Annotated in this window: 97 protein-coding genes, 1 tRNA gene, 1 other RNA gene, 10 pseudogenes and 1 other annotated feature (2 of these 110 cut by a window edge); of the genes and pseudogenes, 48 read left to right on the top strand and 61 right to left on the bottom strand. The window is 56.2% G+C overall.

Going from position 1 to position 115,343, the window contains the following annotated elements:
• The 8 genes from tig to fadM all read left to right on the top strand — a co-directional run.
• On the top strand, window positions 1-385 hold the end of the coding sequence (tig, locus tag K7R23_RS24070; RefSeq protein WP_012904845.1) for a trigger factor. It extends 914 nt beyond the left edge of the window; only the last 385 of its 1,299 coding nucleotides appear in the window; the start codon falls outside the window, past its left edge; the stop codon is at window positions 383-385.
• Window positions 386-629: 244 nt separating this feature from the next.
• Window positions 630-1,253, top strand: coding sequence for an ATP-dependent Clp endopeptidase proteolytic subunit ClpP (clpP, locus tag K7R23_RS24065; RefSeq protein WP_000122251.1), 624 nt, complete (start codon window positions 630-632; stop codon window positions 1,251-1,253).
• A 181-nt stretch (window positions 1,254-1,434) separates the two neighbouring features.
• Complete coding sequence (clpX, locus tag K7R23_RS24060) at window positions 1,435-2,709, top strand: ATP-dependent protease ATP-binding subunit ClpX (RefSeq protein ID WP_012904846.1); 1,275 nt, start codon at window positions 1,435-1,437, stop codon at window positions 2,707-2,709.
• A gap of 183 nt (window positions 2,710-2,892) precedes the next feature.
• Entirely contained in the window at window positions 2,893-5,247 is a 2,355-nt protein-coding gene (gene lon, locus K7R23_RS24055) for an endopeptidase La (RefSeq protein ID WP_024132520.1), read from the top strand.
• Between the two features lie 193 nt (window positions 5,248-5,440).
• Window positions 5,441-5,728, top strand: a complete 288-nt coding sequence (gene hupB / locus K7R23_RS24050) for a nucleoid-associated protein HU-beta (protein WP_012904848.1) — start codon at window positions 5,441-5,443, stop codon at window positions 5,726-5,728.
• Window positions 5,729-5,915: 187 nt separating this feature from the next.
• Window positions 5,916-7,790 carry a peptidylprolyl isomerase gene (gene ppiD, locus K7R23_RS24045; RefSeq protein ID WP_012904849.1) on the top strand — a complete coding sequence of 625 codons (1,875 nt, stop codon included), beginning with the start codon at window positions 5,916-5,918 and terminating at the stop codon, window positions 7,788-7,790.
• A gap of 150 nt (window positions 7,791-7,940) precedes the next feature.
• Window positions 7,941-8,315: a helix-hairpin-helix domain-containing protein gene (locus K7R23_RS24040; RefSeq protein ID WP_012904850.1), complete on the top strand. Its 375-nt coding sequence runs from the start codon at window positions 7,941-7,943 to the stop codon at window positions 8,313-8,315.
• 104 nt (window positions 8,316-8,419) lie between these two features.
• On the top strand, window positions 8,420-8,821 hold the full coding sequence (fadM, locus tag K7R23_RS24035) for a long-chain acyl-CoA thioesterase FadM (RefSeq protein ID WP_012904851.1): 402 nt from the start codon (window positions 8,420-8,422) through the stop codon (window positions 8,819-8,821).
• A 96-nt stretch (window positions 8,822-8,917) separates the two neighbouring features.
• Here fadM and queC read toward each other — a convergent pair whose 3' ends face one another.
• Together queC and K7R23_RS24025 are read right to left on the bottom strand one after the other, a co-directional pair.
• Window positions 8,918-9,613 carry a 7-cyano-7-deazaguanine synthase QueC gene (queC, locus tag K7R23_RS24030; RefSeq protein ID WP_012904852.1) on the bottom strand — a complete coding sequence of 232 codons (696 nt, stop codon included), beginning with the start codon at window positions 9,611-9,613 and terminating at the stop codon, window positions 8,918-8,920.
• Between the two features lie 64 nt (window positions 9,614-9,677).
• Window positions 9,678-11,378: an SgrR family transcriptional regulator gene (locus K7R23_RS24025; protein ID WP_012904853.1), complete on the bottom strand. Its 1,701-nt coding sequence runs from the start codon at window positions 11,376-11,378 to the stop codon at window positions 9,678-9,680.
• Window positions 11,379-11,478: 100 nt separating this feature from the next.
• Between K7R23_RS24025 and cof the strand changes: the two genes are divergently transcribed.
• Window positions 11,479-12,297: an HMP-PP phosphatase gene (cof, locus tag K7R23_RS24020; RefSeq protein ID WP_012904854.1), complete on the top strand. Its 819-nt coding sequence runs from the start codon at window positions 11,479-11,481 to the stop codon at window positions 12,295-12,297.
• A 46-nt stretch (window positions 12,298-12,343) separates the two neighbouring features.
• Here the strand turns inward: cof and K7R23_RS24015 are convergent, their stop codons facing one another.
• Entirely contained in the window at window positions 12,344-13,396 is a 1,053-nt protein-coding gene (locus tag K7R23_RS24015) for a PLP-dependent cysteine synthase family protein (protein WP_012904855.1), read from the bottom strand.
• Window positions 13,397-13,508: 112 nt separating this feature from the next.
• Between K7R23_RS24015 and decR the strand changes: the two genes are divergently transcribed.
• From decR to amtB, 5 genes are all read left to right on the top strand, one after another.
• On the top strand, window positions 13,509-13,967 hold the full coding sequence (decR, locus tag K7R23_RS24010; RefSeq protein ID WP_012904856.1) for a DNA-binding transcriptional regulator DecR: 459 nt from the start codon (window positions 13,509-13,511) through the stop codon (window positions 13,965-13,967).
• Window positions 13,968-14,007: 40 nt separating this feature from the next.
• A complete protein-coding gene (locus tag K7R23_RS24005) occupies window positions 14,008-15,780 on the top strand; it encodes a SmdA family multidrug ABC transporter permease/ATP-binding protein (protein WP_012904857.1) in 1,773 nt (590 codons plus the stop codon).
• Window positions 15,773-17,551 carry a SmdB family multidrug efflux ABC transporter permease/ATP-binding protein gene (locus tag K7R23_RS24000; protein WP_012904858.1) on the top strand — a complete coding sequence of 593 codons (1,779 nt, stop codon included), beginning with the start codon at window positions 15,773-15,775 and terminating at the stop codon, window positions 17,549-17,551. Before K7R23_RS24005 ends, K7R23_RS24000 begins: the two co-directional genes overlap by 8 nt.
• Before the next feature lie 219 nt (window positions 17,552-17,770).
• Window positions 17,771-18,109, top strand: coding sequence for a P-II family nitrogen regulator (glnK, locus tag K7R23_RS23995; RefSeq protein ID WP_012904859.1), 339 nt, complete (start codon window positions 17,771-17,773; stop codon window positions 18,107-18,109).
• A gap of 31 nt (window positions 18,110-18,140) precedes the next feature.
• Window positions 18,141-19,427 (top strand): ammonium transporter AmtB, encoded by a 1,287-nt coding sequence (gene amtB / locus K7R23_RS23990; protein ID WP_012904860.1) that lies wholly within the window; start codon window positions 18,141-18,143, stop codon window positions 19,425-19,427.
• Window positions 19,428-19,557: 130 nt separating this feature from the next.
• On the opposite strand, the gene K7R23_RS23985 is transcribed toward amtB, so the two are convergent.
• Both K7R23_RS23985 and tesB read right to left on the bottom strand, forming a co-directional pair.
• Window positions 19,558-20,427 (bottom strand): hypothetical protein, encoded by an 870-nt coding sequence (locus tag K7R23_RS23985; RefSeq protein WP_012904861.1) that lies wholly within the window; start codon window positions 20,425-20,427, stop codon window positions 19,558-19,560.
• Window positions 20,428-20,995: 568 nt separating this feature from the next.
• Window positions 20,996-21,856: an acyl-CoA thioesterase II gene (gene tesB, locus K7R23_RS23980; RefSeq protein WP_012904862.1), complete on the bottom strand. Its 861-nt coding sequence runs from the start codon at window positions 21,854-21,856 to the stop codon at window positions 20,996-20,998.
• A gap of 214 nt (window positions 21,857-22,070) precedes the next feature.
• Between tesB and K7R23_RS23975 the strand changes: the two genes are divergently transcribed.
• Window positions 22,071-22,640 (top strand): YbaY family lipoprotein, encoded by a 570-nt coding sequence (locus K7R23_RS23975; RefSeq protein ID WP_012904863.1) that lies wholly within the window; start codon window positions 22,071-22,073, stop codon window positions 22,638-22,640.
• Between the two features lie 31 nt (window positions 22,641-22,671).
• On the opposite strand, the pseudogene K7R23_RS23970 reads toward K7R23_RS23975, so the two are convergent.
• A pseudogene (locus tag K7R23_RS23970) lies at window positions 22,672-23,061 on the bottom strand (MGMT family protein).
• Window positions 23,062-23,145: 84 nt separating this feature from the next.
• Between K7R23_RS23970 and ffs the strand changes: the two are divergent.
• An RNA gene (gene ffs, locus K7R23_RS23965) (signal recognition particle sRNA small type) lies at window positions 23,146-23,242 on the top strand.
• Window positions 23,243-23,335: 93 nt separating this feature from the next.
• Here ffs and K7R23_RS23960 read toward each other — a convergent pair.
• Window positions 23,336-24,886 (bottom strand): EAL domain-containing protein, encoded by a 1,551-nt coding sequence (locus K7R23_RS23960; RefSeq protein ID WP_012904865.1) that lies wholly within the window; start codon window positions 24,884-24,886, stop codon window positions 23,336-23,338.
• Window positions 24,887-25,053: 167 nt separating this feature from the next.
• Here K7R23_RS23960 and ykgO point away from each other — a divergent pair, with 167 nt between their 5' ends.
• Window positions 25,054-25,194, top strand: coding sequence for a type B 50S ribosomal protein L36 (ykgO, locus tag K7R23_RS23955; RefSeq protein ID WP_024132524.1), 141 nt, complete (start codon window positions 25,054-25,056; stop codon window positions 25,192-25,194).
• A 40-nt stretch (window positions 25,195-25,234) separates the two neighbouring features.
• On the opposite strand, the gene K7R23_RS23950 is transcribed toward ykgO, so the two are convergent.
• The 6 genes from K7R23_RS23950 to acrA form a co-directional block, all read right to left on the bottom strand.
• Window positions 25,235-25,705, bottom strand: a complete 471-nt coding sequence (locus K7R23_RS23950; protein ID WP_012904866.1) for a YlaC family protein — start codon at window positions 25,703-25,705, stop codon at window positions 25,235-25,237.
• Window positions 25,706-25,805: 100 nt separating this feature from the next.
• Window positions 25,806-26,369, bottom strand: a complete 564-nt coding sequence (gene maa, locus K7R23_RS23945) for a maltose O-acetyltransferase (RefSeq protein WP_012904867.1) — start codon at window positions 26,367-26,369, stop codon at window positions 25,806-25,808.
• Between the two features lie 177 nt (window positions 26,370-26,546).
• Complete coding sequence (locus K7R23_RS23940) at window positions 26,547-26,765, bottom strand: HHA domain-containing protein (protein ID WP_002892050.1); 219 nt, start codon at window positions 26,763-26,765, stop codon at window positions 26,547-26,549.
• Window positions 26,766-26,792: 27 nt separating this feature from the next.
• Window positions 26,793-27,167, bottom strand: a complete 375-nt coding sequence (tomB, locus tag K7R23_RS23935; RefSeq protein WP_012904868.1) for an Hha toxicity modulator TomB — start codon at window positions 27,165-27,167, stop codon at window positions 26,793-26,795.
• Window positions 27,168-27,660: 493 nt separating this feature from the next.
• Window positions 27,661-30,810, bottom strand: a complete 3,150-nt coding sequence (gene acrB, locus K7R23_RS23930; RefSeq protein ID WP_012904869.1) for a multidrug efflux RND transporter permease subunit AcrB — start codon at window positions 30,808-30,810, stop codon at window positions 27,661-27,663.
• 22 nt (window positions 30,811-30,832) lie between these two features.
• Window positions 30,833-32,026, bottom strand: coding sequence for a multidrug efflux RND transporter periplasmic adaptor subunit AcrA (gene acrA / locus K7R23_RS23925; RefSeq protein ID WP_012904870.1), 1,194 nt, complete (start codon window positions 32,024-32,026; stop codon window positions 30,833-30,835).
• Between the two features lie 141 nt (window positions 32,027-32,167).
• Between acrA and acrR the strand changes: the two genes are divergently transcribed.
• The gene (gene acrR, locus K7R23_RS23920; protein ID WP_012904871.1) at window positions 32,168-32,839 is read left to right on the top strand and encodes a multidrug efflux transporter transcriptional repressor AcrR; all 672 of its coding nucleotides are present in this window, start codon (window positions 32,168-32,170) and stop codon (window positions 32,837-32,839) included.
• A gap of 102 nt (window positions 32,840-32,941) precedes the next feature.
• Window positions 32,942-36,304 (top strand): mechanosensitive channel MscK, encoded by a 3,363-nt coding sequence (mscK, locus tag K7R23_RS23915; protein ID WP_012904872.1) that lies wholly within the window; start codon window positions 32,942-32,944, stop codon window positions 36,302-36,304.
• A 37-nt stretch (window positions 36,305-36,341) separates the two neighbouring features.
• On the opposite strand, the pseudogene K7R23_RS23910 reads toward mscK, so the two are convergent.
• Window positions 36,342-36,851 (bottom strand): annotated as a pseudogene (locus tag K7R23_RS23910) (Rpn family recombination-promoting nuclease/putative transposase); the annotation flags it as partial.
• 32 nt (window positions 36,852-36,883) lie between these two features.
• Between K7R23_RS23910 and K7R23_RS23905 the strand changes: the two are divergent.
• Entirely contained in the window at window positions 36,884-37,852 is a 969-nt protein-coding gene (locus K7R23_RS23905; protein WP_012904651.1) for an IS5 family transposase, read from the top strand.
• 44 nt (window positions 37,853-37,896) lie between these two features.
• On the opposite strand, the pseudogene K7R23_RS23900 reads toward K7R23_RS23905, so the two are convergent.
• From K7R23_RS23900 to priC, 3 genes and pseudogenes are all read right to left on the bottom strand, one after another.
• Window positions 37,897-38,319: pseudogene (locus K7R23_RS23900) on the bottom strand (Rpn family recombination-promoting nuclease/putative transposase); the annotation flags it as partial.
• Between the two features lie 68 nt (window positions 38,320-38,387).
• Window positions 38,388-38,555 (bottom strand): pleiotropic regulatory protein RsmS, encoded by a 168-nt coding sequence (gene rsmS, locus K7R23_RS23895; protein ID WP_012904873.1) that lies wholly within the window; start codon window positions 38,553-38,555, stop codon window positions 38,388-38,390.
• A 14-nt stretch (window positions 38,556-38,569) separates the two neighbouring features.
• Window positions 38,570-39,097, bottom strand: a complete 528-nt coding sequence (gene priC, locus K7R23_RS23890; RefSeq protein WP_012904874.1) for a primosomal replication protein N'' — start codon at window positions 39,095-39,097, stop codon at window positions 38,570-38,572.
• Window positions 39,098-39,166: 69 nt separating this feature from the next.
• On the opposite strand from priC, the gene K7R23_RS23885 reads away from it, so the two are divergent.
• The 8 genes from K7R23_RS23885 to hemH all read left to right on the top strand — a co-directional run bounded on the left by K7R23_RS23885 (window position 39,167) and on the right by hemH (window position 47,498).
• Entirely contained in the window at window positions 39,167-39,544 is a 378-nt protein-coding gene (locus K7R23_RS23885) for a DUF454 family protein (protein WP_024132527.1), read from the top strand.
• Between the two features lie 204 nt (window positions 39,545-39,748).
• Complete coding sequence (gene apt / locus K7R23_RS23880) at window positions 39,749-40,300, top strand: adenine phosphoribosyltransferase (RefSeq protein ID WP_012904876.1); 552 nt, start codon at window positions 39,749-39,751, stop codon at window positions 40,298-40,300.
• Window positions 40,301-40,388: 88 nt separating this feature from the next.
• Window positions 40,389-42,320, top strand: a complete 1,932-nt coding sequence (dnaX, locus tag K7R23_RS23875) for a DNA polymerase III subunit gamma/tau (protein WP_012904877.1) — start codon at window positions 40,389-40,391, stop codon at window positions 42,318-42,320.
• Window positions 41,653-41,717, top strand: a sequence feature (DnaX frameshifting element). (Overlaps the previous gene by 65 nt.)
• 53 nt (window positions 42,321-42,373) lie before the next feature.
• The gene (locus K7R23_RS23870) at window positions 42,374-42,703 is read left to right on the top strand and encodes a YbaB/EbfC family nucleoid-associated protein (RefSeq protein WP_001515903.1); all 330 of its coding nucleotides are present in this window, start codon (window positions 42,374-42,376) and stop codon (window positions 42,701-42,703) included.
• Complete coding sequence (gene recR, locus K7R23_RS23865; protein ID WP_012904878.1) at window positions 42,703-43,308, top strand: recombination mediator RecR; 606 nt, start codon at window positions 42,703-42,705, stop codon at window positions 43,306-43,308. Before K7R23_RS23870 ends, recR begins: the two co-directional genes overlap by 1 nt.
• A gap of 110 nt (window positions 43,309-43,418) precedes the next feature.
• Window positions 43,419-45,293, top strand: a complete 1,875-nt coding sequence (htpG, locus tag K7R23_RS23860; RefSeq protein WP_012904879.1) for a molecular chaperone HtpG — start codon at window positions 43,419-43,421, stop codon at window positions 45,291-45,293.
• Between the two features lie 418 nt (window positions 45,294-45,711).
• A complete protein-coding gene (gene adk / locus K7R23_RS23855; RefSeq protein ID WP_012904880.1) occupies window positions 45,712-46,356 on the top strand; it encodes an adenylate kinase in 645 nt (214 codons plus the stop codon).
• 179 nt (window positions 46,357-46,535) lie between these two features.
• On the top strand, window positions 46,536-47,498 hold the full coding sequence (gene hemH, locus K7R23_RS23850) for a ferrochelatase (protein ID WP_012904881.1): 963 nt from the start codon (window positions 46,536-46,538) through the stop codon (window positions 47,496-47,498).
• Here hemH and aes read toward each other — a convergent pair.
• On the bottom strand, window positions 47,495-48,454 hold the full coding sequence (gene aes / locus K7R23_RS23845) for an acetyl esterase (protein WP_012904882.1): 960 nt from the start codon (window positions 48,452-48,454) through the stop codon (window positions 47,495-47,497). The genes hemH and aes overlap by 4 nt on opposite strands.
• A 140-nt stretch (window positions 48,455-48,594) precedes the next feature.
• On the opposite strand from aes, the gene gsk reads away from it, so the two are divergent.
• Window positions 48,595-49,899, top strand: a complete 1,305-nt coding sequence (gsk, locus tag K7R23_RS23840; RefSeq protein WP_012904883.1) for an inosine/guanosine kinase — start codon at window positions 48,595-48,597, stop codon at window positions 49,897-49,899.
• Between the two features lie 60 nt (window positions 49,900-49,959).
• Here gsk and ybaL read toward each other — a convergent pair whose 3' ends face one another.
• Together ybaL and K7R23_RS23830 are read right to left on the bottom strand one after the other, a co-directional pair.
• A complete protein-coding gene (gene ybaL / locus K7R23_RS23835; RefSeq protein ID WP_012904884.1) occupies window positions 49,960-51,636 on the bottom strand; it encodes a YbaL family putative K(+) efflux transporter in 1,677 nt (558 codons plus the stop codon).
• A gap of 215 nt (window positions 51,637-51,851) precedes the next feature.
• Window positions 51,852-53,072, bottom strand: a complete 1,221-nt coding sequence (locus K7R23_RS23830; RefSeq protein ID WP_012904885.1) for an MFS transporter — start codon at window positions 53,070-53,072, stop codon at window positions 51,852-51,854.
• Window positions 53,073-53,233: 161 nt separating this feature from the next.
• Between K7R23_RS23830 and ushA the strand changes: the two genes are divergently transcribed.
• Window positions 53,234-54,877 carry a bifunctional UDP-sugar hydrolase/5'-nucleotidase UshA gene (gene ushA / locus K7R23_RS23825; protein ID WP_012904886.1) on the top strand — a complete coding sequence of 548 codons (1,644 nt, stop codon included), beginning with the start codon at window positions 53,234-53,236 and terminating at the stop codon, window positions 54,875-54,877.
• 233 nt (window positions 54,878-55,110) lie between these two features.
• Here the strand turns inward: ushA and ybaK are convergent, their stop codons facing one another.
• The 3 genes from ybaK to copA all read right to left on the bottom strand — a co-directional run bounded on the left by ybaK (window position 55,111) and on the right by copA (window position 59,233).
• Complete coding sequence (ybaK, locus tag K7R23_RS23820; RefSeq protein ID WP_012904887.1) at window positions 55,111-55,590, bottom strand: Cys-tRNA(Pro)/Cys-tRNA(Cys) deacylase YbaK; 480 nt, start codon at window positions 55,588-55,590, stop codon at window positions 55,111-55,113.
• A gap of 201 nt (window positions 55,591-55,791) precedes the next feature.
• Complete coding sequence (locus K7R23_RS23815; protein ID WP_012904888.1) at window positions 55,792-56,586, bottom strand: TraB/GumN family protein; 795 nt, start codon at window positions 56,584-56,586, stop codon at window positions 55,792-55,794.
• A 145-nt stretch (window positions 56,587-56,731) separates the two neighbouring features.
• Window positions 56,732-59,233, bottom strand: a complete 2,502-nt coding sequence (gene copA / locus K7R23_RS23810; RefSeq protein WP_012904889.1) for a copper-exporting P-type ATPase CopA — start codon at window positions 59,231-59,233, stop codon at window positions 56,732-56,734.
• Between the two features lie 108 nt (window positions 59,234-59,341).
• Between copA and cueR the strand changes: the two genes are divergently transcribed.
• On the top strand, window positions 59,342-59,755 hold the full coding sequence (gene cueR, locus K7R23_RS23805) for a Cu(I)-responsive transcriptional regulator (RefSeq protein ID WP_012904890.1): 414 nt from the start codon (window positions 59,342-59,344) through the stop codon (window positions 59,753-59,755).
• Here the strand turns inward: cueR and K7R23_RS23800 are convergent, their stop codons facing one another.
• Window positions 59,756-60,217 (bottom strand): NfeD family protein, encoded by a 462-nt coding sequence (locus K7R23_RS23800; RefSeq protein ID WP_012904891.1) that lies wholly within the window; start codon window positions 60,215-60,217, stop codon window positions 59,756-59,758.
• Window positions 60,217-61,131 (bottom strand): SPFH domain-containing protein, encoded by a 915-nt coding sequence (locus K7R23_RS23795; RefSeq protein WP_012904892.1) that lies wholly within the window; start codon window positions 61,129-61,131, stop codon window positions 60,217-60,219. The genes K7R23_RS23800 and K7R23_RS23795 overlap by 1 nt, the downstream gene beginning before the upstream one ends.
• 143 nt (window positions 61,132-61,274) lie before the next feature.
• Between K7R23_RS23795 and fetA the strand changes: the two genes are divergently transcribed.
• Together fetA and fetB are read left to right on the top strand one after the other, a co-directional pair.
• Window positions 61,275-61,952: an iron efflux ABC transporter ATP-binding subunit FetA gene (gene fetA, locus K7R23_RS23790; protein WP_012904893.1), complete on the top strand. Its 678-nt coding sequence runs from the start codon at window positions 61,275-61,277 to the stop codon at window positions 61,950-61,952.
• Window positions 61,939-62,718 carry an iron efflux ABC transporter permease subunit FetB gene (gene fetB / locus K7R23_RS23785; protein ID WP_012904894.1) on the top strand — a complete coding sequence of 260 codons (780 nt, stop codon included), beginning with the start codon at window positions 61,939-61,941 and terminating at the stop codon, window positions 62,716-62,718. The genes fetA and fetB overlap by 14 nt, the downstream gene beginning before the upstream one ends.
• A gap of 74 nt (window positions 62,719-62,792) precedes the next feature.
• Here the strand turns inward: fetB and K7R23_RS23780 are convergent, their stop codons facing one another.
• From K7R23_RS23780 to tesA, 3 genes are read right to left on the bottom strand one after another with little or no spacing between them, the layout of a single operon-like run.
• The gene (locus tag K7R23_RS23780; protein ID WP_012904895.1) at window positions 62,793-63,647 is read right to left on the bottom strand and encodes a co-chaperone YbbN; all 855 of its coding nucleotides are present in this window, start codon (window positions 63,645-63,647) and stop codon (window positions 62,793-62,795) included.
• Window positions 63,648-63,705: 58 nt separating this feature from the next.
• Complete coding sequence (locus K7R23_RS23775) at window positions 63,706-64,476, bottom strand: SDR family oxidoreductase (RefSeq protein WP_012904896.1); 771 nt, start codon at window positions 64,474-64,476, stop codon at window positions 63,706-63,708.
• A gap of 28 nt (window positions 64,477-64,504) precedes the next feature.
• Window positions 64,505-65,131, bottom strand: a complete 627-nt coding sequence (gene tesA, locus K7R23_RS23770; RefSeq protein WP_012904897.1) for a multifunctional acyl-CoA thioesterase I/protease I/lysophospholipase L1 — start codon at window positions 65,129-65,131, stop codon at window positions 64,505-64,507.
• Here tesA and ybbA point away from each other — a divergent pair.
• From ybbA to K7R23_RS23755, 3 genes are all read left to right on the top strand, one after another.
• Window positions 65,099-65,785, top strand: coding sequence for a putative ABC transporter ATP-binding protein YbbA (ybbA, locus tag K7R23_RS23765; protein WP_012904898.1), 687 nt, complete (start codon window positions 65,099-65,101; stop codon window positions 65,783-65,785). The two genes, tesA and ybbA, sit on opposite strands and share 33 nt — an antisense overlap.
• Window positions 65,782-68,196, top strand: a complete 2,415-nt coding sequence (gene ybbP / locus K7R23_RS23760) for a putative ABC transporter permease subunit YbbP (protein WP_012904899.1) — start codon at window positions 65,782-65,784, stop codon at window positions 68,194-68,196. Before ybbA ends, ybbP begins: the two co-directional genes overlap by 4 nt.
• 179 nt (window positions 68,197-68,375) lie before the next feature.
• Window positions 68,376-69,509, top strand: coding sequence for a porin (locus tag K7R23_RS23755; RefSeq protein WP_012904900.1), 1,134 nt, complete (start codon window positions 68,376-68,378; stop codon window positions 69,507-69,509).
• Window positions 69,510-70,323: 814 nt separating this feature from the next.
• Here the strand turns inward: K7R23_RS23755 and mnmH are convergent.
• The 5 genes from mnmH to ppiB all read right to left on the bottom strand — a co-directional run bounded on the left by mnmH (window position 70,324) and on the right by ppiB (window position 74,480).
• A complete protein-coding gene (gene mnmH / locus K7R23_RS23750) occupies window positions 70,324-71,394 on the bottom strand; it encodes a tRNA 2-selenouridine(34) synthase MnmH (protein ID WP_012904901.1) in 1,071 nt (356 codons plus the stop codon).
• Window positions 71,395-71,490: 96 nt separating this feature from the next.
• Window positions 71,491-72,558 carry a 5-(carboxyamino)imidazole ribonucleotide synthase gene (gene purK / locus K7R23_RS23745; protein ID WP_012904902.1) on the bottom strand — a complete coding sequence of 356 codons (1,068 nt, stop codon included), beginning with the start codon at window positions 72,556-72,558 and terminating at the stop codon, window positions 71,491-71,493.
• A complete protein-coding gene (purE, locus tag K7R23_RS23740) occupies window positions 72,555-73,064 on the bottom strand; it encodes a 5-(carboxyamino)imidazole ribonucleotide mutase (protein WP_024132529.1) in 510 nt (169 codons plus the stop codon). The genes purK and purE overlap by 4 nt, the downstream gene beginning before the upstream one ends.
• Before the next feature lie 196 nt (window positions 73,065-73,260).
• Complete coding sequence (gene lpxH, locus K7R23_RS23735; RefSeq protein WP_012904904.1) at window positions 73,261-73,983, bottom strand: UDP-2,3-diacylglucosamine diphosphatase; 723 nt, start codon at window positions 73,981-73,983, stop codon at window positions 73,261-73,263.
• 2 nt (window positions 73,984-73,985) lie between these two features.
• A complete protein-coding gene (gene ppiB / locus K7R23_RS23730) occupies window positions 73,986-74,480 on the bottom strand; it encodes a peptidylprolyl isomerase B (protein ID WP_012904905.1) in 495 nt (164 codons plus the stop codon).
• 174 nt (window positions 74,481-74,654) lie between these two features.
• Here ppiB and cysS point away from each other — a divergent pair, with 174 nt between their 5' ends.
• A complete protein-coding gene (gene cysS, locus K7R23_RS23725; RefSeq protein WP_012904906.1) occupies window positions 74,655-76,040 on the top strand; it encodes a cysteine--tRNA ligase in 1,386 nt (461 codons plus the stop codon).
• 86 nt (window positions 76,041-76,126) lie between these two features.
• On the opposite strand, the pseudogene K7R23_RS23720 reads toward cysS, so the two are convergent.
• From K7R23_RS23720 to folD, 3 genes and pseudogenes are all read right to left on the bottom strand, one after another.
• A pseudogene (locus K7R23_RS23720) lies at window positions 76,127-76,640 on the bottom strand (metal-dependent hydrolase).
• A gap of 122 nt (window positions 76,641-76,762) precedes the next feature.
• Window positions 76,763-76,975 (bottom strand): ribosome-associated protein YbcJ, encoded by a 213-nt coding sequence (ybcJ, locus tag K7R23_RS23715; RefSeq protein WP_012904908.1) that lies wholly within the window; start codon window positions 76,973-76,975, stop codon window positions 76,763-76,765.
• A 1-nt stretch (window position 76,976) separates the two neighbouring features.
• Entirely contained in the window at window positions 76,977-77,843 is an 867-nt protein-coding gene (gene folD / locus K7R23_RS23710; protein ID WP_012904909.1) for a bifunctional methylenetetrahydrofolate dehydrogenase/methenyltetrahydrofolate cyclohydrolase FolD, read from the bottom strand.
• 241 nt (window positions 77,844-78,084) lie between these two features.
• On the opposite strand from folD, the gene K7R23_RS23705 reads away from it, so the two are divergent.
• Window positions 78,085-78,161 (top strand) — tRNA-Arg (locus tag K7R23_RS23705).
• Between the two features lie 78 nt (window positions 78,162-78,239).
• Here K7R23_RS23705 and K7R23_RS23700 read toward each other — a convergent pair.
• The gene (locus K7R23_RS23700; protein WP_012904910.1) at window positions 78,240-78,971 is read right to left on the bottom strand and encodes a bactofilin family protein; all 732 of its coding nucleotides are present in this window, start codon (window positions 78,969-78,971) and stop codon (window positions 78,240-78,242) included.
• A 998-nt stretch (window positions 78,972-79,969) separates the two neighbouring features.
• Window positions 79,970-81,145 carry a coiled-coil domain-containing protein gene (locus K7R23_RS23695; RefSeq protein ID WP_012904912.1) on the bottom strand — a complete coding sequence of 392 codons (1,176 nt, stop codon included), beginning with the start codon at window positions 81,143-81,145 and terminating at the stop codon, window positions 79,970-79,972.
• Window positions 81,146-81,438: 293 nt separating this feature from the next.
• Between K7R23_RS23695 and pheP the strand changes: the two are divergent.
• Window positions 81,439-82,827 (top strand): annotated as a pseudogene (pheP, locus tag K7R23_RS23690) (phenylalanine transporter).
• Window positions 82,828-82,881: 54 nt separating this feature from the next.
• Here the strand turns inward: pheP and K7R23_RS23685 are convergent.
• From K7R23_RS23685 to K7R23_RS23670, 4 genes are all read right to left on the bottom strand, one after another.
• The gene (locus tag K7R23_RS23685; protein ID WP_012904913.1) at window positions 82,882-84,129 is read right to left on the bottom strand and encodes a mechanosensitive ion channel family protein; all 1,248 of its coding nucleotides are present in this window, start codon (window positions 84,127-84,129) and stop codon (window positions 82,882-82,884) included.
• 92 nt (window positions 84,130-84,221) lie between these two features.
• Entirely contained in the window at window positions 84,222-84,875 is a 654-nt protein-coding gene (gene nfsB / locus K7R23_RS23680) for an oxygen-insensitive NAD(P)H nitroreductase (RefSeq protein WP_012904914.1), read from the bottom strand.
• A 98-nt stretch (window positions 84,876-84,973) separates the two neighbouring features.
• Complete coding sequence (locus K7R23_RS23675; RefSeq protein WP_012904915.1) at window positions 84,974-85,342, bottom strand: MmcQ/YjbR family DNA-binding protein; 369 nt, start codon at window positions 85,340-85,342, stop codon at window positions 84,974-84,976.
• Window positions 85,342-85,923 carry a TetR/AcrR family transcriptional regulator gene (locus K7R23_RS23670; RefSeq protein ID WP_012904916.1) on the bottom strand — a complete coding sequence of 194 codons (582 nt, stop codon included), beginning with the start codon at window positions 85,921-85,923 and terminating at the stop codon, window positions 85,342-85,344. The genes K7R23_RS23675 and K7R23_RS23670 overlap by 1 nt, the downstream gene beginning before the upstream one ends.
• Before the next feature lie 261 nt (window positions 85,924-86,184).
• On the opposite strand from K7R23_RS23670, the gene K7R23_RS23665 reads away from it, so the two are divergent.
• Window positions 86,185-86,526 carry a RamA family antibiotic efflux transcriptional regulator gene (locus K7R23_RS23665; protein ID WP_012904917.1) on the top strand — a complete coding sequence of 114 codons (342 nt, stop codon included), beginning with the start codon at window positions 86,185-86,187 and terminating at the stop codon, window positions 86,524-86,526.
• Window positions 86,527-86,542: 16 nt separating this feature from the next.
• On the opposite strand, the gene K7R23_RS23660 is transcribed toward K7R23_RS23665, so the two are convergent.
• Both K7R23_RS23660 and K7R23_RS23655 read right to left on the bottom strand, forming a co-directional pair.
• Entirely contained in the window at window positions 86,543-86,791 is a 249-nt protein-coding gene (locus K7R23_RS23660; protein WP_012904918.1) for a DUF1158 domain-containing protein, read from the bottom strand.
• A gap of 70 nt (window positions 86,792-86,861) precedes the next feature.
• A complete protein-coding gene (locus K7R23_RS23655; protein WP_012904919.1) occupies window positions 86,862-87,977 on the bottom strand; it encodes a YbdK family carboxylate-amine ligase in 1,116 nt (371 codons plus the stop codon).
• Window positions 87,978-88,117: 140 nt separating this feature from the next.
• On the opposite strand from K7R23_RS23655, the gene K7R23_RS23650 reads away from it, so the two are divergent.
• Complete coding sequence (locus K7R23_RS23650) at window positions 88,118-88,819, top strand: GNAT family N-acetyltransferase (protein ID WP_012904920.1); 702 nt, start codon at window positions 88,118-88,120, stop codon at window positions 88,817-88,819.
• A gap of 110 nt (window positions 88,820-88,929) precedes the next feature.
• Here the strand turns inward: K7R23_RS23650 and K7R23_RS23645 are convergent.
• The 4 genes and pseudogenes from K7R23_RS23645 to K7R23_RS23630 form a co-directional block, all read right to left on the bottom strand.
• Window positions 88,930-89,172, bottom strand: a pseudogene (locus K7R23_RS23645) (transposase); the annotation flags it as partial.
• A 35-nt stretch (window positions 89,173-89,207) separates the two neighbouring features.
• Window positions 89,208-90,343, bottom strand: a protein-coding gene (locus tag K7R23_RS23640; RefSeq protein ID WP_217968131.1) for an IS3 family transposase whose coding sequence is annotated in 2 segments (ribosomal slippage) — window positions 89,208-90,097 and window positions 90,097-90,343 — 1,137 coding nt in all. Because the reading frame shifts where the segments join, the coding sequence is not laid out codon by codon here.
• A 59-nt stretch (window positions 90,344-90,402) separates the two neighbouring features.
• Window positions 90,403-91,284, bottom strand: a pseudogene (locus K7R23_RS23635) (ISL3 family transposase); the annotation flags it as partial.
• 33 nt (window positions 91,285-91,317) lie between these two features.
• The gene (locus tag K7R23_RS23630) at window positions 91,318-92,025 is read right to left on the bottom strand and encodes a M91 family zinc metallopeptidase (protein WP_012904922.1); all 708 of its coding nucleotides are present in this window, start codon (window positions 92,023-92,025) and stop codon (window positions 91,318-91,320) included.
• Window positions 92,026-92,292: 267 nt separating this feature from the next.
• Here K7R23_RS23630 and K7R23_RS23625 point away from each other — a divergent pair, with 267 nt between their 5' ends.
• Window positions 92,293-92,445 carry a Hok/Gef family protein gene (locus K7R23_RS23625; RefSeq protein ID WP_012904923.1) on the top strand — a complete coding sequence of 51 codons (153 nt, stop codon included), beginning with the start codon at window positions 92,293-92,295 and terminating at the stop codon, window positions 92,443-92,445.
• Between the two features lie 104 nt (window positions 92,446-92,549).
• Here K7R23_RS23625 and K7R23_RS23620 read toward each other — a convergent pair whose 3' ends face one another.
• The 8 genes and pseudogenes from K7R23_RS23620 to K7R23_RS23585 form a co-directional block, all read right to left on the bottom strand.
• Window positions 92,550-93,335 (bottom strand): SDR family oxidoreductase, encoded by a 786-nt coding sequence (locus tag K7R23_RS23620; protein ID WP_012904924.1) that lies wholly within the window; start codon window positions 93,333-93,335, stop codon window positions 92,550-92,552.
• 33 nt (window positions 93,336-93,368) lie between these two features.
• Window positions 93,369-94,166, bottom strand: coding sequence for a glucose 1-dehydrogenase (locus K7R23_RS23615; RefSeq protein WP_012904925.1), 798 nt, complete (start codon window positions 94,164-94,166; stop codon window positions 93,369-93,371).
• A gap of 52 nt (window positions 94,167-94,218) precedes the next feature.
• Complete coding sequence (locus K7R23_RS23610; protein WP_012904926.1) at window positions 94,219-95,286, bottom strand: ABC transporter permease; 1,068 nt, start codon at window positions 95,284-95,286, stop codon at window positions 94,219-94,221.
• A 17-nt stretch (window positions 95,287-95,303) separates the two neighbouring features.
• Window positions 95,304-96,848, bottom strand: a complete 1,545-nt coding sequence (locus K7R23_RS23605; protein WP_012904927.1) for a sugar ABC transporter ATP-binding protein — start codon at window positions 96,846-96,848, stop codon at window positions 95,304-95,306.
• Between the two features lies 1 nt (window position 96,849).
• On the bottom strand, window positions 96,850-97,470 hold the full coding sequence (locus K7R23_RS23600) for a DUF2291 family protein (protein ID WP_012904928.1): 621 nt from the start codon (window positions 97,468-97,470) through the stop codon (window positions 96,850-96,852).
• Between the two features lie 42 nt (window positions 97,471-97,512).
• Window positions 97,513-98,447 (bottom strand): annotated as a pseudogene (locus tag K7R23_RS23595) (substrate-binding domain-containing protein).
• 139 nt (window positions 98,448-98,586) lie between these two features.
• Window positions 98,587-100,107, bottom strand: a pseudogene (locus tag K7R23_RS23590) (FGGY family carbohydrate kinase).
• Between the two features lie 343 nt (window positions 100,108-100,450).
• Window positions 100,451-101,401 (bottom strand): sugar-binding transcriptional regulator, encoded by a 951-nt coding sequence (locus K7R23_RS23585; RefSeq protein ID WP_012904929.1) that lies wholly within the window; start codon window positions 101,399-101,401, stop codon window positions 100,451-100,453.
• Window positions 101,402-101,779: 378 nt separating this feature from the next.
• Between K7R23_RS23585 and K7R23_RS23580 the strand changes: the two genes are divergently transcribed.
• Together K7R23_RS23580 and K7R23_RS23575 are read left to right on the top strand one after the other, a co-directional pair.
• A complete protein-coding gene (locus tag K7R23_RS23580; RefSeq protein WP_012904930.1) occupies window positions 101,780-102,610 on the top strand; it encodes a transketolase in 831 nt (276 codons plus the stop codon).
• Complete coding sequence (locus tag K7R23_RS23575; RefSeq protein ID WP_012904931.1) at window positions 102,603-103,544, top strand: transketolase family protein; 942 nt, start codon at window positions 102,603-102,605, stop codon at window positions 103,542-103,544. Before K7R23_RS23580 ends, K7R23_RS23575 begins: the two co-directional genes overlap by 8 nt.
• On the opposite strand, the gene entD is transcribed toward K7R23_RS23575, so the two are convergent.
• On the bottom strand, window positions 103,541-104,164 hold the full coding sequence (gene entD, locus K7R23_RS23570; RefSeq protein WP_024132532.1) for an enterobactin synthase subunit EntD: 624 nt from the start codon (window positions 104,162-104,164) through the stop codon (window positions 103,541-103,543). The two genes, K7R23_RS23575 and entD, sit on opposite strands and share 4 nt — an antisense overlap.
• Before the next feature lie 47 nt (window positions 104,165-104,211).
• Complete coding sequence (locus K7R23_RS23565) at window positions 104,212-106,473, bottom strand: TonB-dependent siderophore receptor (protein ID WP_012904933.1); 2,262 nt, start codon at window positions 106,471-106,473, stop codon at window positions 104,212-104,214.
• Between the two features lie 243 nt (window positions 106,474-106,716).
• On the opposite strand from K7R23_RS23565, the pseudogene fes reads away from it, so the two are divergent.
• The 3 genes and pseudogenes from fes to entF form a co-directional block, all read left to right on the top strand.
• Window positions 106,717-107,913 (top strand): annotated as a pseudogene (gene fes / locus K7R23_RS23560) (enterochelin esterase); the annotation flags it as partial.
• A gap of 36 nt (window positions 107,914-107,949) precedes the next feature.
• Window positions 107,950-108,168 (top strand): MbtH family protein, encoded by a 219-nt coding sequence (locus K7R23_RS23555; protein WP_024132533.1) that lies wholly within the window; start codon window positions 107,950-107,952, stop codon window positions 108,166-108,168.
• Complete coding sequence (entF, locus tag K7R23_RS23550) at window positions 108,165-112,052, top strand: enterobactin non-ribosomal peptide synthetase EntF (protein WP_012904935.1); 3,888 nt, start codon at window positions 108,165-108,167, stop codon at window positions 112,050-112,052. The genes K7R23_RS23555 and entF overlap by 4 nt, the downstream gene beginning before the upstream one ends.
• A 49-nt stretch (window positions 112,053-112,101) precedes the next feature.
• On the opposite strand, the gene fepC is transcribed toward entF, so the two are convergent.
• Genes fepC through fepD form a run of 3 tightly spaced genes read right to left on the bottom strand, consistent with a single transcriptional unit; the run spans window position 112,102 to window position 114,895 of the window.
• Window positions 112,102-112,905: an iron-enterobactin ABC transporter ATP-binding protein gene (gene fepC / locus K7R23_RS23545; RefSeq protein ID WP_012904936.1), complete on the bottom strand. Its 804-nt coding sequence runs from the start codon at window positions 112,903-112,905 to the stop codon at window positions 112,102-112,104.
• Entirely contained in the window at window positions 112,902-113,894 is a 993-nt protein-coding gene (fepG, locus tag K7R23_RS23540; protein WP_012904937.1) for an iron-enterobactin ABC transporter permease, read from the bottom strand. Before fepG ends, fepC begins: the two co-directional genes overlap by 4 nt.
• Window positions 113,891-114,895 carry a Fe(3+)-siderophore ABC transporter permease gene (gene fepD, locus K7R23_RS23535; protein WP_012904938.1) on the bottom strand — a complete coding sequence of 335 codons (1,005 nt, stop codon included), beginning with the start codon at window positions 114,893-114,895 and terminating at the stop codon, window positions 113,891-113,893. The genes fepG and fepD overlap by 4 nt, the downstream gene beginning before the upstream one ends.
• Before the next feature lie 150 nt (window positions 114,896-115,045).
• Between fepD and entS the strand changes: the two genes are divergently transcribed.
• Window positions 115,046-115,343, top strand: the 5' portion of a protein-coding gene (gene entS, locus K7R23_RS23530; protein ID WP_012904939.1) for an enterobactin transporter EntS. 950 nt of this gene lie beyond the right edge of the window; 298 of the gene's 1,248 nt are visible here — the first part of the coding sequence; it begins with the start codon at window positions 115,046-115,048; the stop codon falls past the right edge of the window.

Raw genomic sequence — 115,343 nt, 5'->3', positions numbered from 1 at the left:
GCTGATCGACAGCGAAATCGACGTTCTGCGTCGCCAGGCTGCTCAGCGTTTCGGCGGCAACGAGAAACAGGCGCTGGAACTGCCGCGCGAGCTGTTCGAAGAACAGGCTAAGCGTCGCGTTGTGGTCGGCCTGCTGCTGGGCGAAGTGATTCGCACCAACGAGCTGAAAGCTGACGAAGAGCGCGTAAAAGGCCTGATCGAAGAGATGGCTTCCGCTTACGAAGATCCGAAAGAAGTGATCGAGTTCTACAGCAAAAATAAAGAGTTGATGGACAACATGCGTAACGTCGCTCTGGAAGAACAGGCTGTCGAAGCCGTTCTGGCGAAAGCGAAAGTGACTGAAAAAGCCACTACTTTCAACGAGCTGATGAACCAGCAGGCGTAATTGCGCGTTATCGCGCGATATTCGCACAAAGGCCCGTCCCCGTCAGGTGGCGGGCTTTTTTTTGTCACGGTTTTTGCATGGAAGGGTACGAAAAAGCGTTTTTCGGTGTTAGCGTTACAGCAAAAGATTGTTATGCTTGATTTATAGCGATGCCGTACCCATAACAGAGGGACTAGCTGATAATCCGTCCATAAGGTTACAATCGGTACAGCAGGTTTTTTCAAATTTTATCCAGGAGACGGAAATGTCATACAGCGGCGAACGAGATAACTTTGCACCCCATATGGCGCTGGTGCCGATGGTCATTGAACAGACCTCACGCGGCGAGCGCTCATTTGATATCTATTCCCGTCTACTTAAGGAACGTGTCATTTTTCTGACCGGCCAGGTCGAAGACCATATGGCTAACCTGATCGTGGCGCAGATGCTGTTCCTGGAAGCGGAAAACCCGGAAAAAGATATCTATCTGTATATTAACTCCCCGGGCGGGGTGATTACCGCAGGGATGTCCATTTACGACACCATGCAGTTTATCAAGCCAGACGTCAGCACCATCTGTATGGGGCAGGCGGCTTCGATGGGGGCATTTCTGCTGACCGCCGGGGCGAAAGGGAAACGCTTCTGCCTGCCGAACTCACGCGTCATGATCCACCAGCCGCTGGGCGGGTACCAGGGGCAGGCGACGGATATCGAGATTCACGCCCGCGAAATTCTGAAAGTCAAAGGGCGCATGAATGAACTTATGGCGCACCATACGGGTCAATCTCTTGAGCAGATTGAGCGTGATACTGAGCGCGATCGCTTCCTCTCGGCACCCGAGGCGGTAGAATATGGCTTAGTCGACTCGATTTTGACCCATCGTAATTGATGCCCGGGGCGCAGGTGTGCCGCCAGACACTTCATCCTGCGGGCTTCAGTCTCATGTAGCCTGAATGATTTTGTGTATATACTAATGAAGGGCGGCACAACGCGACAAAGCGACTTGCGCCTGAGAATGGCATTTTGCGTCGTCGTGTGCGGCACAAAGAACAAAGAAGAGGTTTTAACTCATGACAGATAAACGCAAAGATGGCTCGGGCAAACTGTTGTACTGCTCTTTTTGCGGCAAAAGCCAGCATGAAGTGCGTAAGCTGATCGCCGGTCCATCCGTGTATATCTGCGACGAATGCGTCGATTTATGCAACGACATCATTCGCGAAGAAATTAAGGAAGTCGCGCCGCATCGTGAACGTAGCGCGCTGCCGACGCCACATGAAATTCGCAACCACCTTGACGACTACGTCATTGGTCAGGAACAGGCGAAAAAAGTGCTGGCGGTTGCGGTATACAACCACTATAAGCGTCTGCGCAACGGCGACACCAGCAATGGCGTCGAGCTGGGCAAAAGCAACATTCTGCTGATCGGCCCGACCGGTTCCGGTAAAACGCTGCTGGCGGAAACGCTGGCGCGCCTGCTGGACGTACCGTTCACCATGGCGGACGCTACCACGCTGACCGAAGCAGGTTACGTCGGCGAGGATGTGGAGAACATCATCCAGAAGCTGTTGCAGAAATGCGACTACGACGTGCAGAAAGCGCAGCGCGGGATCGTCTATATCGACGAAATCGATAAGATTTCCCGTAAGTCCGACAATCCGTCCATTACCCGTGACGTTTCCGGCGAGGGCGTACAGCAGGCGCTGCTGAAACTGATTGAAGGGACGGTCGCTGCCGTACCGCCGCAAGGCGGGCGTAAACATCCGCAGCAGGAGTTCTTGCAGGTCGATACCTCTAAGATTCTGTTTATCTGCGGCGGCGCGTTCGCTGGTCTGGATAAGGTGATTGCGAACCGCGTTGAAACCGGCTCCGGCATTGGTTTTGGCGCAACGGTTAAGGCGAAGTCCGATAAGGCCAGCGAAGGCGAGCTGCTGTCGCAGGTGGAACCGGAAGATCTGATCAAGTTTGGCCTGATTCCTGAGTTCATTGGCCGTCTGCCGGTTGTGGCTACGCTGAATGAGCTGAGCGAAGAGGCGCTGATCCAGATCCTCAAAGAGCCGAAAAATGCCCTCACCAAACAGTATCAGGCGCTCTTTAATCTGGAAGGCGTGGATCTGGAATTCCGTGACGAAGCGCTGGATGCGATTGCCAAAAAAGCGATGGCGCGTAAAACCGGCGCCCGTGGCCTGCGTTCTATCGTTGAAGCCGCGCTGCTCGACACCATGTACGATCTGCCTTCTCTGGAAGACGTCGAGAAAGTGGTGATTGACGAGTCGGTTATCGGCGGTCAAAGCAAACCGCTGCTGATTTACGGCAAGCCGGAAGCGCAGCAGGCGTCTGGTGAATAATTAGCCTAAAGATACAACTGGTTAATCAAAAAGGGGGGATTTTATCTCCCCTTTTATTTTTCCTGAATCCTGCCGTTGAATGTCTGGGAAACATCCCCATATACTGACATACATGTTAAAGGTGAGATGAAGCACAGCGTGTCACCTGATTACCTGGCGGACACTAAACTAAGAGAGAGCTCTATGAATCCTGAGCGTTCTGAACGCATTGAAATCCCCGTATTGCCGTTGCGCGATGTGGTGGTTTATCCGCACATGGTCATACCCTTGTTTGTAGGGCGGGAAAAATCTATCCGTTGTCTGGAAGCGGCTATGGACCATGATAAAAAAATCATGCTGGTCGCCCAGAAAGAAGCATCAACGGATGAGCCGGGTGTTAACGATCTTTTCACCGTCGGGACCGTGGCCTCTATTTTGCAAATGCTGAAACTGCCTGACGGCACGGTAAAAGTGCTGGTTGAGGGGTTACAGCGCGCGCGTATTTCCGCGCTGTCTGATAACGGCGAACACTTCTCTGCGAAAGCGGAATACCTTGATTCACCCGCGATTGACGAGCGTGAACAGGAAGTGCTGGTGCGCACGGCGATCAGCCAGTTTGAAGGCTATATCAAGCTGAATAAAAAAATCCCACCGGAAGTGCTGACGTCGCTGAACAGCATCGACGATCCGGCGCGTCTGGCGGATACCATCGCTGCCCACATGCCGCTGAAGCTGGCGGATAAACAGTCCGTACTGGAGATGTCCGACGTTAATGAGCGTCTGGAATATCTGATGGCGATGATGGAGTCCGAAATCGATCTGCTGCAGGTTGAGAAACGCATTCGCAACCGCGTGAAAAAGCAGATGGAGAAATCCCAGCGTGAGTACTATCTGAATGAGCAAATGAAAGCGATTCAGAAAGAGCTGGGCGAAATGGACGATGCGCCGGACGAAAACGAAGCGCTGAAGCGTAAGATCGACGCGGCGAAAATGCCGAAAGAGGCGAAAGAGAAAGCCGAAGCGGAACTGCAGAAGCTGAAAATGATGTCGCCGATGTCTGCGGAAGCGACCGTGGTGCGCGGCTATATCGACTGGATGGTGCAGGTGCCGTGGAATGCGCGTAGCAAGGTCAAAAAAGATCTGCGTCAGGCGCAGGAGATCCTTGACACCGACCATTACGGCCTGGAACGCGTTAAAGACCGTATCCTTGAGTACCTCGCGGTACAAAGCCGTGTGAACAAAATTAAAGGCCCAATCCTTTGTCTCGTGGGGCCGCCGGGGGTAGGTAAAACCTCCCTGGGGCAGTCCATCGCCAAAGCGACCGGACGTAAGTACATCCGTATGGCGCTGGGCGGCGTACGTGACGAAGCTGAAATTCGTGGTCACCGCCGGACTTACATCGGCTCAATGCCGGGTAAACTGATCCAGAAGATGGCGAAAGTGGGCGTGAAAAACCCGCTGTTCCTGCTTGATGAGATCGACAAAATGTCTTCGGACATGCGTGGCGATCCGGCATCCGCGCTGCTTGAGGTGCTGGATCCTGAGCAGAACGTGGCGTTCAGCGATCACTATCTGGAAGTGGACTACGATCTCAGCGACGTGATGTTTGTCGCGACATCCAACTCGATGAACATTCCGGCGCCGCTGCTGGATCGTATGGAAGTGATCCGTCTGTCGGGCTACACCGAAGACGAGAAGCTGAATATTGCGAAACGGCATCTGCTGCCGAAACAGATTGAGCGTAACGCGTTGAAGAAAGGCGAGCTGACGGTCGAGGATAGCGCCATTATCGGCATTATCCGTTACTACACCCGTGAAGCGGGCGTGCGTAGCCTGGAGCGTGAAATCTCCAAACTGTGCCGTAAGGCCGTTAAGCAGCTGCTGCTCGATAAGTCGCTCAGGCAGATCGTGATTGATGGCGATAACCTGCACGACTACCTGGGCGTACAGCGCTTTGACTATGGTCGTGCGGACAATGAAAACCGCGTGGGCCAGGTCACCGGTCTGGCGTGGACGGAAGTGGGCGGCGATCTGCTGACCATCGAAACCGCCTGCGTGCCGGGCAAAGGTAAGCTGACCTATACCGGCTCGCTGGGCGAGGTGATGCAGGAGTCTATCCAGGCGGCGCTGACCGTGGTGCGGGCGCGTGCGGAAAAATTAGGTATTAATCCGGACTTTTACGAAAAACGCGACATTCACGTTCACGTGCCGGAAGGCGCGACGCCGAAAGACGGCCCGAGCGCCGGGATCGCGATGTGTACCGCGTTGGTTTCCTGCCTGACCGGTAACCCGGTACGCGCCGACGTGGCGATGACCGGCGAAATCACCCTGCGTGGGCAGGTGCTGCCGATCGGCGGTTTAAAAGAAAAACTGCTGGCTGCGCACCGCGGCGGTATCAAAACGGTGTTAATTCCGTATGAAAATAAACGTGATCTGGAAGAGATTCCGGACAACGTGATCGCCGATCTTGATATTCATCCGGTGAAGCGTATTGAGGAAGTTTTAACCCTTGCGCTGCAAAACGAGCCCTCCGGAATGCAGGTTGTGACGGCAAAATAGTGACCTCGCGCAAAGTGCACTAATAAAAACAGGGCTGGCAGGCCATTTCGGACTTGCCAGCCTTTTTTTGTATAGCTAATTTAGATGACGGATTGGGCCTGCCATCATTAACGGGTGTTGTAAGGGCTCGGCAGGCCTGATATAACTGCTGCGCGGTCGCGCTTTGAAGGATTCAGGTGCGATATAAATTATAATGAGGAAGAGAAGAGTGAATAAATCTCAACTGATCGACAAAATTGCTGCAGGGGCTGATATCTCTAAGGCTGCGGCTGGACGTGCGTTAGATGCAATTATTGCTTCTGTTACCGAATCTCTGAAAGAAGGGGATGACGTTGCGCTGGTAGGTTTTGGTACTTTTTCTGTAAAAGAGCGTGCTGCCCGTACTGGTCGCAACCCGCAAACAGGTAAAGAGATCACCATCGCCGCTGCCAAAGTTCCTGGCTTCCGTGCAGGTAAAGCACTGAAAGACGCGGTTAACTAAGCGTGATCCCCTCCAGGGGGCAGAACACAGTACAAGGGCGCATCGTTTGATGTGCCTTTTTTATTGGCAAACCGATTTTCTGCGCCTTGTATGCTGACAATTGCCCCTGTTTCTTGTCACAATAGGCCTTTATGCGCAGCGTTCAGGAAACGCTGTATAGTTATCTACAGCGGAGTGTGGTTACACTATGATGGACAGCTTACGCACGGCTGCTAACAGTCTCGTGCTCAAGATTATTTTCGGAATCATTATCGTGTCGTTCATTCTGACCGGCGTGAGTGGTTACCTGATTGGCGGAGGCAATAATTACGCCGCTAAAGTGAATGGCCAGGAAATCAGCCGTGGACAGTTTGAGAATGCGTTCAATGGCGAACGTAATCGCATGCAGCAACAGCTTGGCGATCAATACTCAGAACTGGCCGCCAACGAAGGCTACATGAAAACGCTGCGCCAGCAGACGCTGAATCGTTTGATCGACGAAGCGCTACTTGACCAGTACGCGCGCGAACTGAAGCTTGGCATCAGCGACGAACAGGTTAAACAGGCCATTTTCAGCACGCCCGCTTTCCAGGTTGATGGCAAATTTGATAACAACCATTATAACGCGCTTGTCATTCAGATGGGGATGACTGCCGATCAGTATGCCCAGGCACTGCGTAACCAGTTGACCACGCAGCAGCTGATCAACGGCGTAGCGGGCACCGACTTTATGCTCAAAGGCGAAACGGATGAACTGGCGGCGCTGGTTTCTCAGCAACGCGTTGTGCGTGAAGCCACCATCGACGTCCAGGCGCTGGCAGCGAAGCAGCAGGCGACGGAACAGGAGGTGGCCAGCTACTACGAGCAGCACAAAAATAACTTTATGACTCCGGAGCAGTTCCGCGTCAGCTACATCAAGCTGGATGCCGCTGCGATGCAAAAGCCGGTCACGGACGCAGATGTTCAGTCTTACTACGATCAGCATCAGGATGAGTTCACCCAGCCGCAGCGTAGCCGCTACAGCATCATCCAGACCAAAACGGAAGATGAAGCCAAAGCGGTGCTGGACGCGCTGAATAAAGGCGGCGATTTCGCGACGCTGGCGAAAGAAAAATCGGCTGACATCATCTCCGCCTGTAACGGCGGCGATATGGGCTGGCTGGAAGAGGCCACCATGCCGGATGAGCTGAAAAACGCCGGTCTGAAAGAAAAAGGCCAGCTTTCCGGCGTGATCAAATCCTCTGTCGGTTTCCTGATTGCGCGTCTGGACGACGTTCAGCCAGCGAAGGTTAAACCGCTGAGCGAAGTGCATGACGATATCGCAGCGAAAGTGAAGCAGGAAAAAGCGCTGGACGCCTTCTTTGCCTTACAGCAAAAAGTGAGCGATGCGGCGAACAATGACACCGAATCTCTCGCAGGCGCCGAGCAGGCCGCCGGGGTGAAAGCGGTAGAAACCGGCTGGTTCAGCCGCGACAGCCTGCCGGAAGAGTTAAATTTCAAACCGGTGTCTGACGCTATCTTTGACGGCTCGCTGGTGGGAGAAAACGGCACGCCGGGCAGAAACTCCGATATCATCACCGTTGACGGCGATCGCGTGTTTGTGCTGCGCATCAGCGAGCACAAAGCAGAGGCCGTTAAGCCTTTAGCTGACGTAAAAGATCAGGTCACCGAGCGCGTTAAATACGACAAGGCCGCGCAGCAGGCAAAACTGGATGCGGAAAAACTGCTGGTTGAGCTGAAAGCGGGTAAAGGCGCTGAGGCGATGAAGGCGGCTGGTCTGAGCTTTGGCGCGCAGAAAACCCTGAGCCGCACGAATCAGGATCCGGTAAGCCAGGCCGCATTTGCGCTGAGCCTGCCTGCGAAAGACAAACCAGGCTACGGCATGGCTAACGATATGCAGGGCAACGTGGTTGTGCTGGCGCTGGACGAGGTGAAGGCGGGTTCCATGCCTGAAGATCAGAAGAAGGCTATGGTTCAGGGGATCACTCAGAACAATGCGCAGATTGTGTTTGAAGCGCTGATGAGCAACCTGCGCAAAGAGGCGAAAATTAAAATCGGTGACGCGATGGAGCAACAGCCTTAATCATCGAGTCGTCTCGCAAAAAATGAGACAACTGCTGTAACACCTGAAGGCCGCTTTCGCGGCCTTTTCCATTTCTGCATTTTGCCGTTTGTTCGCTTTTTCTTCCCCCGCTATCGTGCTTTCACTGTTCACAAACAAGGAGAAAACAGTATGAAACACGCAATCAAAGCACTGCTGGTAACCCTTTCTTTTGCCTGCGCCGGGGTGACGCACAGCGCGCTGGCAGCCGCGCCAGCGGCAAAGGGCGCCACGGTGGAAAGTAAAGCGCAGGTCCAGAGCGCAGCGCAAAGCAAAGCCGCAACACCGGCGAAAGAGAGCGACGAAGAGGGTACCCGGGTCAGCATTAATACCGCATCGGCAGAGGAGCTGGCGCAGGCCATGAACGGCGTCGGTCTGAAAAAAGCGCAGGCGATTGTCAGCTATCGAGAGGAGTATGGCCCCTTTAAGACGGTTGAGGATCTGAAGCAGGTGCCGGGGATGGGCAGCGCGCTGGTCGAGCGTAATCTGAAGGCGTTAACGCTTTAATCACTTGCACAGTGGCGGAAATTTGCCATGCTTAGGGAGGTCATACCAGTTATGGCCTCCCTGCTTATCTCTTACCTATAACTAAAAAATAAGGTTTCTGCGCTATGCAAACACAAATCAAAGTCCGTGGTTATCATCTTGATGTTTATCAGCATGTGAATAACGCCCGCTATCTGGAATTTCTCGAAGAAGCCCGCTGGGACGGGCTGGAGAACAGTGACAGCTTTCAGTGGATGACGGCGCATAATATCGCCTTCGTGGTGGTGAACATCAATATCAACTATCGCCGTCCGGCGGTGCTGAGCGATGTGCTGACAATAACCAGCCAGCTACAACAGTTAAATGGCAAAAGCGGGATACTCAGCCAGGCGATCACGCTTGAGCCGGAAGGGCAGGTGGTGGCCGATGCGTTGATAACCTTTGTCTGCATCGATCTGAAAACGCAGAAAGCGCAGCCGCTGGAAGGCGAACTGCGCGACAAGCTGGAGCAGATGGTTAAGGCGTGAGGGAGTGAATAGTGCCTGATGGCGTCGATCCGGCCTGCGGCGTTTTGTAGGCCGGATAAGACGCTTTGCGTCGCCATCCGGCAATGACGAGGGTAATTATTGCAGCCCGGTTTTCTGCTTCATCGCCGCCATTACCGCAGGTTTGTCGGCAAGATAATGGTTCAGGCCATTGGCGCGCAGGTTGCAGGCCGCGCACTGGCCGCAGCCGTCGCCTTTGATGCCATTATAGCAGGTCAGCGTCTCTTCGCGCACCCGTTCCAGTTCGCCCCAGTAGTCTGCCAGCGCCCAGGTTTCTGCTTTGTCGAGCCACATTAACGGGGTTTCGAAACGAATCTCCTTCGCCATGCCCAGGGTAACCGCATGGTTCAGCGCTTTAACAAACTCATCGCGGCAGTCCGGATAGCCGGAAAAATCGGTCTCGCAGACGCCGGTGATGACCGCCTGCGCTTTAACCTGATACGCGTAAATGGCGGCGAGCGTCAGAAACAGGATATTGCGTCCGGGAACAAAGGTATTCGGGATGCCGTCTGCATCCGGTTCGTAGTCCGGCACCGGAATATTGTCACGCGTCAGGCTGCTGACCGCGAGTTCGCTGAGCAGCGTGACGTCCAGCACCTTGTGCGCCCGCGCGCCCAGTTTCAGAGCCAGTTCACGCGCGACGTCGATTTCCGCGCGATGGCGCTGACCATAATCAAAGGTCACGCAATGCACTTCATCGTATTGATGCAGTGCCTGCACCAGACAGGTGGTGGAGTCCTGGCCTCCACTGAATACTACGACGGCACGTTTCATGGTTTATCCCGTAAATCTGTAAAACCATTATGTTAACGCCTGAGATGCGCCCCGACCAGCTTCTTCATCGACCCGGCGGCGGTAGCCAGGCTTCGCTAAACGCAAACCAGCCGCGAGGATTAAGCCGCACGCCGTTCACGCCGGGCGGCGCGCTGATGCGATAGCGGTAGTTAAACAGCGGCGTCAGCGTCGCGTCATTCATCAGGCTGGCGAAAACCTGCCGTAGCGCGGCGTGCCGGTGCTCTTCCTCCTGACGGATTTGCAGCGAATCCAGCGTTGCCTGTAAATGCGAAAAGGCCGGGGCGTCGAGAACGTGCGGCCAGAGCACATCGCAGCGTAACCACTGTTCGAGGGTATATTCAGGTGCTTCGCCAATCAGCCTGTCGCCCATCATCAAATCCGCATCGGCCAGCGCATGGCAACCGTCCCAGTTTTTGGCATGATGAAAGATCAGGGTCAGCTGGCAGTCCAGGCTTGCCAGCGCGTGGCGCAGACGTTCCGCCATCGTATGCAGTTCAACCGGCAGATGATAAACCAGCGTCAGTTTTTTCGGCAGTTCTACACTCTCCAGCCCGTCCCAGTGCGGAATGGACCAGCCGGGCAGCAGCGCGTTGCTGGGGGTGATCAGGTTTTCGCCCACCTCCAGCGTTTCCAGCAGCGAGGAGCGGTGAATAATATCGACCAGCCGACGGGCCTGCTGCACGTTCAGCCTGGCGCTTTTCCGCAGCGTTAAGTAACAAAAGCCCAGGCTGATGCCGCTACTCACCGGGCTGACTGTCGCCAGCTCTTCCGGTTTGCCAATGGTGATTTGTACCGGATGCCGACAGCTGGTGCCCAGATCCTGCATAAAAAGCTGCGGCGTGATCCAGTACTCAATGGCTTTGAGCAGCGGGTGGCTGAGGTGATAGCGATCGTGGCTTTCGAGACGTACCAGTTCAGGGGTAAACAGCGTCAGGCGAAACGGCCCCGTCCCGATCTCCGGCTGTTGCGGGTGCGCCAGATGGCTACAGTAGCTTGCCAGACGATGCGCCAGCCAGAAGTCCGGATGATGCAGAATAAACGTCAGGCACTGAGGATGGGTAATCTCAATCGCCTTCACGCTGATAAACAACCGGTTCAGCGCCGGGAGCGCAAGCAGCATCAGCAGCCGTTGGTGAAGTTGCGCGGTTTCCACCCGGTCGCCGTTATGCCAGTAGAGAGTGGAACGAATATAGAAGTCCCAGCGTAAGCCATCGTCAGAGATGTCCCAGTGGTGCGCCAGATCGCCGCAGGGAGACTGGGTTTCGCTGTCAAAGCGGGTCAGGCCGGAATAAATTTGCCCTGCAAGATGTTGCTCGGCGCGCCCGGGAAGAAAACCCGGCTGTAGCGGATCGAGCGGGCGATAGTAAGGGATACGCAGCGTCGGCGTATCGTTTTGCCATTGTCCGCCCATAAACGGCTGGAGTATGGCGCGAAGCTCGCCGGGCGCCAGCTGCGCCAGTTCCAGCACGCTGAGCTGCTGGCCCTTCTCCAGCGCCTGTTCCATCATCAGGGTGCGCAGCGATTCCGGCGTCACCAGAAAACGCAGCAGCCCGCGCTTGCCGCGTCCGGACTGCGCCTGCCAGACCAGCCATCCCGCCTCCTGCGCCTGGCGCAGCAGCGTGCGGATATGGCGCTCGCTGCAAAAGCAGCGCTCCGCCAGTTTGCTCACGGTAACGCTTTGCGGTTCGCCAGCGGAAGGTTGCCACAGCCGCTGGTATTGATTGAGACGGTTAAGGAGTCGCATAAAAACCCGGAACAATTTAGTTTATCTATTCACTATTACTTCCGTATATCTCAGTTGATAATCCTCCACAAGTTACCCTGGTCACAGAGTGGAGAAAGAGATGGCGCGTCTGGCCGCATTCGATATGGATGGCACCCTGCTTATGCCCAATCACCTGATGGGTGAGGAAACGCTGTCCACCCTGGCCCGCCTGCGCGAGCGCGACATCACGCTGGCATTCGCCACCGGGCGTCACGTGCTGGAAATGCGCCATCTTCTCGGCTCCTTTTCGCTGGATGCGTTTTTAATTACCGGCAACGGCACGCGTATTCACTCGCTGGAAGGGGAGGTGCTGCATCGCCAGGATCTGGACCCGACGGTTGCGGAAAGGGTTCTGCACCAGAACTGGGATACCGCGGCGAGCATGCATATTTTTAATGATAACGGCTGGTTCACCGGGCAGGATATTCCTGAGCTGCTTAAGGCGCATGTTTACAGCGGCTTTCGCTACCAGGTCGTCGATGTCAAACGTATTCCGACGGATCGGGTCACGAAGATTTGTTTCTGCGGCGATCATGACGATCTGATCAGGCTGAAGGCGCAGTTAGAAGAGGCGTTGGGCGCGCAGGCGCACCTGTGCTTTTCTGCCGTTAACTGCCTGGAAGTGCTGCCGGTGGGCTGCAATAAAGGTTCCGCGCTGGCGGTGTTAAGCCAGCATCTGGGACTGTCGATGGCTGAATGTATGGCGTTTGGCGATGCGATGAACGATCGGGAAATGCTGGGCAGCGTCGGGCGCGGCCTGATTATGGGCAACGCCATGCCGCAGCTGATTGCCGAACTGCCCCACCTGCCGGTAATCGGTCATTGCCGCAACCAGGCGGTATCACACTTTTTGACTCATTGGCTGGACAATCCGCATCTTCCTTATTCCCCCGAATGAGAGATCCCTTCCGGCAACGGGCATCATCAGGTGTCCGTTTTTTTTATCAGCGATTCAGCAGTCGCGCCAGTTCCGCCTGCCACGGCGTTAAATCGCCAATATTCGCCTCCACCCACTGCGTGTTGTAGTACGTTTCGAGATAGCGATCGCCGCTGTCGCATAACAGCGTTACCAGCGAACCCGTCTCTCCGGCATCGCGCATTCTGGCGGCGAGTTGCAGCATCCCCCACACGTTGGTCCCCGTAGAAGCGCCAACTTTGCGTCCCAGCTGCGTTTCCAGCCAGTGCGCCGTCGCCACGCTGGCGGCGTCGGGCACCCGCAGCATCTCATCAACGACGTCGGGAATAAAAGAGGGCTCCACGCGCGGGCGGCCAATTCCTTCGATTTTACTGCCGGTCGGGCTGCGAAGGGGGGCGTCACGGCTCTGCCAGTAGGGCAGAAATACCGAGTTTTCCGGGTCCACCACCAGCAGGCGGGTCGCGTGGCCCTGACAGCGAATATAGCGCCCGATGGTGGCGGACGTACCGCCTGTGCCTGCGCTCATCACGATATGGGCGGGGACCGGGTTCGGCTCGCACTGCATCTGACGGAATATGCTGTCGGCGATATTATTATTGCCGCGCCAGTCGGTCGCGCGTTCGGCATAGGTGAATTGGTCCATATAGTGACCGTTCAGTTCGCGCGCCAGCTGCTCCGAGGCGGCATAAATCTCACAGGCGCTTTCGACGAAATGGCAGCGGCCCCCGTAAAATTCAATCTGCTCGATCTTCCGTTTTGCCGTGCAGGCTGGCATGACGGCAATAAACGGCAGCCCCAGCAGGCGGGCAAAATAAGCTTCGGAAACCGCTGTCGATCCCGAAGAGGATTCTATAATGGTAGTGCCCTCTGTGATCCAGCCGTTGCACAGCCCGTAGAGAAACAGCGAGCGCGCCAGCCGGTGCTTCAGGCTGCCGGTCGGGTGGGTGCTTTCATCTTTCAGGTACAGCTGAATCCCCGGAAACGCAGGCAGCGGCAGGCGAATAAGATGGGTATCGGCGGAGCGATGGTAATCCGCGTTAATTTCATTGATGGCGTTTTTAACCCAGGTGCTATTCATCATTAGTATCCATTTATCATTTTGTGCCAAGGGTAACGAAAAGCACGGAAAAAATTGTTGCCATTTAGCCTTTAAAATAGACTGTAGGGAGAAAATTGTTCTCTGAGGCGTCGGTATGTTAGATAAAATTGACCGCAAGCTGCTGGCATTACTGCAGCAGGACTGCACCCTCTCTTTGCAGGCGCTGGCGGATGCCGTTAACCTGACCACCACGCCCTGCTGGAAGCGTCTGAAACGACTCGAAGATGACGGCATCCTGACCGGCAGGGTTGCTCTGCTGGATGCGGAAAAACTTGGGCTGGGGTTAACCGCCTTCGTGCTCATCAAAACCCAGCATCACAGCAGCGACTGGTATTGCCGTTTCGTCACCGTGGTCAGCGAGATGCCGGAGGTTTTAGGTTTCTGGCGGATGGCCGGTGAGTATGACTACCTGATGCGGGTGCAGGTGGCCGATATGAAACGCTATGACGACTTCTACAAGCGCCTGGTGAACAGCGTGCCGGGCCTTTCCGATGTGACATCGAGCTTTGCGATGGAACAGATTAAGTACACAACCGCTTTACCCATTGAATAACTCTCCCGGCGCGATGAGCCGGAAAATCAGGACATAACGCGTGCGATTATTTGCTCAATTAAGCTGGTATTTTCGCCGGGAGTGGCGTCGCTACCTCGGGGCCGTTGCCTTGCTTATACTCATCGCCATTCTTCAGCTTATACCGCCGAAGGTGGTCGGTATTGTGGTGGACGGCGTGACCGTTCAGCACTTTACGACGCAGCGGGTGCTGATGTGGATTGGCACCATCGCTCTGATTGCGGTGGTGGTGTATCTGCTGCGCTACGTCTGGCGCGTGCTGCTGTTCGGCGCCTCTTACCAGCTTGCCGTGGAGCTGCGGGAGGATTACTACCGTCAGCTGAGCCGCCAGCATCCGGAGTTTTATCTCAGACACCGCACCGGCGATCTGATGGCGCGCGCCACCAATGATGTGGATCGGGTGGTATTCGCCGCTGGCGAAGGCGTATTGACGCTGGTGGACTCGCTGGTGATGGGCTGCGCGGTGCTGATCGTCATGTCCACCCAAATCAGCTGGCAGCTTACGCTGTTTGCGCTGCTGCCGATGCCGGTGATGGCGCTGATGATTAAACGTTACGGCGACAAACTGCACGATCGCTTCCGTCTGGCGCAGGCGGCATTTTCCAGCCTTAACGATCGCACACAGGAAAGCCTGACCAGCATCCGTATGATCAAAGCTTTCGGTCTGGAAGATCGCCAGTCGGCGCTGTTTGCCGCTGACGCGCAGGATACCGGACAGAAAAACCTGCGCGTGGCGCGCATCGATGCCCGCTTTGATCCCACAATTTACATCGCTATCGGCATGGCAAACCTGCTGGCGATTGGCGGCGGCAGCTGGATGGTGGTGCAGGGAACCCTGACGCTGGGACAGCTGACCAGTTTTATGATGTATCTCGGACTGATGATATGGCCGATGTTAGCGCTGGCGTGGATGTTTAATATCGTCGAGCGCGGCAGCGCCGCCTACAGCCGCATTCGCGCGATGCTGGCCGAAGCGCCGGTGGTTAATGACGGCACGGAGCCGGTGCCGGAAGGCCGCGGTGAGCTGGCGGTCGCCATCCGTGAGTTCCGCTATCCGCATACCGCGCATCCGGCGCTGGAAAATGTCGATTTCCGCCTTAAACCCGGCCAGATGCTCGGCATTTGCGGGCCGACCGGCGCCGGGAAAAGTACCGTGCTGTCGTTGATTCAGCGCCATTTCGACATCAACGAGGGCGATGTGTGTTTTCATGATATCCCTCTGCCGCGTTTGCAGCTGGACAGCTGGCGTCGCCGACTGGCGGTAGTCAGCCAGACGCCGTTCCTGTTTTCCGATACCGTAGCCAATAATATTGCGCTTGGCTGCCCGAACGCCACTCAGCAGGAGATTGAACATGCGGCGCGTTTAGCAAGCGTGCATGAGGACATTCTGCGTCTGCCGCAGGGCTATGGCACCGAAGTGGGCGAGCGCGGCGTGATGTTATCGGGTGGACAGAAGCAGCGGATCTCGATTGCCCGGGCGCTGCTGCTGAATGCGGAAATCCTGATCCTCGACGACGCGCTGTCGGCGGTGGATGGCCGCACGGAACACCAGATCCTGCATAACCTGCGCCAGTGGGGAGAAGGGCGCACGGTGATCATCAGCGCGCACCGCCTGTCGGCGCTGACTGAAGCGAACGAAATTATCGTGATGCAGCATGGCCATATTATGCAGCGCGGCGATCATGAGGCGCTGGTGGAGCAGGCGGGCTGGTATCGGGACATGTACCGCTATCAACAGCTGGAAGCCGCGCTGGATGAGGCCCCGGAAAGCGAAGAGGAGGCGGTCAATGCGTAGCTTTGCTCAGTTATGGCCGACCCTTAAACGGCTGCTGGCCTACGGTTCACCGTGGCGAAAACCGTTAGGCGTGGCGGTAATCATGCTGTGGGTCGCGGCGGCGGCGGAGGTCAGCGGCCCGCTGTTAATCAGCTACTTTATCGACAATATGGTGGCGAAAAATCATCTGCCGCTGGGCATTGTCGCCGGGCTGATCGCCGCCTATATCGGGCTGCAAATCCTCGCCGCCAGCCTGCATTATGCACAGTCGCTGTTGTTTAACCGCGCCGCCGTCGGAGTGGTGCAACAGCTGCGTACCGACGTGATGGATGCCGCGCTGCGCCAGCCGTTGAGCGAGTTTGACACCCAGCCCGTGGGACAACTCATCTCCCGCGTCACCAACGACACCGAAGTCATTCGCGATCTGTACGTCACGGTGGTGGCGACCGTCCTGCGCAGCGCGGCGCTGATTGGCGCGATGCTGGTGGCGATGTTCAGCCTCGACTGGCGTATGGCGCTGGTGGCGATCCTGATTTTCCCGGCGGTGCTGGTGGTGATGGTTATTTACCAGCGCTACAGTACGCCCATTGTGCGCCGGGTGCGCGCCTATCTTGCCGACATTAACGATGGTTTTAACGAAGTCATTAACGGCATGAGCGTGATTCAGCAGTTCCGCCAGCAGGTGCGCTTTGGCGAGCGGATGGGCGAGGCCAGCCGTTCGCATTATATGGCGCGAATGCAGACCCTGCGTCTGGACGGCTTTTTATTGCGTCCGCTGCTTAGCCTGTTCTCGGCGTTAATCCTTTGCGGCCTGCTGATGCTGTTCAGCTTTACCTCCGCAGGCACTATCGAAGTCGGCGTGCTGTACGCCTTTATCAGCTATCTTGGTCGCCTGAACGAGCCGCTGATTGAACTGACCACCCAGCAGTCGATGCTGCAACAGGCGGTGGTCGCAGGCGAACGGGTGTTCGAGCTGATGGACGGGCCGCGCCAGCGTTACGGCGAGGACGTGCGACCGCTGACCTCGGGGCAGATAGAAATTGATGATGTCTCCTTTGCTTACCGTGATGACCATCTGGTGCTGCAAAACATCAGCCTTTCCGTGCCATCGCGCAGTTTCGTGGCGCTGGTCGGGCACACCGGCAGCGGCAAAAGCACTCTCGCCAGTCTACTGATGGGCTATTACCCGCTGCGCCACGGTGAAATTCGTCTTGATGGCCGTCCGTTGAGCACGCTAGGCCACAGCGCGCTGCGCCAGGGCGTGGCGATGGTGCAGCAGGACCCGGTGGTGATGGCGGACACCTTCCTTGCTAACGTCACGCTGGGGCGGGATATCTCCGAGGAGCAGGTCTGGCAGGCGCTGGAAACCGTACAGCTGGCGGAGCTGGCGCGCGGCATGAGCGAGGGCATCCATACGCGTCTCGGCGAGCAGGGGAATAACCTCTCTGTCGGGCAAAAACAGCTGCTGGCGCTGGCGCGGGTATTAGTCGCGACGCCACAAATCCTGATCCTTGATGAAGCCACCGCCAGTATTGATTCAGGGACCGAGCAGGCGATCCAGCAGGCGCTGGCGGCGGTGCGCGAACACACCACGCTGGTGGTGATCGCCCACCGGCTCTCCACCATTGTCGAGGCGGACACTATTCTGGTGCTTCACCGCGGTCAGGCGGTGGAGCGAGGGACGCACCATCAGCTGCTGGCCGCCCGGGGTCGCTACTGGCAGATGTACCAGCTTCAGCTTGCTGGTGAAGAGCTGGCGGCCAGCGTGCGCGAAGAGGCGCATCCGGCCTGATGCACCAGCGCCGTCAGCCGCGACGGCGCTGGTGCAAAAATGTAACGCATCATGCACTGTCATGGTGCGTTTTTCTTTTCCCGCCTCGTGTTCCCGCTACGGGCTACGGTCCGTAAGCCTGCCAATCGCCTTTCTGCCGCTTCTTTCATTTCTGGCATACCGCTTGCAATACCCAGTCGTGTAGCTGCGCCATTACCGAATTCTGACTGGAGGGGATCTATGAAGCTGGTTACCGTGGTGATCAAACCGTTCAAACTGGAAGACGTTCGCGAAGCGCTCTCTTCTATTGGCATTCAGGGGCTGACCGTTACTGAAGTGAAAGGCTTCGGGCGTCAGAAAGGTCACGCCGAGCTCTATCGGGGGGCGGAGTACAGCGTCAATTTCCTGCCAAAAGTGAAGATTGATGTAGCCATTGCCGACGACCAGCTTGAAGAGGTGGTCGATGTTATCAGCAAGGCGGCCTATACCGGAAAGATTGGCGACGGCAAAATTTTCGTCGCAGAACTGCAACGCGTCATTCGTATTCGCACCGGCGAAGCCGACGAAGCGGCGCTGTAAAGCCAGGCACACAGTAACGGGAAACGACAAAATGAAGATAGCAACGATGAGAACGGGTCTGGCTACGCTGGCGATGCTGCCAGGTCTTGCAATGGCGGCGCCAGCGGTGGCCGATAAAGCCGACAACGCGTTTATGATGATTTGCACCGCGCTGGTGCTGTTTATGACCATACCGGGCATTGCCCTGTTCTACGGCGGCCTGATCCGCGGTAAGAACGTGCTGTCAATGCTGACCCAGGTTACCGTCACCTTCGCGCTGGTGTGCATTATGTGGGTGGTTTTTGGCTATTCGCTCGCCTTCGGGGAAGGGAACAACTTCTTCGGCAACGTGAACTGGGTGATGCTCAAGAATATTGAGCTGACCGCGGTGATGGGCAGTATTTACCAGTACATTCACGTTGCTTTCCAGGGCTCATTTGCCTGTATTACCGTCGGGCTGATCGTCGGGGCGCTGGCGGAGCGCATCCGTTTCTCCGCCGTGCTGATCTTCGTGGTGGTCTGGCTGACGCTCTCCTATATTCCGATTGCCCATATGGTATGGGGCGGCGGCCTGCTGGCGTCGCACGGCGCGCTGGACTTCGCCGGCGGCACGGTGGTACATATCAACGCGGCGATTGCCGGTCTGGTTGGCGCGTATCTGATCGGCAAGCGGGTGGGCTTTGGCAAAGAGGCGTTTAAACCGCATAACCTGCCGATGGTGTTTACCGGTACGGCAATCCTTTACGTCGGCTGGTTTGGCTTTAACGCCGGGTCGGCGGGAACGGCGAATGAAATTGCGGCGCTGGCGTTTGTGAATACGGTAGTGGCGACGGCGGCGGCGATTCTCGGCTGGATCTTCGGCGAATGGGCGCTGCGGGGGAAACCGTCGCTGCTCGGCGCCTGCTCCGGCGCGATTGCCGGTCTGGTTGGCGTGACGCCTGCCTGCGGCTATATCGGCGTCGGCGGCGCGCTGATTATCGGCGTGGTTGCCGGGTTAGCCGGTTTGTGGGGCGTCACCATGCTCAAGCGCCTGCTGCGCGTTGACGACCCGTGCGATGTGTTCGGCGTTCACGGCGTCTGCGGGATTGTCGGCTGTATTCTGACCGGCGTATTCGCTTCCGGCGCGCTGGGCGGCGTGGGCTTTGCCGACGGCGTGACGATGGCGCACCAGGTGCTGGTACAGCTGGAAAGCATCGCCATTACGATTGTCTGGTCCGGGGTGGTCGCTTTTATTGGCTACAAGCTGGCGGATATGACCGTCGGGCTGCGCGTACCAGAAGAGCAGGAGCGCGAGGGGCTGGACGTCAACAGCCACGGCGAGAACGCATATAACGCGTAATGAAAAATGCCCGGTGGCGCGTTTGTATGATCGGACCTGACGCCGGTTTTTCATAACCCCACAGGGCGCTGTATGAAGATGCTTACTGCCAGAGAATGACCGATATCGCTGCGCAAACCATTTACAAGGATTAAATAATAAGGAGTTTGTCAGCGATGGCCATCCACCCTGCGGGTTCTTTTATCAGCTTTTCGACGTGATGCTGACCCCAGATAAAACCCGTCAACCCGCGTCGTTCGAAGAGCTCAAACAGGATCTGCCGGGCAGGTCCTGTATCCTCTTTTTTGCGTTGACCCAGCGTTTCAATAAGAATAGTTTCCTGCATCGCCCGCCAGTGAAGATCCATGGCAGTAAAACGACACACATTGGAGTATTTGAAACTGATGCCGACCTTTGCCGCTGCACTCACCGCGCCGCTAATAATAGAGACAGCGGTTGAAAGCGCCGGTATTGCACTTATCACAGCGGTACTCACCTGCCCGCCACGAACAGCAAGCTTTAGATTCTTCATCGTGATAATGACATCAATCCAGGCCTGGATTGTCGCACTCTCTTTATGCGCTGAAGCAATATTGCGCAGACCGGTGAGGTGCTTTAAGGTAGAGGCGCAAGCGGCGCCGCCCTGGCCCACAACCCCGATATCGACGCAAGTAACCAGAGACGCACCGGCGCCCGCCACGGCGACTGCCGTTGAGGCGGCAGAGACATAGCCCCGTTTTTTCAAATACTGAATGGTTTCCGGGCTGAGTGCCTCATCGTGCTTATTCCATACAAACCACGGGTTTGGAATCGGCACTGCCGGATGATTGTTGATAAAACTATATATTTCATGAATTATTGCACTTGAGGTATTAAGTACTGGTAGGCTTGTCAGCGTATCAATCAGCGCAGTACCTCCGTCAGCAATAGCCCATAAAAGCTCATTTTTATCAAAATCTTCTTTTGAAACTTCTTCGATTTTGCGCCGAATTTCTTTGTAGTCAGTGATGACGTCAACCATGGGATATCCTTATATTTTTTGCATGGAAAAAGGAATGTAAAACAACGACTAAATAAATAATTCCCGCATAATAAGCAAAGCTCATTAATACTACTTTAGTCTTTGTTAAACAACACTTATTTTCCAGCCATAAAACTGACTGGCTACCGCTCGTAAAATAATGTTTTTATATTTAAATTTTAAAAATAAATTATATCTATACCATGAATGAAAATTGACTATTAATTAATAGAACAAGGGGAATTCATTTAAAGGAGTTGATGGTTTTCATAGTTGATATATAACTGACAGGGATATATAAGCCTGAAGGGGCGGACTCAAAGATACGTCTCGACGGGAGATAACGCGATCGCGTTCTCATCGGTGTACCTGAAAGGATATCAGTTACGAAACTGAAAATTTATATGCTTTCAGCGTTTCCACAGCGACTACTGTGTTGTTACAGATAGAGTTGTCCCTGAATCTATGTCAGTTATAACGGTTACCCATGTTCCGGTTCATACCCGCAGCTTACCCGAGCTGCGGGCTCTCCGGGCCGGATAAGGCATAGCCGCCGTCCGGCACGCTTTTAGTTGCGATTGCGCATTACCCCTTCCTGCACGGTCGAAGCGACCAGCACGCCCTCCTGGGTATAAAACTCACCGCGGACAAACCCCCTGGCGCTGGATGCCGAGGTGCTTTCCACGCTGTACAGCAGCCACTGGTTCAGATCGAACGGGCGGTGGAACCACATGGAGTGGTCGATGGTGGCAATCTGAATACCTTTCTCCAGAAAACCCATTCCGTGCGGCTGTAGCGCAACCGGCAGGAAATTGAGATCCGAGGCATAACCCAGCAGATACTGATGGACGCGAATATCATCCGGCAGCGCGCCGTTGGCGCGGATCCACACCTGACGAGCCGGTTCAGCGACGTGACCTTTTAACGGATTATGAAATTCAACGGGACGCACCTCTAGCGGGCGGTCGCAGAGAAATTTATCTTTCAGCGCCTGCGGCAGCAGATGCGCCAGCGTTTGCGCGATTTCGGTTTCCGATTTCAGCCCGTCAGGGGCAGGGGCGTGCGGCATGGTTTTCTGATGCTCAAAGCCGCCTTCCGGCGCCTGGAACGAGGCGGTCATGTAAAAAATCGGCTTCCCGTTTTGCACAGCGGCGACCCGGCGGGCGCTGAAGCTGTTGCCGTCGCGTAGCACCTCGACATCATAAATAATCGGCTTCTGGCTGTCGCCGGGGCGTAAAAAGTAGCTGTGGAAAGAGTGAACCAGACGCTCCTGCGGCACGCTCTCTTTCGCCGCATACAGCGCCTGGCCGACAACCTGACCGCCAAATACCTGGCGTAATCCTAAGTCTTCACTTTGGCCGCGAAAGAGTCCTTCCTCAATTTTTTCCAGATTCAATAATGTCAGCAAATTATTCAGTGCCTGACTCATACGTGCTCTCCAGGTAACAACGACGCCGAAGCGAGAATAGGCAGAGTATAACCCAATTTAGTGAGTGGTCCGACGGGTGCAATAGTCTGAATGAAGGGCTTATTCCAGGCAAAAATCAGTGATATGTGCCACACTTATTGACGTTATGTATTTGTTAACCACTCTTCCGGCGGGGGGAAAGGCCTGCTGGTGCATTGATGATAAGGAGAATTGAATGAAACTCGTGCACATAGTAAGTGGTTTAGCGGTTGCGGTGTCACTGGCTGCCTGCGCGGATAAAAGCGCGGATATTCAGACGCCAGCGCCAAACCCGAACACTTCCATTAATGCTACACAGTCAACTATTCAGCAGCCTAATGTTTCAGGTACCGTATGGATCCGTCAGAAAGTAGCTTTGCCGCCTGACGCCGTCCTGACCGTCACCCTGTCCGACGCTTCGCTGGCCGATGCGCCGTCGAAAGTGCTGGCGCAGAAGGCGGTGCGTACCGAAGGTAAACAGGCGCCGTTCAGCTTCGTGCTGCCGTTTAACCCGGCCGACGTTAAGCCTAATGCCCGCATTCTGCTGAGCGCGGCGATTACCGTGAATGACAAGCTGGTATTTATTACCGATACCGTTCAGCCGGTGCTCAACCAGGGCGGAACGAAAGCTGACCTGACGCTGGTTCCGGTCCAGCAGACGGCGGTGCCTGTACAGGCAAGCGGCGGCGCGACTACTACCGTGCCGTCAACCTCGCCGACGCAGGTTACGCCATCCTCTGCCGTACCTGCGCCAACGCAGTTCTGAGTCTGCTTTGACCCTCTCCGCCCGGAGAGGGTCAGTAAATCCAGCGGTAACGCTGCAAATCAATTTTCCCGCTTCCCGAAACCTGTATCCCTTCAGACAATAACGCCTGACGCTGGCGTTGAAGATCCGGTCCGGTTAATGAAATGGCACCGTGTCGGTTCACCACCCGATGCCAGGGCAGGGTGCTGCCTTCCGGTAATCGTTTAAGTACGCCGCCCACCTGACGCGCCGCCCGCGGCGAGCCGGCGAGCTTCGCCACGTCGCCATAGGTGGTGACGCAGCCCTCGGGAATAGAGGCAACGATTTGCCAGACCCGCTGGGGGAAAGTATCTTGTCTGTCCATTGATTTTTCCTGCGCTAATCCTTCAGCATAATGGTGAACGGCCCCGGCGTGAAGCTACATTGCGCAAGAAAACAGCATCCGACGTCCGATAGCTTGCAATTGCCAGAGGCAGCAGTGATAATGCGCCTGCGCGTTGGTTCACAACGCTCTCAATGGGGGCTCTGTTGGTTCTCCCGCAACGCTACTCTGTTTACCAGGTCAGGTCCGGAAGGAAGCAGCCAAGGCAGATGACGCGTGTGCCGGGATGTAACTGGCAGGGCCCCCACCCAATTCTGCCGTCCGGCAAAGCCTGTTGCTTGTTATATTCCCGGCTTCGCGCAGGCGGCACGCTTCCCGCGTCGGCATATCGTCGCTAAAGGCGTTTCTCCGCCCACAGGATAAACTCCGCCTTCGGCAACGCTTTGCTGTACAGCCAGCCCTGTCCATAATGGACGCCGTGCTGGCGTAGCCACTCTTCCTGTTTTGCCGTTTCAATGCCCTCCGCTATCATTTTCAGCTTCAGCGCTTTCGCCATTTCAATGATATGCGGCGTTACGTTCTTATATTCCAGCGCATCCACGAACGATTTGTCGATTTTAAGGATATCCACCTCCAGATTCTGTAGATAGCTGAGGCTGGAATAACCGGTGCCGAAGTCGTCAATGTAAACAGCATGTCCCGCTTTACGATAGCGGGCGACAATTGGCGAGCTGGTTTTCGGATCGGCAAATTCGCGTTCCGTCAGCTCAAGTGCGATCTGCGAGGGGGCGATCTGGTGTCGGTTAAGCAAGGTGCTTAATAACGCCGGCAGCTTTTCAGAGGCCAGATCCTCCGACTCTATATTGATTGAAATGTGCTGCTCCGGGTGCTGCCGCAGCCATTTTCCCATCTCTTCAAATACCGTTTCGATAATAAGACGGGTGAGTGGTTCTGTCAGGCCGGTCTGCTCCGCCAGTGGAATGAAAAAATCCGGCGAGAGGTAGCAACCATCAGGCTGCGGCCAGCGCGCCAGGGCCTCGGCCCCGACCACTTTACCGCTGGCGAGCGAAACAACAGGCTGATAGTGAACCTTAATGTTGCGGTTGTGTATCGCATCCCGTAGCCGATGGTGTGGAGACTGGAGGCGACGCAGAATACGAAAAATAAGTACCGCAGCCAGCAGGCCTGGCGCAATCCCGGCCGGGATCCAGATTAATGCCTGCCGATACCAGATGTTATCCAGCGGATGCCGCGACGCCCAACTGACAATGGAAATCCCCATCTCCGGAAAGGGGCGGATCACATAAATGTTGCCGTGCCTCTCCAGCTGCCGGGGCGTCGTTTGTTGAGTGTATTGTAAAATGGCGGGCGGCAGCGCGTCGCTGCTGGCAATGACGCTATTTTGCTTAGCGCCGATAATCGCAACATCGATCTGCCATGCGCCAAAGGGGACGACGTCGATAAAAGAGGCGGGATCGATCATCACGATATAGCGCCCTTTTCCCAGCGCGGTCATATAACGCTCAATTCCCAGATCGTTGTGCTTCGTAAACCACGCGCGATAGCCGTCCGCGCTGATCCTCTGCGGGGGAGGGAAGACCACCGAGTGGCTCTCCTGTTCTAAAGAAGAGCAGCGTGGTGCGTTGTCTTCCAGATACAGCACTTCCTGGACATAGCGATAGCTGAAGGAAATTCGCCGCATAGCCAGTAAATGGTCATGCGTACAGGGCGTAACGTCAACCTTCTCAATTTCCTGAAGCGCTTTTTTAGCCTGCTGAACGACGCGTTCGGTACGTTCGTAGACAAGGGCGGAATAGTTATCCAGTTCCTCAATGAATTTCTTTTCGACCTGGCGTTGTGCAAGCCAGATACTCAATCCTACCGGCACAATAATGGAGAGGATAAGCACGCCTGCCGCCAGGCTGACCAGATGTCGTGTTGTCACGGCGATATCCTTATTAACGCGTCGTACAAAGAGTATATCCGATTGTGTTAAAAGCCCTGTAATCGATACCGTTAATATAAAAATTTTAATGGCGGAACATATTGAACCGCAGAGCAATCAGGGATAGAGTGTTGTTATGTTATATTGTAACAATTAAGAGGGAAACTATGCAGGTACTGAATTCTTTACGCAGTGCGAAGCAGCGCCATCCGGATTGTCAGTTAGTCCGGCGAAAAGGGCGTTTATATGTGATCTGCAAAACGAATCCGCGTTTTAAAGCGGTACAGGGGCGAAAGAAGCGGCGCTAAAATGCAGACGCGCGCCGGAGCAGACTTCCGGCGCGCGGAATCACGGTTGCGCTTCGGCGCGGGCGAGGGTGAAAATGTCGTAAAACGAGAGTTCGCCCTTGCGGCTTAACATCTTCTGTAACTGCGTCTTGTGCTCGTTAGCGACGCGGGGAGAGTGAAGAATGGTATTAATCAGCGTCGGAGGAACGAAACGCGTGTTGTACCACTCGCCGTTGTAGCAGACCCGCAGGTCCAGCACGTCGATATCTTCGTAACGATAGCGCGGGGCGACATCAAAAAAGAAGAAGCCGTTCAGCAGAATAAAAAGCACCACCAGCAGCCAGACCGAATCGACCAGCGTGTCTGATTGCAGCATAACCGCCAGCGTGGCAAGCCAGGCGATATACATGCCGATAAATAATCCGGGATGCTTACGGATAAAGCTGATACTAAAGCGCGGTCGATTATCGCGCTTTTCACGCTCATTCAGATCTTCAATGGTTTCGGTGAGCAGGCGTTGTATTTCTGTCATTCGTTGCCTTCGTGATTATAGCTGTTGCAGGTGACGCCCTATTTTAAGTAGGGCTTACAACTGAAGAAAGTAACAGATTAACCACAATTTAGCATAACAGTTACAATTCGCCGGAGAGGCGTTTGATGATCCGCGCCGGATTCCCGGCCACCACGACATCGTCGGGGACATTTTTCGTCACTACCGCGCCGGAGGCCACCACCACATTATCGCCAATCGTCACGCCAGGGTTAATTACCGCACGTCCGCCAATCCACACGTTATCACCAATGGTGACGGGCTTACCGAATTCCAGACCGCTGTTGCGTTCGGCGGCATCAAGAGGATGAGTGGCAGTATAAATATGCACGCCCGGCGCCAGCATGCAGTTATCACCTATATGAATCGGACAGACATCAAGCAATACGCAGTCAAAGTTGGCGTAAAACGCTTTGCCGAGAAAAATATTATAACCGTAGTCGCAGCGGAAGGAGGGCTCGATATAAGGGTTATCGCACCGGCCAAGCAGCGCGCTCAGAATCTCCCGGCGTTCGACTTTTTCATCCGGTGCGGTATGGTTATAGCGGTGAAGCCACTGGCGTGCTCGCAGTCTGTCCTGACATAAGGTTTCATCTGACGGGCGATACCGCTCACCCGCGATCATTTTTTGCTTTTCTGCACTCATTCCGACTCCACCGTAGGTTTAGGGTTAACTGACGCTCTACAGTAGAGGGAGAGTGACGGGCAGGGTACGTTCCCTGATTCATACTGTGACAGAATTCACATAGGTATTTCTGTGCTTAATACAAACCATAATAATGTTTCACGAAACATCCGAAACTTCTGATGAAAGGGGGATGTATTAGCGAATGAACTTCCACACGGAAGTGGGAATTTTGTCGTACAGTTTATTCATGGTTAATTCTGCAAGACGGTGATCCGCCGCTGAGTAAAATACGGCCAGTTCGTTGTCAGATAATTCATATTTATTTTTTTCAATCACACGCTCAAGTGTATCAATTGTCTGGCAGCGTCGTAAACGCATCAAGTAATCAGTTTTAGTTAATGGTTTATCGGACATAAATCTTACCTATGATTTTAATAGTATTTAACAAGACAAACTAACAGGATTCGCCCTAGTGGCAGTCACAAAGCAGCGAAACAAGCGGTTTCCCGATTTCCGCCATTTTTGCAGATCCTGCGTATTAATGCCGTAACTGCTGAACAACATAAATGTGTCGTCCAGATATTCATCGAGCTGCTCAATCAGCTTATTGTCCTCATTGTACTTAATCTTATAATTAAGTGCGAATGTGGCAATATGCTCTATCAGTTCGTTGAGTTGAAGGTTGATTGCCGAGGTTGGGTCGTTAACCCAGCCATGATTGCTTTCTTCAAGGTTTGCAAGGCTGTCATGATAAAGCGTTTCACAAAGAAATTTAAGCTGTGCGATATCATGTCTTTTGGGTGAGTATTCATCCATAACGCATCCCCTTCTTCGTGGTTTTAACTAACCGGACACCTTTCGGGATGGGTACTGCTAACAGACCTGGAACTTGCCCTCTCCTCCTGACGATTTAACTATAATCTACTCTAAAAAACTTTTCATCGTCATATTACGAAAAATTACAATTAAGTTAATAAAAGTACGACTTCGTTTAATCATTATAGCACGCCGTTTACCCGTCCCGAAAAGGGATATTTTTGTCAGAGCTGACTATTCATCAGCTTACCTTATCTTTTCATCAGCTTAGTCGACGTTGATCAAAACGCCAGTCAGTTTAATGCCAGGAATTGTCCTAATGTTGTAAGCGTAAAGAAAAAAATAAGATTGTGCTTACGCTGTTAAGAATAGCCTTGAGCGCGGTGGGGATTATCACTTTATTTTCTCGAGCGCGATAAAACGCGGTTTCAATAAAAGCCTTTAACTTTCGGACGAAAAAAAGGCCGCTTGCGCGGCCTTCAATACGTTATTGTCAGCGATGCTCTACGGCATGGCTGTGCTCAACGTCTTCACTCTTCCGGCTGAAGCGGCGGCGTACCACCACAAAGAAGACCGGAACGAAGAAGATAGCCAGCACGGTCGCGGTGACCATCCCGCCCATAACGCCCGTACCAACAGCGTTCTGCGCGCCGGAGCCTGCGCCGGAGCTGATAACCAGCGGCATAACGCCCAGAATGAACGCCAGCGAGGTCATCAGGATCGGACGTAAGCGCATACGCACCGCTTCCAGCGTCGCTTCTATCAGCCCTTTGCCTTCTTTATCCATCAGGTCCTTGGCGAATTCGACGATCAGTATCGCGTTCTTCGCCGACAGGCCAATGGTTGTGAGCAGGCCCACCTGGAAGTAGACGTCGTTGGTCAGTCCGCGGAAGGTTGCCGCCAACAGCGCGCCGATAACCCCCAGCGGAACGACCAGCATAACCGAGAACGGAATCGACCAGCTTTCATACAGCGCCGCCAGACAGAGGAAGACGACGATCAGCGAGATGGCATACAGGGCAGGGGCCTGGTTGCCCGACAGCCGTTCCTGATAGGACATCCCCGTCCAGTCATAGCCGATGCCGGATGGCAGCTTACTGGCCAGTTCTTCCATCATCGCCATCGCTTCACCGGTACTCTTACCTGGCGCCGCCTGGCCTAAAATTTCCATTGAAGGCAGACCGTTATAACGTTCCAGACGCGGTGAGCCGTACTCCCAGCGCGATGTAGAGAAGGCCGAGAACGGCACCATCTGACCATTGCTGCCGCGGACGTACCAGTTACCGATATCTTCCGGCAACATGCGGTATTTGGCCTGGGACATGACGTAAACTTTTTTCACACGACCGCGGTCGATAAAGTCGTTCACGTAGCTTCCGCCCCACGCTGCGCCGAGAGTGGTATTGATATCGCTGATAGAAACGCCCAGCGCCTGCGCTTTTTCCTGATCGATGTCGATCTTGAACTGCGGCGTATCTTCCAGACCGTTTGGACGTACCCCGACCAGCAGGTCCGGATGTTTCGCCACTTCGCCGAACAGCTGGTTACGCGCCTGGGTGAGTTTTTCATGCCCCAGACCCGCCTGGTCAATCAGCTGGAAGTCGAAACCGGTCGCCGTACCCAGCTCAACGATCGCTGGCAGGTTAAAGGCGAAGACCATCGCATCTTTAATCTGCGAGAAGGCCGCCGAAGCGCGTTGGGTAATCGCTTCAACTTTGTTCTCATCGCCCGGACGCTCGCCCCAGTCTTTCAGGGAGACGAAGGCGATACCGGTGTTCTGCCCGCGACCCGCAAAACCGAAGCCGTTAACCGCAAACACCGACTCAACGTTGGCTTTTTCTTTGGTCAGGAAATAGTCGGTCATCTCATCGAGAACTTTCTGCGTCCGTTCCTGAGTCGCACCGGCAGGTAACTGGGCCATGCTCAGGAATACCCCCTGGTCTTCATCCGGCAGGAAGGAGCTTGGCAGACGAACGAACAGAAAGGCCATGCCGACCACGATGATCAGATAAAGCAGCAGGTAACGACCGGTACTGCGCAGAATGTTGCCTACGCTGTCGGTGTAGTGATGCGTGCTCTTATCGAACATGCGGTTAAACCAGCCAAAGAAACCTTTTTTGCCTTCGCCATGATCGCCTTTGGCAACCGGCTTGAGCATGGTGGCGCACAGCGCTGGCGTCAGGATCAACGCGACCAGTACCGACAGCGCCATCGCGGAGACGATGGTGATGGAGAACTGACGGTAAATCGCCCCGGTTGAGCCGCCAAAGAAGGCCATCGGGATAAATACGGCTGACAGCACCATCGCGATACCCACCAGCGCGCCCTGAATCTGACCCATCGATTTCCGCGTCGCCTCCTTCGGCGGCAGTCCTTCTTCAGACATCACGCGCTCGACGTTCTCAACCACCACGATGGCGTCATCCACCAGCAGGCCGATGGCGAGCACCATCCCGAACATCGTCAGGGTGTTTATCGAGAAGCCGAACGCCGCAAGTACCGCAAAGGTTCCCAACAGTACCACCGGAACGGCGATGGTCGGGATCAGCGTCGCGCGGAAGTTTTGCAGGAACAGATACATCACCAGGAACACGAGGATGATCGCTTCCACCAGCGTTTTCACCACTTCGTGAATGGAGATTTTCACGAAAGGCGTGGTGTCATACGGATAAACGATTTTCAGACCCGACGGGAAGAACGGCTCCATCTTCACCAGTTCGGCGCGGATAGCCGACGCGGTATCCAGCGCGTTGGCGCCGGTCGCCAGTTTGATACCTAAACCGGAGGCTGGCTGGCCGTTAAACTTCGCAATAACGTCGTAGTTCTCGCCGCCCAGCTCGATTTTTGCAACGTCGCGCAGGCGAACCTGCGAACCATCCTGATTCACCTTCAGCAGAATTTTGCCGAACTCCTCGGTGGAGGTCAGACGCGTCTGGGCAATGATCGAGGCGTTAAGCTGCTGGCCTTTCACCGGCGGCGTACCGCCCAACTGGCCTGCCGCCACCTGGGCGTTCTGCGCTTTAATCGCGTTAATGACATCGACCGGGGTCAGCTGATAGTTGTTAAGCGCCGTCGGATCCATCCAGATACGCATCGCGTACTGCGAACCAAACAGCTGGACGTCGCCAACGCCGGAGGTACGGCTGATGGTGTCCTTCATGTTGGCGGCAACGTAGTCGGAAATATCTTCCTGGGTCATGGTGCCGTCGGTATTAATGACGCCAACCACCATCAGGAAGCTACTGGATGATTTCTCAACGCTCACGCCCTGTTGCTGAACTTCCTGCGGCAGCAGCGGCATCGCCAGCTGCAGTTTGTTCTGCACCTGCACCTGGGCGATATCCGCATCGGTGCCGGATTCAAACGTCAGGGTGATCTGCACCGTACCCGTGGAGTCACTGTTTGAGGACATGTACATCAGGTTATCGATACCGTTCATATTCTGTTCGATAACCTGCGTGACCGTGTCCTGCACGGTTTTGGCATCAGCGCCAGGGTAGGTTGCGGCGATCGTCACTGCGGGCGGCGCAATCGTTGGGTATTGCGCGACCGGCAGTTTGAGGATCGCAAGCCCCCCTGCCAACATGATGATAATGGCGATCACCCATGCGAATATGGGGCGATCGATAAAGAAATTAGGCATGTCTTAACGGCTCCTGTTTAAGTTAAGACTTAGACTGCTCAGGCTGGTTACCGTCGGCGGCTTGCTGTTTGTTATCCGCGGTAATCTCTTGCGCCTTCACCTGTACGCCAGGACGCACTTTTTGCAGACCGGTGACAACAACGCGATCGCCCGGCTTCAGCCCGTCGGTGACCAGCCATTTGTCGCCAATCGCCTGAGTGGCGACGATTTGACGGGTTTCCACTTTGTTATCCGCACCGACAACCAGCGCGGTTGCGTCGCCACGCGGCGTACGGGTCACCCCTTGTTGCGGCACCAGTAGCGCGTTGGGGTTAGTCCCTTCCTCCAGACGGGCGCGGACGAACATGCCCGGCAGCAGCGTGTGGTCAGGGTTAGGGAAGACGGCGCGTAGGGTGATAGACCCGGTGGTCTGATCGACGGTAACGTCTGAGAACTCAAGCGTGCCTGACTGCGGGAATTTAATGCCGTCGCTGGTCACCAGCTCGACTTTCGCCTTGCCGTTTTCCTGTTTCAGCGTTCCGTTAGCCAGCTCTTGCTTCAGGCGCAGGAAGTCATTGCTTGACTGGGTCACATCAACATAGATGGGATCAAGCTGCTGGACGGTCGCCAGCGCGGTAGCCTGACCGTTTTGCACCAGCGCGCCCTCGGTGACGGCCGATTTACCAATGCGTCCGCTAATCGGCGAGGTCACTTTGGTATAAGCCAGGTTGATACGCGCGGTTTCGACTGCGGCTTTCGCGGCCGTCACGGCGGCGTTTGCCTGCTGCGCATCCGCCAGCGCCTGGTCGTAATCCTGCTTACTGATGTACTGCGTGCCGATCAGTTTCTTATAACGGTTCACCGTGACCTGGGCAAGGCTGGCTGCGGCCTGGGCCTTCGCCAGATCGCCTTTCGCACTTTCGTAAGACGCCTGATAAGTCGCAGGATCAATCTGATAGAGAGATACACCTGCTTCGATATCGCTACCTTCTTCGAAATTACGCTTCAGGATAATACCGCTTACCTGAGGGCGAACTTCCGCAATGCGGAAAGCGCTGGTGCGACCCGGGAGTTCAGTGGTGATCTGTAGAGGTTCGGTTTTGAGCGTCACGACCCCAACTTCCGGCATCTGCTGCCCCCCTTGTTGGGCCTGTTTGTCGTCACATCCTGTTAGCGCTAAGCTGCCTGAGAGCATCAGAACGATCGCCAGAGGCGTTAACCCTCTGTTTTTGTTCATATGTAAACCTCGAGTGTCCGATTTCAAATTGATCAATGGTCAAAAGTCCACAAACCCATTGCTGCGTTTATATTATCGTCGTGCTATGGTACATACATTCATAAATGTATGTAAATCTAACGCCTGTAAAGTCACCGACATATGGCACGAAAAACCAAACAACAAGCGCAGGAAACACGACAACACATTCTGGATGTAGCGCTACGTTTGTTCTCGCAGCAAGGGGTATCTTCCACCTCGCTCGCGGAGATTGCAAAAGCCGCTGGCGTCACTCGCGGCGCAATCTATTGGCATTTCAAAAACAAGTCGGATTTATTTAGTGAAATCTGGGAGCTATCAGAATCCAACATTGGTGAGCTTGAGACTGAGTATCAGGCAAAATTCCCCGACGATCCACTATCAGTGTTGAGAGAAATTCTAGTTCATCTTCTTGAATCCACCGTGACGGAAGAGCGGCGACGTTTATTGATGGAAATTATATTCCACAAATGCGAATTCGTGGGAGAAATGGCCGTCGTGCAGCAGGCGCAGCGGAATATTTGTGTGGAAAGCTATGATCGCATTGAGCAAACGCTAACGCATTGTATCAATGCCAGAATGTTACCCGCCAATCTTCTCACGCGCCGCGCGGCGATTATTATGCGCGGCTACATTTCCGGGATTATGGAAAACTGGCTGTTTGCGCCGCATTCCTTTGATCTTAAAAAAGAAGCGCGGGATTACGTCGCTGTGTTGCTGGAAATGTTTATGTTTTGCCCGACGCTGCGGGCCGCCGCGCCTGACGCTTCCGCCGGAGCGGGACTCCAGGAATAGTCCTGGACGATTCCGCTGCCGCTATTCTGCCTCTGAGAGCCGTGATATTCTTGTGCGTTGACTATTTTCGGTCGTCTTTCCGGTTCAGAAACCCTCATTCACATGACTATGTTGCAGCTCTTCAAACGTTCATCGCGCCGCGTTTTTTTCATGGCGGCTGTTTGTCTCCTGGTATTGTCCTGCCCGCCACTGGTGCTTGCCCGCGCGTCGGCTAACGGCGACCTGCCCGCAAAGGCGGAAGTGCAAAGCCAGCTGGAAGCGCTCAATAAACAAAAGAGTCTTTCTCCGCTGGACAAGCTGGTGCAGCAGGATCTCACCGATACTCTCACCACGCTGGATAAAATCGAACAGGTAAAAGAGGAGACGGTACAGCTTCGCCAGAAGGTGACGCAGGCGCCGGAAAAAATGCGTCAGGCGACGGAAGCGCTTAACGCGCTGAGCGATGTGGATAATGATGACGAGACGCGCAAAACGCTCAGCACGCTGTCGCTGCGCCAGTTAGAGCTGCGCGTAGCGCAGGCGCTGGATGATTTACAGAATGCCCAGAACGACCTCGCCGCCTATAACAGCCAGCTGGTGTCGCTGCAAACGCAGCCTGAGCGGGTACAGAATGCGATGTATGCCGCTTCCCAGCAGCTTCAGCAAATCCGTAACCAGCTGGATGGCACCAGTGCCGGAGAATCTGCGTTGCGGCCAACCCAACAGGCGCTTTTACAGGCGCGGCAGGTGTTACTCAACGCCCAGATTGAGCAACAGCGCAAAAGCCTCGAAGGCAACACCGTGCTGCAGGATATGTTGCAAAAGCAGCGTGATTACGTCACCGCTAACAGCAATCGGCTTGAACATCAGCTGCAGTTATTGCAGGAAGCGGTAAACAGCAAGCGGCTGACGCTCACCGAGAAAACGGCGCAGGAGGCTATCTCGCCGGATGAAACCGCCCGTATCCAGGCCAATCCGCTGGTGCAACAGGAGCTGGATATTAACCATCAGCTCAGCCAGCGGCTGATTACCGCCACCGAGAATGGCAACTCGCTGATGCAGCAAAACATCAGGGTCAAAAACTGGCTGGATCGCGCGTTGCAATCTGAACGTAACATTAAAGAGCAAATCGCGGTGCTGAAAGGCAGTCTGCTGCTGTCGCGTATTTTATATCAGCAGCAGCAAACGTTGCCCTCGGCGGATGAACTCTCAGACATGACCAACCGCATTGCCGATTTGCGTCTTGAGCAGTTTGAGGTTAACCAGCAGCGTGATGCGCTGTTCCAGAACGATGCGTATGTCGCCAGACTGGAAGAGGGCCACGCCAGCGAGGTGAATGATGAAGTTCACGACGCGCTGCTACAGGTTGTCGATATGCGCCGCGAGCTGCTGGATCAGCTTAATAAACAGTTGGGCAATCAGCTGATGATGGCCATTAACCTGCAAATCAATCAGCAGCAGTTAATGAGCGTCTCGACCAGCCTGAAAGAGATCCTGACTCAGCAAATTTTCTGGGTAAACAGCAACCGCCCAATGGACTGGGACTGGATTAAGGCGTTTCCGCAAACTCTCAAAGAGCAGTTTAAGGCGATGAAAATCACCGTGAACTGGGAGAAAGCCTGGCCTGCGGTATTTATCGCCTTTCTCGCCGGCTTGCCGCTGTTGCTGATCGCCGGCGTGATTCGCTGGCGTCTGAAATGGCTGAAAGCTTATCAGCAGAAGCTTGCCGCTGCGGTCGGCTCTCTGCGTAACGACAGTCAGCTCAATACGCCGAAAGCGATTCTTATCGATCTGATTCGCGCTCTGCCGGTATGCCTGGCGATCCTCGCCCTCGGTCTGATATTGCTGACCATGCAGCTGAATATCAGCGATCTGCTGTGGGCGTTCAGCAAGAAGCTGGCTATTTTCTGGCTGGTCTTTGGCCTGTGCTGGAAAGTGCTCGAAAAAGATGGCGTGGCGATCCGTCACTTTGGCATGTCCGCGCAGCTGACCAGCCACTGGCGGCGCCAGATTGTGCGCGTTAGCCTGGCGCTGCTGCCGCTGCACTTCTGGTCGGTGATGGCGGAGCTTTCTCCGCTGCATCTGATGGACGATGTACTGGGGCAGGCGATGATTTTCCTCAACCTGCTGCTTATCGCGCTGTTGGTATGGCCGATGTGCCGTGAAAGCTGGCGTGATAAAGAGTCGCACAGTCTGCGTCTGGTCACCATTACCATTTTGTCGATTATTCCGCTCGCCCTGATGGTGCTGACCGCAACCGGCTATTTCTACACCACGTTACGTCTGGCAGGGCGCTGGATTGAAACGGTCTATCTGGTGATTATCTGGAACCTGCTGTATCAGACGGTATTACGTGGACTAAGCGTGGCGGCGCGGCGAATCGCCTGGCGTCGCGCGCAGGCCCGTCGGCAGAATCTGGTGAAAGAGGGGGCTGAAGGGCTGGAACCGCAGGAGGAGCCGGCTATCGCGCTGGAGCAGGTTAACCAGCAAACGCTGCGCATTACCATGCTGCTGATGGTATCCCTGTTCGCGGTTGTGTTCTGGGCGATTTGGTCCGATCTGATCACCGTGTTCAGCTATCTCGACAGCATCACGCTCTGGCACTATAACGGCACCGAAGCGGGCGCGGCGGTAGTGAAAAACGTGACGATGGGCAGTCTGCTGTTCGCCATTATCGCCTCAATGGTGGCCTGGGCGCTGATCCGCAACCTCCCGGGGCTGCTGGAGGTGCTGGTGCTCTCACGGCTGAAAATGCGCCAGGGAGCGTCGTATGCGATCACTACCATCCTGAATTACATCATTATCGCCGTCGGCGCGATGACGGTCTTTGGCTCGCTGGGCGTCTCGTGGGATAAATTGCAATGGCTGGCGGCGGCGCTGTCGGTCGGTCTCGGCTTTGGTTTACAGGAGATCTTCGGTAACTTCGTCTCCGGTCTGATTATCCTGTTTGAACGCCCGGTGCGGATTGGCGATACGGTGACCATCGGCACCTTCTCCGGCACCGTCAGTAAGATCCGCATTCGCGCGACGACCATCACCGATTTCGATCGCAAAGAGGTGATCATCCCCAATAAGGCGTTTGTCACCGAGCGTCTGATCAACTGGTCGCTGTCCGATACCACCACCCGTCTGGTGATCCGTATCGGCGTCGCCTACGGTTCGGACCTGGAAAAAGTGCGTAAAGTGCTGCAGCAGGCGGCGATGGAGCATCCGAAAGTGATGCACGATCCGCAGCCTGAAGTGTTTTTTACCACTTTCGGCGCCAGTACGCTGGATCATGAACTGCGTTTATATGTCCGCGAACTGCGCGATCGCAGCCGCACGGTGGATGAACTGAATCGCGCTATCGATCGTCTGTGTCGTGAAAACGACATCGATATCGCCTTTAACCAGCTTGAAGTGCATCTGCGCAACGAGAAGGGCGATGAAGTAAAAGAAGTGACGCGTGAGATAAAAGGCGACGATCCGACGCCTGCGATGGGCTAAGCGATTCAGGGGCGACAGCGGTCGCCCCGTCCCGTATTTACTTCGACAGCGCGGTCAACTCGTCGGCGCTCAGGCCGGTAAAACGGGAAATCGCAGCGGTGTCTATTCCCTCTTCCAGCATTTTTCGTGCGATGGCGCGGGCCTCCGCCTGACGGCCTTCCACCATACCAAGCTCTATCCCTTCAGTACGCCCTTTCTCTTCCAGCCATTCGGCAATCGTCATCAGTTGGTCCTTATACTGTGGCGCACTGCGGGCCAGTTGGCGAATCAGCGCACCGGGGTCTGCGGTATTACCTGCTTTCAGCATATAGTTGATCAACACGTTGAGTTGCGAATCGCTAAGACACTTCTGTGATAACAGGGTGATTAGCTGATCCAGTAATTCGCTCAGATCGCGCTGACGAATATGTTTTTGCAGGAGTTCCAGCATCGCTATCCGTTGATGCTGCAGGATCTGATTATCCGGAATATCCGTCAGGTCCACCAGTGGAAATTCGTTGCTGTAAAGCGTTTTTGCCATTTCCGGCTCGTTGAACATACTCTGCCAGGCTTTGTTGAATAAATCGAACTTTTGCTGAGTTGAAGGATCAGATCACGCATCCTCCCGACAACACAGACCATTCCGTGGCAAAGCAAAAGTTCAGAATCACCAACTGGTCCACCTACAACAAAGCTCTCATCAACCGTGGCTCCCTCACTTTCTGGCTGGATGATGAGGCGATTCAGGCCTGGTATGAGTCGGCAACACCTTCATCACGAGGAAGGCCCCAGCGCTATTCTGATCTCGCCATCACCACCGTTCTGGTGATTAAACGCGTATTCCGGCTGACCCTGCGGGCTGCGCAGGGTTTTATTGATTCCATTTTTGCCCTGATGAACGTTCCGTTGCGCTGCCCGGATTACACCAGTGTCAGTAAGCGGGCAAAGTCGGTTAATGTCAGTTTCAAAACGTCCACCCGGGGTGAAATCGCACACCTGGTGATTGATTCCACCGGGCTGAAGGTCTTTGGTGAAGGCGAATGGAAAGTCAGAAAGCACGGCAAAGAGCGCCGTCGTATCTGGCGAAAGTTGCATCTTGCTGTTGACAGCAACACACATGAAGTTGTCTGTGCAGACCTGTCGCTGAATAACGTCACGGACTCAGAAGCCTTCCCGGGCCTTATCCGGCAGACTCACAGAAAAATCAGGGCAGCCGCGGCAGACGGGGCTTACGATACCCGGCTCTGTCACGATGAACTGCGCCGCAAAAAAATCAGCGCGCTTATTCCTCCCCGAAAAGGTGCGGGTTACTGGCCCGGTGAATATGCAGACCGTAACCGTGCAGTGGCTAATCAGCGAATGACCGGGAGTAATGCGCGGTGGAAATGGACAACAGATTACAACCGTCGCTCGATAGCGGAAACGGCGATGTACCGGGTAAAACAGCTGTTCGGGGGTTCACTGACGCTGCGTGACTACGATGGTCAGGTTGCGGAGGCTATGGCCCTGGTACGAGCGCTGAACAAAATGACGAAAGCAGGTATGCCTGAAAGCGTGCGTATTGCCTGAAAACACAACCCGCTACGGGGGAGACTTACCCGAAATCTGATTTATTCAACAAAGCCACTCTGCCAGTTAAGACTGTAAGGCCGCGGGCTTTCAGGCCTCTGATAAAAGAGGATCGGCACCACCAGCGGCAAGGTTTTATGCCCGGCATCAAGGTGGCGCTGCATCGCTGCAATGGCATAGCGCATTAAGCGGAAGGCCATAAATTTATCCGTCGAACTCTGGTGCTCAATCAGCGCATAAACGTAGCCCGGGCCCTGGCTGGTCTGTACAGAGTAGAGAATATCGGAGTAGCGGTTGCGTAAATCCTCTTCAATAAAGCTTCCAGATTCCAGCTTCAGGGTATCCAGACTGCAGATGTGCAGGAAGCTGTCAGGTAAATGAATCTGCAGAAAATCCTTCGCGACGGCTTTCTGCATAAGCATCTGCCGGAACACCGCGTCGTGTGGCGAAGTGGGAAGTCGTTCCATGATCTGTCCATTGTTGCGTTTCGTTACGACGAATTTGCCTTCTGCCGTAACGCGCCGCCAGATGGCTTTTACCCGCTTTGCGAGGCGCCTTCCGAGCTTTTTAGTTTATTTTCATAATCACGCATCACAATTTCCAGCGCGCGTAGCACCGTTCGGGGCGGAAGTTGATTTTCTTCCAACAACACAATCAAATCGACGGCCAGTTTGACTTCGTCCGGGGCGTTTTCCAGCGACATGTTTTCTCCGGGGATTAGCGGGTTAAGCGCGCCAGGACGCGTTCAATGTGATCCAGCGCCTGACGACAGCGCGTCAGGCGGCCTTCATAAATGACAACTTCGTGCTCAAGCGCCTGTTTCTCGCTCGGGCTGGCCGCTCCGTCCAGCCGGTTTTTACGCTGCCGGGTCATCTCCAGCAGGCGGCGCTCAAATTCCTGATGCTGAATACGTCGGCGCTGCCACTTTGCCAGCGCTGGCGAGGCGCTGTCCCATGCCCGAAGCGACCAGCTGGCGCTCTCCCGCGCGATAGCCTCCAGCTGCGAAGCGAGATGTTCCGCCAGCCAGACGACCTGCGGGCGTTGCTGCTGCAAAACGGCCTGCCGCAGCGCCTGAAGATTCGCCTCTGCTTCCTCCAGGCACGCCTGAAGGCAGGTACTTCGGGTATGAAAAAGATGGCGATCGAAACGGGGACTGAGCGTGGCGTGCTGTGCGACAGGCGCGCAACGCTGGCGCAGTTCGGCAAGCCGATCGTCCAGCTTTTGGAGCAGCATGGCGGTTTTCAATTCAACACTCCAATGAAAATGATAACTGTTATGCTAAAGTAGCGTTCTGGTTTGCGACATGCCTTTATTATGCAACGAATCTTTTTGATCATCACGGGCTGGCTGGCGGTTATTCTGGGAACGCTTGGCGTGGTATTGCCGCTCCTGCCGACGACGCCGTTTATTCTGCTGGCAGCCTGGTGCTTTGCCCGCTCGTCGCCGCGCTTTCATCAGTGGTTGCTGTACCGCTCCTGGTTTGGCAGCTATCTGCGCTACTGGCAAAAACATAAGGCGATGCCGCCTGGCGCGAAGCCGCGCGCGATTATCCTGATCTTGGTGACCTTTGGCGTCTCGCTCTGGCTGACGCCGATGCTGTGGGTGAGGATACTGCTGCTGGTTATTCTCGCCTGTTTGCTGATTTTTATGTGGCGAATTCCGGTGGTTGATGAAAAGCAACAAAAGCACTGAAGCATAATAAACGCGGTTGCAATTATTCCCGGTAGCCAGTAAATTCGACCGTTTTCGAGCACAGGCGCGCCTGGTCAAAGGTTAACCATTATGTTACTTTGGCTTTACAGACACATCATCATCCCGGGTGCATCAAAGCAGCCTGAAGGATGATAAGTAAAGCGCGCGATGTGAAGTAATACCGTATCAATCAGGCACACACTTATGACCGCGACTGCACAGCAGCTTGAGTTTCTCAAAAATAGCATTAAAAGCATTCAGGACTACCCAAAACCGGGCATTCTTTTCCGCGATGTTACCAGCTTGCTGGAAGACCCGAAGGCTTACGCGCTCAGCATTGAATTGCTGGTTGAGCGATATAAAAATGCGGGGATTACCAAAGTGGTTGGTACTGAAGCGCGCGGCTTCCTGTTTGGCGCGCCGGTGGCGCTGGGGCTGGGCGTCGGCTTCGTTCCGGTACGCAAACCGCGTAAGCTGCCGCGTGAAACCATTGACGAGAGCTACGAGCTGGAATACGGCACCGATCGGCTGGAAATCCACGTCGATGCGATTAGCCCTGGCGACAAAGTGCTGGTGGTTGACGATCTGCTGGCGACCGGCGGCACCATTGAAGCGACCGTGAAGCTGATCCGCCGTCTGGGCGGCGAAGTGCGCGATGCGGCGTTTATTATCAACTTACCGGATCTGGGCGGTGAAGCGCGCCTGGAGAAATCCGGTATCGCCAGCTACTCTCTGGTCTCCTTCGCCGGGCATTAATCCCGACGCCCACAATCTCGCTCATTGAGCGAGGTTGTGTTAGCATTCCCCCCTATGAATTCACCTTCCAGCGTTTCAGAGCCAGCCAATGAGTTATCAGGTTTTAGCCCGAAAATGGCGTCCACAATCCTTTGCTGACGTAGTCGGCCAGGAACATGTGCTGACCGCCCTGGCGAACGGCTTATCGTTAGGGCGTATTCACCACGCATATCTTTTTTCCGGTACCCGCGGGGTCGGTAAAACCTCTATCGCCCGTCTGCTGGCGAAGGGACTGAACTGCGAAACCGGGATTACCGCCACGCCTTGCGGCGTATGCGACAACTGCCGTGAAATCGAGCAGGGTCGGTTTGTCGATCTGATTGAGATTGATGCCGCGTCGCGCACCAAAGTAGAGGATACCCGCGATCTGCTGGATAACGTGCAGTACGCGCCTGCGCGCGGTCGTTTTAAAGTTTATCTGATCGACGAAGTGCACATGCTGTCCCGCCACAGCTTTAACGCGCTGCTGAAAACCCTTGAAGAGCCGCCGGCGCACGTAAAATTCCTGCTGGCGACCACCGATCCGCAGAAGCTGCCGGTGACTATTTTATCCCGCTGCCTGCAGTTCCATCTTAAGGCGCTGGATGTCGATCAGATCCGCCATCAGCTTGAGCACATTCTTGATGAAGAGCACATCGCGCATGAACCTCGCGCGCTGCAACTGCTCTCCCGCGCGGCGGACGGCAGCCTGCGCGATGCGCTCAGCCTGACCGATCAGGCCATCGCCAGCGGTGACGGCCAGATTACCACCCAGGCGGTGAGCGCGATGCTCGGTACGCTGGATGACGATCAGGCGCTGTCGCTGGTTGAAGCGGTGGTCGCCGCCGACGGCGAACGCGTGATGTCGCTGGTGAACGAGGCGGCGGCGCGGGGGATCGAATGGGAAGCGCTGCTGGTGGAAATGCTCGGCCTGCTGCACCGCATTGCGCTGGTCCAGCTTTCGCCCGCCGCGCTGGGTAGTGACATGGCGATGATTGAAGTGCGGATGCGTGAACTGGCGCGTACCGTACCGCCAACGGACGTACAGCTTTATTACCAGACGTTGCTGATTGGCCGCAAAGAGCTGCCTTACGCGCCGGATCGGCGGATGGGGGTGGAGATGACCCTGCTGCGCGCGCTGGCCTTCCACCCGCGTATGCCGTTGCCGGAACCGGAGACGCCGCGTCAGTCCTTTGCGCCCGTTGCCCCGACAGCGGTAATGAACCCGACGCAGGTGCCGCAACAGTCAGCGCCAGCGCCGCAGCAGACGCCAGCCGCGCCGTTGCCCGACGCCACCAGTCAGGTGCTGGCGGCGCGCAGTCAGCTGCAGCGCGCGCAGGGAGCAACCAAAGCAAAAAAGAGTGAACCGGCAGCCGCTACCCGCGCGCGGCCGGTGAATAACGCTGCGCTGGAGAGGCTGGCATCGGTTACGGAACGCGTGCAGGCGCGTCCGGCGCCGTCGGCGCTCGAACAGGCGCCGGCGAAAAAAGAGGCCTATCGCTGGAAGGCGACCACGCCGGTCGCCGAGGTGAAAAAGGTTGTCGCCACGCCGAAAGCGCTAAAGAAAGCGCTGGAGCATGAAAAGACGCCAGAGCTGGCGGCGAAGCTGGCAGCGGAGGCTATCGAACGCGATCCGTGGGCGGCGCAGGTCAGTCAGCTATCGCTGCCGAAGCTGGTTGAACAGGTGGCGCTCAACGCCTGGAAAAAAGAGAACGGCAACGCGGTCTGCCTGCATTTACGCTCCAGCCAGCGTCACCTGAACTCCGCGGGCGCGCAGCAAAAGCTGGCCGAAGCGCTGAGCGAGCTGGCGGGAACAACGGTTGAACTGACTATCGTAGAAGATGATAATCCGGCGACGCGTACGCCGCTGGAGTGGCGTCAGGCGATATATGAAGAAAAACTTGCGCAGGCGCGCGAGTCGATAGTTGCGGATAATAACATCCAGAACCTGCGTCGATTCTTTGATGCGGAGCTGGATGAAGAGAGTATTCGTCCCATTTGATCGTAAGCGAGGCTTACGATTGTTATCCCTTAACGTGATTGAGAGAGAAGCCTATGTTTGGTAAAGGCGGTCTGGGCAACCTGATGAAGCAGGCCCAGCAGATGCAGGAAAAAATGCAGCAGATGCAGGAAGAAATTGCGAAGCTGGAAGTCACCGGCGAGTCCGGCGCGGGTCTGGTGAAAGTGACCATCAACGGCGCGCACAACTGCCGCCGTGTGGAGATCGACCCGAGCCTGCTCGAAGATGACAAAGAGATGCTGGAAGATCTGGTTGCTGCCGCATTCAACGATGCTGCTCGCCGTATTGAAGAGACCCAGAAAGAAAAAATGGCCTCTGTCTCCTCCGGTATGCAACTGCCGCCGGGCTTTAAGATGCCGTTCTGATGCAAACCAGCCCGCTGTTAACTCAGCTTATGGAAGCGCTTCGCTGTCTGCCGGGCGTCGGTCCGAAGTCGGCGCAGCGCATGGCGTTTACGCTGCTTCAGCGTGACCGCAGCGGCGGGATGCGTCTGGCGCAGGCGCTGACCCGGGCGATGTCGGAAATCGGCCACTGCGCCGATTGCCGGACCTTCACCGAGCAGGAGGTGTGCAATATCTGTTCGAACCCGCGACGTCAGGAAAACGGCCAGATTTGCGTCGTCGAAAGCCCGGCGGATATTTACGCGATTGAGCAGACCGGGCAGTTTTCCGGGCGCTACTTTGTGCTGATGGGGCATCTGTCGCCGCTCGACGGCATCGGGCCGGATGATATCGGGCTTGACCGACTTGAGCAGCGTCTCTCTGCCGAGCCGCTCAACGAGGTGATCCTCGCGACTAACCCGACGGTCGAAGGCGAAGCCACCGCCAACTATATTGCCGAGCTTTGCGCGCAATATGGCGTCGATGCCAGCCGTATCGCCCACGGCGTGCCGGTTGGCGGCGAACTGGAAATGGTCGACGGCACCACGCTGTCGCACTCTCTTGCCGGTCGCCATAAGCTTAAATTCTGAACAAACGGAGGCTGCGTTGGCGGCCTCCGCTTGAAATTTTTCCTGCGCGTCCCCATTTCCCCCTCAACGTGTTTTTACCATTAAAAATGGCATTGTTGAGGTAGATCTACATGAAAGGACAAGAAACTCGCGGTTTTCAGTCAGAGGTAAAACAGCTTCTGCATCTGATGATCCATTCTCTGTATTCCAATAAAGAAATCTTCCTGCGTGAGCTTATCTCTAACGCCTCTGATGCGGCAGACAAGCTGCGTTTTCGCGCGCTGTCAAACCCGGACCTCTATGAAGGCGACGGTGAACTGCGTGTGCGCGTCTCTTTCGATAAAGATAAGCGTACGTTGACCATCGCCGACAACGGCGTGGGGATGAACCGTGATGATGTCATTGACCATCTGGGAACCATCGCGAAGTCCGGCACCAAATCGTTCCTTGAGTCGCTGGGCTCGGATCAGGCGAAAGACAGCCAGCTGATCGGTCAGTTCGGGGTCGGTTTCTACTCCGCGTTTATCGTCGCTGATAAAGTCACCGTGCGCACCCGCGCCGCGGGCGACCAGCCGGAAAACGGCGTGTTCTGGGAGTCCGCAGGCGAAGGCGAATACACTGTTGCCGACATCACCAAAGACGATCGCGGTACCGAAATCACCCTGCACCTGCGCGAAGGCGAAGATGAGTTCCTCGACGACTGGCGCGTGCGCTCGATCATCAGCAAGTATTCCGATCATATTGCGTTGCCGGTAGAGATTGAAAAGCAGGAAGAGAAAGACGGTGAAACCGTTGTCTCCTGGGAGAAAATCAACAAGGCGCAGGCGCTGTGGACGCGTAACAAGTCTGAAATCAGCGAAGACGAATACAAAGAGTTCTATAAACATATTGCCCATGACTTTACCGATCCGCTCTCCTGGAGCCATAACCGCGTGGAAGGGAAGCAGGAGTACACCAGCCTGCTGTATATTCCGTCTCAGGCGCCGTGGGATATGTGGAACCGCGATCACAAACACGGGCTGAAACTGTACGTGCAGCGCGTCTTTATCATGGACGACGCCGAGCAGTTTATGCCGAACTATCTGCGCTTCGTGCGCGGCCTGATTGATTCCAACGATCTGCCGCTGAACGTTTCCCGCGAAATCCTGCAGGACAGCAGCGTCACCCGCAATCTGCGCAGCGCGCTGACCAAACGCGTATTGCAGATGCTGGAGAAACTGGCGAAGGACGATGCGGAAAAATATCAGACCTTCTGGAAACAGTTTGGTCTGGTGCTGAAAGAAGGTCCGGCTGAAGATCATGCCAACCAGGAAACCATCGCGAAGCTGATGCGTTTTGCTTCCACCCATACCGATTCGTCCGCGCAGACCGTGTCGCTGGAAGATTACGTTTCGCGCATGAAAGAGGGGCAGGAGAAAATTTATTACATCACCGCCGACAGCTATGCGGCAGCGAAGAGCAGCCCGCACCTGGAGCTGCTGCGTAAGAAAGGTATCGAGGTCCTGCTGCTCTCCGACCGCATCGACGAGTGGATGATGAATTACCTGACCGAATTCGACGGCAAAGCCTTCCAGTCCGTGGCGAAAGCGGATGAGTCGATCGAAAAACTGGCTGATGAAGTCGACGAAAGCGCAAAAGAGGCGGAAAAGGCGCTGGAACCGTTTGTTGAGCGTGTGAAAACGCTGCTCGGCGACCGGGTAAAAGAGGTGCGTCTGACGCATCGTCTGACCGATACGCCAGCGATTGTCACTACCGATGCGGACGAAATGAGCACCCAGATGGCGAAGCTGTTTGCCGCTGCGGGGCAGGCCGTACCGGAAGTGAAATACATCTTTGAACTCAATCCGGACCACGTGCTGGTGAAACGCACCGCGGACACCGAGGATGAGGCGCAGTTCAAAGAGTGGGTGGAACTGCTGCTGGATCAGGCGCTGTTTGCCGAACGCGGTACGCTGGAAGATCCGAACCAGTTTATCCGCCGCATGAACCAACTGCTGGTTTCCTGACCGAGGTAATAACTGCCGGATGGCGGCGTAAACGCCTTATCCGGCCTACGGGCAGGTTGTTATGGCCAGGCCTGATAAGCGCAGCGCCTTCAGGTGGATGTGGTGCCGGATGGCGGCGTAAACGCCTTATCCGGCCTACGGGCAGGTTGCAGTGGCCAGGCCTGATAAGCGCAGCGCCATCAGGCGGACATGATGCCGGATGATGGTGTAAGCGCCTTATCCGGCCTACGGGCAGGTACTGTTGGTAGGTCGAATAAACCTCTGCGCCATCCGGCATTTTTTTATTTATCCCTCTCTTTTGTTAATTTCCCGCCATTAACCGATTCAGCGCAGGGTACCTTCCTTGAGCGAAATGCGTGATGGTGGTATCGTTTAGCGCTTTTTTTAAAACATCGACAACCTTAAGGGGATTTTCGTAATGCGTATCATTCTGCTTGGCGCTCCGGGCGCGGGTAAAGGAACTCAGGCTCAGTTCATCATGGAGAAGTATGGTATTCCGCAAATCTCCACCGGCGATATGCTGCGTGCCGCCGTCAAATCTGGCTCCGAGCTGGGTAAAAAAGCGAAAGATATTATGGACGCCGGTAAGCTGGTGACCGATGAGCTGGTGATCGCGCTGGTAAAAGAGCGTATCGCTCAGGAAGATTGCCGTAATGGTTTCCTGTTAGACGGCTTCCCGCGTACTATCCCGCAGGCTGACGCCATGAAAGAGGCGGGCATCGTGGTGGATTACGTTCTTGAATTTGACGTACCGGATGAGCTGATCGTTGACCGTATTGTGGGCCGCCGCGTACACGCCGCCTCTGGCCGCGTTTACCACATCAAATTCAATCCGCCGAAAGTTGAAGGCAAAGATGATGTGACCGGCGAAGATCTGACCACCCGTAAAGACGACCAGGAAGAAACCGTGCGTAAGCGCCTGGTGGAATATCATCAGATGACCGCGCCGCTGATTGGCTACTATCAGAAAGAAGCGGAAGCGGGTAACACCCAATACGCTAAAGTTGACGGCACCCAGGCCGTTGCCGACGTGCGCGCAGATCTGGAAAAAATCCTCGGTTAAGTCAGCGCCGAAAATGCCGGATGGCGATGCAGATGCCTTATCAGGCCAGGCGTAATGCCCGGACCTGATAAGCGTAGCGCCATCAGGCAAATCCCCAAAAATACCTCTCGCAGCAATTAGTTCTTCTTCTCCTCTTTTCCGCTACAATTATCAACAATTTGAATCGATAAGAGGCGGTAATGCGTCAGACGAAAACCGGTATTTTATTGGCTAACCTCGGTACGCCCGATGCGCCCACCCCAGCGGCAGTAAAACGCTATCTCAGACAATTTCTCAGCGACAGGCGCGTTGTCGATACGCCCCGTCTTTTGTGGTGGCCGCTGTTACGCGGGGTGATTCTGCCGCTGCGCTCCCCGCGCGTGGCGAAACTCTATCAGTCCATCTGGATGGAGGGTGGTTCGCCGCTGATGGTGTACAGCCGTCAGCAGCAGCAGGCGCTTGCCGCGCGCCTGCCGGAAACGCCGGTTGCGCTGGGCATGAGCTATGGCTCGCCGTCGCTGGAAAGCGCTGTGGACGAACTGCTGGCCAGCCACGTCGATCATATCGTGGTGCTGCCGCTGTACCCGCAATATTCCTGCTCAACCGTCGCTGCTGTTTGGGATGAACTGGCGCGTATCCTTGAGCGCAAACGCCATATCCCCGGTATTTCCTTTATCCGCGATTACGCCGACGACAGCGCCTATATCGACGCGCTGGCCAACAGCGCGCGGGCATCCTTTGCCAGACACGGCGAGCCGGATCTGCTGCTGCTGTCCTATCACGGCATTCCTCAGCGTTACGCCGATGAAGGCGACGACTATCCGCAGCGCTGTCGCGACACTACCCGTGAGCTGGTTTCCGCGCTGGGCCTGCCGCCGGAAAAGGTGATGATGACCTTCCAGTCGCGCTTTGGACGCGAGCCGTGGCTGACGCCGTACACCGATGAAACGCTGAAAATGCTCGCTGAAAAGGGGACAGGACATATTCAGGTCATGTGTCCGGGATTCGCGGCGGACTGTCTGGAGACGCTGGAAGAGATTGCGGTGCAGAATAAAGAGATCTTCCTCGAGGCGGGCGGTAAAAAATATGAATATATCCCGGCGCTGAACGCCGCGCCGGAACATATTGATATGATGCTGAAACTGACTGCAGCGTATCGTTAAAGCTGGGCGGTAAAGAAACGCGCGCCGTCCTGAAGCGCCTCGTCGGCGCAGCGCATCATGTGCGAGTAGTGCAGGAAAGAATGCAGCGTGCCGGGATACATCCTGTACTCACAAGGCTGCCGGTGCGCCTGAAGCGTCTGCCAGAGTAACCGGCTGTCGTCGATAAGCGGATCGAACTCCGCAGTGGCGATAAAGCAGGGCGGCACATCGCGCGTCAGGTCGTTATTAAACAGGCAGTAGTAAGGCGACTCCCGGTCCTGCGCGTTGCGCAGATAAGCGTTTTCAAACATCAACAGATCTTCGCGGCGCATACCGTCCCATTCTCCGCCCAGCAGCCGACGGCTGGGCGAATCCTGTAAGCCATACAGACCGTACCATAGCAATACTCCGGCCACCTTCCCACAGTTCAGTTGCTTATCCCGCAGCCACAGCGCGCTGGCAAGCGCCAGCATGGCGCCCGCCGAGTCACCGGCAAAGCCAATTTTCGACATGTTAAGCTGATAATCTTCAGCGTGCTGGTGGAAGTACTGACAGGCGGTCACGCTCTCTTCAATCGCCTGCGGGAAGCGGGCTTCGGGCGAGAGCGAATAATCGATGCCAACCACCGTACACTGCGTATAGTTCGCCAGCAGGCGCATAATACGGTCATGGGTATCGAGGTTACCAAGTATGAAACCGCCGCCGTGCAGGTAAAACAGCGTCGCCTGACTTTGCGAGGCCGGGCAATACAGACGCGTTGTCAACTGGCCTTGCGCGACCGGAATCGTATATTCACGCGTTTCCATTTGCGGCGCCCCGGCGTTCCAGAAACGACGTTCCAGCTGGTAATGCTGACGCATGGCTTTGAAATCATCAGCGGGCGGCCAGGGCGGCAGATCGTCCTGATGGACATTCAGCACGGCCTGCATCTCTTCGGAGATAAGTGAGGGGACGGGAAGCTTGTTTTCCGGTTTCATCGAACGCTCCTTGTACAAAGCGATCATTATAAAAATTTATCGCGTGGAAACTGCGATCCTGCCGCCGGATATTGAATTCTGTTGAAGCGAAGTGAATGTGCTACCATGCACCGCTCAGTTAGCCACCCGTAAAAACAGCCATGAAATTTCCCGGTAAACGCAAATCCAAACACTATTTCCCCGTTAACGCGCGCGATCCGCTGTTGCAACAAATTCAGCCTGAACATGAGAGCAGCGCTGCCTGGGTCGTCGGTATTGACCAGACGCTGGTGGATATTGAAGCCAAAGTGGATGACGAATTTATACAACGTTATGGGCTGAGCGCCGGTCATTCGCTGGTGATTGAAGATGATGTGGCGGAAGCGTTATACCAGGAGCTGATGCGTAAAAACCTGATCACCCATCAGTTTGCCGGCGGCACTATTGGTAACACCATGCATAACTACTCGGTGCTGGCGGATGACCGCTCGGTGCTGCTGGGCGTGATGTGCAGCAATATCGAGATAGGCAGCTACGCTTACCGCTATTTGTGCAACACCTCCAGCCGTACCGATCTGAACTACTTACAGGGCGTTGACGGGCCGATTGGCCGCTGTTTCACCCTGATTGGCGAGTCGGGCGAGCGCACTTTCGCCATCAGTCCGGGCCATATGAACCAGCTGCGTGCGGAAAGTATCCCCGAAGCGGTGATTGCCGGGGCGTCTGCGCTGGTGCTCACCTCTTATCTGGTGCGCTGTAAGCCGGGTGAGCCGATGCCGGAAGCGACGATGAAGGCCATTGAGTACGCGAAAAAGCACAATGTGCCGGTGGTGCTGACGCTTGGCACTAAGTTCGTCATCGCCGATAACCCGCAGTGGTGGCAGGCGTTTCTTAAAGAGAACGTCTCTATTCTGGCGATGAATGAAGAAGAAGCTGAAGCGCTGACCGGTGAGAACGATCCGCTGCTGGCTTCGGACAAAGCGCTGGACTGGGTGGATCTGGTGCTGTGTACCGCTGGGCCGGTTGGTCTGTATATGGCGGGCTTTACCGAAGACGAAGCGAAACGGAAAACCCAGCATCCGCTTTTGCCGGGAGCGATTGCAGAATTTAACCAGTATGAGTTCAGCCGCGCGATACGCCATAAGGATTGCGTCAATCCGCTGCGGGTCTATTCGCACATTGCCCCTTATATGGGCGGCCCGGAAAAAATCATGAATACCAACGGCGCGGGCGACGGGGCGCTGGCGGCGCTGCTGCATGACATTACCGCCAACAGCTATCACCGTACCAACGTGCCGAACTCCAGTAAGCATAAGTTCACCTGGCTGACCTATTCATCGCTGGCCCAGGTGTGTAAATATGCCAACCGGGTGAGCTATCAGGTGCTGAACCAGCACTCCCCGCGCCTGACGCGAGGGCTGCCGGAACGCGAGGACAGCCTGGAAGAGTCGTACTGGGATCGCTGAATTCATACCCTGTGCTGTAGGCCGGATAAGGCGTTTATGCCGCCATCCGGCAATATTGGCCTATCCCGGCACCACGTCTCCGGCTGGCGGCGTCTCCAGCAGCTCCAGCATTGTGCGGGCGATTTCACGCTCGCCCATCACCACCTGATTCGCACCGCGTTCGGTAATGTACTCCACCTCGTCGTCATAATGGGCGCGGGCGATGATTTCAATGCCCGGGCATTTTTCACGGGCGGAGGCGACAATCTCGCCGGCTTCGTAGCCGTTCGGAATGGTAAGGATCAGCCAGCGCGCGCACTCCAGATGCGCCAGGTTCATAATCTCTTCATTCGCCGCATTCCCTAACACCGCGCGGATGCCGCGCTCGCGCAGCTCGTCCACGCGGGTGCGCGAGGTTTCGATCACCACCAGCGGAATACCCGAGGCCATCAGCTTCTCGCCGAGCAGGCTGCCGACGCGGCCAAACCCGACCAGCAGCGCGTGATTGCAGATATCCACCGGGATTTGCTTCTCTTCTTCGAGCGCCTCTTCCAGCGTTTGCTCTTCCAGCGTTTCGGTTTTCGCCAGATACCTTTCCAGCAGGGCAAACAGCACCGGGTTGAGCATAATCGACAAAATCGCCCCGGCCAGCACCAGATTCTGGCCCTCCTGGGGCAGCAGATTCAGCGCCATTCCCAGTCCGGCGAGAATAAAGGCGAACTCGCCAATCTGCGCCAGGCTGGCGGCAATGGTCAGCGCGGTGCGCTGCGAGTGGCCGAACAGCCGTACCAGGAAAAAGGCGGCGACCGACTTACCAAAGATGATTATCGCCAGCGTCGCCAGCACCGCCAGCGGCTGCTGGACCAGGATCATAGGGTCAAACAGCATCCCGACCGAGACGAAGAACAGCACCGCAAACGCGTCGCGCAGCGGCAGGGTGTCGTGCGCCGCGCGGTGGCTCAGCTCGGACTCATTCAGCACCATTCCGGCAAAGAACGCGCCCAGCGCGAAGGAGACGTCAAACAGTTCCACCGCGCCAAACGCAATGCCCAACGCCAGCGCCAGTACGGAAAGAGTAAACAGTTCCCGGGAGCCGGTCGCGGCGCTGCGGGCCATTATCCACGGCACCAGGCGGCGACCAACCAGCATCATGATGGCGATAAAAGCAATAACCTTGCCAATGGTGATGCCGAGATCGACCGACAACGAGGCAAGGCCGACGTTACCTTTCTCGACCATTCCGGCTACCGCTGGCAGCAGAACCAGCGTCAGCACCATCACCAGATCTTCAACAATCAGCCAGCCGATGGCGATCTGCCCCCGCTGGCTGTCGACAAGCTGGCGTTCTTCAAGCGCGCGCAGCAGCACCACGGTACTGGCGGTGGAAAGACATAAACCAAAGACGATACCGGTCATCAGCGACCAGCCAATCACCGCCGACAGCGCCACACCCAGCAGCGTCGCCACGGCTATCTGAGCGATAGCGCCGGGAATGGCGATGGACTTTACCGCCATTAAATCCTTCAGCGAAAAGTGCAGGCCGACGCCGAACATCAGCAGAATAACCCCGAGCTCGGCAAGCTCAGGTGCCAGTTTGGTATCCGCGACAAAGCCTGGCGTAAAAGGGCCGGCCAGAACGCCCGCTAACAGATATCCCACCAGAGGAGAAATACGCAGTTTGTTGGCAATCATGCCGAGAATAAAAGCGAGCACAAGGCCGCCAACAATGGTGGTAATAAGCGGGGTGGCGTGATGCATTCCGTCTCCTTTGGTGGCTGATGTCCAGAATTTCCAGGTAATAGTTTATGACAATTTTCATTATTATGTTTATGAATAATTGTTGAAATTTGAAGAAAACAGTCATCAGGCGCAAAAAAAGCACGGACTGGAGAAGGGATGCTAAGCAGGCATTGCAAAGGCTTATGGGAACAGGCTTCAGGCGCGGCTAAAGTTTAGCTTTAGCCGCGGAAAAGTCAGGCTTTATGCCGGTTATCAGGCAAGAATATAGTCAGTATTCCCAGCAGCGGCAGGAAAGCGCAGATTTTGTAGACTAAATCGATACTGGTATGGTCGGCAAGCAGGCCTAAAACCGCTGCTCCCAGGCCGCCCATGCCGAAGGCGAAGCCGAAAAACAGACCGGAAACCATGCCGATACGTCCCGGCAGCAGCTCCTGGGCATACACCAGAATGGCAGAAAACGCTGACGCAAGGATAAATCCAATGATCACCGTTAAAATCCCCGTCCAGTAGAGGGTGGCGTACGGTAAAATAAGCGTAAACGGCGCCACGCCGAGGATAGAGCCCCAAATCACATATTTTCGGCCAATTTTATCGCCCACAGGCCCGCCGATAACGGTGCCGGCAGCGACGGCAAACAGGAAGGCAAACAGGTGAAGCTGCGCGTTTTGTACCGATAGTCCGAATTTTTGCATCAGATAAAAGGTGTAATAGCTGCTGATGCTCGCCATATAGAAATATTTCGAGAAAATCAGCAGCAGCAGGATGCTGACCGCCAGTACCACCTTGTTACGCGGCAGGGGGCTGATAACGGCGGCTTTCGGCTTGCCTTTGCTCATCCGGTGCTGCGCGGCGTACCAGCGGCTGATCTGCGCCAGCACCACTATCGCCAGCAGGGCGGCCAGCACAAACCAGGCGACATTGCCTTTACCATAGGGCGCGATGATGACAGCCGCCAGCAGCGGCCCCAACGAACTGCCGAAGTTACCGCCCACCTGAAAGATAGACTGGGCAAGACCGTGGCGGCCGCCGGACGCCATACGCGCCACGCGTGAGGATTCAGGGTGAAATACCGACGATCCGGTGCCCACCAGCGCCGCCGCCAGCAGAACGGCACCGAAGCTGCCGGCCATCGCCAGCAGCACCAGACCGCTTAAGGTAAAACACATGCCGATGGGTAACGACCACGGCATAGGGTATTTATCCGTCCAGTAGCCGACCACCGGTTGCAGCAGCGATGAGGCCAGCTGGAAAGTGAGCGTGATCATGCCTATCTGCATAAACGTCAGCGAGAATTCTGACTGCAACAGCGGATAAATCGCCAGGATTAGCGACTGGATCATGTCGTTAAGTAAATGCGAGAGGCTGATTGCTCCTAAAATACCAAACGAGGTGCGTGCTTTTTGCGACGGCGCAGCGGAGCCGGGAATCGGTTGAGCGGTTTGATTCGTTGCCATAGTTTCACTTCAATAATTATCAGAGGGTGCAGGTGTGATTATTATCCGACTAACATACCTGTGGATGCGATTTGAAGGAAGTCTCAATTCTGAAAACATATTTGTCTATTATTTCAATGAACGGTAATTTCTGCGTTTGATATTGGGTCAGGGAGAGAAGCATGAGATGTTTAAAACGGGGCGTGGCGCTGGCACTGTTCGCCGCGCTGGCGGGTCAGCCTGCACAGGCTTACGAAAAAGATAAAACCTATAAAATTACGGTCCTGCATACTAACGATCATCACGGTCATTTCTGGCGTAACGAATATGGTGAATATGGTCTGTCGGCGCAAAAAACGCTGGTGGATGGCATTCGCAGCGAGGTGGCGGCAGAAGGCGGCAGCGTCCTGCTGCTTTCCGGCGGCGATATTAATACCGGCGTCCCGGAATCCGATTTGCAGGATGCCGAGCCTGATTTTCGCGGTATGAATCTGATCGGCTATGACGCAATGGCCGTCGGCAATCATGAATTTGATAACCCGCTCACCGTATTACGCCAGCAGGAAAAATGGGCGAAGTTCCCGCTTCTTTCCGCCAATATCTACCAGAAAAGCACCGGCGAACGGCTGTTTAAACCCTGGGCCATATTTAAGCGCCAGGATCTGAAAATCGCGGTGATCGGTTTAACCACCGACGACACGGCGAAAATCGGCAATCCTGAGTTTTTCACCGACATTGAGTTCCGCAAGCCTGCGGATGAAGCGAAGCTGGTGATTCAGGAGCTGCAAATGAATGAAAAGCCGGACGTCATTATCGCCACCACCCATATGGGGCACTATGACAACGGCAGTCACGGCTCCAATGCGCCGGGCGACGTCGAAATGGCGCGCAGTCTGCCTGCCGGTTCGCTGGCGATGATTGTGGGTGGTCACTCACAGGATCCGGTGTGCATGGCTGCGGAGAATAAAAAGCAGGTGGACTATATCCCAGGTACGCCCTGTGCGCCGGATAAGCAAAACGGCATCTGGATAGTGCAGGCGCACGAGTGGGGCAAGTACGTTGGCCGCGCGGATTTTGAGTTTCGCAACGGCGAGATGAAACTGGTTAACTATCAGCTTATTCCGGTGAATCTGAAGAAGAAGGTGACCTGGGATGACGGGAAAAGTGAACGCGTCCTCTACACCCCGGAAATCGCCGAGAATCCGCAGATGTTGTCGCTGCTGACGCCGTTCCAGAACAAAGGTAAGGCGCAGCTGGATGTGAAAATCGGTACGGTGAATGCCCGCTTGGAAGGCGACCGTAGCAAAGTGCGTTTCGTGCAGACCAATATGGGACATCTGATCCTCGCAGCGCAGATGGCGCGTACCGGCGCGGATTTCGCGGTGATGAGCGGCGGCGGCATCCGCGACTCGATTGAAGCCGGCGACATCACCTATAAGAGCGTGCTCAAGGTTCAGCCGTTCGGCAATATCGTGGTCTATGCCGATATGAACGGGAAAGAGGTGACTGATTATTTGACCGCCGTGGCGCAGATGAAACCCGACTCCGGCGCGTATCCGCAGTTCGCTAACGTCAGCTTTGTGGCGAAAGACGGCAAGCTTTCAGACCTGAAGATCAAAGGGGAGCCGATCGACCCGGCGAAAACCTACCGGATGGCGACGCTGAGCTTTAACGCCACTGGCGGCGATGGCTATCCGCGCCTTGATAACAAACCGGGATATGTAAACACCGGCTTTATCGATGCGGAAGTGCTGAAGGAGTACATTCAGAAAAACTCGCCGCTGGATGCCGGAGCATATGAGCCTCAGAATGAGGTGAGCTTTTAGGCTGGATAAGGCGATGATCGGCCTGATGGCGCTGCGCTTATCAGGCCCACGAATCTACGATTTATGAACCGTAGGCCGGATAAGGCGTCAGCCGCCATCCGGCATTGATCGGCCTGATAGCGCTGCGCTTATCAGGCCTGTGAATCTACGATTTATGAACCGTAGGCCGGATAAGGCGCTAGCCGCCATCCGGCGAAATAGACTGCTTACCGGTCGGATCAACGGGTAAAAAATTAATCCCGGCGTGCAATATCGGCAAATTTTGCGTCCAGAATGGCGGCCAGATCGCTCGCTGCCAGTTCAATATCCAGGCCGCGCTTGCCGCCGGAAACATAAATGGTCCCGAAGGCCTGGGCGGGGGCGTCAATCAGCGTCGGCAGGCGTTTTTTCTGCCCCAGCGGACTGATGCCGCCGACCAGATAGCCGGTGGTGCGCTGCGCCACCATCGGATCAGCCATATCCACCTTCTTCGCTCCCAGCGCTTTGGCGACCTTTTTCAGATCCAGCTGGCCGGCGACCGGCGTGACCGCTACGGCCAGATGCTTCATATCGCCGTTTACTGCGACCAGCAGCGTTTTATAAACCTGATCCGCATTCAGCCCCAGCTTGCGCACTACCTCATCGCCAAAATTCGTTTCGGCCGGATCGTGATCGTATGTGTGGATCTGAAAGGAAATGTTGTTTTTTTCGAGTAATTTAACGGCGGGTGTCATAACAATAAATCCTTGCAAAGATATAATTCAAAGAAAGCATACCTCTGACGACCGTCTAAAAAATAGTACCTTCTTGCGCAATTGTATTGGCAGGATGCGGAGTTTGAGCGACAATCGTCATACACCGTCGCTTAAAGCGGCGGCATAACAATAATGATGAAATTCCTCTTTGACGGGCCAATAGCGATATTGGCCATTTTTTTAGCGCATCATTTCCGGCAAATTCCCTTCTCCGTACAAATGTAACGCGCCGACGGCCACCACGTACTGTCCAGGCGGCAGCGCGGCCAGGCGATCCCGCCAGGCAAGATTACGCTGATGCATCAGCACATCGTATAACGACTCGCTGAAGGTGTTGGGTAAAGTCAGTTGGTTATTCTGCGGCGGCGTCTTCAGCCACCAGCTCATCATCTGCTGTAACAATCTGGCGTTGGTATGCCAGTGCGTCAGCGTATCATCCAGCAGCGCCAGGCCATTGTCCGGCAGGTCGCTGAGCAGCGCAATCTGACTGGCGGCTCCTTCCAGTTCAATGATCGGGATGCGCGTCTCTTTCGCCGCCTGCAACAGCTGATAATCAATCCCGTACTCGGGCCGCAGTCCTAACTGCTGCGCCTGGGTGGCCTGTAACACCATCGCTATCTGCCACAGCGGCTGGGTTGAAAACAGGGAAGGGGAGATCCCCAGCTCATCGGTAGCTTTATGCAGATTGCGCAACTGCGTTTCGCTGATACGCTCTTCCAGCGCGGCAAAGGTCGGTAAGTCCGTAAACGGACTATCGCTGCCGGAGACGTCGGCTTCGACGATCAGCGCATCGGCGTTTTTAAGCTTTCTGAGCAGCCTGGCGGGCAGAGGAGACATTTCGCGGCAGCCCATATGGATGCTGCCGATCAGATGAAAGCGACGGTTGCCGGGCAACGTAACGTCGATGGCGGGCCAGCTGTAATGATGGCCGCGCAGCGCGGCAAAAAACGTTTTTACCCGGAACAACGGATCCATGCGACCTCCCTAAGCAGGCCCCCATGCTAGCGCGTGGCCCCGAAAGTCGCAAACCGTGAATTGCAGGAGAGTGCCGGATGATAACTTTTCGCCTGCACTTCTCTGTGCAGGCGGATCGTCAGCGCCATCCGGCACATAACAGCGGTTACTCTTTCGGTTTAAAGCGCAGCAGCCGGTTGGCGTTGCTGACCACGGTGATGGATGAAAGCGCCATCGCGGCGCCAGCAACGACCGGATTCAGCAGGGTGCCGGTGAACGGCCACAGGATCCCCGCGGCAACCGGAATACCGATGCTGTTATAGATAAACGCGCCGAGCAGGTTCTGTTTCATATTGCGCAGCGTCGCGCGGGAAAGGGATAGCGCGTCTGCAACGCCCAGCAGACTGTGGCGCATCAGGGTGATCGCCGCGGTTTCAATCGCCACGTCGCTGCCGCCGCCCATTGCGATGCCGACGTCAGCCTGCGCCAGCGCCGGAGCATCGTTGATGCCGTCACCTACCATCGCCACCTGGCGTCCCTGGCTTTGCAGACGCTGAATGGCATCGGCTTTACCGTCCGGCAGCACCCCGGCGATCACCTCATCGATGCCGGCCTCTTTAGCGATGGCGTTTGCCGTCGTCGGGTTATCGCCGGTCAACATAACCAGCCGGTATCCGGCGCGGTGCAGGCGCTGGAGCGCCGCCACGCTGTCACTGCGCAGCGGATCGCGCACCGCCAGCAACGCCGCCGCGGTGCCGTCAATTGCCAGCAGCACCGGCGTGGCGCCCTGTGATGCCTGGGCGGCAATCTCTGCCTCCATTTCCGTTGTAGCAACCTGTTGCTCGTTCAACAGCGCCTGATTACCCAGCAGCAGCGTGTGGCCTTCGGCTTCGCCGCTGACGCCCAGCCCGCGCAGGGTACGGAAGCCGTTGACCTGAGGCAGCGTAATATCGCCCGCTTTGTCGAGTATCGCCCGCGCCAGCGGGTGGCTGGAACCTTGCTCAAGGGCCGCCGCCAGACGCAGCGCCTGCGCTTCATCTACTCCGGCGAATGTCTTGATCGCCACGACCTGCGGTTTGCCTTCGGTCAGCGTCCCGGTTTTGTCGAACACCACGGTATCCAGCGTACTGGCGCGCTGCAGGGCATCGGCGTCACGTACCAGCACGCCGAACTCCGCCGCGCGGCCTACGCCGGAGATAATCGACATCGGCGTCGCCAGTCCCAGCGCGCACGGACAGGCGATAATCAGCACCGTTGTGGCGATAACCAGGGTATAGACAATTTGCGGCGCAGGCCCAAAGAAATACCAGATCCCGGCGCTCACCAGCGCAATGACTACGACGACCGGGACAAATACCGCAGAGATTTTATCCGCCAGTTGGCCGATCTGCGGCTTGCTGCTCTGCGCCTGGCGCACCATACGGATAATGCGCGACAGCGTCGTATGGCTGCCGACCGCGCTGGCGCGAAACAGTACGCTGCCGTCCTGGACAACCGTCCCGGCATGCACGCTGTCGCCTGCGCCTTTCTGCTGCGGGAGCGGCTCGCCGGTGAGCATCGCTTCATCCAGCCACGCTTCACCCTGGGTAATTTCACCGTCAACCGGCACGCGGTCACCGGTGGTCAGGCGCAGCAGCATTCCCGGCTGGACTTCTGCCAGCGGTACGCTCTTATCGCCGCTGTCGGTCACCACCCGCGCCGTCGGTGGCGTGAGATCGAGTAATTTTTCCAGCGCCTTCGATGAACGCTGACGCGCGCGCGCTTCCAGCATATGTCCGAGGTTGATCAGGCCGATAATCATCGCGCTGGCTTCGTAATAGAGATGGCGCGCTTCCATCGGGAACCACTGCGGCCACAGGTTGACGCTCATCGAGTAGAGCCAGGCTACGCCGGTACCGAGCGCCACCAGCGTATCCATAGTAGCGGTACCGTTCATCAGGCTTTTCCACGCGCTGCGGTAGAAATGGCCGCCAGCGAACACCATCACCGCGAGGGTCGCCAGACCAATCGCCAGCCACAGGCTGCGGTTGTCTGCGGTGACCATCATGTTGTCGCCGATCATGCCCCAGACCATCACCGGCACCCCGAGCAGCAGGGCGACGATAGCCTGCCAGCGGAAGCGTTTCATGGTGGCGATAGCCGTTTCCTGCTGGCGTTCGCGGCGTTTAACGTCATCTTCAATCGCCTCGGCGCCGTAGCCCGCGTTTTCCACCGCCTGCACTAAATCGGTTGCGGACGCGCTGCCCATCACCAGCGCAGTGCGTTCCGCAAGGTTTACCCGTGCCTGGGTGACGCCCGGTACGCTTTGCAGCGCGTTTTGTACCCGGGTGACACAGCTGGCGCAGCTCATGCCGCTGAGCAGCAGCTGTTGGCTATCTTCTTCAGCCGCGGCTGCCGGAAGCTCATCAGGGACCGCTGCCAGCGCTTCCGACGGGATTGATGACTCCGCCAGCGGTTTAGCCTTTGGGTGGCTTAACTCTGCGCCGTAACCGGCCTGTTTAATGGTTTCGATAAGCGCGTCGGCGCTGGCGGTGCCGGTGACATGGGCTTGCGTAATAGACACTTCCGCCTGCTCAACGTCCGGGCGCTGCTCCAGACTCTCTTTTACGCGTTTCACGCAATGACCGCAGGACAGGCCGTCCAGGGTCAGGTCGATGGTTTGCGACATTACAACTCTCCTCTGTTACAGGTCAGTTTTTATTGACCCTTGCACTTCGATTGTCTAACTGTTATTTAGGGTAAACCTTCCATCAAGGGGAAGGTCAAGGGGGAGATAATGAATATATCCGATGTGGCGAAAAAAACCGGTTTAACCAGCAAAGCGATCCGTTTTTATGAGGAAAAAGGGCTGGTGACGCCGCCGCTGCGCAGTGAAAATGGTTACCGGACCTACAGCCAGCAGCATCTGAATGAACTGACCCTGCTGCGCCAGGCGCGTCAGGTCGGGTTTAATCTCGAAGAGTGCGGGGAACTGGTAAACCTGTTTAACGATCCGGCGCGCCATAGCGCGGACGTGAAAAAGCGCACCCTGGAAAAGGTTGCGGAAATTGAACGGCACATTGGCGAATTACAGGCTATGCGCGAGCAGCTGCTGGCGCTGGCCGAGTCCTGCCCTGGCGATGACAGCGCCGATTGTCCGATTATCGATAATCTTTCCGGCTGCTGCCATCACAGGGCGAAAGTAAGCTGATCAGACGGGGACTATTGCGCGGATATGCAGGGTAATCCCTTCAACGGCAACCACTTCAACCTGCGTACCCGCGGGCAAATCCTGTTGGGCGCAGACCGGCCAGGAGCTGTCGCCGACGCGCATGTGCCCGCGACCGTGAACCAGCGCCGATTCCAGCACAAAGCGGCGGCCAACAAGCTGTTGCCCGCGCAGATTGAGCTGACCGTCAGCCGGATTTTGCTGGCGCACGCGCTTTGCCAGCCATTTCCACCACAGCCAGGCGGCGAGCAGCGTTAAGACGGCAAAGATGACCCCTTGCCATTCCCAGCCGACCGGCAGCAGCCAGACCGCTATCCCGGTAATGACCGCCGCGACGCCGCTCCATAGCAGGTAGCCGTTACCGCCGAGCATTTCGGCGGCGAGCAGCAGGCCGCCGAGGCTGAGCCAGAAAATATGCGGATGTAACGCAATCATCTCGAGCATTATTTTTTCCGTTCGCTGGCGCTGTCCTTAATCAGTTCGGCGACGCCGGCAATGGAGCCCATCAGACTGCTGGCTTCCAGCGGCATCATTACCACTTTACTGTTATCGGACGAGCCAATTTGCTGCAGCGCTTCGGTATATTTCTGCGCCACGAAGTAGTTAATGGCCTGGATATCCCCGGCCGCGATGGCTTCAGACACCATTTTGGTGGCGCGGGCTTCCGCTTCGGCGGAACGTTCGCGCGCCTCTGCCTGCAGGAAGGCCGACTGACGTTCACCTTCCGCTTTCAGGATCTGCGACTGTTTTTCCCCCTCCGCTTTAAGAATTTCCGCCTGGCGAACGCCTTCAGCTTCGAGGATATAGGCGCGCTTGGTTCGCTCTGCTTTCATCTGCGCGTTCATTGAGGAAACCAGTTCAGCCGGAGGGCGAACGTCACGGATTTCAATACGCGTGACTTTGATGCCCCAGGGATTTGTCGCTTCATCGACGATATGCAGCAGACGCGTGTTAATGCTGTCGCGCTGGGAAAGCATCTCGTCCAGCTCCATCGAACCAAGTACGGTACGAATATTGGTCATAGTGAGGTTGATAATCGCCAGTTCGAGATTGCTGACCTCATAGGCCGCACGCGGGGCGTCAATGACCTGAATAAAGCAGACGGCGTCGATAGTGACGTTGGCGTTATCTTTGGAGATGATCTCCTGAGATGGAATATCCAGAACCTGTTCCATCATGTTGATTTTACGACCAATGCGATCCATAAACGGCACGACAAGGCTTAAGCCAGGCTGGAGCGTTTGGGTGTAACGCCCGAAACGTTCCACCGTCCACTGATACCCTTGCGGCACAATTTTGACGCCCGCACCGACGATGACCAGAGCGACAAAAATGAGAACAGGTATAAAAATAAGCATGAGAAAAACTCCTGTTGAACGGTCCTTGATTACGCGAATTGCGATTTATCGGCGCAAATGATACCCGATTAACTAATAGAAATTCCCCCCTATTTATTCCGAATATACACTGTCACTGATAAAAGTGGAAAGATGGACGCATGATGAAAGAAAGTGACATTTTGCTTATGTTAAAACACGTAGGCTTTCAGGCGGGCGCAACGAAAATTCTTAATGACATCTGCTTTACGTTACGGGCCGGGGAATTCAAGCTCATCACCGGGCCGTCCGGCTGTGGTAAGAGTACGCTGCTGAGGATTATCGCCTCATTACTGAGCCCGGAGGAAGGGGAAATTATTTTTGCCGGTGATGATATTTCCACCCTTAATCCCGAAACGTATCGGCAACAGGTGTCATATTGCGCGCAGACGCCCGCGCTGTTTGGCGAAACCGTTTATGATAATCTGATCTTCCCCTGGGAAATCCGCCGTAAGCACCCCGAACGACAGCACCTGGTGGACGACTTAGCCCGTTTTGAGCTACCTGAAACCCTGCTTGAGAAGAATATCAATGCGCTGTCCGGCGGAGAAAAACAGCGCGTCTCGCTGATTCGTAATTTGCAGTTTTTACCCAGGGTGTTGCTGCTTGATGAAATCACCAGCGCGCTGGATGAACACAACAAACGTAATGTGAATGAAATTATTCATCGCTACGTCCGCGATAAGCAGATTGGCGTGCTATGGGTGACCCACGATAAAGATGAAATTAATCATGCGGATAATATTATTACTCTGAGCCCGCATGGCGGAAAAATGCAGGAGGCGCGCAATGAACGAGCATAATATTACTAATGAATCCCTGGCATTAGCCGTGATGCTGGTGGTGGTGGCGATAATTATCAGCCGCAAAGAGAAGCTGGCGCTGGAAAAAGATATTCTCTGGAGCGTGGGCCGCGCTGTTGTTCAGCTTATTATTGTCGGCTATGTTCTGAAATATATTTTTGGTGTAAATCATTCACTGCTGACGCTATTGATGGTGCTGTTTATCTGTTTCAATGCTGCGTATAACGCACAAAAGCGCAGCAAGTATATTGATAAGGCGTTTTTATCTTCGTTAATCGCCATCACCACAGGCACCGGACTGACCCTGGCGGTGCTGGTGCTGTCGGGATCGATTGCGTTTACGCCGATGCAGGTGATCCCCATTTCCGGGATGATCGCCGGTAATGCGATGGTGGCCGTCGGTTTGTGTTACAACAATCTTGGGCAGCGCTTCAGCAGCGAACAACAGCAGATCCAGGAAAAGCTCAGCCTCGGCGCGACGCCGAAAATGGCCTCTGCCGGACTGATTCGCGACAGTATTCGCGCGTCGCTGATCCCGACCATCGATTCGGCGAAAACCGTTGGCCTGGTCAGTTTACCGGGCATGATGTCGGGGCTGATCTTTGCCGGAATCGATCCGGTGAAAGCGATTAAATATCAGATCCTGGTGACCTTTATGCTGCTCTCTACGGCCAGCCTCTCCACCATTACCGCCTGTTATTTAACCTACCGGAAGTTTTACAATTCGCGCCACCAGCTAGTGGTGGCGCATTTAAAGAAATCGTAAGTGGGAAAAGAACGATAACAGACCCCTGAAGCCCAGGCCCGATAAGCGCAGCGCATCGGGCATTCCGGACAGGATTAGTATAACAACGCGTACAGCTGGCGGCGGTATTTTGACGCCAGCGCATCGCCGGTGCCCAGCGCGGCAAGAATTTCCTGGAACATTTTGCGCACCTGGCCATCACCGGCGGCGAGATCTTTACGCAGATGGCTGAACAGTAGCTCCAGCGCCTCTTCGTTACGCCCCACCTGATGCAATTGCAGCGCCAGTTGCGCCGCCAGTCCGGCGTCCTGCGGATTATCCGCCACCTGCTGTTGCAGCTGCTGAATTTCTGGCGTATCGGCCGCCTGTTTCAGCAGATCGATCTGCGCTACCAGCCCCTGATAGCGGGTGTCCTGATCCTGTAGCGGAACGGTTTTCAGCACCGCTTCGGCATCTTCGCTACGGTTGAGCGCAATCTGCGTTTCCGCCAGCAGCAGGCCAATTTCGCTATTCTGGTTGGAAAGCTGCCAGGCTTCCTTCAGCAGCGGCAGCGCCTCAATGTAGTTGCCTTCCTGCATCAGTTGCATCGCCTGTTGCGCCTTCAGCTCCTCTTCACGGGGCAGCACCTTGTCGAGCAGGGCGCGAATCGCCTCTTCCGGCTGAGGTCCCTGGAAGCCATCCACCGGCTGACCGTTCTGGAACAGGTAGACGGTAGGAATGGCGCGCAGGCCAAACTGGGCGGCGATCATCTGCTCGGCGTCACAATCGAGCTTCGCCAGAATAAACTGACCGTTGTACTGTGTGGCCAGGCTTTCCAGCACCGGCGTTAATTGCAGACAGTGCTGGCTGCGTTCAGACCAGAAGTAAAACAGGACCGGCGTGGTCATCGACTGTTCTAAGGTCTGCTGCAGGTTCGATTCGTTAATGTTGACAATATTCTGTACGGACATGGAGTTACTCTCTTTTGTCGATTTCTTTTTACATGGGGGCGGTCAGGCGCGCTTCAACTCACCCGTGTAAAATTTTGTCCATCAGGCGTCCGGGCAGCAGGCGCTTCAGCAGCATAACGGCCCAGGTAACCAGCGTGACCGGATAGCGAAGCCTGGGTTTCTCGCTGACAAAAGCGTGGCGCACTTTGTCGACGACGGCTTCCGGATCGAGCGTAAACCGCGCGGCAATACCGGGGTTTTCCACCGGCTTATCGCTTTGCGTCTGATTGACGTTTTCGGTAAAACGGGTGCGAATGGGGCCGGGTTCGATCAGGCTGACCTTAATCCCGCTGTGGCGCAACTCCATACGCAGCGCATCCGTCCACGCTTCCAGCGCGTATTTACTGGCGGCATAGGCGCCGCGTCCGGGCGTGGAGATCAGTCCCATCACCGATGAGGTCATGACAATGCGGCCTTCGCCGTGCGGCAGCATGGCGGGCAACAGGCGCATCGTCAGCTGATGAGCGCCAAAAAAGTTGGTTGAAAATTGCTGCTCCATCTGCTCGCGGCTGATGGTGGAAAGGGGACCGTAGACGCCGTAACCGGCGTTGTTAAAGATCCCAAATAAACAGTTATCGGTCAGGGCGATCACCTCATCGGCGGCGCGATCGACGCTCTCGGGCGAGTCGAGATCGAGCAGTACGCCGGTAAATCCCATACTCTTCATGCGGGCGACATCTTCAGGTTTACGGCAGCCTGCAAGGATTTGAAAACCCTGGCGCTTCAGTTCAAGCGCGCTTTCCAGACCAATTCCGCTGGAACAACCTGTGATTAAGACCGATTTTTGCATAACTTTACCTGTCAGGATCTCCGTTGTATTACGACTCGTATTTTACTAAAGGACTCAGCTGCTTCGCCATCCAGTCGGCGATAAACGGCTGAGCATCGCGATTAGGATGAATACCATCATCCTGCATCCATTGGGGTTTCAGATAGACCTCTTCCATGAAAAAGGGTAACAGAGGAATATCAAACTCACTGGCGAGTTTTGGATAGATAGCGCTAAAGGTTTCATTATAACGGCGACCGTAGTTTGCGGGCAGGCGAATTTGCATCAGCAGCGGTTCGGCGCTGGCGGCCTTAACGTTCTGCAGAATCGTGCGCAGCGTCTGCTCGGTTTGCGCAGGCGAGAAGCCGCGCAGGCCGTCGTTGCCGCCAAGTTCGACCAGTACCCAGCGCGGTTGATGCTGTTTTAGCAGGGCAGGCAGCCGCGCCAGCGCTTGCCCGCTGGTGTCGCCGCTTATGCTGGCGTTGACGATCGTAGTTTTGCTGTGCCATTTATCATTCAACAGCGCAGGCCATGCCGCACTGGCGGACATCCGGTAGCCAGCGCTCAGGCTATCACCCAGGATTAATAACGTGTCAGCCGCAACGGACCGACAGGTAAACAGGATCAGGAACAGGAAGGGCAAATGCCAGCGGAAAACATTGTTGAAGTTCACCATCTTAAGAAGTCCGTCGGTCAGGGGGAGCATGAGCTTTCCATCCTTACCGGAGTTGAACTGGTTGTCAAACGCGCCGAAACCATCGCGCTGATTGGCGAGTCGGGTTCAGGCAAATCAACGCTGCTGGCGATCCTTGCCGGACTTGATGACGGCAGCAGCGGCGAAGTCAGCCTCGTCGGCAAACCGCTGCACCGCATGGATGAAGAGGCGCGCGCCCAGCTGCGCGCGCAGCACGTCGGCTTTGTTTTCCAGTCGTTTATGCTGATCCCGACGCTGAACGCGCTGGAAAACGTTGAGCTGCCTGCGCTGTTGCGCGGAGAACACAGCGGCCAAAGTCGGGAAGGGGCGAAAGCGCTGCTCGAACAGCTGGGGCTGGGTAAACGGCTTGATCATCTTCCGGCGCAGCTTTCCGGCGGCGAACAGCAGCGCGTGGCGCTGGCGCGGGCGTTTAATGGTCGTCCCGAAGTGCTGTTTGCCGATGAACCGACCGGCAACCTCGATCGCCAGACCGGCGATAAAATTGCCGATCTGCTGTTTTCACTGAATCGGGAACACGGCACGACGCTGATTCTGGTGACCCACGATCCGCAGCTGGCGGCGCGTTGCGACAGGCGTTTGCGTCTGGTGAACGGGCTGTTGCAGGAGGAGGTATGATTGCACGCTGGTTCTGGCGCGAATGGCGCTCTCCCTCGCTGCTGATAGTCTGGCTGGCGCTGAGCCTGGCGGTGGCCTGCGTGCTGGCGCTGGGCAATATCAGCGATCGCATGGAGAAAGGCTTAAGTCAGCAAAGCCGTGATTTTATGGCGGGCGACCGGGCGTTGCGCAGTTCTCGCGTCGTGCCGCAGGCGTGGATCGACGAAGCGCGTCAGCGCGGTCTGAAGGTGGGCGAACAGCTGTCCTTTGCCACCATGACCTTTGCCGGCGATACGCCGCAGCTCGCCAACGTCAAAGCGGTTGACGAGGTTTATCCGATGTACGGCGAACTGGAAACGCGTCCGCCGGGGCTGAAGCCGCAGCCGGGGTCGGTGCTGCTCGCGCCGCGGCTGATGGCGCTGCTCAATCTGAAACCCGGCGATACCATTGACGTCGGTGACGCCACGCTGCGCATTGCCGGCGAGGTGGTGCAGGAGCCGGATTCCGGCTTTAACCCCTTCCAGATGGCGCCGCGGTTGATGATGAATATCGCCGATGTCGAAAAAACCGGCGCTGTACAGCCGGGCAGCCGCGTGACGTGGCGCTATAAGTTCGGCGGTACGCCACAGCAGCTCGACGGCTATGAAAAATGGCTGTTGCCGCAGCTTAAGCCAGAGCATCGCTGGTACGGGCTGGAGCAGGATGAGGGCGCGCTCGGGAAATCGCTGGAGCGTTCGCAGCAGTTCTTACTGCTGTCGGCGCTGTTAACCCTGCTGTTGGCGGTTGCCGCTGTGGCGGTGGCGATGAGTCACTACTGCCGTAGCCGCTACGATCTGGTGGCGATCCTGAAAACCCTCGGCGCGGGCAGGGCGCAGCTGCGCAGGCTGATTGTTGGTCAGTGGCTGATGGTGCTGGCGCTTTCCGGCGTGACCGGCGGGGCGATGGGGCTGCTGTTTGAGAAGGTGCTGATGGTGCTGCTTAAACCGGTGCTGCCCTCGGCGCTGCCGCCCGCCAGCCTCTGGCCGTGGCTCTGGGCGCTGGGCACCATGCTGGTGATTTCGCTGCTGGTCGGTCTGCGTCCGTATCGCCTGCTGCTGGCGACGCAGCCGCTGCGGGTGCTGCGACGCGATGTGGTGGCTAACGTCTGGCCGCTGAAGTTTTATCTGCCGGTAGTGAGCGTAGTGGTGGTGCTGTTGCTGGCGGGGTTAATGGGAGGAAGCCCGCTGCTGTGGGCGGTGCTGGCAGGCGCGGTGGTGCTGGCGCTGCTTTGCGGCGTGCTGGGGTGGATGCTGCTCAATGTCCTGCGCGGGCTGACGCTTTCGTCGCTGCCGCTGCGCCTGGCCGTGAGTCGTCTGTTGCGTCAGCCGTGGTCGACGCTGAGTCAGCTTTCCGCGTTCTCGCTGTCGTTTATGCTGCTGGCGCTGCTGCTGGTGCTGCGCGGCGATCTGCTCGATCGCTGGCAGCAGCAGCTGCCGCCGGAAAGCCCCAACTATTTTCTGATCAACATCGCCACAGAACAGGTGCCGCAGGTGAAGGCATTTCTTTCAGAGCATCAGGTGATCCCGGAAGCGTTTTATCCGATCGTGCGGGCGCGCCTGACGGCGATTAACAGCCAGCCGACCGAAGGCAATTCCGATGAGGCGCTGAACCGTGAGCTGAACCTGACGTGGCAGGATACCCGTCCGGATCACAACCCGATCGTTGCTGGTAGCTGGCCGCCGGCAAAGGGGGAAGTGTCTATGGAGGAGGGGCTGGCGAAGCGGCTCAACGTCTCTTTGGGCGATACCGTGACTTTTATCGGCGACACCCAGGCGTTCAGCGCCAAAGTCAGCAGTCTGCGTAAGGTTGACTGGGAAAGCCTGCGGCCAAACTTCTTTTTTATCTTCCCGTCCGGCGCGCTGGATGGACAGCCGCAAAGCTGGCTGACCAGCTTTCGTTGGGAAAACGGCAACGCGATGCTGACGCAGCTTAACCGCGAATTCCCGACCATCAGCCTGCTGGATATCGGCGCAATCCTGAAGCAGGTCGGGCAGGTGCTGGAGCAGGTGAGCCGGGCGCTGGAGGTGATGGTGGTGCTGGTCACCGCCTGTGGCCTGCTGCTGCTGCTGGCGCAGGTGCAGGTGGGGATGCGGCAACGCCATCAGGAGCTGGTGGTCTGGCGCACGCTGGGAGCGGGCAGGAGACTGTTGCGAACCACGCTGTGGTGCGAATTTGCCATGCTGGGACTGGTTTCCGGACTGGTTGCGGCGATTGGCGCGGAAACGGCGCTTGCCGTATTGCAGACCAGGGTGTTTGATTTTCCCTGGCAGCCGGACTGGCGTTTGTGGGCCGTCCTGCCGGTTTGCGGCGCGCTGCTGCTTTCCGCCTGCGGCGGCTGGCTTGGCGTTCGTTTGCTGAAAGGAAAAGCGCTTTTCCGCCAGTTTAATAGTTAAGCCGTGTGATAATGACGCGCCGGTTTTTATACCGGTGCATTGTTTTTTAATAGCATAAATTGATAATCATTCAACGTTTAACAGCACAAATCATTAAAAACCCGCCAACACACCCGCAGTAAACCCAGTTAACATTTAATTGCTGAATAATTAGCAGGAAATCTATCAAGGAAAAAATAATGACTATAAAAACAACAGCGCTGGCGGCATCGATCGGCGCGATAGTGGCACTGGCACCTTTCGCTTCTCAGGCGGAAATCACTGTTCTGAAACAAGATCCACAGGCGGGCAACCCGCTGAGCCGTCTTAATTTCACCGTGGGCGGGAGTATTCGTCCTCAGTTCCAGAATATGACCGGCGATGACGGCGCAAACGGCTATAAGCGTAACGGCTTCGACGGCGGCACCCGCTTCCGTTTTGCGGCTGATTACTATCTGTTTGATGACATCAGTTGGATCAGCTACTACGAACTGGGCGTCAACATTCCGGCGCAGTTCAACTGGGATAACCACTATGCTGAAGGCGCCCACGATACCACCCGCCGTATGCTGTACACCGGTCTGAAAAGCAATACCTGGGGTACGCTGACCTTCGGTCAACAAAACAGCGTCTATTACGATGTGGTGGGCGCAAAAACCGATATCTGGGACTATGACATGATTGGTCAGGCGCCGGGTAACGGGATCAATGGCGACTATGATGGCTCATATCGCTCTCGTAAGATGCTGAAATATAAGAAAACCGTCGGCGACGTCGATCTCTTCGCTTCTTATCTGTTCAGCGATGACTACAACGCCAACAATGGTCTGAACTATAAGCGTAAAGGCGGCGGCTCTCTGGGCGCGGATTATCATATTACGGACGATCTGAGCTGGGGTACGGCGTGGAACTACACCCGCGCGGAAATGCGCGGCAATGGTAATAAGACTTACGATCAGAACATCGTCGGTACGGCGCTGAGCTGGACGCCGGATAACTGGACCCTCTCTATGGGCGGCGGCTGGTATCAGAACTTCATGACCACCAAAAAAGTGTCAGTAAACGATTACTTTGCCGGTGACGCATGGGGTCTGGAATACTTTGCGGGCTATACCTTCCCGATCAACCAGTACGCGGTGAAATCCATTCAGCCGTACTTTATGGGCGACCGTATTGAATACGTCAATGGACGTGATTACCTGCGTACCGACAACGGCGTGGGCATCAGCTTCCAGCTGGATTACGGTTTCCGCGTTGATTACGAACACGTGTTCACCTCCAGCACCGACAACCTGGGCGACATGAACCTGGTGCGTCTGCGTTACGACTTCTGAGTCTGACGCCGGTATCTGTAATGCCGGATGGCGACGCGTTGCGTCTTATCCGGCCTACGGATACGTAATATGTCGCAATGCCGGATGGCGACGCGTTGCGTCTTATCCGGCCTACGGATACGTAATATGTCGTAATGCCGGATGGCGACGCGTTGCGTCTTTCCGGCCTACGGATACGTAATATGTCGTCATGCCGGATGGCGACGCGTTGCGTCTTATCCGGCCCACGGATACGTAATATGTCGTAATGCCGGATGGCGACGCGTTGCGTCTTATCCGCCTACGGATACCTAATTTGTCGTCATGCCGGATGGCGACGCGTTGCGTCTTATCCGGCCTACGGATACGTAATATGTCGCAATGCCGGATGGCGACGCGTTGCGTCTTATCCGGCCTACGGATACGTAATATGTCGTAATGCCGGATGGCGACGCGTTGCGTCTTATCCGGTCCACGGATACGTAATATGTCGTCATGCCGGATGGCGACGCGTTGCGTCTTTCCGGCCTACGGATACGTAATTTGTCGTAATGCCGGATGGCGACGCGTTGCGTCTTTCCGGCCTACGGATACGTAATTTGTCGTCATGCCGGATGGCGACGCGTTGCGTCTTATGCGGCCTACGGATACGTAATATGTCGCAATGCCGGATGGCGACGCGTTGCGTCTTATCCGGCCTACGGATACGTGATTTGTCGTCATGCCGGACGGCGACGCGTTGCGTCTTATCCGGCCTACGGATACGTAATTTGTCGTCATTTCGGATGCGTAGTTTGTAGGCCGGGTAAGGCGAAGCCGCCACCCGGCGCTTTTTTTAACCGCGCAGCCAGTCCGCCACCTCTTCAAACGTCCCGCGAAACGCAATCTTGTCCGCTTTCTTTTCCAGCTGATAGCGGTACATCGGGTCGTAATACTCTTCCAGCAGCGGCGACAGCCAGCTGAAATGCGCGTCGGTGCTGCCGGTGCGGCGCTGTTCGGCAAGCGCGGCCTCCAGCTTCGCGGACAGTTCGGCAAAACGTTGCAGGCCCAGACGGCGGCGAATAGCGAAAAGCCCGTGGTGCAGATATTCACTGTATTCCTGCCAGCCCTGCACTTCTCCATATGCGTGGGTGAAATCATGATGCATGCGGACGAAATACTCTTCGCGCAGGCGCTCCAGACGGCGCGCAAACGGATCGTCAACCACGGCGATGGTCGCCTGCGCCATACGCGCGCGCAGACATTCCGGCAGATGGTTCGAGCCAATCATCCGCCCCTCATCCTCCAGTACCCAGCGCGAGGTCTGTTTTTTCAGTAAGGTCACCGCCAGCAGGTTTTCGAAGCTCGCCTGGCTGAGCTGCGCCTCCAGCGTGCGGCCAAACGACGAGCCGCGATGGCGCGCAAGACCTTCCAGATCTACCCCGTCCGACCGTTGCTGAACCAGCTGCGTTTTGCCATTGCCGGTGCAGCCGCCGATCAGCACAATCGGTTTTTGCACCAGTTCTTCCGTCGCCGCTATCGCCGCCTGGCGCAGCGCTTTGTAGCCGCCTTTAATCAGCGGGTAATCGATACCGGCTTCGCGCAGCCACTGTTGGGTAATATGCGAGCGCTGACCGCCGCGGGCGCAGCACAGGTAGCCGTGCGGATGTCGCCGACATGCCGCAATCCAGGCCTCCAGACGCTGCTGGCGTATGTCGCCGCAAACCAGCTGATGACCCAGCGCCAGAGCAGCCTCCGGACCCTGACGTTTGTAGCAGGTGCCGACGGCGGCGCGCTCCTCATCGTTCATCAGCGGTAAATTGATTGCGCCGGGCATCGCGCCCTGCTGAAATTCAACCAGCGCGCGGACATCAATTAAGGGCGTATCGGCGCTAAGCAGCGCGCGATAGTCCGTACCATCGTTCATGTGAAATCCTGAAAATACAAAACCGCAATGGAAGGGATTTTACGCGCTGAGGGCGGGAACGGGGAAGGAAGATCCTTCCCCCTGGCACGAATTGTTTTATTGCAGCTGGCTTTGCGCCCAGGCGATACCGCTGGCGTATTCCGGCGGTAGCAGCGGGGCGAGAGCTTCCAGCGTCGCGCTCAGACGCGCGGTGTCGCTGTCGGTCAGGTTCAGGTGACCTACTTTACGGCCCGGACGCACCTCTTTGTCGTACCAGTGCAGATGCACCAGCGGCAGCTTCAGCCAGTCGTAGTTGAGATCGCTGCCAATCAGATTCACCATCACCGACGGGCTGTTGACGACCGGGGGCGGCAGCGGCAGGCCGGTAATCGCCCGCAGATGCAGTTCAAACTGGCTGATGCTGGCGCCGTTCTGCGTCCAGTGGCCGCTGTTGTGTACGCGCGGCGCCAGTTCGTTGATAAGCAGCCCTTCCGGGGTGACAAAGCACTCCATCGCCATCACGCCGACGTAATTCAGCTCATGCATAATCGCCGACAGCATTGATTCCGCCTGCGCCTGCTGCTTTGCATTAGCCTGCGGGAAGGCAACGCTGGTGCGCAGTATGCCTTCCTGATGCAGATTATGCGTCAGCGGGTAGAACACCGTGCTGCCGTCAAAGGCGCGCGCGCCTACCAGCGACACCTCCGCAGAGAAATTAATGCCCTGCTCAATGATACACTCGCCATAGCAGTCCGCCGGAAGCGGGTCGGTATCAGCGGCGCGCAGACGCCACTGGCCGCGGCCATCGTAGCCGCCGACGCGACGTTTAACGATCGCCAGTTCGCCCAGCCGCGCAAATATCGCAGGCCATTCACTGCTGTCCGCCAGCAGCTGCCACGGCGCGGTCGCCAGGCTGAGCTTATCGAACAGCTGTTTTTGCGTCAGACGATCGGCAATAATCGGGAACACGTCGCGGTTAACGAAAGCCGGGTGCTGCGCCAGTTCGCGGGTCAGCGCCGTTTCCGGCCAGCGTTCAATTTCAGCGGTAATGACGCTTTGCCGGAACGGCACCGCGGCAGGCTCCGCGTCCAGCCCGACCGGCCAGACGGCAATGCCCAGCGGTTCGCCAGCCTGGCGCAGCATCCGCCCCAGCTGTCCGTTGCCCAGTACGCAAACCTGTTTCATGCGCCACCTCGCGGATCCGGGTTCTCAAGCACCTCATCCGTTTGCGCTTTACGCCAGGCGCTCAGCCGCTGATGCAGCTCTTTGTCGTGGGTCGCCAGAATTTGCGCTGCCAGCAGCGCCGCGTTCGCCGCACCCGCTTTACCAATCGCCAGCGTTCCGACCGGAATACCGCGCGGCATCTGCACGATGGAGTAAAGACTGTCGACGCCGCTCAGCGCCGCGCTTTGTACCGGTACGCCCAGCACCGGCACCAGCGTTTTCGCTGCAATCATACCCGGAAGATGCGCCGCGCCGCCGGCACCGGCGATAATCACTTGATAGCCGTTTTCTTCCGCACTTTCGGCGAAGCTGAACAGCTTATCAGGCGTGCGATGCGCGGAGACCACCTCTGTGTGGTGCGGGACGTTCAGTATGTCGAAGATTTCGGCGGCGAACTGCATGGTAGCCCAGTCGCTTTTGGACCCCATCACGATGGCGACACGCGCCGGGTTATTGCGGGAAGACATGCGTCTGAAAACTCCTGTGGTGCGGGACACTCAACTTTTGAGGCCACAGAGAATAGCATGGAAAAAGGGCAAGGAAAACGATTGCGCGCTTAATGCTTCATTCTTCAGGCTGGCTCATCTTCAGGGAAATCACCGGTCTGCTGCTCTGATGCATCGCGAAGCATTTGGCGTAAAGACGAAAGGCTGTTTTTAGCAGTTAAAACGGGAAGGGGATCAGCTCAACCGCTTCCGGCGTGACTTTAACCATTGAGCCTTCGCTGTGCCAGGCGCCCAGCACCACGCGGAATGCGGGCTGGCCGTTCGCGGTAAGTTCATGGACCGCCGGGCGATGGGTATGACCGTGGATCAGCCACTGAACCTGATGTTTTTCCATGACCGCGACAACTGCACGTTGGTTAACGTCCATGATCGCCAGCGATTTACTGCTGTTGGCGGCCTTGCTGCCCGCACGCATTTTTGCGGCTACCCGCTTACGGAGAAACAGCGGCAGGGAGAGAAACAGGGTTTGTAGCCAGCGCTGGTGAACTTTTGCCCGAAACGCCTGATAGCCGCGATCGTCGGTGCACAGGGTATCGCCGTGCATAATCAGTATCTGGCGACCATACAGCGTGAGCACTTTCTCCTCCGGCAGCAGAGTCATGCCGCTTTCGCGTGCGAAGCGTTTACCGAGCAGAAAATCGCGGTTGCCGTGAATAAAAAAGCAGGGAACGCCTGCGTCAACCAGTGCGCTAATCGCCGCGGCGATTTGCCGGTGCAGGGGGGGAGTATCGTCATCGCCGATCCAGGCTTCAAACAGATCGCCGAGAATGTACAGCGCGTCGGCCTGACGAGCATCATCGGCTAAAAAACGCAGAAAACCGGCGACGATCGCCGGTTCTTCCGCGCAGAGATGAAGATCTGCGATAAACAGTGTCGCCACGATTACTCGCTGACGGTCACGTTTTCGATGATCACGTCTTCTTTCGGTACGTCCTGATGCATACCGCTGCGGCCGGTGGCGACGCCTTTGATTTTGTCTACCACGTCCATGCCTTCAACCACTTCAGCGAATACGCAGTAGCCCCAGCCTTGCATGCTTTCGCCGGAGAAGTTCAGGAAGTCGTTGTCGACAACGTTAATGAAGAACTGCGCGGTTGCCGAGTGTGGAGCCTGAGTACGCGCCATTGCCAGCGTGCCACGGGTGTTTTTCAGACCGTTATTCGCTTCGTTTTTGATCGCTTCTTTCGTCGCTTTCTGCTTCATGCCAGGTTCGAAACCGCCGCCCTGAATCATAAAGCCGTTAATCACACGGTGGAAAATGGTGTTGTTGTAAAAACCTTCGCGGCAGTAGTCCAGGAAGTTTTTAACCGTTTCAGGCGCTTTATCATCAAAAGTTTTGATTACGATATCGCCGTGATTAGTGTGGAAAGTAACCATTTTTGCATCCTGTTCCGATAGAGTGGTGCTTTAACCCGGTCAAGGGTCAGAGTTAGGGGTGTGTTATAGCATAAGCTCACGCTGTGATCACCTTGCAAAGTGTGCTGACCCTGCTGACAATTATAGGTATTATACGGACTTTACGATCCACACACGTCTTACACGGAATCTTCAATGTTAAAAATTTTTAATACACTGACGCGCCAAAAAGAGGAATTCAAACCTATTCATGCCGGGGAAGTCGGCATGTACGTGTGTGGCATTACCGTTTACGATCTCTGTCACATTGGTCACGGACGCACCTTTGTCGCGTTTGATGTGGTGGCGCGCTACCTGCGTTTTCTCGGCTATAAGCTGAAGTACGTGCGTAACATTACCGATATTGATGACAAAATCATCAAACGTGCGAATGAAAATGGCGAAAGCTTTGTGGCCCTGGTGGATCGTATGATCGCCGAAATGCACAAAGATTTTGATGCGCTGAATATTCTGCGCCCGGACATGGAGCCGCGCGCCACGCACCATATCGCCGAAATTATTGAAATTACTGAGCAACTGATTGCCAAAGGCCACGCCTACGTGGCGGACAACGGCGACGTGATGTTCGACGTGCCGACCGACCCGAGCTATGGACAGCTGTCCCGTCAGGATCTGGACCAGTTGCAGGCCGGCGCGCGCGTGGATGTGGTTGACGTCAAGCGCAACCCGATGGACTTTGTCCTGTGGAAGATGTCCAAAGAGGGCGAGCCGAGCTGGCCATCGCCGTGGGGCGCGGGACGCCCTGGCTGGCACATAGAATGTTCCGCAATGAACTGCAAACAGCTGGGTAACCACTTTGATATTCACGGCGGCGGTTCCGACCTGATGTTCCCGCACCATGAAAACGAAATTGCGCAGTCTACCTGCGCCCATGACGGCGAGTACGTGAACTACTGGATGCACTCCGGCATGGTGATGGTGGATCGCGAGAAGATGTCGAAATCGCTGGGTAACTTCTTTACCGTGCGCGACGTGCTGAAATATTACGATGCGGAAACCGTGCGCTACTTCCTGATGTCCGGCCACTATCGCAGCCAGCTGAACTACAGCGAAGAGAACCTTAAGCAGGCGCGTTCGGCGCTGGAGCGTCTGTACACCGCGCTGCGTGGGACGGATAAAACCGTCGCCCCTGCCGGTGGCGAAGCCTTTGAAGCGCGTTTTATCGACGCGATGAACGACGACTTCAATACTCCGGAAGCCTACTCGGTGCTGTTTGATATGGCGCGTGAAGTGAATCGTCTGAAAAATGAAGATATGGCGGCCGCCAATGCGATGGCGTCACATCTGCGGAAAATTTCTGCTGTGCTCGGTCTGCTGGAGCAGGAGCCGGAGGCGTTCCTGCAAAGCGGGGCCCAGGCGGATGACGGCGAAGTTGCTCAAATCGAAGCTTTAATTCAACAGCGTCTGGACGCCCGTAAAGCCAAAGACTGGGCGGCGGCGGATGCGGCGCGTGACCGTCTCAACGAGATGGGCATCGTGCTGGAAGATGGCCCGCAGGGAACCACCTGGCGGCGTAAGTAAGACGGATATCCCCGGTGGCGTTTACGTTTGCCGGGTCGATGTTATTTACAGGCCGGATAAGACGTAACGCGTGCTATCCGGCTTTTTTATCGCCGTTTCCACCACAGGATTGTCATCAGCATCAGCCCCGGCAACCACACCCACAGCAGTTCCGAGAGTATCACCTGATGGCCATACGGCGTGGCATAGCGCAAATGGCGCGACCTTAATCACCTGCCACGGCGCAAAAAAGCGTTCATCCGACCACGGCCACAGCCAGCCGACGCCTTTGCCGCCCGTGGTTATCGAATCCAGTAAACTGTGTGACAGCAGCGACACCGTAAGAAACAGCCAGCAGTGCGTCAGGCTGGCTTTCAGCCAGCGTCGACCGATGAGCGCGCACAGTATTGGCACCGCAAAAGCAAACAGCAGCGAATGGGTAAACCCACGGTGGCCGAACACGTTGCCATAGGCTATGCCCAATTTAAATGAGAGAACATCGGCGTCCGGCAGCATCGCCAGGGCGATACCGGCTAACAGCAGACGCGGCGGAATGACTTTTGTTCCCAGCCCTGCGCCGAGGCAGAGAGGAATGGCTGCGTGGGTGATGATGGTTGGCATAGTGTTCGCTTCGTATGAAAAAACGCCATGCTTGCAGTGTACTGTGAAGGGAGGATGAAGTTAATGAAGTAAAAAGCTGATATGCCGGACAGGGCGCTAAGGCCGCTATCCGGCTCGCCGTATCAGGCGACGACGTTTACGCTCTGCCCGGCATAGCTGACGGTTTGCCCGGCAACAATCTTACAGCGCTTGCGGGTTTCCACCGTGCCATCAACCTTTACCTGTCCTTCGGCAATGGCAATTTTCGCCTGGGCGCCGCTTTCACTCCAGCCTTCCAGTTTTAGCAAATCACACAGCTCAACGTGAGGATGCTTGCCTAAAGAAAATGTCGCCATGTTATTTGTCCTGAGGATCGTGATATTCAACACACGCCTGTAACGTGTTTTCGATAAGGGTGGCGACGGTCATCGGCCCCACGCCGCCCGGTACCGGGGTAATGTACGATGCGCGCGCGGCGGCGTCTTCAAAGACCACATCGCCAACCACTTTGCCATTTTCCAGACGGTTGATGCCGACATCAACCACAATAGCGCCTTCCTTAATCCACTCGCCGGGAATAAAGCCCGGTTTGCCGACCGCGACGACCAGCAGATCGGCGTTCTCGACGTGGTGGCGCAGGTTTTTGGTAAAGCGGTGGGTAACGGTGGTGGTGCAACCGGCCAGCAGCAGCTCCATGCTCATCGGGCGGCCTACGATATTGGAGGCGCCAATCACTACCGCATTCAGGCCGTACAGGTCGATGTTATAGCGCTCAAGCAGGGTGACGATACCGCGCGGGGTGCAGGGGCGCAGGCGCGGCGCGCGCTGACACAGACGGCCCACGTTATACGGATGGAAGCCATCCACATCCTTATCCGGATCGATACGCTCCAGCACTTTGACGTTATCAATGCCGGCCGGAAGCGGCAGCTGCACCAGGATACCGTCGATAGTGTTATCGGCGTTCAGCGTATCAATCAGCTCAAGCAGTTCCGCCTCGCTGGTGGTCTCCGGCAGGTCATACGAGCGGGAGACGAATCCCACTTCGTCGCAGGCTTTGCGCTTGCTCGCGACATAAATCTGTGAGGCCGGGTTGCTGCCAACCAGCACAACCGCCAGCCCGGGCGCCCGCAGTCCGGCCGCCACGCGCGCCTGAACTTTTTGAGCAACCTCAGAGCGCACCTGCTGCGCAATCGTTTTACCGTCAATAATCTTTGCTGCCATCAGAGAGAGGATTCCATCTGTAGTTACACGTCGAAGGGGATGCGGCTATTTTGGCAGAAGTGAACGCGGTTGTCAGTTACCGCTTAGGGTGGGGGCTTTTTTTGCCGGGAATCAGGCGGCTATCCCCGCCGCCGGGGATGGTTGTGCTCATAACTCAAGCAGTTGAAAGGAAAGCCATTGACCCGTTGAGTAGTGAACGTATAATACCGACCAGTTTTGTGCCAGTTTGCATTACTGCTCCGCTCCCTTAGCTCAGCTGGATAGAGCAACGGCCTTCTAAGCCGTCGGTCACAGGTTCGAATCCTGTAGGGGGCGCCATTTCCTGCATCGTCTCAGACCGTTTCTGGCCGGATAAGGCGTCGCGCGCCTCCATCCGGCATCCTTGCGCTGTCCTTGTTATTCTTTATAAAAACTCGCCAGATCAATCGTATTTTCTTTGACCGCATCCATAGCGCTAATAAATTCATTTTTTTGCGCCTCTTCATCGCTACGCGGTAAAGAGTTGCCATAGAAACGTCCATTTTTATGGATCGCCAGCGAATCACTTTTTACCTGTCCGTTTACCATACCCTGCGCATTAATACTGACTTCACCGCCGATACAATTACCATTCAGCACTCCGTCCACGGCGATAGCATAGGCAATAACATCGCCTTCAACGTGACCGCTCTTCAGTATATGAACGGTTTTTTCTGAGCGGATAATGCCATCAATGCGTCCATTAACGTGAATATCGCTGGTTGAGTTGAGCTCACCCTTAATAATACAGGTTTCAGGGATAACCGCGACCGAGGGTTCGGGATGGTTTTGCGGCGTCGCTTTAACCGTCAATTCCACGTCGTCGCCAAGATAAGAAACCTGTGAAGGGTTAAGAGATGAGGCTATGCTGATGTCTGCCTGACTGTCAGCAAAAGTATTGTTTTGCTCTTTGCGTTTGAACATGGTTCTGACCCCCGTCGATGATGAAATAAAATAAACAGCGTAAATTAAACCACAGCTTAAAATAATTACGGCAATAACCTTCCAGCGCGACTTTATCGTGAGATAAAAATGTTGGTCACCCACGCCATAATGAATGATGAGGTATAGCCAAAGCCCCCAAATAAGCCACAGGAGGTTATAATGCATACACTTCCACCTAAACTCCTGTTGGTTGGTATCACTGTTAATAGATGTTATGACGGTAGCATTGGAAAATAGGTTTCACAATAAAAAATAAGCTGCAACTTTTTAAGTTTTGCAATAATTAAAAAACTATAGATTTAAAAAATAACAACCGGATATTAACAAGCAGAGAGTAAATAGAAAGAAAGATAAAGCGAGATAATTCTTATAACAGGCAGGAAATACGAGACTCGCAATCAGGCTGACCGGCAGCACGTAATCGAACTTTCGGATTTTTTGTCATTTTTAAAAATAATATTTGTGCGCTGCTCTGGAGATTTTATTGCGCAACGCGTTCTGTAAGCTGGTATAGCTTACCTGCCAGTGAGGCAAACGCAGAGCGCTTTTATTTATAATTTTTTCTCGAATGGCCGCAGTTATCGCGAGTGAGAATGTATCTTTAATGTTAATTTAATGTGAGGCGAAAAAAAGTGTGAAAATAAGCAGCTGTTTTTTCGGATGATTCTGACTATGACGTGCTGTCGGATCATATTGCCGACACCAGTGTAATGGGGTAGGGAACGGTGAAGAACAATAGGTTTGAGATCGTAGCCATTACCCGTGAAGAGCTTCTCAGGAATGCAAACCTTGAATGGTAATTTAATGAATACAGCATAATTACGTAGCTGGAAAAAGCTGATTTTTATTACGTTATTGTCGCTTGTCACAGTGATATCGTTGTTGCTGCGGTGCCGAATTTTATTCTGCATGACCATTTATCGGTTGTTCTACGGATTATCGATGCCGCCGCCATCCGCAAATTTGATGAAAAATAATCAATTGTATTCCTGTCAGCAGATTTCCTGCCACTCTGAGTTTAAATATCCGCGCGAAGAAGTGGAGATTGGAAAAAGCATTATTGGCTATTTATTAAATAACAAACATCGCTGGTAAGCGCAGCCTCACGCCGGATGGTGGCTTACGCCTTATCCGGCCTACGTGCTGGATGACGGCTTAACGTTCTAGCCTGCGAGCAACTCCTGCTCGGCGTGCTTTACCTGCACTTCCAGCGTATCGCGGATCTCTGACAGCGCGCGCTCCTGTTCGGCGAACCAGGCCTCTTTATCCGCAGCCGACGTGGCCAGACGCCAGGCGTTTTCCGCTTCCAGTTGCGCTATCTCATCCAGCAGCGCCGCAATTTGCCTGCGCAACTGGCCTATCTTTTTCTGCAAATGCGCCAGATTGTTCAGCGTGTCGCTGGCCATCATCGGTTCCAGCCCGCTTTGTAATTGCGAAAGCAGGGAACGGATAGCGGCCAGATCGGCATTTTGCCGCGCCAGATTGAGCTGTACCATCATCTGGTGCGCTTTCTCTTTCTGTTCGTCAGCCACGACGTCCGGGTGACACAGGCGGCTGGCCTGACGCCACAGACGCTTAAGTTCACTGCGCTCGTCAGCGGAAAGCCGCCGATCGCGGGCGAAACGTTGCAGAGCGTCCTGCTGTTGCTCCTGATACTCCTCATACTTATGGGTCGCCTCTTCCTGCGCCTGCCGGGCGGCGCTGTCATCATGGTGGCAAAAGTTATTTTCCAGCCCGCGGATCTCAGCGAGCAGATCGGCGATCAGCTCCGTTTGCTGTTGAATACGCTGGCGCACCTCGACGGCCTCACGGGAAGAGGCGTTTATCGCCATCCACTCTAATTTGAGCTGTGCTAGCCGATCGACCGCCAGCGAAATATACTGCTGACAGGCGAGATAATCTTTCTCGCGACGCCGACGCTCCGCTTCCTGCTTACGCCGGGCGCTGGCCGCCAGCTGTTTCCGTAATGCCAGAATCCGGCTCATCAACGGACCAAGCCGCAGATGATACTGGTCGTTAAATTCATCGAGGATTTGAATACGGGTATTACGGGTGTCAATCAGTTCGCGTAGCTGACTCTCCAGCGTCTTCAGCTCCAGTTTACCGGCGGCAATCGCCGGATCCTGCCAGCCAGTCAAGGCGTGCTGATTTTGCAGCCAGGCGGCAAGGTCGCGCATGGCATCGCTGAAACGACGCGCCTCAATCGCCTCGACGATGGCCTGAATCACCGGATCGTCGGCTTCCTGCTTCAGATGTCCAAGCTGTTGCTGAATGATCTCCTGATCTTCCAGTTCGATGGCGCTTTTGATGATTTCGAGTCGTTTAATGATCTTATTCATGACACCCGTTACCTGGCGTAACCGACACAAGAATGACGTGATTTGGGTTAAGTCATTCGATTGAAAAATATAGGAAAAAATGCGATATGCATTTTGTGGTCTGTGGCGCCTCTTCGTCCAGAATAATTCACAAAAATTATCGACTACAGCGCCTTTTGCACGGTTTTTCCGCTGACGTCCCCCTCTTCACGAGGTGCCGCAGCGCGCGGCGCGGACTCATGGCGTTGACCTTGCGACAACCAGGCTGAAATGTTAAAAGGTGCCCCTCAATAAAAATGACACAGGGGTAGGGCGTGAAAAACGCGTCAATTGCATCGGACACCAGCCTGTCGGATGCTGCGTCGAAAAGTGAGCCGACGCTTCAGAGGGGGTTGCAAAACCGCCATATTCAGTTGATCGCGCTGGGCGGCGCTATTGGCACCGGACTGTTTTTAGGCATCGGCCCGGCGATTCAGATGGCCGGACCGGCGGTGCTGCTGGGCTACGGCGTTGCCGGGATTATCGCCTTTCTTATCATGCGCCAGCTGGGCGAAATGGTGGTGGAAGAGCCGGTTTCCGGCTCCTTTGCCCACTTTGCCTATAAATACTGGGGTCCGTTCGCCGGTTTTCTCTCTGGCTGGAACTACTGGGTGATGTTCGTGCTGGTCGGTATGGCGGAGCTGACCGCCGCAGGCATCTATATGCAGTACTGGCTACCGGACGTGCCAACCTGGATTTGGGCGGCGGCCTTTTTCATTATCATCAATGCCGTGAACCTGGTTAACGTGCGTCTGTACGGTGAAACGGAGTTCTGGTTCGCGCTGATTAAAGTGCTGGCGATTATCGCCATGATTGGCTTTGGCCTGTGGTTGCTGTTTTCCGGTAACGGCGGCGAACGTGCGGGGATGGATAATCTCTGGCGCTATAATGGCTTCTTCGCCACCGGCTGGAGCGGGTTGATTCTGTCGCTGGCGGTGATTATGTTCTCCTTCGGCGGCCTGGAGCTGATCGGTATTACCGCCGCAGAAGCGCGCGATCCGCATAAAAGCATTCCGAAAGCGGTGAATCAGGTGGTTTACCGGATTCTGCTGTTCTATATCGGTTCGCTGGTGGTGCTGCTGGCGCTCTATCCGTAGGTGGAAGTGAAATCCGACAGCAGCCCGTTTGTAATGATATTCCATAATCTTGACAGCAACGTGGTCGCTTCTGCGCTGAACTTTGTCATTCTGGTGGCTTCCTTATCGGTCTATAACAGCGGCGTTTATTCTAACAGCCGTATGCTGTTTGGCCTGTCGGTGCAGGGGAACGCGCCGAAGTTCCTTACCCGCGTCAGCCGTCGCGGCGTGCCGGTCAATTCGCTGATGCTGTCCGGGGGGATCACCTCGCTGGTGGTGCTGATTAACTACCTGTTGCCGCAAAAGGCGTTCGGCCTGCTGATGGCGCTGGTGGTAGCCACACTGCTGCTGAACTGGATCATGATCTGCCTGGCGCACCTGCGTTTTCGCGCGGCGATGCGGCGTAAAGGGCGTGAGACGCAGTTCAAAGCGCTGCTCTACCCGGCGGGCAATTACCTGTGCATCGCCTTCCTCGCCATGATCCTCGTGCTGATGTGCACCATCGACGATATGCGCCTGTCAGCGATGCTGCTGCCGGTATGGATAATTTTCCTGTTTGTGGCGTTTAAGCTTTCCCGCAAAAGGTAATTCCGTTTCGCCCGGCAGCGTAACGTCTGCCGGGCTATAGCGTTTGCGCACTGATTATTTTGCGAAGGCGCTGGAGAGCGAGCGAATGTCGTTGCCGGTAGGCGACTGATGAATGCGTAAACCAAACTCTTCCACCACCGCGAAAATATGGTCGAAAATATCGGCCTGAATACTTTCATATTCCAGCCAGACCACGGTATTGGTAAAGGCATAAATTTCGAGAGGCAGACCATGATCGTCCGGCGCCAGCTGGCGCACCATTAAGGTCATGTCTTTCCGAATGCGCGGATGGTTGCGTAAATACTCATTCAGATAGGCGCGGAAGGTGCCGATATTGGTCATCCGCCGGTGGTTTAATACCGACTCCGGCACGTTGAGCTGCTGATTCCATTCATCGATTTCCTGATGCCGACTGTCTAAATAGGGTTTCAACAGGTGGGCTTTATACAGCCGCGCTTTTTCATCCTCATCAAGAAAATGAATGCTGGTGGCGTCAATGCTGATGCTGCGCTTAATTCGCCGACCGCCGGAAGCCGACATACCGCTCCAGTTTTTAAAGGAGTCTGACACCAGCGACCAGGTGGGGATGGTAGTAATGGTGTTATCCCAGTTACGCACCTTGACGGTGGTCAGCCCGATGTCGATCACCGCGCCGTCGGCGCCGTATTTCGGCATCTCCAGCCAGTCGCCCAGCTTGAGCATATCGTTGGCGGAAAGCTGAATGCCGGCAACCAGTCCCAGTATCGGATCTTTAAACACCAGCATCAGGACGGCGGCCATTGCGCCGAGGCCGCTAATCAAAATAGCGGGAGACTGGCCGATTAATAATGAGATCATCAGAATGCCGACGATGATCGCGCCGATCAGCTTAATGCCCTGAAAAATCCCTTTCAGCGGAAGCTGCGACGCCGCCGGTAATTTCTGCGACAGATTTAAAATCACATCCAGCAAAGAGAACAGCGACAGCAGGGCATACATCATGATCCATAGCTGAGCGCAGGTCGTTAATATTTCTGCGGCGTCGCTGCCTTTCTGCAGCCACAGCGCCGCCTGAATATTGACGATAATCCCCTGCAGGGTAAACGCCAGACGGTGAAATAACTTATTTTGCGTAATAATTTGCAGCCACAGGCGGGAACTGGCGATGGCGCGTTTTTCGAATGTGCGTAATACCACCCAGTGCAGAATAATATGCACGATAACGGCGGTAAGAAAGATAATACCGAAAATCATCACCAGCGAGGTGGTGGGATTCATTTCAATGCCCGCAAGTTCTTCGACTTGCGTAATTAACTCCTGCATAACATCTCCTTTTTAAAACAGCGGCCTATGATGACCGCTGTACGGAGAATATGCAAATGAGGGGTTGCCTCAGACCGAATACGGACGCGGGATTATACTTCCGTAAGGGTGGTGGCTAACGGCAGGCGCGATTTCGGCAGCGTCGCGTTGAAATCCTCCACGCTGTGATGCCCGACCGGCACGACCACCACGCTGGTGTAGCCTTTTTCTTTAAGACCAAATTCTGCGTCGAGAATCGCCGCGTCAAAGCCTTCGATCGGCACGGCATCCAGACCCAGCGCGGCGACGCCGAGCAGGAAATTACCGACGTTGAGATAAACCTGTTTCGCCATCCAGTGCGCATCGTCTTTCAGATCTTTACGGTGCATATCGGCGAAGAAGGTGCGGCCTTTGTGGTTGGCGGCTTTTGCTTCCGCGTTCGCGAAGCGGCCATCGGCCTCTTCCTGATCGACCACGCGTTGCAGCCATGCGTCGTCCATTGCCGTTTTGGCGCAGAACACCACCACATGCGAGGCGTCGAGCATTTTGCGCTCGTTGAACGCATAGCCGCCGGCGGCGGATTTCGCTACCCGCGCTTTCCCTTCTTCCGTGCTGGCGATAATAAAGTGCCACGGCTGCGAGTTGGTGCTCGACGGACTGTACTGCAACAGCGTTTTGATTTTCTCTGCTTCTTCAGCGGTTAATTTTTTACTGGGGTCGAATGCCTTGGTGGAATGACGTTTTAAGGCAACTGATACAATATCCATAACTACTCCCGGTTTGTTTTAATACCCGCAGGTTACAAGTTTCTCCGGCAGATGATAAGCGAGAAATGGCGAAAACAGTTATCGTCGTTCACGACCAGTCAGCCGGGGCGGATCCGTTTCTGGTCACGTTTTGCCAGCCCATCCACCACCAGATTCCATGAATCGTTCACCAGCTCTTCCAGCAACGACGCGTTGATATCATCGCCGGGCGCCACGGAGATCCAGTGCTTTTTGTTCATGTGGTAGCCGGGAGTGATGCTCGGGTAAATCTGCTGGTTGAGCAGCGATTTTTGCGGATCGGATTTCAGGTTGATAACGCTGCGATTGTTCACTGTGGTGGCGATCATAAAGATTTTGCCGCCGACCTTAAACACGTCATATTCAGGACCAAACGGCCAGCAGTGCTCCGTAAAAGGGAATGCCAGCGCCAGACGGCTCGCGGCGGCATACAGTGTTTTTTCATCCATTACGATTCCTCACGGGTGAGGGCGCGCCACATGGCTTCAAAGCCCAGAGAGATAAATTCGCTGGCGCGGGCCGGTTCGCGGGTGGCGAATTCCATGGTGGTTTCCGCCAGGGTTAAAAACAGCGCATCGCCAAACGCGCGATACTCATCGGACATAAAGATCGGCAATACCGAACGATGACAGAGATCGCGCAGTTCAGGAAACATATCGTCAGCTTTTTGTTCGGTTTCTTTGCTGATTTTCTCGCTTACGGCCAGCTGGCGAATCGCGCGGTGGCCCGCGGTATGATCCAATCCCCAGCGGATATAGCTGCGCCAGATATAAAAGGTCAGCGCTTTGGCGTCGGTGAGGGAACGATCGAGATTAGCGATCATCGACTGGCACAAACTCTGTTTAAGATGGAGATAAAGTTCGTTGATTAACTCGTCTTTGGTGGCGAAATAGCGAAACAATGTCCCTTCCGCCACGCCTGCGCTGCGGGCGATCGCGGCGGTAGAGGCCGCGAGCCCGGATTGCGCAACTGCTGCGGTTGCTGCCTCCAGTAATGCCTGTTTTTTGTCTTCACTTTTCGGACGAGCCACTACGCTTTACCCTTAAATCAGTCTGAAAATGCGATTGAAACACGGCCTTAAGCGTGTCGCAACGGTGAATGTCAAAGATTGAAATTCATCTTGACGGGAAACCTCCGATTTCTATAATGAGTGCTTACTCACTCATAATCAAGAGTCAATCGCGCAGTCTGGATGGCGCTTATAAAGGTCTGTCGCGGGTCAGTCGTCCTAAAACACCCCTTTGGGGCAGGGGTGGGATAAGACGGCTACTTTGCGGGAGAGGAGTTCTGAATGACCATTTCTGCACAGGTTATCGACACCATTGTCGAATGGATTGATGAAAATTTAAATCAGCCGTTACGCATTGACGATATCGCGCGCCATGCGGGCTACTCCAAATGGCATCTGCAGCGTCTTTTTATGCAGTACAAAGGGGAGAGTCTTGGGCGCTACATTCGCGAGCGCAAGCTGCTGCTGGCGGCGCGGGATCTGCGTGAATCGGACGAAAAAGTGTATGACATTTGCCTGCGTTACGGCTTTGACTCGCAGCAGACGTTTACCCGCATCTTCACCCGCACCTTCAACCAGCCGCCGGGCGCCTACCGCAAAGAGAACCATAGCCGGGCGCACTGAGCGCACGGGCGGCAGACTACTGCGCCAGGGAAAACCAGCGGCGCCAGACGTAGCGAATCACCGCATATTCAATCGCGCCAAGCGCTAAAAACCACAGGCAGAACAGCAGGGTATAAAGCTGGTTGAGATCCATCAGATGGAAAGTCGCCACCAGCTTTTGCGCGACCACCAGACCCAGCGACGGCGCGGGCAGCAGCAGGCAGGAAAGAAAGGCCAGCAGCAGGATACCGGCGGCGGTCATCAGCGATTCAAGCGGGTGTTTCATGGCATTGTTAAACTTGAGTTAAAAAAGCCATTGTCCGGGATTATGGCCGCTAAGGCAAACCTCGCGACGCTCAGCTCGCCCAGATTTCACAGTGTTTTTTCACCAGCCCGATCAGCGAACCGCCATCGGCGACGAACTCCCGCATTTTCTGCGCTTCGCTGCCGCCGTTTCTCACCTGGAGAGTGAGCGCTTCAATTGCGCTACCGGCGCCCACTTTATCTGCCGACGGCGACACGTTTTCCAGCAGGCGCAGCGTATCCTCCGCCAGTTTGCGGTGCTCGCCGGTATGGACGTCCGTCAGAACCCCCTCAAGCCCGTAGCGGCAGGCCTGAAAGCGGTTAAATTTATACAGCAGATAATCCCGCTCCTGATATTTAAAGGGGCGCTCGGTTAACAGCCAGTGGGCGGTGGCCTGGATTAATCCGGCGATATTGACGGCATGGGAGAGTGTCAGCGGCGTATCCATTACCCGCACTTCAACGGTGCCGAAATGCGGACTCGGGCGGATGTCCCAGTGTAAATCTTTAATGCTTTCAATCATGCTGGTGTAGCTGAGGCGGCGGAATAATCCCTCAAACTCCTGCCAGTTGCTGACCCACGGCATCGGACCGTTATCGGGGAAGCCAGAGAAGATGTTCAGGCGGGACGAGGCGAAGCGGGTGTCGGCTCCCTGCATATACGGCGAGGTGGCCGAAAGGGCAATAAAGTGCGGAACAAAGCGCGACAGCCCGTGCAGCAGATAGATAGCGTCATCCCCGCTGGCGCAGCCGACGTGCACATGCTGACCAAACACGGTCGCCTGCTGAATCAGATAGCCGAAGTTTTCCAGCGTGCGCTGATAGCGCTCGTTGTCGCACACCTCCTGACGCTGCCATTTCTGAAACGGATGGGTGCCGCCGCCGCAGATCTCAAGATGATGCTCCGCGGCGGCTTTCATAATTACCTGCTGCATCGCGGCAAACTGGGCTGCGGCCTGGTCGATGCTGTGACAGACGTCGGTCGCCAGCTCCAGCATACTTTCGGTGATATCGTGTTTCACCTCTCCTGCGGTTACCTGATCTTTCACGGCGGCAATCAGCCGCGAGGAGTCCTGGCTCAGGTCATATCCCGGCGGATTAATCACCTGGGTTTCCAGTTCAATGCCGAGGGTGTACGGTTCTGAGACGTGAAAATCGGGTAGCGACATAGTATTCCCTTCTCCTTTTATTTGTAATCAGTATAGAAGCGCGGCGCGTCTGACGTGGGGAAAGAAATCTGAATCCGGTACTTTGACGGCGATTGCGGAACTGTTATAACCAGCTTTTATCGTTGCCAGAGGAGAGAGTTATGCCGGAAATGAATGAATATGGTCAGATGGTCGGCGATGCTCTGCCGGACTGGCGTGGCGCGTCAGTTCTTGAGCGTATTGTGCTACAGGGGCGCTGGTGTCGCCTTGAGCCGCTGGATCCTGCGCGGCATGCGGAAGATCTGTTTGAAGCCTACGCGCAGGCGAGCGATGAGCGGGACTGGACCTGGCTGGCAAGCAACCGACCCGACAGCGTTGCGGCGACGTTTCACTGGCTTAGCGGTAAAACAAATGACGACGCGCTGGTGCCTTTTGCGGTGGTGGATGCCCGTTCGGAACGCTCGGTGGGGTTGGTCTGTTTTATGGCTATCGAACGAGAGCACGGCTCCGTTGAGATCGGCCACGTCACCTGGTCGCCGCGTATGAAAAAGAGCGTCCTCGGCACCGAAGCCGTCTGGCTGCTGTTGCAGTATGCCTTTGCTCAGGGGTATCGCCGTGTGGAATGGAAATGCGATTCCCTGAATGAAGCCTCACGTCGGGCGGCGGAACGGACCGGATTTGTGTTTGAAGGCCGCTTCCGCCAAAAAATCGTGCGTAAAGGGCGTAATCGCGACAGCGACTGGCTGTCGATGATTGATAGCGAATGGCCGCAGTGCGATCGCGCGCTCCAGCGCTGGCTGGCGGCGGATAATTTTGATGAGCAGGGGCGGCAGAAACTGACGCTGGCTCAGTGTCGGGAATAAACGGGCCTGATACGGCTTGCTGCTTCCGGGGATGCAGACCGATCTAAATGTTTTCTGAAAGTAAAATTCAGCTGTTTAAATATGGGTCTTCCCCGATCATGGTGGGAGGATCAGAACGTCATATCCAGCTTCCCGTAATGGAACATCACCCCCAGTTTAAATCGCTCCCGGTTTCGATAGCCTCTGGCCTTTATCCTCAGCAGCCTTATTTTGCTGTTCAGCGCTTCGGCATTACCATTTGAGACGCTGTACCGCATGGCGTTAAGTATTCCATATAGCCTTTTCGTGATGGCTCCTGCCATATTTCTCATTACCGGCACATCGCAACTTCTCGCCAATGCTATCCACTGCAATGGACTGACCCCACGCCTGTAGACAAATTCTGTCCTCACGACGAGGCCTGTTCAAAGGCCTCCGGACTGACGCCGCCGAGGTGGCTGTGGCGCCGGGCCCGGTTGTAGAACACTTCAATGTAATCGAAGATATCCGCCCGGGCCAGAGCCCGGGTTTTGTATATTCTCTTCCTGATGCGTTCTTTTTTCAGTGAACTGAAGAACGATTCGGCCACCGCATTATCCCAGCAGTTGCCACGCCGGCTCATGCTCGGTGCCAGGTGATTGGCCCGGCAGAAGCGCTGCCAGTCGTCACTGCCGTACTGACTACCTTGATCGCTATGTACGATGACCTCGCCGTCCGGTTTTCGGCGCCAGACCGCCATCATCAGCGCGTCGAGCGCCAGTTCGCGCGAGAGAGTGGGTTTCATCGACCAGCCGACCACATTACGGGCAAAGAGATCGATAACCACCGCCAGATACAGCCAGCCCTGCCAGGTGCGGATATAAGTAATATCGGTGACCCAGACCTGGTTGGCCCGGACAACGGTGAACTGCCGCTGCACGCGATTAGGAGCAACGATTGAAGGCCTGCCAGCGATACGACGTGGCGCTTTATAGCCGCGCACGGCTTTAATCCGGTTCAGTTGCATGATCCGACCCACCCGGTTTTTACCGCAGGTTTCCCCGATTTCGTTCAGATCGCCATGAACCCGCCGGTAACCGTATACGCCTCCGCTCAGGGAATATGAGTCGCGGATAAGTATCAGCAGGCGCTGGTTATCTTTATCACGCGCCGAGACAGGGTTATGCAGCCACGCATAGAACCCGGCCCGGGCGACATTCAGTACCCGACACATCGTCATCACACCCCATACAGTGCGGTGCTCATTGATAAAGCGGTACTTCAGTCGGGCTCCCTTGCAAAGTACCGCGCGGCCTTTTTCAGGATATCCCGTTCTTCTTCGGTGCGTTTTAGCTGCGCCCGGAGTTTCAGGATCTCGCTTTTCGCTTCCAGTAAATCCCGGGCATGCTGCTCGCTGTTATCAGGTTTGATAGCCCGTAGCCACTTGTAGAGGCTGTGTGCAGAGACGCCCAGACGGTCAGATACTTCGGCGACGGAATAACCGCGTTCCGTTATCTGACGGACGGCTTCTTCCTTAAATTCAGGTGTAAATCGTGGTGTGCCCATACGCTCCTCCTATGCTCAAACTATAGGGCAGGATCGTCTACCGGGGCGGGGTCAGTCCACAACCAGTCTGCACGTCGTTTGTCACTCCAGGGGCGGTTCCAGATATCTTTCGCCAGCTCTTTCAGTGTCCAGCACTGGCTGGTCAGTTGCATTTGTTCTCTCAGCCATGCCAGTTTTTCCTGCCGTGTCTTATCAACGATTTCCCCCAGCTGTTTTGCCACATGGAAGCGGTCAAAGGCTATTTTCTCTACGGCGCCCGGAAGATGGATGCGTGCCGCTCTGATATATCCGGCATTCATATCCATTGAGAACGTTTTGACTGCCTGCAGCTGGCTGTCGGTGAGGGTGCGAAGATAGCTGGCAAGACTTTCCGTACCCCGATCATCCGTTAATGCCAGCGCTCGTCCCTTACGATCTGATATCACTGTGATGTACCGGTGCCCTTTTTTGAACGCAACTTCGTCCACATTCATATGCCGGGCTGATAGCGGCTTTTTTATTCGCGCAAGACCACGTTTAACTGCCCGGGTCATAATGCCGTCAACGGCATTCCAGCTAAGCTTAAGTTGCTTTCTTACCGCATCAACCGTGCTAATTTTCAGCCAGGAAAGGACGAATGATTCGAACAATAACGTATATCGGCTACCAGCTCCGGCCCACGGAACAGGTAACGTCTGGCAACCATGGTCTGGACACATGACCCGGGGGACATTCGCCTCAACGACAGTCATGAACTGGCAGGTATCAAGATGACGCCATTTGCGATGGCGGTGATCGTGAACATGGCATTGCTGCCCGCATGTCGGGCAGATTAGCAGTGAATTTTTGGCGATCCCGACAACAACGGTGACAGAGCCAGCATTTTCATCAAGGGAAAGTGATTCAACCTGCCACGGGGCGGACAGGTTGAGAATGTGGGCGTATAGCGATTTTTCATCCATATATGCAGATGAGTCCTCATATAAGCAACGTAGCTAAAGTAACGGATGCAGTTTTTTCCGCTGGAATCCCTGAGTCACTGTATTGTCATCATGAATGAGAGATGAATCGTGCGGGTAGAATGTTCTGCGGGGCATCCCAATCTCTTCACGAAATTTATTTTCTGAAAGAACTTCTTCAGAAAAAGCACCCAACCCAACAGTCCTGGCTTCTTCGAGTAAAAGTGGGGAGTGTGTTTGTAATTCTGGTTGAGAACTCTCAACTTTCAGGCGCTCTCCATTTAAATTGTGGAAAACGTGGAGAAGTTCATGGAAAACAATGCATGCATGAAAGTCTACCAGGCTAATTCCTTGCCCGCAGGGATATTCAACTGCATTCAGATTACAGTGAAAGTCGGAGCCAGTTCCTCGGGAGTTTTCAGCATCCGCATTGCAGTGTGCTATCACCCCTAACTCAGCAGAATCGAGATGTATTGCCAGTTTTTCTGATTTGAGTCGGGATGTTAATTCAATACAGTTCAAAAGAGTACGTCCAGTGTCTGTGGATTCGATCTTATCGAGGGCAGCTTCAAGATGCTGGTAGATTTTAAGGTCAGTCCCGTGGAAACAGAGTTGTTGGTTGTTTTTCACCCAGCGCACACCCGACATTTTTACAAGAGATTGAATGTCTGTGGCTGAAATTGAATTTGAAGATGAGGGTAGAGGTAACGAAGGTAATGTCAGGTTAAGGGATGTAGGGCGCATTAAGACCTCCTGAGGATAAGCGTAAGTCAAGAGGATTATACTTGATTGGCAGTGTACGCCACCACAACAGGGGATGACCCTTAAATATACAGTAATTGGTAAGGATAAGCGTAGGATAACGGCGGGTGCCGGAAGCTTTCGAGCTTCAGGCCATTGCTGAGGTTCGGAAAGAAGAAAGCCCCAAGGAGATAGTGTTATCAACCTTGAGGCTACCCATCCGAACCAGACAATTCGGATGGTAGTCTCTTCTTCGCATGGAGGCAATACATGCTGACGAAATATGCCTTAATGGCAATCATAGTGCTGTGTGTCACGGTGCTGGGATTCACGCTGTTAGTCGGGGACTCGCTATGCGAGTTCAGCGTCAAGGAGCGTGGTATGGAGTTTAAGGCAGTTCTCGCTTACGAACCGAAGAAGTAGCCGTTATGCGGGGAGCGATCCCCGCATATCCGGTTGTCCGGTCAGGAGGGACGGCACCCGCTTAATTAACTCGCCCGCAGTCAGCGACGGCTGCGGGCGAACTTTTACCAGCAGATAAAACCACCGTCCACCACCAGATCTACGCCGGTGCAGAACGACGCGGCATCGCTGGCGAGAAACAGCGCCGGGCCTGCCATCTCTTCCACTTTCGCCATGCGCTGGATCGGCGTCTGGCTTTCAAACTCACGCGTCTGATGCACCATCTCCGGGCGCGTATTCATCGGCGTGGCGGTATAGCCCGGGCTGATTGAATTAACGCGAATGCCTTTCTCAATCCACTCCATCGCCAGGCTTTTCGAAAGATGGATCACGCCGGCTTTGGAACTGTTGTAGTGGGCCTGTTCAAGCCCCCGGTTGACGATAATCCCCGACATCGAGGCGATGTTGATAATGGAACCGCCGCCGGACTCCAGCATCAGCTCCGCTTCGGCTTTACACGAGTTCCACACGCCTGTGAGGTTAATATCAATCACCCGCTGCCACTGTTCGCTTTCCATTTCCAGCGCCGGATTAGCGTTGGCGATCCCGGCGGCGTTAACCGCAATATCAAGCCGACCGAACCGTTCTTTCGTTAAGGCTACGGCAGCGCGCAGATCGCTAAGCTGGCGGACGTCGCCAGCGTAGAGCGCAGCCTGTCCGCCAATGGCCTCAATATTCTGTACGGTCTCTTTCAGACCGCCGTCCTCACGCAGGTCAAACCCGACGACACGAGCGCCGGCGCTGGCAAGGGCATACGCAATTATCTGACCGATACCGCTGCCTGCGCCGGTAACGAAGGCGACGCGTCCCTCGACATTGAACAACTGCCGGGCAAAGTCTTTAGCAATCATAGCGAATTCTCTCCAGTTGTTTTCTGCCGGGCATCAGGACATGATCAGGCCGCCATCAATATTGATGGTCTGTCCGGTGAGGTAGCGTGCGTCGTCAGAGGCAAGAAAAGCCACCAGCCCGGCGACATCTTCCGGTTTACCCGCCCGTTTCATCGGGATCCCTTTTACCCACTCCGCCATCAGCTCGCCTTTGCCGTAGCGTTTTTCCTCGCTGCTGAGAATTTCGCCCCATACGCGATCGTTGTAATCCCACATTTCACTTTCGATAATGCCAGGGCAGAAGGCGTTGACGGTGATATTCCACGGCGCCAGCTCATGCGCCAGGCTCTGGGTGATGCCGATAACGCCCATTTTGCTGGCGGCGTAATGCGGCGTATAGATAAAGCCCTGACGCCCCTGGCCTGAGGAGGTATTGATCAGGCAGCCCTGATTCTGTTTGACCATATATTTTGCCGCTTCACGGCAGCAGAGCCACACCCCGGTGGTGTTGACCGCCAGCACCTTTTCAAAATCCGCCTTTGGCATCCGGTCGAAATAGTCGATGGTAATGACCCCGGCGTTCTGAATGGAGACATCGATGGTGCCAAAGCGGGCCGCGGCCTGTTCATACAGCGACTGCACCTGCGCTTCGTCCGTCACGTCTACCTGCAGTGAAAGGATGTCGGCCTGATAGCGCTGGCGCAGCTGTTCTGCGGTTTCGTGGACGCGTTCGGCGTTGGAGACCATCACCAGACGGGCGCCGTCGCGGGCGAAGCGCTCAGCGATACCTGCGCCGATTCCCCGGCATGCCCCGGTGATAACAACCGTCTTACCCTGAAAATTACGTTGCATATTTTTTCCCCTGTTTAAGCCGGACAGCTTCTGCCCGGCGGAATGATGCGGTTTAACTGGATACGGTATTGGCCGCAGGCGCCGCCGCCAGCTTCTCTTCATGGCGACGCATCAGAATGACCTTGTTCTGCAGCTTTTGCTGGAACTGATCGACCACCACGGCGGTGACGATGACCACGCCTTTAATCACCATCTGCCAGAAGTCGCTGACGCCCATCATCACCATCCCGTCAGCGAGGAAGACGATGACAAAGGCGCCGATAATTGAGCCGGAGACTCTGCCGCGACCGCCCGCCAGCGCGGTGCCGCCCAGCACGGTGGCGCCAATGGCGTCCATTTCGAACATATTGCCGGTCATCGGGTGCGCGGTTTGCAGCTGCGAGGCCACAATCAGGCCGACAAACGCCGCGCACAGTCCGGAGAAGGCGTAAACAAAGATTTTGGTTTTGACGATCGGCACGCCGGCCAGTCGCGCGGCGGATTCATTGCCGCCGATCGCATAGATATAGCGGCCAAGCGGCGTTTTGGTGGTGATCCAGTAACCCAGCAGCAGAAAAGCGATCATCAGCCAGATAGGCAGATAAATGCCCAGCAGGGTGCCGGAGCCCAGCGTTGCGAAACCGGTATTGCCTAACGCTTCCATACCGTTCAGGTTGGGATAGGTGCTGCCGTCGTTAAACAGCAGGGCGGAGCCTCTGGCGACGTACATCATGCCGAGGGTGCAGATAAACGGCGCTACGCCGAAGCGGGTAATCACCGCGCCGTTGATAAAGCCGACGACGACGCCAAAAAGCGCGACGCAAAGGATCACTTCCGGCACGTTAAAAAAGAGAATATTACCGCCCCAGATGGGCAGGCCATTGGTGAGCAGCGCGCCTGCCACCATGCCGCAGATCCCGGCGACGGCGCCAACGGACAAATCAATGCCCCCCGTCAGGATCACCAGCGTCATGCCAATCGCCAGAAGCCCGGTGATCGCCACGTGCTGGGTCATAATCAGCAGGTTAGATGTGGTCAGGAAATTCGGTACCATCACGCTGAAGAACGCGATCACCAGCAGCAGCGCGATGAACGTTCTGGCCTTCAGCAGGTACATATAAATCATATATTTCTGGTTCATGATGGATTCCAGCCTGATTAATCTTGTGGTGTAGAGGCGGCGATCAACGCCTCGCGAGTCACCGCATGTCGGGGTACATCGGCGGTGATACGGCCATCGGCCATCACCAGAATGCGATCCGCCAGCGCCATCACTTCGTCGAGTTCCGACGAAGAAAACATGACCGCCAGCCCTTGCTGCGCCATTTTGCCAATAAGGTGATAGACGTCGGTTTTCGCGCCTACGTCGATGCCGCGGGTGGGTTCATCAAGAAAGACCACCTGCGGTTGCGTCATCAGCGCTTTTCCGAGCACCACTTTTTGTTGGTTGCCGCCGCTTAAGGAGGTGATGGGCAGTTCGGGATCGCTGACCTTGATGGCGAGCTGCTGGATCATCTCTTTCACGCTGGCCTGCTCCTTGTGCGGATTGAGCCACCGCCAGGCCCGGCGAAATCCCTTCAGGCTGAAGTCTGACAGGGTCATATTCGACTGAATCGACATCATCTGCACCACGCCCTCGCCCTGTCTGTCTTCCGGCACCAGCGCCAGCCCTTTTTTCAGGCGCGTCTGAAACGAGGCGCTATCAATACGCTTGCCGTTGAGTTCAATATCGCCGTTCTGGCAGGGCATCAGGCCGACCAGCCCTTTAAACAGCTCGGTGCGTCCGGCGCCCAGCAGCCCGTAAATGCCGATCACTTCGCCTTTACGTAAGCTAAAGGTCACGTCATTGAGCTTGTAACCGCCGCTGGGGTGCAGCGCGGTCAGTCCGTTAACCTCAAGCACAGTGTCGCCGTGCGGCGCGGCCTGATAATCGAAATGTTTTTTCTTATCGCCGACCATCTGCTCAATGATCCACGGAATGCTGGCGTCGCTGACGGGGCGTTCACTGATAAACTTGCCGTCGCGGAAAATGGTGATGTAGTCGCCAATCTCCATCAGCTCTTCCAGGCGGTGGGAGATGTAGATAATGGTCACGCCGCGCCGTTTCAGCTGCTCTATGACGTTGAACAGCACTTTGACTTCCGACTGGCTGAGGGCGGAGGTGGGCTCATCCATAATCAGCACCCGCGTATCTTTCGAGAGCGCGCGGGCAATTTCCACCAGCTGCTGGTGGCCAATGCCGAGTTCCCCTAACGGCGCCCGGGGATCAACATCCAGTTCCAGTCTCTCCAGTAAAGATTTAGCCAGCGCATACTGATATTTTTCGTTAATTCGCCCTTTCTGAAAAAATTCGTTAGCCATGAAAATATTATCCATGACGTTCATATTGGGAAATAAATTCAGCTCCTGAAAAATAATACTGATCCCGTGCTTTTCAGCCTGATGGGTAGAATTTAGCGACACCGGCTGACCATCGAGGAAAATTTGTCCGGTGGAGGGCGTTTCCACCCCGGCGAGCATTTTCATCATGGTGGATTTACCCGCGCCGTTTTCGCCAATCAGCACGTTAACCTTATTGCGGTAAACCCGATAATTGACATTATCCAGAGCCACCACGCCCGGATAAACGCGTGACAGCTCGCGGGTTTCAATAATGACTTCAGATTCAGCGGAGTCAGGAGCGACGCTATTCTGCGGCTGCATGTTATGCACCTCCTGCAATAACGATCCGGGCGGGCGTAATATCCGGGAGGGTTTGTGGAATATCCCAGGTGGAAAATACGCCATAGACCTGCGCAGATTCGCCCGCTTTCAGCGGCACAGCCTGAATCATTTTCACGGCCTGCTGGTTGATCGCCCGGCCATATTCGCCGAACAGGACCTGGTCGTTGAAATCGCCATAGCTCGCCCCTTTATACGCGTCGCGCAGCTGGGTGCCGCGCAGGGTCGGGCCAATCTGCACCACGACATTGCTGCCGCTGTTATCGGCGATGGTCATTTTTCCACTGCGGGATGCGGTGTCGATCTGACTGATTTTTCCCTCGACCTTGATGTAGAAAATACAGGGATTCTCATCCTGAGAGCGGAAGCCCAGCTTTTGACAAGCGCTGTCGATATCTTTTTCTGCGCGTAAGGCCGCCATCAGTTCCGCGACGGGACGTGCCTGCCCGACAATTTGCGGGACAATTTGCGTTTGCCACGTCTGGTCAATATTCGCCATATGTGGATTGGGGGGAGATTTAAGATCCTGCAGCTCCTGTTGCGAGACGATGCGGCAGCCGCCGATGGTCAATACGGCCAGCGCCAGCCAGGCTTTTTTAGACATAGTGTTCTCCTCTGCGCCTCGTAGGAGGCGCAACTCCCGGGATCAGGATTTAATATTGAAATCCTGGACTTTATCTGCGTTATCTTTAGTAATCAGAATGCCGCGGAACATGACGCGCTGTTTTTCCGGCTTCACGCCGTTTTGCAGGTAGTTATCCAGATCGGCGACGCCCTGGGCGGCGATGGCCTGGGCCTGCAACATGACGGTTGCCTGCAACGTTCCCGCTTTTACCGCATCACGCTCGTCGTTACTGCCGTCGATACCGACGACAATCACGTCGTTACGGTTAGCGGCTTTCAGCGCGGCGATAGCGCCAAGCGCGACGGGACCATTTCCGCAGATGACGCCCTCACGTCCGGGTGCGCCTGCAGAATGCTGTCCATGATGCGTTTGCCGTCAATCAGCGTGCCTTTGGCGTCCTGCTTCGCCACGCTGACCATATCCGGGAACTGGTCAATCACCTGGTGGAATGATTTGGAACGGGTGACGCAGTTATTGTCGGCGAGGTTACAGGTTAATTCGGCGTATTTGCCTTTCTCACCCATCTTCTCAACAAATACGTTGGCGACTTCAGAACCGGCCTGGAAGTTATTATGGGTAATCTGCACCAGCGCCACGTTATCAACCGGAATTTCGCGGTTAATTAACACAATCGGAATACCGGCTTTTTTAGCTTTTTCAATCGCCGCAACGCTGGCGGTTGAGTCGGCGTTATCCAGAATAATGCCCTGAACTTTTTTACCAATAGCGGTATCGATCAGCTCATTTTGTTTTTTCACATCTTCGCTGTGCGAAAGGATGGTGGTCTTATAGCCCAGCGCCTGCGCTTTTTCACTGGCGCCTTTGGCTTCTGAGGCGTAATACGGGTTATCCAGCGAGTTGACCATAATCATAATTGTCCCTTTTTCGGCGGCATGGGCGGCGAAGGACAGGGCGGTCAGGGTAGCAGCGGTTAACAGCGTTAAACGTAATTTCATGACAATGTTCTCTCTGTGTTGTTATTGTCGGGTTCGGTGAAACAACGTAAAGCCAGAATCGTTAAATCAGGTTTATGGTCCGGATCCCTCCTTTTGTCGGTTAATAAAATTTGTCAGTCGTCATTCCCCTGGTAAGGCGTCAGACCGACGAGGCCGGTTTCCATAATGTTCTGTTCACCGCCTGGCGCCACGCCTGCCATCTTTGTTGCAGCTGCTGATGGCGGGCCATATCGGGCTGGAAGGCGCTGTGGGCGGTTAAAAAGGCGTTGAGATCGTGCAGCGAGCCGGGATAGAGCGCTTTGCGCGCCAGCAGCGCCGCGCCGATGGCGGAAAGTTCAGGTACATCGCTGCGCATCACCGGGCAGCCCAGCAGGTCGGCCTGGTATTGCATTAACCAGTCGTTTTTGGTGGGGCCGCCATCGACCATCAGCGCCGTCAGGCTGAAGTCGTCATGCTGCTGCATTGCCGCCACCACGTCGGCGATCTGATAGGTGATGGATTCAAGCGCTGCGCGGATCAGATGCGCGCGCTTCACCCCGCGGCTGAGACCGCAGATCACGCCCCGCGCGCTGTCATCCCACCAGGGCGCGCCCAGTCCCGTCAGCGCCGGGACAAAGTACACGCCGAGCGTTGACTCAACGGAAGCAGGGAGAGTATTCAGCTCATGGGCCAGTTCATCATCAGGCAGCTCGCTAAGGCCGGTGCTGTCCGCCATCCAGGCCACCGCATCGCCAGTGTGCGGAATGTTGCCTTCCAGACCGTAAACAATGCGATCGCCATCGTGCCAGGCGATGGTGGTGGCCAGCGCTTCAATATCGCATTGCGCCGATTTTACCGGCGCCATTACCGACGACCCGGTGCCGTAGGTAGCCTTAACGCATCCCGGTTCGCCAAGCGCATGGCCGAACAGCGCGGCATGGGAGTCGCCGACCATCGACATCACCGGAATGCCATCCGGGATCCCGGCGAGGCCGCGCGTATAGCCAAACAGGCCGCTGGACGGTTTTATCTCCGGCAGCGCGGCGCGGGGGATGCGGAACAGCGTCAGCATCTGCTCATCCCACTCGCCGGTTTGCAGGTTGAGCAACTGGGTGCGGGCCGCATTGGAATAATCACAGCTGAAGGCTGCGCCGCCGGTCAGGTTCCACAGCAGCCAGCTGTCGATGGTGCCGAGGCAAATCTGCCCCTGTTCCGCCAGCCGCATACCTTCCGGCGTCGATTCCAGCAGCCAGCGCATTTTCGAGGCGGAGAACAGCGGGGCGACAGGCAGTCCGGTTGTGGCTTTGATCAGCGGTTCTTTATTGGCCTGACGCAGGGCTTCGCACCAGGGCGCGCTGCGCGTACATTGCCAGGTAATAGCGGCGTTCAGCGGTTTGCCGCTGTCGCGATACCAGCCGATGGCGGTTTCTCGCTGATTGCTGATCGCCAGCGCGGCGACGTTGTCGGCGCCGACGTGGTGAATGGCTTTGGCGATCACCTCAAGGGAGGCCGCAATCAGTACTTCGCCGGATTGTTCCACCCAGCCCTCCCGCGGCGTTTAAATCGCCAGCGGCTGAGAATATTTCGCCACCACGTTTCCCGCTTCATCAAGGGCGACCGCTTTGGCGTTGGTGGTACCTTCATCCAGCGCAATGATGAACGTTTTCTTCGCTGCACACATAGATTATCTCCTGAGTCACATTGCGTCCCGGCGTGGAAGGGAAGAAGGTATCCCTTGTTGTCGCGTCATACTTCATCAGGCTGTCTGTGACGTGGCATATTTTTTAACTCTGAATATATATTCGGTATTGATTATTTATTTAATACCTTAGCGACAAACAGCAGGCTGAGCTACAGGAAAAATCATCAATTGTGCTGAGAATCACACTTAGACAGGCGGGATGTTAGCAGAAACGCTGGGTAATAAAATGTGGGTGAATCCTTTCAGTTTGCTGAATTTAAAAGATTTTTTCTGAGCCTTTGCGAGAGTGACGCACAACGCAAAGGCAGTTCGCTTAGCCAAATCAGGCGGAGACTAACAGGCGGGCAGTGGGGTAGTCGGTGATCAGCACATCGATGTAGCCGCCGTTCAGAGCGCCTTTGATGGCGGCGACTTTATCGGTCCCGCCAGCCAGCGCCACCACGTTCGGGCATTTCTTCACCTTGTCGAGCGCCATACCAATCACCGGATCCTCATCATCCTGTAACACCGGCTGGCCGTTTTTATCGTAGTAATGCAGGCAGATATCCCCGACGGCGCCGCGATCGGCCAGCACCTGAAGCATATCTTCGTGATAATAGTTACCAGAGGTTTTCAGCAACTGCGACGGTTCAAGGATACCGATGCCGACAATGGCGATATCCACTTTGTCAAAGCGTGAGATAACATCGGCGACGTCTTTACTGGCGATAAGGCGGTTTTTTTCTTCCACTGAGCCTTCAATGCTTTGCGACGGTAGCAGCCACGCTTCGCAGTTAAGATGCTGCGCCAGCGTCTGGGTGAGGATCGTCGCCTGTACGTTGCCGTTTGGCCCGACGCCGCCCAGCAGCTGGATCACGCCGCCGGCTTTCAGGTTTTGCGTATGGACTTCATCCACCATCGCGCGAATGGTCGAACTCCATGACGAGACGCCGACCAGATCTTTTGGCCGCAGACGGGTTTCAAGGTAATGGGCGGCGGCAGAACCAATCGCGCGTTTGATAGCGTGATCGCTGGCGTCCTCCTCGGTATCCACCACAATGGCCTGCTTCAGCCCGTAACGTTCCTCAATGCCTTTTTCGAGGTTAAGAAAAATATTGGACGGCTGAACGACGCTGATTTTTACCACCCCTTCTTTCTGGCAACGGCTGATGGCGCGGGAGATAAACGACTGAGAAAGTGAAAGAAGTTGAGCGATATCTGACTGTTTTCGCCCTTCAAGATAATACAGGGTCGCGATTTTAACCAATAGCCGTTGTTCATCCTGCTTTGCCATATATTTCCCCAGAACTCATTTAGCGCCAGACGCTTACGTACCGCACCGCCATTATCTTAGAGGGTATTATCATACGCGAAAAAAAATGACAGGTAAGTGTGATAAAGCTCTGGTTTTAACCATTCCTCAAAAACAGCTATGGACAAAGGTGAGAAAATCGTCGCATAATTGAATAAAGAATCAATAACGAATATATATTCAAAGAGGTGTCAGGTCAATTGACTATCCTGTTGCCAGTGTAAGTAGCGGTGCGAGACAGACGGTTCCTGAGCGCCCTGCAACGGCGTAAGCCTTGTGATGCAAAGCTTGGGATGTCTGCTTTTTTTAGTCCCTCATGGAATAAATATTCCATGTTGAAAATAAATTCAGAGGTATTAAATGAATCCCTACAATTACGATATCCAGACTCTTGAGCGCAAAGCGCGAGCCGTGCGCCGCCACATCGTTACGCTGAACGCCAACAGCCCGGCGGGCGGGCATACGGGGGCCGATCTGTCACAGGTCGAACTGTTGACCGCGCTCTACTTTCGCATTCTGAACGTTGCCCCGGACAGGCTGGATGACGATGAGCGCGATATCTACATCCAGTCCAAGGGGCACGCGGTAGGGTGTTACTACTGCGTGCTGGCGGAAGCGGGCTTTTTCCCCGTCGACTGGCTGGCAACCTATCAGCATGCGAACTCTCATCTGCCGGGACACCCGGTTCGGCAGAAAACCCCCGGCATTGAACTCAATACCGGCGCGCTGGGCCACGGTTTACCTGTGGCGGTAGGGCTGGCGCTGGCGGCGAAGAAAAACAACAGCGCCCGACGCATTTTTTTGATCACCGGCGATGGCGAACTGGCCGAAGGCAGCAACTGGGAAGCGGCGCTGGCGGCGGCGCACTACGGTCTGGATAACCTGGTCATCATCAACGATAAAAACAATCTCCAGCTCGCCGGACCGACGCGTGAAATTATGAATACCGATCCTCTGGCCGATAAATGGCGGGCGTTTGGTATGGAAGTCACAGAATGTCAGGGAAATGATATGGCGTCGGTGGTTGCCGCGCTGGAAGGTCTACAACAGGCGGGAAAACCGAACGTTATTATCGCCAACACCACAAAAGGCGCCGGGATCTCCTTTATTCAGGGGCGTCCGGAGTGGCACCACCGCGTGCCGAAAGGCGAAGAAATTGCACTGGCACTGGAGGAACTGAAAGATGAGTAATGCTGAACATCTCGCGAACGTAATGGTTCAGGCGTTTATTGATGCCGTGGAAAACGGCGTCGACCTGGTGCCGGTGGTGGCCGACTCCACCTCCACGGCGAAGATAGCGCCATTTATTAGCCGTTTTCCCGACAGGCTGGTTAACGTGGGCATCGCCGAGCAGAGCATGGTCGGAACGGCGGCGGGGCTGGCGCTGGGCGGGAAAGTGGCCGTCACCTGTAACGCCGCGCCATTTCTGATTTCACGCGCCAATGAGCAGATCAAAGTTGACGTCTGTTATAACAATACCAACGTGAAACTGTTTGGCCTGAACGCAGGGGCCAGCTATGGGCCGCTGGCCAGCACCCACCACTCAATTGACGATCTCGCCATCATGCGTGGCTTCGGCAACATCCAGATTTTTGCCCCTTCTTCTCCACGCGAGTGCCGCCAGATAATTGATTATGCTCTTGCTTATCAGGGGCCGGTGTATATCCGCATGGACGGGAAAGCGCTGCCTGAGCTGTATGATGAAGGTTATCGCTTTGTTCCGGGTGCGGTGGTGACGCTGCGCGAAGGTGAGGAGCTGGCGCTGGTGGCGACAGGTTCGACGGTGCATGAAGTGGTCGATGCCGCCGCGCTGTTAGCCGACGCCGGTATCCAGGCGACGGTGGTCAGCGTTCCGTCAATCAGGCCGTGTGATACTCAGGCCCTGTTAGCCGCCCTGAAGGGTTGCAAAGTGGTCATGACCGTTGAAGAACATAACGTTAACGGCGGGCTGGGAAGCCTGGTGGCGGAAGCGCTGGCCGAGGCGGGCAGCGGCGCGGTGCTTAAACGTTCAGGCATTCCGGACGGGGAGTACGCCGCGGCGGCCGATCGCGGCTGGATGCGCCAGCACCACCGCTTTGACGCCCGCTCTGTCGCCGAACAGGCGCAGGAGCTGCTTAAACGTTAAAAGCGGGCCAGCGTAATCACATGCTCTTGCGTAAACCGCCACTGTACGCGCAGGTTGTGGTGGCGGAAGCGCAGAAGCATCTGCTCTGGTTGCACCGCAATAATCTGAAACCGGCTGAAACCGGCGTTGCCTTGTTCTGATGGCGCAAGCGCCTTAAATGCGCTCTCTTTGGCGGAAAAGGCCAGCGTCAGCGCCCGGGCAAAGGGCAGTTCGCCGTCGGCAAGGCGTTGCCGCTCATCTTCATTCACGATGCTGTCCGCCAGCTCCGCCGCCGTCTGCGGCGTAAACCAAGCTTCTATATCCACCCCGATACGATGCCGCGCGACCACGGCCAGCGCCGTCTGCGCACAGTGGCTGATGCTGCCGAAAAGGCCCGCGGGCCACAGCGGCTGACGCTGCGCGCCGATGCCGGGCACGCTTTTATAGCCACACTGCCGCAGCGCATGTACGGCGGCAATACGGCCCGCCAGGTGTTCGCTTTTGCGTTTCCGTCCGGCCTTCGCCAGCTGCGCATAATGAGGCAGCCACAGCAGGTCGCGCTCATCAAAGCTGGCGGGATCAAAGGTTACGACGTGCAGCGTATGACCGGCAAAGGCGAGGGGGGAGTGAGTGGTTTGCATTGCGCGATAATAACACTCTCCCGCAAATGCGGGAGAGTGCACTGGCATCAGAAGTGGGTGTTGACGCTCATAAACCAGGTGCGGCCCGGTTCGTTATAGGTGTACGCCCCGGCGCCGCGCATATAAGAAGCGTCGGTGGTGCTGCCGGTGGTCTGGGCATTCCCCTCACGCCACAGACGTTTGTCGAACACGTTATCCACGCCGCCGGTCAGACTGACGTTTTTGGTGACGTCCCAGGTGGCGCTCAGGCCAACAATGCTGTACGGGCTGATGGTCTGCTTGTCTGAACCGGTTACCGGTTTACCCTGATAATCGTATTTCTTCGGCTCCTGCTTGCCGTACCAGGTGAAGGTGGATTGCAGAGACACGTCCTGGCGTACCTGCCAGCTCAGCGTTGAGTTCAGCGTATACTCCGGGATAATCGACAGGCGCTCGCCGGTCTCTTTGTTTTTACTCTGCAACATATAAGTGATGTTGTTGGTCCAGTTCACCGTCTCGCTGACCGGCACGTTCAGCGTTCCTTCCAGCCCTTCAACCACCGCTTTCGGCACGTTCTCCCACTGATAGATATCGGTGTAAACGGTTTTGCCTTTGCTGATGGTCGAGGTGCGATCCATCGGCACGGTGCCCGCTTCTATCTTGTTGCGGTAATCATTGCGGAACCAGGTGATCCCGGCCAGCCAGCCGTCGCGTTTGAACTCGAGGCCAATCTCTTTATTGATGCTGGTTTCCGCCTTCAGATCGTCGTTACCCATCATGTAGCAGCCGATACCGGTGGCCGCGCCGGTGGCGTAGCAGCCCTGGCCCTTACTGTAGAGGATATAGTTCGGGTTGGTCTGGTACAGGCTCGGGGCTTTATAGGCGCGGGCGATGCCCATTTTCAGGGTAAAGTCGTCGCCAAGCCCCTGTGACAGGTTCAGCGACGGGCTCCAGTTATTACCGACAATGCTGTGATGATCGAAACGCAGACCCGGGGTCAGCATGGTGCTGTCGGTCAGCTCCATGTTGTTCTCGGCAAACAGCGAGAAGATCTCCGCTTTCGAATAGGGGCTACGGTCAGAGCTGTCATAGCCAGGAATATCGCCGCCCATAAAGGTCTGTGAGGTGGAGAGCATGTCCTTCATCCGCTGCTGGGTCCATTCGGTGCCCAGCGTCAGGTTCTGGTTAACCAGCAGATCCAGCGGCACGCTCACTTCACTGTGCAGCGTGACGTCATTCAGATCGGCATCGACATACTTCTGCGAGGCTTTCGGGTCGAAGATCCCTTCAGTACCGCCCGCCAGCCCTTCCGGGGTGCGCGAGTTGCGGGTGTGCTCGTACTGCACCCAGTTGCTGGTGGTCACGCCGTTATCCCAGCCGCCGTTCCAGGTCAAGGAGTAGTTCTGACGGTAGAGGCGATTGGTTTCTTTACCGTAGTTATCTTTCACCAGTTGGTTGGTGTTGGTGTTCTGCGTATCCCCGGCGTACAGGTTGCCCTGGCGGCTGTAGCCCGCTTCCAGTTCGAGGGACTGCATCGGCGCGAAATCCCAGCGCACCACGCCGTTGATATCTTTATTGATTACCCCTTCGCGCCCGGCGGGCAGGGTGTCCGCATAGCTGCCGGTACGTTCGGACTGATGTCCCTGGTTGATATTGCGCGCATCGGCCTGCGTTTTATCGAGGTTGCCGTACAGACGGAAACTGAAATCGCCACCCAGCGGACCGTTCAGGCTGAAGTTAGTGCGTTTGGTCGCGCCTTCTTCTTTATGTTCCGGCGCGTTGAAGTAGGTGTTCCACGAGCCGTGCCATTCATCGCCGCCTTTTTTGGTGATGATATTCACTACGCCGCCCGCAGCGCCGTTACCGTAACGTGCCGCGGCAGGACCGCGCAGCACCTCAATACGCTCGATCATCTCCGGCGGCACCCACGCGGTATCGCCGCGGGTATCGCGCTCGCCGCGCCAGCCGAGACGCACGGAGTTGCGGCTGGTGACGGGCTTGCCGTCGATCAGAATCAGGGTGTTCTCCGGCCCCATGCCGCGAATGTCGATTTGCCGGTTGTTGCCGCGCTGGCCGCTGGTGGAGTTACCGGTCAGGTTGACCCCCGGCATGGTGCGGATAATTTCCGCCACGTCGCGGGCGGGTGGATTTTTACGAATTTCATCGGCGGTGATGGTCGACACGCCCGGCGCCTGCAGGTTCTGCTGAGCGGCGGTCACCACGATGGTATCGTCATGTGAGTCGGTTGTTTCTTCTGCCACAGCAGGCAGCGCTATCCCATAAACCCCTAAGTTGACCAGTATGGCCAGGGAATGAATCTTCTTGTTCATTGTTTATCCTGCTTTTCTTTAGCCACGTGTCCCAGCTGCCGGAAATGGGCATCTGGCCCGATATCGCCGCCTCTGCGAAAACTTTCTGTTCCAGAAAAAGCACGCAGTACGGTTGGTTAAAACGTGTTCGCGCTTCCCACAGCGCGACAATACGCTATTGCAAATGAAAATAGTTATCAATAGTATTATCACTATATTTCACCGGTTATTGAAAAACTGCGCAATAAACATGGGGTTAAGAAGGTGACGGCGTTAACGGTAGGCAGCGAATCCTGGTGGCAGTCAAAAAACGGCCCTGAATGGCGGCAGGAAGCCGACGGTGATTACCAGGTGACCTTCTGGTGGCGCGATCCGCAGGGCGATGAAAACCGTTCACCAGTACGGCGCGTCTGGGTCTATATCACCGGCGTCACCGATCATCATCAAAACGTGCTGCCTCAGACGATGCAGCGCATCACCGGCACCGACGTCTGGCAGTGGTGCACCCGCCTGAGCGGCAACTGGCGCGGCAGCTACTGTTTTATTCCCTCCGATCGCGATGACATTTTTGCCGACCTTAAGCCGGGCGTGACGCCTGACCGCGCGGCGTTGCGTGAAGGCTGGCGACAGCTGCTGCCGCTGGCAATTGCCGATCCGCTAAATCCGCTGAGCTGGCGGGGCGGGCGGGGCCATGCGGTGTCGGCGCTGGAGATGCCGCAGGCGCCTGCGCAACCGGGGTGGGACGATCCGCAGCCGCCGCTCTCCGCTCCCGTTTTACTGCAATGGCGCAGTCGACGGCTGGGCAATACGCGTCGGGTATGGGTCTTTACCAGCACAGAGAACACAGACGATGAGCGGCCGCTGGCGATCCTGCTCGACGGGCAGTTCTGGGCCGAAAGTATGCCGGTCTGGCCTGCGCTTACTTCGCTTACCCGGCGGCGCGAACTTCCTCCTGCGGTGTATGTGCTGATTGACGCCATCGACATCGCGCAACGCAGCCGTGAACTGCCCTGCAACGCTGATTTCTGGCTGGCGGTACAGGAAGAGTTATTGCCGCAGGTCAGCGCCGTTGCGCCGTTCAGCGATCGTCCGGAACGCACGATCGTGGCGGGACAAAGCTTCGGCGGCCTGGCGTCGCTGTACGCCGGGCTGAAGTGGCCTGCGCGTTTTGGCTGCGTGCTGAGCCAGTCCGGATCCTACTGGTGGCCTCATCGCGGCGGCCAGCAGGCGGGGGCGATTATCGAACAGCTTAAAGCCGGAGAGCTTTGCGCGCAGGGGCTGCGGATTATCCTCGAAGCCGGGGTTAACGAGCCGCTGATTTTGCGCGCGAATCAGGCGCTTTACGCACAACTACACACCACACAGCAGTCGGTTTTCTGGCGTCAGGTTGACGGCGGACATGATGCGCTTTGCTGGCGCGGCGGGCTGATGCAGGGGTTAATTGACCTCTGGCGGCCGCTGGGCCGAACGGGCGATTTGCCACGACAGGAGTTGAGTATGGAATTCACCAATCCCTTCGACAATCCGCAGGGACAGTTCTACATTCTGCAAAATTCGCAGCGTCAGTTTAGCCTCTGGCCGCAGCAGTGCGCGCTGCCGGAAGGTTGGCAGGTGGTGTGTGAGCCGCAGTCTCAGGAGGCATGTCAGCAGTGGCTGGAAAGCCGCTGGACCACGTTAGTTCCGCAGCACTATGCCGTTGCCCGGGAGGCGCTATGAGCCGTCGTTTACCGCTCGTCGCCGCGCAGCCCGGCATCTGGATGGCGGAAAAACTCTCAACTTTGCCGTCGGCCTGGAGCGTGGCGCACTACGTGGCGTTAAACGGCGAGCTGGATGCGCCTTTGCTGGCGCGCGCCATCGTTACCGGAATGCAGCAGGCTGACACTCTGCGGATGCGTTTTAGCGAAGATAACGGCGATGTCTGGCAGTGGGTGGACGAGTCGCTGACCTTCGCGGAACCGCCGATTACCGATCTGCGTCATGCCGCCGATCCCCATCAGGCCGCGCTTGCCGTGATGCAGGCGGATCTGCAACAGAACCTGCGGGCGGACAGCGGAAAGCCGCTGGCGTTTCAGCAGCTGATTCAGGTGGCGGATGACCGCTGGTATTGGTATCAGCGTTATCATCATCTGCTGGTCGATGGCTTCAGCTTCCCGGCGATTACCCGACAGATCGCCATGATTTACCGCGCATGGCAGCGGGGAGACGCGACGCCGGCGTCGCCGTTTACCCCCTTTGCCGATGTTGTCGATGAGTATCAACAGTATCGCCAGAGCGACGCCTGGCAGCGCGACGGCGCCTTCTGGGCGCAGCAGCGCAGCGAACTGCCGCCGCCGGCCTCGCTGTCGTCCGCCCCCTTGCCGGGACGCGCGGCGACGGCGGATATCCTGCGCCTGAAGCTGAACGCGCCGGAAGGGGCGTTCCGCAGGCTTTCGGCCCACTTTCCTGACGCTCAGCGCGCCGATTTAGCGCTGGCGCTGGTGACGCTGTGGCTCGGCAGAGTGTGCAACCGGATGGAGTACGCGGCGGGCTTTATCTTTATGCGCCGTATGGGGTCGGCGGCGCTGACCGCCAGCGGACCGGTTCTCAACGTGCTGCCTCTTGCCGTACGAATTGACGCCGCGGAGAGCTTGGCAGAACTGGCGCAACGCCTCTCCGCGCAGCTGAAAAAAATGCGCCGCCATCAGCGCTATGATGCGGAGCAGATTGTCCGCGACGGCGGGCGCGCCGCCGGAGAGGAGCCGCTGTTCGGCCCGGTGCTCAACGTGAAAGTGTTTGATTATCAGCTCGATCTGCCTGGCATCCGGGCGCAGACCCATACGCTGGCGACCGGACCGGTTAACGATCTCGAACTGGCGCTGTTTCCGGATGAAGAGGGCGGCCTGAGCATAGAACTGCTCGCCAACCGCCAGCGTTACGATGAAGCGACCCTGACAAAGCACGCCGCGCGGCTGACGGCGATGATCGAACAATTTGCCGAAAACCCGGCGCTGCGCTGCGGTGACGCTGAGATGCTGCTAACGTCAGAGTATCAACAGTTTGCCTGGATAAACGCCACGGCGGTGGAGATTCCCGCCACGACGCTCAGCGCGCTGGTGGCGCAACAGGCGAGCAGAACGCCGGATGCCCCGGCGCTGGCGGATTCGCTCTATCAGTTCAGCTATCGTGAAATGCGCGAGCAGGTGGTGGCGCTGGCGACGCTGCTGCGTCAGCGCGGCGTGAAGCCGGGCGACAGCGTGGCGGTCGCGCTGCCGCGCTCGGTCTTCCTGACCCTCGCCCTGCACGGCATCGTGGAGGCAGGGGCGGCCTGGCTGCCGCTGGACACCGGTTATCCCGACGATCGTCTGCGGATGATGCTGGAAGATGCGGGGCCGAAGCTGCTGATCACCACCGAGGAGCAACTGCCGCGCTTCAGTGATATTCCGGGGCTGGAGAGCCTCTGCTACGCGGAGCCGCTGGCGGGCGGCGACACCGCGCCGCTCGGGTTATCACAGCCGCAGCATACCGCTTATATCATCTTTACCTCCGGTTCGACCGGCAGGCCGAAAGGAGTAATGGTAGGCCAAACCGCTATCGTCAACCGCCTGCTGTGGATGCAGAACCATTACCGCCTGACGGCAGACGACGTGGTGGCGCAAAAAACGCCGTGCAGCTTTGACGTTTCGGTCTGGGAATTCTTCTGGCCGTTTATTGCCGGGGCGAAGCTGGTGATGGCCGCGCCGGAGGCGCACCGCGATCCGTTCGCCATGCAGCATTTCTTTTCCCGTTATGGGGTGACGACCACTCACTTTGTTCCGTCGATGCTGGCGGCGTTTGTCGCCGCGTTAACCCCGGAAAGCGCCCGGCAAAGCTGCGCGACCCTGAAGCATGTGTTCTGTAGCGGCGAAGCGCTGCCCGCGGATTTATGCCGTGAATGGGAGCAGCTTACCCATGCGCCGTTGCATAACCTGTACGGCCCGACCGAGGCGGCGGTGGACGTCAGCTGGTATCCGGCCTCGGGCGAGGCGCTGGCGGCGGTTAACGGCAGCAGCGTGCCGATTGGCTTCCCGGTCTGGAACACCGGCCTGCGCATTCTTGATGCGATGATGCATCCGGTGCCGGTGGGCGTGGCGGGCGATCTCTACCTGACCGGCATTCAGCTGGCGCAGGGCTATCTGGGGCGTCCGGATCTGACGGCGAGCCGCTTTATTGCCGATCCCTTTGCTCCCGGCGAGCGGATGTACCGCACCGGGGACGTGGCGCGCTGGCTGGATAACGGCGCGGTGGAGTATCTCGGGCGCAGCGACGATCAGCTGAAGATCCGCGGTCAGCGGATTGAGCTGGGGGAAATTGACCGCGTTATGCAGGCGCTGCCTGACGTCGAACAGGCGGTGGCCCATGCCTGCGTCTTTAACCAGGCGGCGGCGACCGGCGGCGACGCTCGCCAGCTGGTGGGCTATCTGGTGTCGCGCTCCGGCCTGCCGCTGAATATCCCGGCGCTCCAGGCGCAGCTGCGCGACAAACTGCCGCCGCACATGGTGCCGGTGGTCCTGCTGCAACTGGCGCAGCTACCGCTCAGCGCTAACGGTAAACTGGACAGAAAAGCGCTGCCGATGCCGGAACTGACGCGCCGCGTTAAAGGCCGCGCGCCGCGACCGGGAGCGGAAAGCCGCGTGGCGCAGGCGTTCAGCGCGCTGCTGGGCTGCGAGGTTGATGACGTTGAGGCCGATTTCTTTGCGCTGGGCGGTCATTCACTGCTGGCGATGAAGCTGGCGGCGCAGCTCAGCCGTGATTGTGCGCGGCAGGTGACGCCGGGGCAGGTGATGGTGGCCTCTACGGTTGCCCAGCTTGCGGCGCTGCTGGCCGCCGATGACGATGCGCAGAGCCGGCGTCTGGGTTTTGAAACGCTGCTGCCGCTGCGTAAAAGCGACGGCCCGACGCTGTTCTGCTTCCATCCGGCGTCCGGATTCGCCTGGCAGTTTAGCGTGCTGTCGCGTTATCTCAGTCCGCAGTGGTCGATTACCGGCATTCAGTCGCCGCGTCCGCACGGGCCCATGCAGACGGCTGCCGATCTCGATGCGGTCTGTGAACGTCATCTGACGACGCTGCTTGCGCAGCAGCCGCACGGCCCCTATTACCTGCTGGGCTATTCGCTGGGCGGCACATTAGCCCAGGGTATTGCCGCGCGCCTGCGCGCCCGCGGTGAAACGGTCGCCTTTCTCGGCCTGCTCGATACCTGGCCGCCGGAAACGCAAAACTGGTCGGAAAAAGAGGCCAACGGGCTGGACCCTGAGGTGCTGGCGGAAATTGACCGCGAGCGGCAGGCGTTTCTTGCCGCACGGCAGGGGAATACCTCAGACGAGCTGTTCGGCATCATTGAGGGCAACTATGCTGATGCCGTCCGGCTGCTGACCACTGCGCACAGCGTGCCGTTTGACGGGCGGGCGACCCTGTTTGTCGCCGAACGGACGCTGCCTGAGGGAGTGAGTCCGGAAAAAAGCTGGGCGCCGTGGATCGCAGAGCTGGAGGTGTACCGTCAGGACTGCGCCCACGTCGACATTATCTCTCCGGCGGCGTTTGAGTCGATTGGCCCGATCGTTGCGCGGAAGCTGAACGGCGGGTAAGCGGCAGAGTGTAAAACCGTCGGACAGACCTGCGCGCTGTCCGGCTGCTTTATTTCCGCTTCGTGCGTCCGAGCGGCACCACCAGCGGCGTCCCCGCTACCGGATCGGCGATAATCGTGCAGCGCAGCCCGTAGATCTGTTCAATCAGTTCCGCGCTGACAATCTCTTTCGGCGCGCCTTCGGCGACAATTTTCCCGTCGCGTAGGGCAATTAAATGGGTGGCATAACGGCAGGCCTGATTCAGATCGTGCAGCACCGCTGCAAGGGTATAACCTTTCTCGCGATTCAGTTCGCTCAACAGCTCCAGCAGATCGATCTGATGGCTGATATCCAGCCAGGTGGTCGGCTCGTCCAGCAGCATAATTGACGTCTCCTGCGCCAGCACCATTGCGATCCACGCGCGCTGGCGCTGCCCGCCGGAGAGCGTATCGACGTTCTGGTTCGCCAGATGGGTTATGCCGGTGGCGCGCATCGCCCGGGCGACCGCCTCCTCATCTTCCTTGCGCCAGCGGGTGAATAATGGCTGATGCGGATAGCGCCCCCGCGCCACCAGTTCCTGTACGGTAATATCGCCCGGCGTGGTGGCGTTTTGCGCCAGCAGGCCGATGCGCCGCGCCACCTCTTTGCTGGCGTAGCGCTGGATGTGCTCGCCGTCGAGCCAGACGTGGCCGTGGGCGGGCGTCATCAGACGACTCAGGGTGCGCAGCAGCGTCGATTTTCCGCAACCGTTGGGGCCGATAATGGCGGTGAAATGTCCATCCGGGATCGATACGCTGAGATTTTCGGCCACGGTATATTTGCCATAACCCAGCGTTAACTGGTCGCCACGCAAACGGGCTACTGATTCGATCATTTTTTGCGGGACTCCTGAATGAGCAGGGCGATAAGGTAGATACCGCCGAGGCTGACGGTGACAACGCCTACCGGCAGCTGATAAGGCATAAACAACTGCTGCGCGCCGAGATCTGCTGCCAGCAGCAGCAGCCCGCCGCACAGCGCGGACTGGGTTAAGCCCCAGCGGGCGGTGCCGCTGATTCGCCGGGCAATGTGCGGCGCAACCAGCGCAATAAACGAAATGGGGCCGGCCAGCGCGGTAGCGGCGGCGGTTAACGCCACGGCGACCAGCATCATCAGCAGACGCGAGCGCTCGACGCTGACGCCCAGCGCGCAGGCGCTGTCGTCACCCATTTCCAGCAGCCGCATCCGGCGCACCAGCAGGGCGGCGCAGAACAGCATCAGGATAATCAGCGGCGCGGAGGGCCAGGTTTTTGACCACGTCAGGCCATTCAGCGACCCGGCGTTCCACAGCCCGGCGGTGAGCGCCGTCTCCAGCGAGGCCTTCAGCAGCAGCCAGGTGTTAAACGCCACCAGCATTGCGCGCATACCGATGCCGATAATAATCAGGCGGAAGGTGTCGATGCCGTTGCGCCAGGCGAGCAGCCAGACCACCAGCGAGGTGAGAATTCCCCCTGCCATCGCCGCCAGCGCAATGGCGGTCAGCTGCTGACCAAACAGCACCATCGCCACCAGCACGCCGCTCCATGCCCCGGTGTTAAAGCCCATCACGTCCGGACTGCCCAGCGGGTTGCGCATCAGCGACTGAAAGATCGCCCCGCTGACGCCGAGCGCCGCGCCAATCAGCAGCGCCATCAGCACGCGCGGCAGGCGCCATTCGGTGACGACCATCGTGATATTGCGCGGCGCATCGCCGAGCAGGGCGGCGAAAATCTGCGAGGTATCAAGGGGAACGGCGCCGCTGCGCAGGCTCCAGACGCCGAGGATCAGACAGCCGACGATCAGCGACAGGCAGCTGACGAGCAGCCGACGGGAAACGCGCATCATGCGATACCCCGCGGACGTCGACGCACCAGAAACATTAATACCGGCGCGCCGATAAAGGCGCTCAGCACCGACACGCGCAGTTCGCCGGGGACAATCAGGCGTCCGATTATATCGGCGAACAGCAGCAGGGCAGGGGTGGCCAGCAGCGTGACGGGCAGCGACCAGCGGTGATCGGCGCCGACCAGCCAGCGCGCCATGTGCGGCATCATCAGGCCGATAAAGGCAATGGGGCCGACGATTGCCGTGGCGCTGCCGCACAGCACGGTGATCGCCAGCAGGCCGATAAGCTGCGTGCGCGCGACCTTACTGCCCAGCGCCGTGGCGGTGTCGCTGCCGAGGCTCAGACTGTTCAGCGCGCGGCTGAGCATCAATGCCGTCGCGCCCGCAATCAGCACCGGCACGATGACCACCCTGAGGGTATGCAGATTGCGGATGTCCAGCGAACCGGCCTGCCAGAAGCGCAGCTGATCGTAGACGTCCGGATTCAGCAGCGCGATGCCGCTGGTCAATCCTTCCAGCACCGCCGCCAGCGCCACGCCCGCCAGCGTCAGGCGCACCGGACTGAGCTGACCACCGCCCTGGCTGCCGGTAAACGCCACGATCAGCGAGGCCGTCAGCGCCCCGGCGAAGGCCATCGCCAGCTGCTCCTGCGGGCTGGAGAAACCAAACAGCGCCGCGCCGAGCACGATGGCGAAACTGGCGCCGGAATTGACGCCCAGCAGGCCGGGGTCGGCCAGCGGGTTACGGGTCAGCGTTTGCATCAGCGCCCCGGCAAGACCTAACGCGCCGCCCGCCAGCAGCCCGGCCAGGGTGCGCGGCAGACGCGCGTCCAGCACGATAGTGCAGTCGGCGCTATGACAGCTGCCGCTCAGCGCGTCCAGCACCACGGCGGTGGGGAGGGGCTTTGCCCCGATAATCAGGCTTAATGCCGTAGCGACAATCAGTAATAACAACAATCCGGGCACGGCAATGGCGCGCGTCACGGAAACAGAGCATGACATATCCACTTCCCTGATAATGATAGTAATTATCGTTATCGATCTTATTTGATTATGTTAGCATGTGCAGCTAGCGAAAGTATATTAAGAGCCTGTTTTCCGGGCCTGACTGGCAAAGGAAGCGGCGCAATGGACAAGTGCTAAGGCATTGTAATGAATAAAAACTCCTGGCTGCTCAACCTCAGCCTGTTAAAGACGCATCCGGCATTTCGCGCGGTCTTCCTTGCTCGTTTTATCTCCATCGTTTCGCTGGGCCTGCTCGGCGTGGCGGTGCCCGTGCAGATCCAGATGATGACCCACTCCACCTGGCAGGTGGGCCTTTCGGTGACGCTGACCGGCTGCGCGATGTTTGTCGGGCTGATGGTCGGCGGCGTGCTGGCCGACCGCTATGAGCGTAAAAAAGTGATCCTGCTGGCGCGCGGCACCTGCGGCATCGGCTTTATCGGCCTGT

It is taken from the genome of Citrobacter rodentium NBRC 105723 = DSM 16636 (genome assembly GCF_021278985.1).
GTDB classification, from domain to species: domain Bacteria; phylum Pseudomonadota; class Gammaproteobacteria; order Enterobacterales; family Enterobacteriaceae; genus Citrobacter_A; species Citrobacter_A rodentium.
Note: the sequence above shows the minus strand (reverse complement) of the source record. Positions and strands in the feature narration are given on the sequence as shown.

Bases quoted from the DNA above. Each gene is read 5' to 3' on its own strand.
- ppiB (WP_012904905.1), bottom strand. From the start codon at position 74,480: ATGGTTACTTTCCACACTAATCACGGCGATATCGTAATCAAAACTTTT.
- K7R23_RS23795 (WP_012904892.1), bottom strand. From the start codon at position 61,131: ATGCTTATTTTTATACCTGTTCTCATTTTTGTCGCTCTGGTCATCGTC.
- K7R23_RS23780 (WP_012904895.1), bottom strand. From the start codon at position 63,647: ATGTCCGTACAGAATATTGTCAACATTAACGAATCGAACCTGCAGCAG.
- ykgO (WP_024132524.1), top strand. From the start codon at position 25,054: ATGCAGGTACTGAATTCTTTACGCAGTGCGAAGCAGCGCCATCCGGAT.
- ushA (WP_012904886.1), top strand. From the start codon at position 53,234: ATGAGATGTTTAAAACGGGGCGTGGCGCTGGCACTGTTCGCCGCGCTG.
- K7R23_RS24000 (WP_012904858.1), top strand. From the start codon at position 15,773: ATGCGTAGCTTTGCTCAGTTATGGCCGACCCTTAAACGGCTGCTGGCC.
- K7R23_RS23625 (WP_012904923.1), top strand. From the start codon at position 92,293: ATGCTGACGAAATATGCCTTAATGGCAATCATAGTGCTGTGTGTCACG.
- K7R23_RS23940 (WP_002892050.1), bottom strand. From the start codon at position 26,765: ATGTCCGATAAACCATTAACTAAAACTGATTACTTGATGCGTTTACGA.
- dnaX (WP_012904877.1), top strand. From the start codon at position 40,389: ATGAGTTATCAGGTTTTAGCCCGAAAATGGCGTCCACAATCCTTTGCT.
- K7R23_RS23650 (WP_012904920.1), top strand. From the start codon at position 88,118: ATGCCGGAAATGAATGAATATGGTCAGATGGTCGGCGATGCTCTGCCG.
- K7R23_RS23565 (WP_012904933.1), bottom strand. From the start codon at position 106,473: ATGAACAAGAAGATTCATTCCCTGGCCATACTGGTCAACTTAGGGGTT.
- purE (WP_024132529.1), bottom strand. From the start codon at position 73,064: ATGTCTTCCCGCAATAACCCGGCGCGTGTCGCCATCGTGATGGGGTCC.
- decR (WP_012904856.1), top strand. From the start codon at position 13,509: ATGTTAGATAAAATTGACCGCAAGCTGCTGGCATTACTGCAGCAGGAC.
- fepC (WP_012904936.1), bottom strand. From the start codon at position 112,905: ATGATCGAATCAGTAGCCCGTTTGCGTGGCGACCAGTTAACGCTGGGT.
- cueR (WP_012904890.1), top strand. From the start codon at position 59,342: ATGAATATATCCGATGTGGCGAAAAAAACCGGTTTAACCAGCAAAGCG.
- gsk (WP_012904883.1), top strand. From the start codon at position 48,595: ATGAAATTTCCCGGTAAACGCAAATCCAAACACTATTTCCCCGTTAAC.
- K7R23_RS23660 (WP_012904918.1), bottom strand. From the start codon at position 86,791: ATGAAACACCCGCTTGAATCGCTGATGACCGCCGCCGGTATCCTGCTG.
- ybcJ (WP_012904908.1), bottom strand. From the start codon at position 76,975: ATGGCGACATTTTCTTTAGGCAAGCATCCTCACGTTGAGCTGTGTGAT.
- K7R23_RS23975 (WP_012904863.1), top strand. From the start codon at position 22,071: ATGAAACTCGTGCACATAGTAAGTGGTTTAGCGGTTGCGGTGTCACTG.
- K7R23_RS23655 (WP_012904919.1), bottom strand. From the start codon at position 87,977: ATGTCGCTACCCGATTTTCACGTCTCAGAACCGTACACCCTCGGCATT.
- mnmH (WP_012904901.1), bottom strand. From the start codon at position 71,394: ATGAACGATGGTACGGACTATCGCGCGCTGCTTAGCGCCGATACGCCC.
- ybaK (WP_012904887.1), bottom strand. From the start codon at position 55,590: ATGACACCCGCCGTTAAATTACTCGAAAAAAACAACATTTCCTTTCAG.
- K7R23_RS23615 (WP_012904925.1), bottom strand. From the start codon at position 94,166: ATGCAACGTAATTTTCAGGGTAAGACGGTTGTTATCACCGGGGCATGC.
- K7R23_RS23555 (WP_024132533.1), top strand. From the start codon at position 107,950: ATGGAATTCACCAATCCCTTCGACAATCCGCAGGGACAGTTCTACATT.
- clpX (WP_012904846.1), top strand. From the start codon at position 1,435: ATGACAGATAAACGCAAAGATGGCTCGGGCAAACTGTTGTACTGCTCT.
- fadM (WP_012904851.1), top strand. From the start codon at position 8,420: ATGCAAACACAAATCAAAGTCCGTGGTTATCATCTTGATGTTTATCAG.
- cysS (WP_012904906.1), top strand. From the start codon at position 74,655: ATGTTAAAAATTTTTAATACACTGACGCGCCAAAAAGAGGAATTCAAA.
- acrB (WP_012904869.1), bottom strand. From the start codon at position 30,810: ATGCCTAATTTCTTTATCGATCGCCCCATATTCGCATGGGTGATCGCC.
- tesB (WP_012904862.1), bottom strand. From the start codon at position 21,856: ATGAGTCAGGCACTGAATAATTTGCTGACATTATTGAATCTGGAAAAA.
- ybaL (WP_012904884.1), bottom strand. From the start codon at position 51,636: ATGCATCACGCCACCCCGCTTATTACCACCATTGTTGGCGGCCTTGTG.
- acrR (WP_012904871.1), top strand. From the start codon at position 32,168: ATGGCACGAAAAACCAAACAACAAGCGCAGGAAACACGACAACACATT.
- hemH (WP_012904881.1), top strand. From the start codon at position 46,536: ATGCGTCAGACGAAAACCGGTATTTTATTGGCTAACCTCGGTACGCCC.
- K7R23_RS23800 (WP_012904891.1), bottom strand. From the start codon at position 60,217: ATGCTCGAGATGATTGCGTTACATCCGCATATTTTCTGGCTCAGCCTC.
- K7R23_RS23580 (WP_012904930.1), top strand. From the start codon at position 101,780: ATGAATCCCTACAATTACGATATCCAGACTCTTGAGCGCAAAGCGCGA.
- K7R23_RS23585 (WP_012904929.1), bottom strand. From the start codon at position 101,401: ATGGCAAAGCAGGATGAACAACGGCTATTGGTTAAAATCGCGACCCTG.
- htpG (WP_012904879.1), top strand. From the start codon at position 43,419: ATGAAAGGACAAGAAACTCGCGGTTTTCAGTCAGAGGTAAAACAGCTT.
- K7R23_RS23620 (WP_012904924.1), bottom strand. From the start codon at position 93,335: ATGATTGCTAAAGACTTTGCCCGGCAGTTGTTCAATGTCGAGGGACGC.
- K7R23_RS23950 (WP_012904866.1), bottom strand. From the start codon at position 25,705: ATGACAGAAATACAACGCCTGCTCACCGAAACCATTGAAGATCTGAAT.
- acrA (WP_012904870.1), bottom strand. From the start codon at position 32,026: ATGAACAAAAACAGAGGGTTAACGCCTCTGGCGATCGTTCTGATGCTC.
- K7R23_RS24015 (WP_012904855.1), bottom strand. From the start codon at position 13,396: ATGATGAATAGCACCTGGGTTAAAAACGCCATCAATGAAATTAACGCG.
- fetA (WP_012904893.1), top strand. From the start codon at position 61,275: ATGAAAGAAAGTGACATTTTGCTTATGTTAAAACACGTAGGCTTTCAG.
- tesA (WP_012904897.1), bottom strand. From the start codon at position 65,131: ATGGTGAACTTCAACAATGTTTTCCGCTGGCATTTGCCCTTCCTGTTC.
- K7R23_RS23610 (WP_012904926.1), bottom strand. From the start codon at position 95,286: ATGAACCAGAAATATATGATTTATATGTACCTGCTGAAGGCCAGAACG.
- glnK (WP_012904859.1), top strand. From the start codon at position 17,771: ATGAAGCTGGTTACCGTGGTGATCAAACCGTTCAAACTGGAAGACGTT.
- mscK (WP_012904872.1), top strand. From the start codon at position 32,942: ATGACTATGTTGCAGCTCTTCAAACGTTCATCGCGCCGCGTTTTTTTC.
- clpP (WP_000122251.1), top strand. From the start codon at position 630: ATGTCATACAGCGGCGAACGAGATAACTTTGCACCCCATATGGCGCTG.
- ybbP (WP_012904899.1), top strand. From the start codon at position 65,782: ATGATTGCACGCTGGTTCTGGCGCGAATGGCGCTCTCCCTCGCTGCTG.
- adk (WP_012904880.1), top strand. From the start codon at position 45,712: ATGCGTATCATTCTGCTTGGCGCTCCGGGCGCGGGTAAAGGAACTCAG.
- K7R23_RS23870 (WP_001515903.1), top strand. From the start codon at position 42,374: ATGTTTGGTAAAGGCGGTCTGGGCAACCTGATGAAGCAGGCCCAGCAG.
- K7R23_RS23985 (WP_012904861.1), bottom strand. From the start codon at position 20,427: ATGGTTGACGTCATCACTGACTACAAAGAAATTCGGCGCAAAATCGAA.
- entF (WP_012904935.1), top strand. From the start codon at position 108,165: ATGAGCCGTCGTTTACCGCTCGTCGCCGCGCAGCCCGGCATCTGGATG.
- lon (WP_024132520.1), top strand. From the start codon at position 2,893: ATGAATCCTGAGCGTTCTGAACGCATTGAAATCCCCGTATTGCCGTTG.
- ybbA (WP_012904898.1), top strand. From the start codon at position 65,099: ATGCCAGCGGAAAACATTGTTGAAGTTCACCATCTTAAGAAGTCCGTC.
- cof (WP_012904854.1), top strand. From the start codon at position 11,479: ATGGCGCGTCTGGCCGCATTCGATATGGATGGCACCCTGCTTATGCCC.
- recR (WP_012904878.1), top strand. From the start codon at position 42,703: ATGCAAACCAGCCCGCTGTTAACTCAGCTTATGGAAGCGCTTCGCTGT.
- nfsB (WP_012904914.1), bottom strand. From the start codon at position 84,875: ATGGATATTGTATCAGTTGCCTTAAAACGTCATTCCACCAAGGCATTC.
- K7R23_RS23675 (WP_012904915.1), bottom strand. From the start codon at position 85,342: ATGGATGAAAAAACACTGTATGCCGCCGCGAGCCGTCTGGCGCTGGCA.
- fepD (WP_012904938.1), bottom strand. From the start codon at position 114,895: ATGTCATGCTCTGTTTCCGTGACGCGCGCCATTGCCGTGCCCGGATTG.
- hupB (WP_012904848.1), top strand. From the start codon at position 5,441: ATGAGGAAGAGAAGAGTGAATAAATCTCAACTGATCGACAAAATTGCT.
- K7R23_RS23600 (WP_012904928.1), bottom strand. From the start codon at position 97,470: ATGTCTAAAAAAGCCTGGCTGGCGCTGGCCGTATTGACCATCGGCGGC.
- K7R23_RS23575 (WP_012904931.1), top strand. From the start codon at position 102,603: ATGAGTAATGCTGAACATCTCGCGAACGTAATGGTTCAGGCGTTTATT.
- K7R23_RS23755 (WP_012904900.1), top strand. From the start codon at position 68,376: ATGACTATAAAAACAACAGCGCTGGCGGCATCGATCGGCGCGATAGTG.
- K7R23_RS23775 (WP_012904896.1), bottom strand. From the start codon at position 64,476: ATGCAAAAATCGGTCTTAATCACAGGTTGTTCCAGCGGAATTGGTCTG.
- folD (WP_012904909.1), bottom strand. From the start codon at position 77,843: ATGGCAGCAAAGATTATTGACGGTAAAACGATTGCGCAGCAGGTGCGC.
- K7R23_RS23630 (WP_012904922.1), bottom strand. From the start codon at position 92,025: ATGCGCCCTACATCCCTTAACCTGACATTACCTTCGTTACCTCTACCC.
- tomB (WP_012904868.1), bottom strand. From the start codon at position 27,167: ATGGATGAATACTCACCCAAAAGACATGATATCGCACAGCTTAAATTT.
- ppiD (WP_012904849.1), top strand. From the start codon at position 5,916: ATGATGGACAGCTTACGCACGGCTGCTAACAGTCTCGTGCTCAAGATT.
- K7R23_RS23695 (WP_012904912.1), bottom strand. From the start codon at position 81,145: ATGAATAAGATCATTAAACGACTCGAAATCATCAAAAGCGCCATCGAA.
- K7R23_RS23815 (WP_012904888.1), bottom strand. From the start codon at position 56,586: ATGGATCCGTTGTTCCGGGTAAAAACGTTTTTTGCCGCGCTGCGCGGC.
- K7R23_RS23885 (WP_024132527.1), top strand. From the start codon at position 39,167: ATGCAACGAATCTTTTTGATCATCACGGGCTGGCTGGCGGTTATTCTG.
- K7R23_RS23700 (WP_012904910.1), bottom strand. From the start codon at position 78,971: ATGCATTATAACCTCCTGTGGCTTATTTGGGGGCTTTGGCTATACCTC.
- purK (WP_012904902.1), bottom strand. From the start codon at position 72,558: ATGAAACAGGTTTGCGTACTGGGCAACGGACAGCTGGGGCGGATGCTG.
- K7R23_RS23605 (WP_012904927.1), bottom strand. From the start codon at position 96,848: ATGCAGCCGCAGAATAGCGTCGCTCCTGACTCCGCTGAATCTGAAGTC.
- fepG (WP_012904937.1), bottom strand. From the start codon at position 113,894: ATGATGCGCGTTTCCCGTCGGCTGCTCGTCAGCTGCCTGTCGCTGATC.
- amtB (WP_012904860.1), top strand. From the start codon at position 18,141: ATGAAGATAGCAACGATGAGAACGGGTCTGGCTACGCTGGCGATGCTG.
- fetB (WP_012904894.1), top strand. From the start codon at position 61,939: ATGAACGAGCATAATATTACTAATGAATCCCTGGCATTAGCCGTGATG.
- maa (WP_012904867.1), bottom strand. From the start codon at position 26,369: ATGAGTGCAGAAAAGCAAAAAATGATCGCGGGTGAGCGGTATCGCCCG.
- aes (WP_012904882.1), bottom strand. From the start codon at position 48,454: ATGAAACCGGAAAACAAGCTTCCCGTCCCCTCACTTATCTCCGAAGAG.
- queC (WP_012904852.1), bottom strand. From the start codon at position 9,613: ATGAAACGTGCCGTCGTAGTATTCAGTGGAGGCCAGGACTCCACCACC.
- K7R23_RS24025 (WP_012904853.1), bottom strand. From the start codon at position 11,378: ATGCGACTCCTTAACCGTCTCAATCAATACCAGCGGCTGTGGCAACCT.
- apt (WP_012904876.1), top strand. From the start codon at position 39,749: ATGACCGCGACTGCACAGCAGCTTGAGTTTCTCAAAAATAGCATTAAA.
- copA (WP_012904889.1), bottom strand. From the start codon at position 59,233: ATGTCGCAAACCATCGACCTGACCCTGGACGGCCTGTCCTGCGGTCAT.
- rsmS (WP_012904873.1), bottom strand. From the start codon at position 38,555: ATGTCGCTGGAAAACGCCCCGGACGAAGTCAAACTGGCCGTCGATTTG.
- K7R23_RS23665 (WP_012904917.1), top strand. From the start codon at position 86,185: ATGACCATTTCTGCACAGGTTATCGACACCATTGTCGAATGGATTGAT.
- K7R23_RS24040 (WP_012904850.1), top strand. From the start codon at position 7,941: ATGAAACACGCAATCAAAGCACTGCTGGTAACCCTTTCTTTTGCCTGC.
- entD (WP_024132532.1), bottom strand. From the start codon at position 104,164: ATGCAAACCACTCACTCCCCCCTCGCCTTTGCCGGTCATACGCTGCAC.
- K7R23_RS23685 (WP_012904913.1), bottom strand. From the start codon at position 84,129: ATGCAGGAGTTAATTACGCAAGTCGAAGAACTTGCGGGCATTGAAATG.
- K7R23_RS23830 (WP_012904885.1), bottom strand. From the start codon at position 53,072: ATGGCAACGAATCAAACCGCTCAACCGATTCCCGGCTCCGCTGCGCCG.